The organism is Paenibacillus suaedae, from assembly GCF_032337355.1.
GTDB lineage: Bacteria > Bacillota > Bacilli > Paenibacillales > Paenibacillaceae > Paenibacillus_B > Paenibacillus_B suaedae.
Genome location: NZ_JAVYAA010000002.1, coordinates 1,038,090 through 1,153,432, shown reverse-complemented (window position 1 = coordinate 1,153,432; position 115,343 = coordinate 1,038,090). Strand labels below are relative to the sequence as shown.

51 protein-coding genes (2 of these 51 cut by a window edge) are annotated in these 115,343 nt (G+C 49.1%); 44 read left to right on the top strand and 7 right to left on the bottom strand.

Annotated elements, in window-relative coordinates; translation table 11 throughout:
• Both RQP50_RS12780 and RQP50_RS12775 read left to right on the top strand, forming a co-directional pair.
• A protein-coding gene (locus tag RQP50_RS12780; RefSeq protein WP_315745674.1) for a hypothetical protein crosses the window boundary here: on the top strand, positions 1-126 show its end. The gene continues 228 nt to the left of window position 1, outside the view; 126 of the gene's 354 nt are visible here — the last part of the coding sequence; its start codon lies beyond the left edge, outside the window; its stop codon occupies positions 124-126.
• Between the two features lie 320 nt (positions 127-446).
• Complete coding sequence (locus tag RQP50_RS12775) at positions 447-650, top strand: aspartyl-phosphate phosphatase Spo0E family protein (RefSeq protein WP_315745673.1); 204 nt, start codon at positions 447-449, stop codon at positions 648-650.
• 86 nt (positions 651-736) lie between these two features.
• Here RQP50_RS12775 and RQP50_RS12770 read toward each other — a convergent pair whose 3' ends face one another.
• Positions 737-1,564 carry a hypothetical protein gene (locus RQP50_RS12770; protein WP_315745672.1) on the bottom strand — a complete coding sequence of 276 codons (828 nt, stop codon included), beginning with the start codon at positions 1,562-1,564 and terminating at the stop codon, positions 737-739.
• A gap of 187 nt (positions 1,565-1,751) precedes the next feature.
• Entirely contained in the window at positions 1,752-3,005 is a 1,254-nt protein-coding gene (locus RQP50_RS12765; RefSeq protein WP_315745671.1) for a M48 family metallopeptidase, read from the bottom strand.
• Between the two features lie 361 nt (positions 3,006-3,366).
• On the opposite strand from RQP50_RS12765, the gene RQP50_RS12760 reads away from it, so the two are divergent.
• The gene (locus RQP50_RS12760) at positions 3,367-4,422 is read left to right on the top strand and encodes an LLM class flavin-dependent oxidoreductase (protein ID WP_315745670.1); all 1,056 of its coding nucleotides are present in this window, start codon (positions 3,367-3,369) and stop codon (positions 4,420-4,422) included.
• 152 nt (positions 4,423-4,574) lie between these two features.
• Here RQP50_RS12760 and RQP50_RS12755 read toward each other — a convergent pair whose 3' ends face one another.
• The 3 genes from RQP50_RS12755 to RQP50_RS12745 form a co-directional block, all read right to left on the bottom strand.
• A complete protein-coding gene (locus RQP50_RS12755) occupies positions 4,575-6,038 on the bottom strand; it encodes a stalk domain-containing protein (RefSeq protein WP_315745669.1) in 1,464 nt (487 codons plus the stop codon).
• A 230-nt stretch (positions 6,039-6,268) separates the two neighbouring features.
• Complete coding sequence (locus RQP50_RS12750) at positions 6,269-7,771, bottom strand: response regulator (protein ID WP_315745668.1); 1,503 nt, start codon at positions 7,769-7,771, stop codon at positions 6,269-6,271.
• Positions 7,768-9,504: a cache domain-containing sensor histidine kinase gene (locus tag RQP50_RS12745; protein WP_072730455.1), complete on the bottom strand. Its 1,737-nt coding sequence runs from the start codon at positions 9,502-9,504 to the stop codon at positions 7,768-7,770. The genes RQP50_RS12750 and RQP50_RS12745 overlap by 4 nt, the downstream gene beginning before the upstream one ends.
• A 187-nt stretch (positions 9,505-9,691) precedes the next feature.
• Between RQP50_RS12745 and RQP50_RS12740 the strand changes: the two genes are divergently transcribed.
• The 4 genes from RQP50_RS12740 to RQP50_RS12725 all read left to right on the top strand — a co-directional run bounded on the left by RQP50_RS12740 (position 9,692) and on the right by RQP50_RS12725 (position 16,922).
• Positions 9,692-11,011 (top strand): ABC transporter substrate-binding protein, encoded by a 1,320-nt coding sequence (locus RQP50_RS12740; RefSeq protein WP_315745667.1) that lies wholly within the window; start codon positions 9,692-9,694, stop codon positions 11,009-11,011.
• Between the two features lie 141 nt (positions 11,012-11,152).
• Positions 11,153-12,031 carry a carbohydrate ABC transporter permease gene (locus RQP50_RS12735; RefSeq protein ID WP_083545246.1) on the top strand — a complete coding sequence of 293 codons (879 nt, stop codon included), beginning with the start codon at positions 11,153-11,155 and terminating at the stop codon, positions 12,029-12,031.
• On the top strand, positions 12,028-12,834 hold the full coding sequence (locus RQP50_RS12730) for a carbohydrate ABC transporter permease (RefSeq protein ID WP_072730456.1): 807 nt from the start codon (positions 12,028-12,030) through the stop codon (positions 12,832-12,834). Before RQP50_RS12735 ends, RQP50_RS12730 begins: the two co-directional genes overlap by 4 nt.
• A gap of 113 nt (positions 12,835-12,947) precedes the next feature.
• Positions 12,948-16,922 carry an Ig-like domain-containing protein gene (locus RQP50_RS12725; protein WP_315745666.1) on the top strand — a complete coding sequence of 1,325 codons (3,975 nt, stop codon included), beginning with the start codon at positions 12,948-12,950 and terminating at the stop codon, positions 16,920-16,922.
• Between the two features lie 237 nt (positions 16,923-17,159).
• Here RQP50_RS12725 and RQP50_RS12720 read toward each other — a convergent pair whose 3' ends face one another.
• Positions 17,160-18,398, bottom strand: coding sequence for a chitinase (locus tag RQP50_RS12720; RefSeq protein WP_072730458.1), 1,239 nt, complete (start codon positions 18,396-18,398; stop codon positions 17,160-17,162).
• A 245-nt stretch (positions 18,399-18,643) separates the two neighbouring features.
• Between RQP50_RS12720 and RQP50_RS12715 the strand changes: the two genes are divergently transcribed.
• The 29 genes from RQP50_RS12715 to RQP50_RS12575 all read left to right on the top strand — a co-directional run bounded on the left by RQP50_RS12715 (position 18,644) and on the right by RQP50_RS12575 (position 102,567).
• Entirely contained in the window at positions 18,644-19,711 is a 1,068-nt protein-coding gene (locus RQP50_RS12715) for a methionine ABC transporter ATP-binding protein (protein ID WP_315745665.1), read from the top strand.
• Positions 19,708-20,388, top strand: a complete 681-nt coding sequence (locus RQP50_RS12710) for a methionine ABC transporter permease (protein ID WP_021257788.1) — start codon at positions 19,708-19,710, stop codon at positions 20,386-20,388. The genes RQP50_RS12715 and RQP50_RS12710 overlap by 4 nt, the downstream gene beginning before the upstream one ends.
• 93 nt (positions 20,389-20,481) lie before the next feature.
• The gene (locus tag RQP50_RS12705) at positions 20,482-20,943 is read left to right on the top strand and encodes an S-ribosylhomocysteine lyase (RefSeq protein WP_315745664.1); all 462 of its coding nucleotides are present in this window, start codon (positions 20,482-20,484) and stop codon (positions 20,941-20,943) included.
• Positions 20,944-20,948: 5 nt separating this feature from the next.
• Positions 20,949-21,719, top strand: a complete 771-nt coding sequence (locus tag RQP50_RS12700; protein WP_315745663.1) for an SDR family NAD(P)-dependent oxidoreductase — start codon at positions 20,949-20,951, stop codon at positions 21,717-21,719.
• A 47-nt stretch (positions 21,720-21,766) separates the two neighbouring features.
• Positions 21,767-22,615: a MetQ/NlpA family ABC transporter substrate-binding protein gene (locus RQP50_RS12695; RefSeq protein ID WP_315745662.1), complete on the top strand. Its 849-nt coding sequence runs from the start codon at positions 21,767-21,769 to the stop codon at positions 22,613-22,615.
• A 13-nt stretch (positions 22,616-22,628) separates the two neighbouring features.
• On the top strand, positions 22,629-23,354 hold the full coding sequence (mtnN, locus tag RQP50_RS12690; protein WP_072730463.1) for a 5'-methylthioadenosine/S-adenosylhomocysteine nucleosidase: 726 nt from the start codon (positions 22,629-22,631) through the stop codon (positions 23,352-23,354).
• Positions 23,355-24,531: 1,177 nt separating this feature from the next.
• Entirely contained in the window at positions 24,532-25,362 is an 831-nt protein-coding gene (loaP, locus tag RQP50_RS12685; RefSeq protein ID WP_072730464.1) for an antiterminator LoaP, read from the top strand.
• 328 nt (positions 25,363-25,690) lie between these two features.
• Positions 25,691-30,193 (top strand): amino acid adenylation domain-containing protein, encoded by a 4,503-nt coding sequence (locus RQP50_RS12680; protein WP_315745661.1) that lies wholly within the window; start codon positions 25,691-25,693, stop codon positions 30,191-30,193.
• Between the two features lie 15 nt (positions 30,194-30,208).
• Complete coding sequence (locus RQP50_RS12675) at positions 30,209-33,313, top strand: cyclic peptide export ABC transporter (RefSeq protein WP_315745660.1); 3,105 nt, start codon at positions 30,209-30,211, stop codon at positions 33,311-33,313.
• A 19-nt stretch (positions 33,314-33,332) separates the two neighbouring features.
• The gene (locus tag RQP50_RS12670) at positions 33,333-33,578 is read left to right on the top strand and encodes an acyl carrier protein (protein ID WP_072730465.1); all 246 of its coding nucleotides are present in this window, start codon (positions 33,333-33,335) and stop codon (positions 33,576-33,578) included.
• A gap of 46 nt (positions 33,579-33,624) precedes the next feature.
• Positions 33,625-34,692, top strand: coding sequence for an HAD-IIIC family phosphatase (locus RQP50_RS12665; RefSeq protein WP_072730466.1), 1,068 nt, complete (start codon positions 33,625-33,627; stop codon positions 34,690-34,692).
• Between the two features lie 11 nt (positions 34,693-34,703).
• Positions 34,704-35,963, top strand: coding sequence for an ACP S-malonyltransferase (fabD, locus tag RQP50_RS12660; protein WP_072730467.1), 1,260 nt, complete (start codon positions 34,704-34,706; stop codon positions 35,961-35,963).
• Positions 35,964-36,011: 48 nt separating this feature from the next.
• Positions 36,012-41,138 (top strand): SDR family NAD(P)-dependent oxidoreductase, encoded by a 5,127-nt coding sequence (locus tag RQP50_RS12655; RefSeq protein ID WP_315745659.1) that lies wholly within the window; start codon positions 36,012-36,014, stop codon positions 41,136-41,138.
• A gap of 32 nt (positions 41,139-41,170) precedes the next feature.
• Complete coding sequence (locus RQP50_RS12650) at positions 41,171-47,590, top strand: non-ribosomal peptide synthetase (protein ID WP_315745658.1); 6,420 nt, start codon at positions 41,171-41,173, stop codon at positions 47,588-47,590.
• Positions 47,587-48,855 carry an ACP S-malonyltransferase gene (fabD, locus tag RQP50_RS12645; RefSeq protein ID WP_315745657.1) on the top strand — a complete coding sequence of 423 codons (1,269 nt, stop codon included), beginning with the start codon at positions 47,587-47,589 and terminating at the stop codon, positions 48,853-48,855. Before RQP50_RS12650 ends, fabD (RQP50_RS12645) begins: the two co-directional genes overlap by 4 nt.
• Before the next feature lie 15 nt (positions 48,856-48,870).
• On the top strand, positions 48,871-52,764 hold the full coding sequence (locus tag RQP50_RS12640; RefSeq protein ID WP_072732145.1) for a type I polyketide synthase: 3,894 nt from the start codon (positions 48,871-48,873) through the stop codon (positions 52,762-52,764).
• On the top strand, positions 52,752-60,752 hold the full coding sequence (locus RQP50_RS12635) for a non-ribosomal peptide synthetase (RefSeq protein ID WP_315745656.1): 8,001 nt from the start codon (positions 52,752-52,754) through the stop codon (positions 60,750-60,752). The genes RQP50_RS12640 and RQP50_RS12635 overlap by 13 nt, the downstream gene beginning before the upstream one ends.
• Positions 60,753-60,768: 16 nt before the next feature.
• Positions 60,769-66,552: an SDR family oxidoreductase gene (locus RQP50_RS12630; protein WP_315745655.1), complete on the top strand. Its 5,784-nt coding sequence runs from the start codon at positions 60,769-60,771 to the stop codon at positions 66,550-66,552.
• Between the two features lie 95 nt (positions 66,553-66,647).
• Positions 66,648-68,321, top strand: a complete 1,674-nt coding sequence (locus RQP50_RS12625) for a carbamoyltransferase family protein (protein ID WP_072732148.1) — start codon at positions 66,648-66,650, stop codon at positions 68,319-68,321.
• A 41-nt stretch (positions 68,322-68,362) separates the two neighbouring features.
• Positions 68,363-69,313, top strand: coding sequence for a GNAT family N-acetyltransferase (locus RQP50_RS12620; protein ID WP_072732149.1), 951 nt, complete (start codon positions 68,363-68,365; stop codon positions 69,311-69,313).
• Positions 69,310-73,062 carry a non-ribosomal peptide synthetase gene (locus tag RQP50_RS12615; RefSeq protein ID WP_175560832.1) on the top strand — a complete coding sequence of 1,251 codons (3,753 nt, stop codon included), beginning with the start codon at positions 69,310-69,312 and terminating at the stop codon, positions 73,060-73,062. Before RQP50_RS12620 ends, RQP50_RS12615 begins: the two co-directional genes overlap by 4 nt.
• Positions 73,063-73,102: 40 nt before the next feature.
• Positions 73,103-76,879 carry a type I polyketide synthase gene (locus RQP50_RS12610; RefSeq protein ID WP_072732151.1) on the top strand — a complete coding sequence of 1,259 codons (3,777 nt, stop codon included), beginning with the start codon at positions 73,103-73,105 and terminating at the stop codon, positions 76,877-76,879.
• Positions 76,876-88,092 (top strand): non-ribosomal peptide synthetase, encoded by an 11,217-nt coding sequence (locus RQP50_RS12605; RefSeq protein WP_315745654.1) that lies wholly within the window; start codon positions 76,876-76,878, stop codon positions 88,090-88,092. The genes RQP50_RS12610 and RQP50_RS12605 overlap by 4 nt, the downstream gene beginning before the upstream one ends.
• 44 nt (positions 88,093-88,136) lie before the next feature.
• Positions 88,137-93,800, top strand: a complete 5,664-nt coding sequence (locus tag RQP50_RS12600) for a MupA/Atu3671 family FMN-dependent luciferase-like monooxygenase (protein WP_315745653.1) — start codon at positions 88,137-88,139, stop codon at positions 93,798-93,800.
• Positions 93,801-93,802: 2 nt separating this feature from the next.
• The gene (locus tag RQP50_RS12595; protein ID WP_315745652.1) at positions 93,803-97,570 is read left to right on the top strand and encodes a non-ribosomal peptide synthetase; all 3,768 of its coding nucleotides are present in this window, start codon (positions 93,803-93,805) and stop codon (positions 97,568-97,570) included.
• Positions 97,571-97,961: 391 nt separating this feature from the next.
• Positions 97,962-98,810 carry a 3-hydroxyacyl-CoA dehydrogenase family protein gene (locus tag RQP50_RS12590; RefSeq protein WP_227774564.1) on the top strand — a complete coding sequence of 283 codons (849 nt, stop codon included), beginning with the start codon at positions 97,962-97,964 and terminating at the stop codon, positions 98,808-98,810.
• Between the two features lie 43 nt (positions 98,811-98,853).
• On the top strand, positions 98,854-99,981 hold the full coding sequence (locus RQP50_RS12585; RefSeq protein ID WP_072728938.1) for an acyl-CoA dehydrogenase family protein: 1,128 nt from the start codon (positions 98,854-98,856) through the stop codon (positions 99,979-99,981).
• A 347-nt stretch (positions 99,982-100,328) separates the two neighbouring features.
• Complete coding sequence (locus tag RQP50_RS12580; RefSeq protein ID WP_315745651.1) at positions 100,329-101,258, top strand: serine hydrolase domain-containing protein; 930 nt, start codon at positions 100,329-100,331, stop codon at positions 101,256-101,258.
• A 268-nt stretch (positions 101,259-101,526) separates the two neighbouring features.
• Complete coding sequence (locus RQP50_RS12575; protein WP_072728937.1) at positions 101,527-102,567, top strand: hypothetical protein; 1,041 nt, start codon at positions 101,527-101,529, stop codon at positions 102,565-102,567.
• Between the two features lie 500 nt (positions 102,568-103,067).
• On the opposite strand, the gene RQP50_RS12570 is transcribed toward RQP50_RS12575, so the two are convergent.
• Positions 103,068-103,331: a hypothetical protein gene (locus tag RQP50_RS12570; protein ID WP_139295315.1), complete on the bottom strand. Its 264-nt coding sequence runs from the start codon at positions 103,329-103,331 to the stop codon at positions 103,068-103,070.
• A 1,062-nt stretch (positions 103,332-104,393) separates the two neighbouring features.
• Here RQP50_RS12570 and RQP50_RS12565 point away from each other — a divergent pair.
• The 8 genes from RQP50_RS12565 to spoVAD form a co-directional block, all read left to right on the top strand.
• Positions 104,394-107,444: an NPCBM/NEW2 domain-containing protein gene (locus RQP50_RS12565; protein ID WP_315745650.1), complete on the top strand. Its 3,051-nt coding sequence runs from the start codon at positions 104,394-104,396 to the stop codon at positions 107,442-107,444.
• A 513-nt stretch (positions 107,445-107,957) separates the two neighbouring features.
• On the top strand, positions 107,958-110,996 hold the full coding sequence (locus tag RQP50_RS12560; protein WP_315745649.1) for a DUF4855 domain-containing protein: 3,039 nt from the start codon (positions 107,958-107,960) through the stop codon (positions 110,994-110,996).
• A 304-nt stretch (positions 110,997-111,300) separates the two neighbouring features.
• Positions 111,301-112,317 carry a hypothetical protein gene (locus RQP50_RS12555; protein WP_315745648.1) on the top strand — a complete coding sequence of 339 codons (1,017 nt, stop codon included), beginning with the start codon at positions 111,301-111,303 and terminating at the stop codon, positions 112,315-112,317.
• Between the two features lie 289 nt (positions 112,318-112,606).
• Complete coding sequence (sigK, locus tag RQP50_RS12550; RefSeq protein ID WP_072728934.1) at positions 112,607-113,311, top strand: RNA polymerase sporulation sigma factor SigK; 705 nt, start codon at positions 112,607-112,609, stop codon at positions 113,309-113,311.
• 29 nt (positions 113,312-113,340) lie between these two features.
• On the top strand, positions 113,341-113,484 hold the full coding sequence (locus tag RQP50_RS12545; RefSeq protein ID WP_175560682.1) for a hypothetical protein: 144 nt from the start codon (positions 113,341-113,343) through the stop codon (positions 113,482-113,484).
• 78 nt (positions 113,485-113,562) lie between these two features.
• Positions 113,563-114,222, top strand: a complete 660-nt coding sequence (locus RQP50_RS12540; protein WP_315745647.1) for a carbohydrate-binding family 9-like protein — start codon at positions 113,563-113,565, stop codon at positions 114,220-114,222.
• A 447-nt stretch (positions 114,223-114,669) separates the two neighbouring features.
• Complete coding sequence (gene spoVAC / locus RQP50_RS12535; protein ID WP_021256862.1) at positions 114,670-115,167, top strand: stage V sporulation protein AC; 498 nt, start codon at positions 114,670-114,672, stop codon at positions 115,165-115,167.
• Between the two features lie 45 nt (positions 115,168-115,212).
• A protein-coding gene (gene spoVAD / locus RQP50_RS12530) for a stage V sporulation protein AD (RefSeq protein ID WP_021256861.1) crosses the window boundary here: on the top strand, positions 115,213-115,343 show its beginning. The gene runs 892 nt beyond the window's last position; the window shows 131 of its 1,023 coding nt (coding positions 1-131); the start codon lies at positions 115,213-115,215; its stop codon lies beyond the right edge, outside the window.

The window sequence follows — 115,343 nt, the reverse complement described above, 5'->3', positions numbered from 1 at the left end:
TTGCTGTCCAAGCCGGATACTGCGAAGATAAAGAGCTTGATACAACTGGGTGTCATTTCAGATGAGAGCATTTCAGACACGTACAGCGTGCATCCGAAGGTATTGCTTCATGTGGATAAAAAGTAATTGATTTCGGGAAAATCGAAGTAGAGGGCATCGGCAAAGCAAGGATACTGTCGATGTCTTTTTGCTGTATGGAGCAAACGATGCTCATGGAGGGAATGTATCTGAAAATCGAAATTCATTTATTTTTCAGGAAACATTTTACATATATTCAACGTATAAGAAGAAACGAAATATATGAGCGTCATCGATAGAGTAGACAACATGGAGAAGGTTAGTAGGTTGCTAGATTTGCAATCAGCATTCGGGATGTTCTTCATTTACACACCGATTATGCGAGGTGATTCATATTGTGTTATCTTCACTGCCCCCATGATCTTCAAATGCTTGAGAAAATCGAACGACTTAAAAAGCAACTTATTTCGATTGTCAATGAAAAGAACGATTTCAAAGATGATGAGGTTGTGAGGATTAGTCAGGAATTAGATGTGTATTTGCTAGATTATCAAAAAAAACGATTGTTCGCTTCTACTTCTACCTCTACAGTACCTACTCAGAAGCAGAGGAAAGAGTCGATGGCGGAGTAGTACGTACATCCTCAAACTGCTGTCGACTCTTTAGACCCTGTAGACATCAATACAACAACTGGGTATACCACTTGGTAAGGTACAAACTACCCATATAAGTACCATTCGTCAATCCATGGATAATCCCCATAGTGCTCGCGGATAAAACGAATCACGGAGTCAATCATCTCCCATGCTCGCTGATAGCATGGATATTCATTCAGCTCCATATGAGGAGTAATCGCCCCCCCAGTTGGTATCACGCTTAAATAGGATACAATCCGTTCTTCCTGCAAGCTGCCGAAGCGGGTAGTTGATAAAAAAGTAGACAGCCACTTATCATGTGGATAGCTCTTTCCATCCAAAATATAGGACAGCTGACATAGCTCCCTTACAATCTTGGAGCAGTGCAGACTAGTGGAAATCGCATCGCCGCGCTTCAACGGATGCCGCATCCAATCGAGCGTAAACTGCAAGCTGAGGTAAAGAGGCTTGATAACCTTGATCGGATTGGACAAGAAGTGCGCAGATTGCTGCGCAATTGTATGCCTGAATCGAGACTCAGGATCATGAATAGGGATCGCCTGCTGGAATTCCCACACTTGCGGATAGTTATTCTCCTCGAAATATCCTTCCAATACTGAGAACGGCTCAAAGTGATAATGGCCATCCCAATCTCCAATCGGCTGGAATGCGCCATCCTCTGTCGTGCTTAGGCCTGCTTCCCGATATCCGCGGATAATCGCTTGCCGAATATCTTCGTCACAGAAGAATACAAAATCAATATCCGAATACTGATCGCAATTGCCGCGGGATACACTGCCCTTTACAACAAGTGAACATTGATTCCAGTAGTGAGAGAGGACAGGGTGTCTGGATAGCTCATTGGCATGTATATAGGCTTGCTGCAATAGCTCTTTGCTCTTGTCATTCATAGATGGACCTTCTCTCAATCTAGTAGTGTAAAGAGTACGGATGCTCTTTCGATTGTAGTTCGAAGGAGAGATCAGTGCAAGGACGTTGATAACGGGTGGCAGCTGGGAACAGAGCCCTTTGGCTTCCTCATAGAAATCGAAAGGGCTGAGATATCTGTTTACTATTATCTACTCATAGCGAGCTCCATCATAACGCCGCCCGAATATCATTCAGCAAGTAGCGCTGGCTTATTTCCTCCAGGCGTGCGAACTCTTCTTCCAGCTGATTTTTCAGGTTGCTGTCAGGCACATATCGCGGTGTCAGTACTTGATGATGCTGTAGACTCTGTAATCTGTACGGTGTCGGCGGATGAGTGGAATCCAATTGTACAGTGATGGAATCGCGAATCCGTTGGATTCGTTTCTGCTCGCTTGCGGGGACATGCTCCATCTTTTGGCGGAATTCCCCGAACAAATCCGAATTAAAGCGGTAGCGTGCGATTTGTTCAGCCGTCAGCCAGAATACGGGAGCGAAGTGAGATTTGCTTAAGGCCGAGCATGCGGCATCTGTTCCTGCAATCTCGCCCGCGACTCGGTCGGCCAAATACTCGGCGCGCTGGCTCTCATCCCAGACCGTAATACCAAGGCCGTAATACAGGATGAAAATCAGATTGGCCAGCTGCAACTGGGCATATCGCATCGGTGTGGATATAGGCCTGAGCACTTCTCCTTCTTCGCAGTATGGATATACGAACTCGTACCACGAAGCCATAATTCGCCTCGCTGACACGATAAACCAGGAACGGGTCACATCCTTATGCGCATGATGCGCGGTCTCGTGGGCGAGGATTGCGATCTTCTCCGATAGGCTCAATGCCGAAAATAGAGGTACTCCAATCCCGATGATCTTGGTTCGGCGCCGGCCGAACTTGGTAAAGTACGCATTGTATGAATTCGTCATCCGAATCTCGTCGATCGGCGGTGCTTGAACAGCTGCGGCAATGTCATCGGCGAGACGATACAATCCGGGATATTCCTCCCGCCGCAGAGGCTGGCCCGACAGTCTCCACCTGGAGGGCAGCATTAAGTCGGTGAATAGTAGAAACGGGACAATGGCAAGCATAGTAAGCAATAACGAATTGCTATAAAAAAACCAATACACCGCAATAATCGGTAGGCTGAAGGTACCTGCAAGGATACTTCCGGCTAACAAATAAGCGAGCGCTTTACGCCAGGTTAAGGGATACGTAATCCGATCGGTATGCAGATTCTCCTCAAGCAATAGCTGTGATTTTTTGACTCCCATGCGGTAATTGAGCCGTTCCACAAGGCCTAGTGAAGAGATGGGGCGCCAGTCCGGATCGATGTTCCAATTGCATTCCTCGCACCAGGTAACATACCCCGGCACGGATTCCATTTTGTGCCCGCATTCCGGGCAGTATTCCGTCGTTTGATTGGTCATTTTCTCACTCCAACATGATGGATTCATAAAAGCTTCCTTATCATGTATCGGTAAATGACACCAGAACGTGAATCGCATGGGAAATTAGGGAGGGGCAATCTGACGTCTGATCAGCATTATAGTTCTGTCATCATAAAACTTAACGATGCTGCGTTTCTTCATGAATATAGTGCCGCTGCCATTCAGGGTTCCATGTACGATGGAACTTAATTTCTTTTTTATATACAGAGAATAAATGGAAATCCCATTTCCAACCTATGAAATCATGAAAATAAGTGATAAATTAATATACCGTCTACTATGTGCGTAAATATGAACATGAACATCGACACGAACATCAATGGAAAAGAGGAAATGGATAGTGGAACTAGGTATAAGCACGTTTGTTGAGACTACGCCTGATGTGAATACCGGAATCACGATTAGCCACGCAGAACGGCTGCGGCAGGTGGTCGAGGAGATGATCCTCGCAGATCAGGTAGGGCTGGATGTATATGGGATAGGGGAGCATCATCGTCCGGACTTTGCGGCATCCTCTCCTGCGGTTGTATTAGCTGCAGCAGCAACTCAGACGACAAGAATTCGGCTTACAAGCGCAGTGACGATCCTGTCGTCTACCGATCCTGTGCGTGTATTTCAAGACTTTGCAACTGTGGATGGCCTCTCTAATGGTCGTGCAGAAATTATGGTTGGTCGTGGTTCGTTTCTGGAATCATTCCCTTTGTTCGGTTGTGATCTGAACGATTATGAAGAACTGTTCGATGAGAAGCTGGATTTGTTGCTGCAGATTCAGAAGTCGGAGAAGGTAAGCTGGAGCGGGAAGCATCGCCCTGCGATTCATGAACTAGGCATCTATCCGCGTCCTGTGCAGGAGCATTTGCCAGTGTGGATTGGAAGCGCAGGAAGTCCGGAATCCGCGGTCAGAGCAGGGAAAATGGGACTTCCATTCGTTTTGGCGATCATCGGACCAGTGAAGCCGCTTGATTATGCATCTCAGGCTGAACTATACAAGAAAGCTGCTGCGGAAGCAGGTCACGATGTAAACCGTCTGACGATTGCTTCGCATTCTCATGGGTTTATCGCGAAGGAGCAGAAGCAAGCGATCGAGACATTCTTCCCGTCCACATTTGCAAGAACGAATGTGAGAGCGAAGGAAAAAGGAGCGCCTCCGTACACGAGAGCGAATTACGACGCGGCTTGCAGCCCTGAGGGTGCTCTCTATGTTGGCGATCCCGAGACGGTAGCCCAAAAAATTATCGAGCTCCGTAAGCACGTAGGGGTTAAGCGATTTATGCTGCATATGCCGCATGGCACTATGCCTCACGAAGAGGTTATGGAAGCGATACGGCTGTTCGGAACAGAAGTAGCGCCTCGTGTCAGAGAAGAAGTGGCTCGATGGGAACAAAATCAAGGTTGAGCTGGATGCGAGAAGACGCTGCCCGAATGAGGCAGCGTCTTTTTTATCGTTTCTAACCGTAGTTTCCCGTAACCCAGCCAATACATATGTAGGTTTATGGAAATGCATGCTTGCTCACTCGAAACAGCCATTGATGCCATCAGTTTTGGTAATCATTTGTTAGATGATCCTTCGTCGATATGAATTTGCAGCAGTTTGGGATTCCAGGTCACATGAAGACCAAGTCCTTTTTCTAACAACTGATAAGGTATGGAGGTAGTACCAGTTGCACCGACTAAAGGTTTCTCACGATCAATGAACCCACCGTCATAAACAATGCGATCTTGTTCATATCCGAAGGACAATGTTCGGCTCTTGTACGTTATAGAGTAAGGCATTGCAACACCGTATTCCGCGTTGAACTGCAGCTTCGTACCGAGTGCCGCCGCGACTGTCGCTGCGGGGAGAAGCACGGTATTGGTTTGAATGAAAGAAGGATACCTGGAGTTGATGAGCTTGCCATTGACGTAAATGTCTGCCGTACGTTCTACAGGAACAGGGCTATAGACCATATTGTCTTTAAATTTCTTCGTTGTCCCGATCGAAGAAAACATATTTCCACCCCAGCCCCATACGTTCCCATCTTCCGCTATAGCTTGACTGTGGAATGCCCCTGCGGCTATCGCCGTAACTTTAGGCAAACCGTTTACTTTTCCCTGCTTACCAGTCGGTGTTCGTCCTCCATAGCTGTACACTTCACCGGAAGTCGTTAATAATAGTTCGTAATCGTCATAAGTGCGGATGGATTTTATCGTCAGCTGGGGCTGAACGGCGACAGGCTTTCCTTGTTCCTTTACTCTCCAGACCTTTCCCTTCTTGTTCAGAGCAAGCAGGGAATGACCGGAAGAGATCATGCGAATATCAGAAAGTCCTTGGATTTTTGTTGGTTTTGCTGCGTCTGACCAACTCCACACGGTACCATCTTTTTTCACTGCATATATTTTTTCTGCGGAGGCTTCAATTTGAACGATTTCGGATAAGCCTTTCACTTGCACGGGCTTCACAGGAGCTGTCTCTGTTCCTTTTGCACGCGGCCAGTACCACACCGTCCCGTCATCGAGAACTGCTGCACCCCTATTGGATGTTGCGGTTGTGGAAACGGCATGCTTTATTCCTTGAATCTGATGTGGCAGAATGGAATGCTGGCGGCCGTCTTTAGAGTCTCCTGAGGCACCCCATGTCCATACGGTTCCATCGGTTTTCGTGGCCAAGTGATAACCTTCTCCGCTCGTTGAGATATGACGGATGTCTGTCAGCTCAAATAGTCGAATCGGATAGGAGTCGTAAATGGTCACTGTTTCTTGGATGCCCATTTCCCCAGTGAGATTGCGGCCCCAAGCCCACACTGATCCGTCACTGCGCAGCGCGATGGAATAATAATATCCTCCCTCGACTTGTATGAATTTTGGCAGCGATTCTTTTGTGGAATTGGCTGCTGAGGCAGCACTAGCAGTCGATGATAACGATGCAGTGAAGAGGATCATAAATGTGAGAACGACAGACAGCAATCGAAAGGTATGTATGTGTCGTGATGAGGTCGTGTGAGTTAGTGAGTCGCGTGTAATGGATGGTTGCATTCGTTTGCTCCTTTCTAATTAAGAGGGATTGAGTAAAATAGTGGATCGATATATTGACGATCCAATTTCATATAAAGTTGCCAAGTTATTAAGTTATTAAGTTATTAAGTTGTTAACATGAAACTCTTCTATTTTAACTATAGGCTATGTTCCAAAGGTTGGCAGATGATTAAGTTGTTAACATGAACCTCCCCCGGCAGACGTTTTCATCACCTTATATCGCATCTTCTTCATTTTCCCTGTTCTTTAAGCTCTGATGGATAGCACTCATAATAGTCCCGGAACAGCTTTGCAAAATGGCGTGCACTGTAATAACCGACGGCTTCGGCAACCTCCTGCACTTTAAGATGAGGCTCCTTGAGCAGCAGCTCCTTCGCTTTCAACATTCTTGTTTCAGTTACATATTTCAAAAATGGTATGCCATGCTTCTTATGAAATAAGCTGCTTAAATAATTCGGCGTCACATGGAACATATCCGCGATTTGCTTCATTCCAATGTTATGCATATAGTGCTCGTCAACCAAAGCAACGACTTGCTGCACGATATCTTTGTTCATGCTGCCATGACGTGGAGGCTGGATTATCATCTGATCCCCGAGACTTTTCAATTGCCCAAACCAGCATTCTTGATCTTCTATCTTGTCTATCGATATTCCAATCGAATAGGATATGGATTCTTGAATCCGATAAACAAGGGCTTGATTTGCCAAGTGTGTTCCACGCAATCTGCGAAGTTCTTTTTCCATGCACACGATGGCTCTAGAATAACCGTAATAGTCTTGCTGACGGAATAATCGGCATACCCTCTCAACAAGACGACTTATAGAGAGCGATTCATGCTGCTGATCCAATTCGAGTAGGTCGTGAAGTGCCAACGTGTGCTCCATCGGGAACAGCATGCGAAGGGGAGCGATTCGCTGAAGCTCTCCCACCTTCTGCGCTGCTTCTAGAAGATTCGCACACTCTTCGATCTGAATGGTAGTAATGGTAGGAGAGGAAGAAAACTCACCTTTACACATTTGCTGGACAGCATTCTCCATCTCCTTTTGAAGCTCCGCGGCATGTTGCTGGTGTGCAACTGGCCATGACCATACGATTGCAGGATTACCGCTAGTGAGGGGCAATGCGACGGCATGGAGACTGGTGGTAAGAGATTGATTACGGATGAGCAACTGCAATTGCTCATGGAACTGCTGCTGCCGCAAAAGCGTCTCTTGTTCTGAGAGACAGCCGTCGAAATAGAACACGTTGACTTTGTATCGCCGTATCCCAAGCTGACATAGGTTTGCTTGATTGCCGCTGCTGCCATGCATACAAGAAAGAATGGCATGTTCAAGCTGGCGATTGAGATCCAAGATATGTGCATCATGGATTTCCTTCGCACGGATTAGGCTATCCTGAAGCTCATCGAGACTGAATGGCTTCAATAAATAATTGCATGCGCCAAGACGCAGCCCTTCCTTCGCATATTGGAATTCCGAATGGCCGCTTACGATAATCCACTTCGTATGAGGGGAGTTATCCCGACTCTGCGCGATGACCTCCAGACCATTCAACTTCGGCATCCGAATATCGACGAACACAAGGTCTGGCTGCCGCTCTGCCACATATCGTAGGGCTTCTTCTCCGTTACGGGCTTCTCCGATGACGTGGACAGGCATGTTCAATTCAGCCAGCATGCTTCGCAAACTGGCTCTTACCAAGGCCTCGTCGTCTACCACTAAAATCCTCATGATAAGCTGTCCTCCTTCGAAATCTGAATCGTTACGCAAGTGCCGATATGAGGCTCGCTTACAATGCTCAGTTGTGCGTTCGGGTAGACGAGCTTCAATCGCGAATTTACGTTGGCAAGACCAACATGTGCTTGAGATTGCATCGCCTTCGCATCGAATCCAACACCGTCGTCACGCACTTCGATACAGATAAGCGGGTCGTTGTCTTGCTGCTTGATGGAAGCGGACACGTGAATGGTGTGATCTTGATCATCGGGTTCAATGCCATGGATGACGGCGTTCTCCAATAGAGGCTGGATGAGCAGTTTTGGAATCCGGCACTCAGCAGCTTCATCATCATAGTGAATATGAATCGTCAGCCTGTCTTGGAAGCGAAGCTGCTGCAGCAGCGCATATTTGGTTAGAAACTTGAATTCGTGTTCGACCGTTGTCCATTGATTTTCCTCTAGAATGTAGCGCAGCATACCGCTCAGTGAAATAATGGCCGTTTCCAGACTCTTCGTATCGCCGATGCGGTTCAATCCGATGAATCCGGACAGCACGTTGTATAGAAAATGGGGCTGTATTTGCGATTGCAAGGCTCGATTTTCTGCATGCTGCTGTGCCAGAACCGCTTTATATTCGCGATTAATGAGCTCATCGAGCTGGATGACCATTTTATTTAACGAATGCCCAAGGTAAGACAACTCGTCTGATCCTACCCCTTCATAACGCGCCTGCAAATTTCCATTGCGCACTTTCGTCATCACTTCTTTCATCTGCGTGATCGGCTTAACGATCCATTGCGATGAGTAGCGGAATACGAAAAAAGTGACAATGAGGCCGCCAATCGAAATGAGTGCTGCCGTGATGTAAATCCAATGTACCTTTTGCTTAAGCTCGTCATTGGATAAGAATACGGTGATTTCCCAATTTGCTGGCTTGATAGTCTGGGTTACGGTCACGAATCTGGTGTCCTGTACGTCTTCATTCCCTCGGGTCTGAAGTTGTTTGAGCATTTCTTCGGTCAACGGCTTGCCTGAATAGATTACATTTCCCATGTCATCCGTAATTGCGACGACAGAACTAACGTTAAATGGAATGTCCTTCGTGATCTGATCGAGTACATTCGTATCTGCATCGGCAGATATGACCGCGAGCGGCTGGCCGGATTCTGGATTTTTAATTAATCGGGATACGGAGAATACCTGAATGGTGGATGGGTTCGTCAAGTAGGTCTGCGAATGAGAACTGATGAATGCAGCCTTCCCATCTCTTTTCACTGCTTTTTGATACCATAATTCGTACTGGAACGGAAAGTCGGGAACGAGGTCTATGCTGCTGTTCTTGGTTGTGAGGTAGGATTTCCCGTTCATCGTAATGATGAGCGTGCTGAGAATATCTTTGCGGGTATTGATTAAGTAATTTGGCAATGTGCCTGTTAAGGCGCGATCCGTCTGAAGCTTCGTGTATGCGCTTGCATGTTCATATACATTGTCGGCAATAATCTTCAGCGCATGTATGACATTGTCATTCAGATAGGGGGAAGCCGTCAGCCGTTCCAAATCATCCAGATAAGTCTCAATATTACCGGCCATAGCGTGCAGGGTTCCTGCCGTCAGCTTCTCCGTGTCTCTGATGAGCACATGCTGGGCGTAGATGGGAAGTACAAATGCCAATAAGACAAATGGAGTGACAATGGTCAGGCCATATACGAGCGTCAGCTTGGATCGTAGTGACTTGAATGCAGCCATAATCGCCAGCCTCCTTCACTTAAGTTAAAGGATAGGTACTCCTTGCAGGTTCGTCAATACGAAAATCGACAGTGTAGAAATGAGCGGATCAATTGTAGGTTTATAGCATATGAAAGCGCAATCATAAATGGTATCTTCTAAACAGAAAACGGAATCAACGACCATATCGTCGGCAAGGGGGATACAGATGAAACGGAACAATTGGTTCAAGATGCTCACACTGCTTGTTATCGCAGCATGTCTGCTTGCGGCATGCGGAACAGGAAGTACGGGCGGGGATGCAGCTGGAGGAAAGGCATCTAGCAGCGACCCCGGTCAGAGTGCAGGAAGCAAGGGAGGAACCGGGGTCAATCTTACGGTTATGACGAACGTGGTTGGCGAGTCAGCGAAGGTGCTCCAGGAGATCGCCAATCAATTTATGAAAGACAATCCAGACATTAAAGTGGATTTCAGTGCTCCAGGTGCGGAGTATGAGAACATTATGAAAATGAAAATGGCATCCAATGAGCTGCCTGATGTATTTGCGACTCACGGATGGGCCAAGGTTCGTTACGGCGCGTATTTAGCTGACCTGAAGGGCGAAGAGTGGGCAAGCAAGCTTAACGCCTCCATCAAACCTGCTGTAACCGACGATCAGGGGAAAGTGTTCGTGCTCCCTATGGATCAAGATAAAGGCGGGCCTGTGTACAATGCAGCAGTGCTGGAGAAGTATGGCATACAGGTTCCGATGACATGGGATGAATTGATGAAGGCCGCGGAAGAAATCAAGACGAAGAGCAATGGAGAAATCGTGCCGATTCATATCGGAGGCGCGGATTCATGGCCGATCGGACAATTTTTTGATTTCTATGCGACGTCCGTCTTTATAAGCCCTGAGAAGAATGATGCAGCACAACTGCTCGACGGAACCTTCGATTGGAACCGATTCGACGCACTGCCGCAAATGTTCTTATCCTTGCAAGAGAAAGGATATTTGAACAAGGATGTGCTGACTGCGAAATATAGCGATTCCGCTAAAGCCTTCGCAGAAGGAAAAGCTGCATTCGGGATATATGGTCCGTTCCTCATCGAAGAAGCAAAGAAGCTGAATCCTGATCTGAAAGCAGGCTTGATGCCGATTCATTCGGTAGCAGCTGGCGATGCGCCAACGCTTGTAGGTGGAGAGAAGACGACATGGGGCGTGTGGAAGGATTCCCCGAACAGCGAGGCGGCTCGTAAATTCGTGGCCTATTACGCCAAGCCGGAGAATATAGCCTTGGTCGCCGCTGCAAATGTACTCCCTCCTGGACTTGATGGAGTAGCCACCAACGCGGGCAGCTTGACTGCTGACTTTGAGAAGTTCAAAGATTTGCGCGTGTTCCCGTACTTTGACAGAGTGTATTTGCCGAACGGGATGTGGGACGTCATGTGCAAGAACGGCCAGGATCTGCTGGCTGGCGGCATTATACCTCGAGAATTCTCGGAAAATATGAAAAAGGAATATGAAAGATTACGTGCTGCTAAATAACAGATAGGCAATTCATCGACCCGCGGCTGCATCTGTCTTGCTGCGGGTCTATTTTTCACATCTAGGAGGATGCATATGGCTAGAAGTCCGTCGAAGATGGAAGCCACGCATGAAGAACGAGTGCAGCTGCGTTCGGGCTTCATGGTCAGATGGGTTCATTCTGCTGGAATACTCAATCTGATGTACGTCCCGGCGCTAGTGCTGTTTGCCGTGTTCATTTTCTATCCTCTAATCCAGGGAGTTAAAATCTCCTTCACCAATTGGGACGGCTATTCGCAGCAATACGCATGGGTAGGCTTCGACAAATATCGGCTAATGCTGTCGGACAAGAAGATTGTCCAGACGATTCAGAACACGTTTATTTACGGCTTCGGAAGTACGGTATTTCAAAATGTGATGGGTCTTGCTTACGCCTTGTTTTTGGATCAGAAGCTAAGAGGGAAGGGCATCATCCGTATGATCGTATATCTTCCCGTTATTATCAGCCCGTTAATTATGGGCTATATCAGCTATTTCTTCTTTCAGTATGATGGCGGGGCGCTGAATGATGCGATTCGTTTATTTGGCGGAGAGGCCGTGGATTGGCTGTCGAACGGCTCACGTGCAGTATGGATGATTGTCCTAGTTAACACCTATCAGTATATGGGCATTGCGATGATTATTTTTTTGGCAGGCTTACAGTCTGTTTCGAAAGAGTATCACGAAGCGGCCAATATCGATGGCGCTGGCTGGTGGAGCCGATTCATGCGGATTACGCTTCCGCTGCTTATGCCGGCAATTACGATCAATATTGTGCTTAATCTCATTGGGGGCTTGAAGCTGTTTGACGTGATAGTAGCAATGACGAACGGCGGACCGGGCTATGCGACGCAGTCTTTGTCCACGATGATGTACAATCTGTATTTCGCCCGTCAGGATGCGGGATATGCGGCAGCGCTCGGGAATCTGATGTTCATCATCATCGCGGTCATCAGTATTTCATCACTTGTACTGCTTCGTCGGAAGGAAGTGGATGTGTGAAGATTGCCAAATATATAGCGCTAGTACTCATCGTGCTGATTCACAGCATCCCTTTTTACATCTTAGTCAATCTGTCCTTCAAACCAATAGAAGATACGAGCAGCAAATGGATGCCTTCGCAGCAGTTCCAAGTGGATAATTTCATTCATGCATGGCAGGATGCTCAGTTAGGAAGAGCTGTCCTGAATAATGGGATGATCACGGCTACTGCGGTTATTCTCGTCGTGTTCATCGGTGCATGTGCTTCGTATCCGCTGGCTCGCCATCAGACCAAATGGAATCGATTCGTATACACGCTATGCATCTCATGCTTAATTGTCCCCGCATTGACGATTCTCGTACCTTTGTACAAATTCATCGTAGACGTAGGCGGAATCAATACATACTGGGCGATTATTCTGACACAAGTCACTTTTGCGCTGCCGATGACGATATTTTTGTTCACCGGGTTTATTAGTACGGTTCCGCGAGAGATGGACGAGGCGGGGCTGATTGATGGGTGCAGCCGTTACGGTATCTTTATGCGAATTATTTTCCCTTTGCTGAAGCCAATCACGGCTACAGTGGTCATCTTGATCGGTGTGCAGGTGTGGAATGACTATCAATTCTCCGTGTTCTTCTTGCAGAAGAAAGAGATGATGACGATTCCGGTTGCCCTGTCGGGCTTCGTCTCGCAGTTCCACAGCAACATTAGCTGGGTCGCTGCGGGTTGCTTTATTGGGATGCTGCCGCTCACGGTCGTGTATTTGTTTCTGCAAAAATATTTCGTGAAAGGGATGGTAGACGGGGCGATTAAAGGGTAGCAGCAACAGCAAAGAAAGGAGGTATGGTCAAGGTAGGAAACAAGGAAGAGGCTACAAGATCAAGGCAAACAAGGACGACACTATAACAATTAGGAATGCGAAGGGGGTTAATCATGTTCAGGAAGAAATCGGGTGCAAGGATCACTTCATTAGCGCTTGTTCTTGCAATGATGCTCGGCTTGTTCACTTCCGGCGGCGGTATGATTCAAGCCCAAGGGACAGCTGATAATGACAATCCACTTGTATCGGTTAAGCTGTCCGCCGAAGATATGGCAGTGCCTTTGGACGGTGTAACGCAGCTGCAGGTGACGGGGAGGTTGAAGGATGGCAGTGAGATTGACTTGCGGCATGATGCAAAGACCACAATTGCATACAGCGCTCCTATCGACATGTTCACCATTGGGGATGATGGTCTAGCAAGAGCAGGTACGCAGGATGTTGGTGAAGTCCAGATCGGCGTGGAAGTAGTAAGAGACGGTATTCGCTTGACAGATACATTGAAGCTGACGATCAAGCCTGAGCCTGCGCGGCCATTTTTGCGGGATTACACGGGCACTTTAACGATGAAGCTCTATTTGGGAGACAACGGGAAAATAGAATTAACGCTGGATGAAGCGCTGGAAGCGATCAAGAAGATGGATCACATGACGCGCAGCATGCCGAAAATCATCTATTTGGTTGGCTGGCAGCATGATGGCCACGATTCGAAATATCCAGATTGGAATGTCGTCAATCCGAAGCTGAAGCGACCAGGTGATGCTACTGCACTGGACAGCCTGAAATGGTTCATGGATGAGGCGGAGAAGTACAATACGACGATCAGCTTCCACATCAATATGACGGACGCCTATCAAGACAGCCCGCAATGGGAGGAATTCATCAACAAGGATCTCATTCGCAAGGAAGAGAACGGGGAGCTTATTAAGGGAGGCCATTGGGTAAGCGGACAGAGCTACAAAATCAATCTGACACGTGCTTGGGAAGCAGGGGTATTCCAGCGCAATATCGATGACTTGCTTGCCAAGATCCCTCAGCTGCTTCGAGGGAAGACGATTCATATCGATGCATTTGTAACGAGTCCAGTAGAGTGGGCTCCTTCCGTTGGTAATGCAGATCCATATCATAAGACAACGTATCGCCAGGAAAGTGAAACTCAGAAAAAGATCATGCGTTACTGGCGTGATAAAGGAATGGACGTTACGAGCGAGTATTTCCATGGCTACCGCGGTGACCCGTTATTCGGTCTGCAGCCGATGGCATGGTGGGCGGATTGGCGTTCGATCGACAGTCAGATGAAGCTGCCAGCAGCACTTGCGGTCGGTGGAAAAGGCGGAAATGAGCTGTTCGGCACGAGCATGCATGGCGAAGAAATTGTCAAAAAAGACAAGGTGAGGCTGACGGGATTTTTGCAGGAATTCAGTGCAACTACGCTGCTCTGGCAGTATCTCAATCAATTCGAACGTCTCTCTTATAATGAACCAACGAGCACCGTGCAATTTTCAGATGGAGTGACGAGTTCTAAGCAGAGTGGGAAGCGCGTCGTGAAGCACGGCGATGTGACGATTGCAGACGGTACGGATATGTTCGTACCCGCCTTATGGCGCAAGGATAAACCCGAGATTATCGCATTCAGCCAGGATGGCTACAAGGATAGAAGCTGGAAGCTGCCTGCTGGATGGGCGGGCGTGCAGGCGGTTGACGTATTCGAGATTGGAATGGGACTGCCGAGATTGATTGAGCGAGGGCTGCCGACTGCTGGGGACACCGTCACTTTATCGATAGCTCCGGGGTCAGCGGTTTCCATTACGCCAGCGAATCAGGAACCATTGGATCCGATACAGACAATCGCTGCGGGATTGAAATCAGTTCCAGCGCCTGCGAAGAATATGACTCGTTTAACGCTGCCACAGGTACCGGAGGGTTATGAGATTGAGCTGCTTGAATCGAAGCGTCCGGATGTAATTGACCACACCGGCCACATATCGCCAACGAGCCAAGAGGAAGAAGTTCTTCTTATTTTCCAAGTGAAGCGGAAGGCTGACGGTGTAAGTACCCATACGGCTGCAATCCCTGTTATCGTGCCGCCAGGAAGCGTTGTGAATATTAACGACGTGTATGATGCAAAGAATGCCGTATTGACAGGAAATGCGGTACTGCGAAGCAATGGCGCGTTTATGACCGGGAGTGTGGTTGGATTTGTCGGCGGGCCTGTTGGAAACAACAACACCGTTACCTTTCAACAAGTCAACGTGCCTGGGGATGGCCTGTATGAATTGCAGCTAGAGTATGCAACTGCCGTGCCTCGTTCGGTGTTCGTGCGGGCGAATGAGGAACAAGGGATCGAAGTATTGTTGACGGGGACGGATTGGAATAAAGCACAGCTCAAAACCATTCAGGTTGTGCTGAAAAAAGGCATGAACACCATTACCTTATATAATCCGACGGAATATGCTCCTGATATGGGATCGATTATTGTGAAATCCATCACTCCAAATTCGATTGCAGACTGGATTACGTCCATCCAACTACCTGGGAAGAACGACAAGTACGTAACGCTTCCTTCTGTACCGCAGGGCTTCACAGTTTCGATCAAATCGTCGGACAATGAGACGGTTATTAAACCGGATGGTAGGATTGTTCGTCCAGCTGCGGATCAGATCGTTTATCTTATTTTGCAAGTGACTCGAAATTATGATGGCGTAACAGCTGAGACGGCAGCGATCCCAGTCGTTATAGCTGGAGAACCTCAAATAATCAGTGTTGCTACGGTAGTTGTGAATACGGAAGTTGGGAAGGCTCCAGTGCTGCCGACAGTCGTGACAGCGACGTATTCGGATATGACGGTAGAGGAGATTTCCGTCGTGTGGGATGCGATTGAGGCTGAACAGTATGCGAAGGCGGGAACATTTACGGTGACGGGAGCGGTTGCAGGTACGGATCTCCAAGCGATTGCGACGGTTCATGTCAAGGAATCACCTGCACAGACACCATATATTACGAGGATATCACCCGCATTCGTAGAGACAGTAGTCGGAACACCACCAGCGATGCCTACTGTCGTAACGGCTACGTATTCGGACTTATCGATGGCGCAGGTATCCGTGGTGTGGGATCAGATTGATGCTAGTCTTTATAGCAAGACCGGCAGCTTTACTGTGAATGGAACTGTTGAAGGGACACTATTAAAGGCAGAGGCCATGGTTACGGTGAAGGCGGATCAGGGATCTGGAAACGGAACAGACAATGGATCAGGTGGAGGAAGCAGCAGTTCCAGTACATCTACAACAGTCCCGCCGCAAACGAAAGAACCCAAGAAGCCACAGCCTAACAGAGAGCAAGAAGCGCCGAAGCTCATGGAGCTGACGTATGTGCCGACAACCGAACAGATGCAACATCCACACTATTTATCTGTTGTGCGGGTGAATGAGGATGGAAGCACCATGCCGGTTGTATTTAGCGCCTATGACCCTTCAGCGCTCAAAATGAAGTTCCTTGGTTACGTCGATGAGAACTACAAAGTTGTGTACAAAGAAGTAAAGTTCACGGATTTGCAGAAGCATGTTTGGGCGAAAGAGGCTATTGAAGCACTTACCTCACGCGGTGTGCTAGATGGCGTATCGCTCTATCGATTTGTGCCAGAACAAGCGATAACACGCGCTGAGCTCGTCGTCATGCTCGTTCGCATGCTCGGCCTCACTGCGGAAGCGGATTCGAATTTCGCAGACGTCAATCCATCTGCTTCTTACTACTATGACATCGCGATAGCCAAAAAAGCTGGGCTTATTCAGGGAGTTACGGATAAGGAGTTCCAGCCTGAGGCAAAAGTGACGCGGGAGCAGTGGATGACCATCATCGAGCGTGCGCTGCGCCAAATGAAAGTCATTAATGAGTCGGAAAATGAAGATGCATTGAATACATTTACGGATCGTGAGCAAATTGCAGATTATGCACTGCGAAGTGCAGCAGCACTTGTGAAGCTGAAATTGATCGTAGGAGCCAATCAGCAGCTTCTGCCGAAAAAAACAACGAGCCGTGCCGAAGCCGCGCTAGTGCTGTATCGAATCATTCCTTTGGTATTGCAAAAGTAAGCAAAGAAGCTGAACATGACAACAGCCTTCTCCTAGCAATAGGGGAGGCTGTTCATGCTTTACATGGTAGCTGATAGTTTCTGATCTGTATGGTGTTTCTTGGTAACTTAGATGTTGATTAAATGATTGAATTGATTGAATTGATTGGATGTTTGAATGATTATATGCCTGAATGTGAATGCCCCTCAATCTTGTTGTTGGTAAGTTGGTTGGCTATTAGCTTGCTTCCCCGTATGCTCAAAAAGGCTGCATGCCAAGCGTGTTGAGCTTCTCACCAGTAACATCCACACCCATTTTGCTTGTGATGTCCAAGTAGTGGCCGATGCGGCGCTTGATGGCGCCGTTCGATTCATCCAGATTAGCTTCCAGTCCATTGAGTACCATGATGCTAACCCCGAATCCTGCGGGACCTAATCCTTTTTCTTTTTCCTCTCCAGCGGGCTTCCATCTGCCAATCATAACATCATGGGCGGAAGGCTTTGGCGCTTGCGGCGTCATCCAGAATAAGATAGCGGTTGCAAATCCTAGCTTGCCGTCGGCCGCAATCCATTCCGGATTTTGAAGAAGCACATGTTTATCTCCGTATATAATGGCACTCATTAACCCGTAATTGAAATTCCAGCTCAGCATGATCGGGCCCCGTCCGTAATAGCGCTTGCCTGGAACACCCGGATATTCCTTGCTGCTGGCAGGGTCTACGAAGTCCGATTTATTCTGTCCTGTTCTGCCTGCAATGTTCTCATTCCAATAGAGCCCCCAGCGCAGCATGCCTCCCGGAGCGGTGTCCCAACCTCCGCCAGTCTCATGAGACAAATTGGCAAGCAGCGCCGCGAGATCGCGCTTGCGATCCTTCTCCAATCCTTCATTCAAGAAGGCGCCGTAATCGACGATTTGCGTGATGATGCGCTTGGTCTTGTTCTCTGGTGTATTGAAGTCATCGGAGCGTACAATGAGCGTTTCGGTTTTTCCCTTTTTCTCTAAACGATAAATTTCTTGAGCTGAATAATTGCCTTCCCGATACGAAACCTTGTATTTCACATTGGCGACAAGGCTGACGGCATTGATGAGATTTTGATAGGAGTAGTAGTCGGTCTGATTGGGATTATAGTCTTTCTTATCTTTGTTGAAGGCATGCCATTCCTTCGAACCAAGGCGCATCGGAAATAACGCTTCGTATTCCTTCTCGGGGAGTGCGGACCGGACGGCCTCAACCGCCTTGTCTGCGGTATAGTCGGGATCGATTCCATCCCACTGTGATTCAATCTGTTGTCTGGTCAGAATGCGGCTGTCGCCAACGGACAAGCTGCTGTCCTGTAAGTACACAATATCTGCTTTGCCTGAAATGGAAGTAACGTCAGCAGCCGAGGCAGAGGCAGTAGTGAATCCGAGTGAGGTGAGAAGCAGCGTTGAGCTGAGTGTCAGCAGCAGTGTGCACCGAATCCATTTCTTTGAAAGCGGATACGAAACGTTGGACATCAATACATCCCCTTTATTATCGGATAACTGCAAGATTTATTAATACATATTTATATCGCTTAAATTTTAAAATATGACGAGTAAAAGAGACGAAATTGGAAGACTCCAGCATGGAGCGAAAAATACAGTTGAAAGGTATGATTATACTTACATATAGTAATTCCGACTATTCTGGTGTATAATGGCGGAAATAAAATTTTCGGTAATTCGGCAGTACATAGAACGATCAGGAAGGGTTGGACATCATGATCTCATTATCGAATATTAGGGTAACGTTTGACACGGGCTCTCAATCGGTTACTGCTGTACAGGATGTCAGTCTGCAAGTGGATGCAGGCGATGTATACGGTATAGTTGGATACAGCGGAGCGGGGAAGAGTACGTTGGTTCGTGTCATTAACTTGCTGCAGCGGCCTGCATCAGGGAGTGTAGAGGTGAACGGTCAGGACTTGCTGGCTCTGAGCCCCAAGGAACTGCGGGCAGCTAGGAGGAAGATCGGGATGATCTTTCAGCACTTCAACCTGATGAATTCCAGAACGATCTATGACAATGTAGATTATCCCTTAAAGAGCTCCAAGCTTTCGAAGCGTGAACGCTCGCAGAAGGTGAAGGATTTGCTCGAATTAGTAGGCTTGTCAGATAAATTGGACGCATATCCCTCTCAATTGTCAGGGGGACAGAAGCAGAGGGTGGCGATTGCTAGAGCGCTGGCGAATGATCCGGAAATCCTATTATGCGATGAAGCGACGAGTGCCTTAGACCCTAAAACCACACTATCCATATTGGAATTATTAAAGAAATTGAACCAAACCTTAGGGTTAACGATCGTGCTCATTACGCATGAAATGCAAGTGGTCAAAGAAATTTGCAATAAGGTTGCCGTAATGGAAGACGGTCGGATTATTGAGCAGGGAGATATCGTGTCAATTTTTAGCCGTCCGCAAAATGCGTTAACTCGTGATTTTATTAATACAGCTACTCATATTGAACAGACGCTGGAGAAGCTCTCCCAGCATCCGTCATTGGTGCAGCTTAAGAACAACGATATTTTGTGCAAGATATCCTACATTGGCGATAGCACAAGCGAGCCGATTATCTCAGCGCTTACCGCTCGTTATCGGGTAACGACCAACATCTTATATGCGAATGTGGAGATTCTACAGCAGACGCCTATTGGCAATTTGATTGTGGTCATGTCGGGATCAACTAGCGATTTGGAAGCGGCACTCGAATATTTGCAGTCGATTCAAGTTGCGGTCGAAATGATTGATTCTCGTCTTGTGCAGAACGTTAAGGTAGGTGAAACGGTATGAGTGAGTTTTTAATGAATAACTTCCCAAACATTTGGAATTTAAGAGAAGAGATTCTGATCAGCATCTATGAAACGATATACATGGTGGTCGTAACCTCCTTATTCTCGGTACTTTTCGGCCTTTTGCTAGGTGTAACCTTGATTGTAGTTGATAAGGGAGGGATTTTAGAAAACAAGCTCGTTTACAGTGTCTTGGACAAAGTCATTAATCTATTTCGCTCTATTCCGTTCATTATTCTTATCGCGGTTGTCGTTCCGCTTACCCGCCTTATTGCGGGGACATCGATCGGCATGCAAGCAGCAATTGTGCCGTTAGTTATCGGGATCGTTCCTTTTTATGCGAGACAAATTCAAAATGCGCTGGTCGAGGTAGATCCGGGAATTGTGGAAGCCGCTCAGTCCATGGGATCAGGGCCAATTGAGATCGTATTTCGGGTCTATTTGAAGGAAGGTTTAAATGCGATTATCCGTGCTTCTTCCGTGACGGTCATTAACCTGATCGGGCTGACGACGATGGCGGGTGCGATTGGCTCGGGTGGTTTGGGCAGTCTGGCAATTAGCAAGGGGTATAATCGGTTCCAAAATGATATCACCATAGTTGCTACTATTTTGATCTTAATTCTGGTGTTTGTGTGCCAATTCATTGGCGACTATTTTACGAAGAAGACGATGCATTAGCAGCGGATTAGTGAACTTGATTTATGCAGTATGCTCCTTAGGTGCGTACTGGATTAAATAGAATACAAATTACAGACAAAGGACTGAGGAACAATGGCAAAAGTAGAAAGCTTTCAACTGGATCACACAATCGTAAAGGCTCCTTATGTAAGAGCAGCAGGAGTTGAACATGATGAGAAAGGCAGCACCGTGCAAAAATACGATCTGCGCTTTTTGCAGCCAAATAAAGACGCAATTCCAACGGCAGCGCTTCACACGCTTGAGCATCTGCTCGCTACATATATGAGAGACGAGATTAAGGGGATTATCGATATTTCTCCGATGGGATGCAGAACGGGATACTATCTGATCCTATGGAATGAGCATAGTCCGGAAGAGATTGCTTCCGCCTTGGAGAGAACGCTGAAGCGTGTATTGGAGACAACAGAGGTTCCTGCTGTATCCGCACTGGAATGCGGCAACTACAAGGATCATTCTCTCTTCTCCGCGCAAGAGTATGCAAAGATTGTGCTGGAAGCGGGAATTAGCAGAGATCCGTTTGAAAGAATGCTGTAATCGCGATGATTACGCTCAATCTATCGCACCAGACAGCGATTGTCACAGGCGGGAAGTCAGGCATAGGGCAGGGTATCGTGCAAATCTTGCTGCAAAGCGGAGCTACGGTCATCTCTGCTGATCTGGCGTACGAAGATGATTATCGAGAGGCTGACGGTCAGCTCATCGAGACGAAATTGGACTTATCCAAGTCCAAGGATATTGATCGCTGGTCCAGATTGGTTGTAGAGCATGCAGGGGTTCCCGATATCGTCGTGAACTGTGCGGGTACATCCACAATGGATTATGTGATTGACAGCAAGCTGGAGGACTGGGAGAAGGTGTTCTCCATTAATGCTACGGGGCTGTACCTAGTCTCCAAAATATTTGCCAAAGAAATGGTCGATGCCGGGAAGCCGGGCAGAATCATTCAAATTGCTTCCCAAGCAGGAAAGAACGGCTACCGGGCTATGGGTGGGTATTGCGCATCCAAGCATGCTGTTCTTGGCTTGACGAAGGTGATGGCGATCGAGCTGGCGCGGCATAACATTCTCGTGAATGCGGTATGTCCGGGAATTGTGGAGACACCGATGAAGCATCGGGAGCGGATTGAAGGTGGAGTCATCCGCGGTATTAGCGCAGAGGAAATCTATGCGGAGGATTGTTCCCAGGTTCCACTCGGAAGAACCGCTGAAGTTCAGGATGTGGCCAATGTCGTGCTGTTCCTGGCAAGTCCGTTGTCTTCGTATATGACCGGCCAGGCGATTAATGTAACAGGCGGGATGACGATGCATTAAGCAAGAAAGCTCTTATCTTTATTTACATATAGGGGGGAGTAAATCGTATGACTAAAAAGAGAGTATGGGGCGGATTAGCGGTTGGGTTGGCTTTGACACTGGTGCTGGCCGGCTGTGGAGGCAAATCATCAGGCGATGCTGGGAAAATCGTAATCGGTTCTCAGGGATCGGACGCTCAGATTTGGAAGCATATCGCGCAATCTCAGGCGGCGATGGACGCCAAGCTCGATATCGAAGTCAAGGAGATCAATGGCGGCGTAGAGCTGAATAACGCAACCAAAGACGGGGAAGTGGACGTCAACGCATTTCAATCTTGGGCGTACTTGGTCAGCTACAATAAAGACAGTAAAGCTGATCTTGCAGCAGTAGCGACAACCTATCTAGAGCCGATGGGAATCTATTCGCAGAAGATCAAGGATATTAAGGATGTTCCAGACGGCGCTCTTGTTGCTCTGGCGGATAACCCAGCCAACACGGCAAGAGGATTAAGTTTGCTGCAGGCAGCAGGGCTCATCAAGTTGAAAGATGGGTTCGACCTTGGAACAGGTTCAGAAAGTGATGTTGTAGAAAACTCGAAGCATCTGAAATTCAAGCTAATTGACGATACGACAGGCCCGCGGGTCATACAAGATGTGGATTTGGTATTGATCGGGAATACGGTTGCGATGGAAGGCGGATTGAACGTATTGAAGGATTCGTTGTTCCATGAGGAGATCTCTGTGGATACCAAGCATAATATCAACGTGCTCGTGACGACCTCTGATAAGCAGAACGATCCAGGCATTTTGAAATTAGGCGAGCTGTACCACAACGAAGATACGCAAAAATACATTGAGAAAGAGTTCGGAGGCACAAAAGTTCCTGTTGAGAAACCGATCTCCTATCTGAAAGAATAGTGAGGCTGGCTTCATGCGGATTGCGATTATAACAGCGATGGAAGAAGAAATGGCTCCTTTTCGAAGCCAGTCACAAATTACAGCAAGAACACAGGTAGGTAAAGTTATTATCGAAGAAGCGGTGTACCAAGGTCAATCCTTGATTCTAGTGGAGAGCGGGATTGGTAAGGTCAATGCAGCAGTGGCAGCGACGCTTGTAATTGAGCGGTATAAGCCGGATGTCATCATCAATTCCGGATCGTCAGGCGCATTTGGCGCAGGATTGGACGTTGGCGACGTCATCATCGCTACGCAGTTTATTTACGGGGATGTTGATGCTACCTGCTTCGGCTATGAGCCTGGTCAGGTTCCGCAAATGCCGGCCAAGTACGAGACGGATGCGGATTGGCTGAAAGTGGCGCGGCAAACTGCGGCATCAGCAGAGCTTCCATACGCTCTTGATTTTGGATTGGTGTTGACGCTCGATTCGTTCATGAGCGAGGGTGAGCGGGTAGAGGGGATTAGATCCACATTCCCCCTCGTGAAGGTATCCGATATGGAAGTGCTGGCGATTGTACAGTCAGCAGCGCAATACGGAATTCCGGTATTATCCGTCAAGGCTGTATCCGACATTGCCGGACAAGGCGATGTCACGGCGAACAGCTTCGATGATAATCTGGATGTCGCCGCTGATCATGCTGCGCATTTTACGAAGCTGCTGGTGAACAGCTCCAAACGATTTATGTATTGTGATAAGTAAGGAACTAGTAGTGGTATTCTATCTGATTCACCGGAACAAGTGCGAACCTGAAGTGAGCATTGATTTCTGGGAAGGCTCATGATTCCTTGCTAGTACTAATATAATGGAAGAAAAGAAAGATGGCAGATAACCCCTTTTGTTCGAATGGTCGTTTGAAGGGCGCGGAATTATCTAAATAAAGGCAAAATGTATAAGATAATTTGGAATGTGTTGCCGCGCCCGCCACGTTGAACGTGTACTGTTCAACTGGAAGATTTGTGTAACTAAAACAAAAATATCCCCCTGTAGAAGATTGAATTAATCTTTCGTGCTGAAAATCGATTAGAGTTTAGTAAGAGCTTGATCGAAGCCAACTTGACAATGTGTAGCAAAGCGATAGTTATAGCTGTGATACTAAGAATTTCTCAGTATTTTTACGCTCTCCGTCTGAATCTATCTTCGGGATTTTGATATTGACTAATAAAAAAGTAAGATTTATGATATATTGTATTGGTAATATTACCCTGCATAAAAACTTCTCTTTAATGTGTTACGAATTTCATATTGTTACAAGCAATCTCAGTTACTTTACGGGACAACTACCTCAACTATGCCATCATAATATTCTCGTAAACATGTTAAAGTTTTGTATCATCATGTCTTCGCAAAAAAAGAATTCTTCTACTCAAAAACGACGTTTCTAATATTTTCAGTATAGCTCATTTTTTGAAAATATAAGATAAATGCTTTATGATTCCACGCCACTTAGTCATGGATGATAAAAGCGACCATTATTCTATCGTACGGGGATACCGATAACTAAATGTGTCAACAATTTTTATCAGTTATCCTCATCCTGCTAAATATAAGTCTTTTATATAACAGATGGCTTCAGGAGACATGAAGCAACAGCGTATCGTTTTTTTAGTAACTGCTTACATTCCCATAGATAACAAATAAATAATTTAATCGTTGTTTCGGCACGTTAAATGATTTATTTTCCACATAATACTGACAGTAGTGCAGAATCTTATTTGCATGAATGGGCGAAGCTATGCCTTTTTAGGGTTCTCTATTCATTTGTGGCAAATGAATCTAGGGTGATAATTCACCATATCTTTTTAGAAGTGTGCAAGCAAGTATGATCTCATTATCCCGTTGAGGAGTCATTCCCATATTGTAAAGGCGGATACGGAATATGAATTGGTATGTACTCTTTGTGTTTTCTGGGAAAGAGGATTTAGTTAAATGGTTAATCCAAAAGGAATTAGGCATATATGATATTAGATGTTGCGTACCGAAAAGACAGGTTCCTGAAAAGAAAAACGGTTCTTTTTATAGTAGAATAAAACCTATGTTTCCTGGATACGTATTTATTCGAACAAAATTAGATACTAGCCTATATTATAAAATTAAAGCGATGCCTAATGTAGTTCGGTTGTTGAATTATACCAATAAGAAAGATTTGCAGATTTCATCGGATCATGCATACACATTTCAATTCATTCCTAATAGTGAAATGGAACGTGTTTTAAGGATTTTGAATGATAATGAAACGCTAGAATTTACGAAAGTACTCGTAAGAAGAAAAAAAACAATTGTCTTGTCGGGGCCGTTGAAGGGAATGGATAGTAAAATTATTAAAATAGATAAACGCAAGAATCGGGCCAAGCTTGAAATAGACATTCTTGGAGGAACAAAAACGATCGATATTGGAATAGAATTGATAAAACCTTCAATAGTAACGAAAAATAATGAAAGAAAGAACAAAGGTAGAGGAGATCTAATGATGGAAATAAGAGAAAAGATAGAAAAGATGATTAATGAACTTTTGGAGGTGCCGTCTAACAATTACTTGGAAAATAACTTGGTTTCAAATGGAATTAATTCATTAACATTCATACGTCTAGTTGTGAATATCGAAGAAGAGTTTGGAATAGAGTTTCCAGACGAGTATCTTGATCCAGAAAAACTGCGCACGATTGATGAAATTGTAGATTACATACGAGGTTTGCAAAATGTAAAGTAGTATGTTAAAAAAGCGTTTTTTATATAGGGATCATACAAGACGCCTTGTTTAAACGTCAATTATTATACACTCAGACGATGCCAGTAACCCCAGACTATGTCCCATACTAATCTCAAATTTCTTTGAGGAAGATTGTATCGAATTTTGGATGGAGCATGGAAGAATACTGCTTAGAATACCAAATATCAATTCCCATATCTTTTATAATGAACGCAGAATTTATTCCAGTATAAGGGGAGGGCGCTACTGCCGTCCAAGAAAAACTTACACTTTTGAGTGTAAGTTTTTTTATTTGTAAGAGTGGTAAAAGAGAGGGGCGAGAGTAGAATTGGCAAGCGAAAAGAAGATGTTATATCCGTTAACACACCCCCAGAAACGAATATGGTATATCGAAAAAATTTACCCGACACGTCCGATCCATAATATTGGCGGTCTTGTATGGATTAAAGGGAATTGTGATGTTGCGCTGTTGGAGGAAGCTATCCATTTGTTCGTTGAAAGTCATGGAGGTGTGCGTATTCAAATCACAGAACGAGATGGCGACGTTCTTCAGTATTTTGAGGAATATAGAAGACGGCAGTTGCAAATGTTGGACTTTTCTGGATGCGAAGATCCGAAAGTGGCAGTATCGGAGTGGGCGGAAACGGAGTTTGGCAAGCCCTTTGAATTATTGGAGCAGCCCTTGTTCCAGTTTGCGATTTTTAAAGCTAACGAGCAACTTAACGGGTACTTCGTTAAATTCCACCATCTTGTGACCGACGGTTGGAGCATTCAAATCATGACTAAGCAAATTAATCAGTTTTATACGAAACTTCACAAGGGGGAGATTGTCGAGCCAGAAATCGAGAGCGGATATGCGGAATACGTTGTTCAAGAACAAAGCTACTTATCTTCGGCGCGCTTTGAGAAAAATAAACGATATTGGCTGGAAAAGTTTCGGACGATTCCCGAAAGCTTTCTACAGAGAAGCTCGAACGAGCTGAGCGGCAAGCGTAAAACGTTCTGGCTGGATGAATCCCTCTCTTATGCGATCAAGCAGTATATTCAAAAGAACCGCTGCTCGCTGAACACTTTTTTTCTCTCATTGGTGCTGCTCTATCAACATAAGATCACGCAGCAAAGGGATCTTATCATCGGTACCCCGGTCTTGAATCGTTCGGGTGCTAAGGAAAAGCGGATCATGGGCATGTTTACGAGTACGCTTCCATTCCGCACAACCGTAGAGAGCGGGGAACTGGTATCCGGATTTATCGGCCGTGTGAATAAGGAGCTGATGGAGAGCTATTACCATCAGAGGTTTCCCTACAATTTGCTCGTTCAAGAATTAGAATTGCGAAAAAAAGGCTATGATCAACTCTTTCAAATATGCGTCAATTATTACAACACTAAGCTGGTCGGAGAGTGGGAAGGCAGCGAGGTGGAGAATGAAGAGCTTTACTGCGGGCAGCAGCATTATTCTTTGCAGGTCGTGATAAAAGAATGGACTGAAACTGGAAAATTAGAAATAAGGTTCGATTACCAGACGGGCGATTATACGGATGAAGCCGTGGAAAAGCTTTTTATGAGATTGACGGTGCTCGCCAAGCAAGTGGTCAATCCGAAGGAAGAAATCACCATTGGCGAACTGCAATTGATGTCTGTGCAGGAACGTAGCATGCTGGTGCATAAGTGGAATGCGACGGAGGAGTGCTATCCTAAGGATAAACCTGTTCACCAACTGATCGCCGAACAAGCGGTTGAAACGCCCGAGAAGATCGCAGCAGTATGGGAAAACCGATCGTTGACTTACGCGGAGCTGGTCGATTTTGCCGATAGGCTGGCTCACAGGCTGGCCGGTGAAGGAATTGGAAAGGGAAACGTTGTGGCGTTGCTTTTGAATCATTCATTTGAAACGCTGATAGCGATTGTAGCCGTTCTCAAAACGGGTGCTGCATACTTGCCGCTCGATATCGCCTATCCAGGGCAGAGGATTCGTTATCTGTTGGAGGACAGTCAGGCGGACATGCTGTTGTGCAATGTTGATGGGTTGGAAGACTCGGGTTATTCCGGCAAGCAGATGTGGTTGGATATGCGAGTGCTTGAAAGGATGCAGGCGGCGCTAGAACCGTATACTGTCGCGATTTCGCCGAATGACCCTGCATATGTCATTTATACTTCCGGTTCTACTGGCAATCCCAAAGGTGTCGTGATCAAGCATCAGGGGCTTACGAACTATACTTGGTGGGCCCGTAAAACGTACTATTTAGAAGAGGGAGATGTCACGGCTTTATATTCTTCGCTTGCGTTCGACTTGACGATTACATCTATTTTCCCGCCGCTCATCAACGGGAATACCGTTGCGATATATCCCGCAACAGAAGAGGAGTTTATTCTCGAACGCATCATCGGCGATAACATCGCGACGGTTCTTAAATTGACACCGGCTCACTTGGCGCTGATTAAACACCGTGACAACTCCCAGTCTTCGATCCGAATGCTGATTGTAGGCGGAGAGAATTTGAAGTCAGCGGTTGCGGCCGACATCCACCGCAGTTTCGCCGGTCGCGCAACTATAATCAACGAATATGGCCCTACGGAGACCGTTGTCGGCTGTATCATCCATCGTTTCGATCCGGAATCAGATCGCCAAGGGTTCGTCCCGATTGGCCACCCGATTGCTAATACGCAAATCTATTTGTTGAATGAACAACTGCAGCCGGTACCGGAAGAAGTAATCGGCGAGATATATATTGCTGGTGACGGGGTGGCGGCAGGCTACTTGCGGCGTCCAGAGCTGACGGGGAAGCAGTTTGTAGAGAACGTATTTGCAGGCGTGGGTACGATGTATAAAACGGACGATCTGGCGATGCGACGGCCTGATGGCAGCATCGAATATGTAGGCCGAAGCGACTCCCAGATCAAGTTTAACGGATATCGGATCGAACTAGGAGAAGTCGAGAATTATCTAATGAGAATTGAAGGAATTCGTGAAGCTGTTGTAATCGCTCGTACTGATGCAGAAGGAACCACTGCGTTGGCGGCCTACCTTGTGGCGAATAGGAGAGACATGTCTGCTTTTACCGTGAGAAAAACGCTACTGGATTGGGTACCTGCTTATATGGTTCCGCAATATATCGTGTTTTTAGACGTGCTTCCCATGACCCTCAACGGAAAGGTGGATCGCAAAGCGCTTCCTGATCCTGAGGCGGCGTTGCAGCTTACGGATCAATCGGCGCCGAACGAACGCCAGGAAATTTTGCTGAAGGTTATGAGCGCTGTGCTGCAATCCGATCATGTTTCTTTGCAAGATAATTTTTACCGGCTGGGCGGCGATTCTATCAAGGCAATCCAAGTAATGGTGAAGCTGAACGAAGCAGGACTTAGCTTGCAGGTTAAAGACATTTTGTCATTCCCAGTCATCGGTGAACTTTTGACTGTAATCGAGCAGCGCAACAGTTCCAAAGAGATAAGAATAGCTGCCGAAGGCGATGTTCGACCGACCCCTATAACAGAATGGTTCTTTTCACAAGCTCTTGTTAATCCACATCATTATAATCAGTCAGTTTTGCTGTCGGTAAAGCGTAGAGCATCTCCCGAACAAATCAGTCTTGCCTTAAAGGATATTGCTTATCATCACGATTCACTGCGGCTAAAGCTGGACAAATCAACAGGACTACTTCGTTATTTTGGGGAATTTCCTGATTATGAAATCAACTTGGAAGTAGTGACACTTGACGATTTCAGGGAGGACGAGTTAGAAAACGTCATATACAAGCGTTCGCTTGCTTGTAAGCAAAGTATCCATATGAGCGATGGACCGTTGTTCAAAGCTACGTTGTTTCAGAACGGCAGAGGAACGGACTTGCTCTTTTTGACGGCCCACCATTTGATCGTTGACGCAGTTTCTTGGCGCATTCTGCTGGATGACCTGGAACGGATGCTGCAAGCTAGGCTAGCCGACCAGCAGATTCCGCCGCTTGGCTGGACAGATTCCTATCAAGTGTGGGCCGAAGCGGTGGCCGCCTATAGCCACGGTAAGGCCGAAGGCGAATTGTTTTATTGGCAGACTATTATTGAAACGGTTGAACTACCGCTGAAGACTGATTACGAGAGCGGTGTGAGTACGATCGGTGATACTAAAACGCTATATACAGAATTGAGCAGTGAAGATACAGCGAGATTGCTGAAAAATGCGAACCGAGCGTACAATACTCAGCCGCTCGATCTTCTTGTAACTGCATTGGCACTAACCTGCAATGCAATGAACGGGAAACGGCAATTTACGATAGAGATGGAAGCGCACGGCCGCGAACCGATCGTTGACGGTATAGACGTATCACGTACCGTCGGCTGGTTTACTTCGATATATCCGGCACGGTTGGATTTGCCCGATGCAGACATTGGCGAGAAGCTTAAAACTATTAAAGAGCAACTCCACGCTATACCCAATCAGGGAATCGGTTACGGCGCGCTGACACTAGCCCGGAAGCTTCCACCACTTGCGGCGCGAACGATACGCTTCAATTATCTTGGTGAAATCGACAACCAGATGCAGAGTACGATTTTTGAACTAGCTGATTATGTTACCGGCGAAGAGCAGGCTGCCGAAAATACATTTGCCGTGCTGCTGGATCTGGTGCTCTACATTCAGAACAAGCAACTGAAGGTGTCGGTTACATACAGTTCGAAAGATTTTCAGCCGTCAACCGTTGAACACTTCGCTCATTACTATATTGAGCAACTTCAACGGCTTGTCCGTCATTGCAGTGATAAAACGGATATCGATTTTACGCCTTCCGATTTTGAAACGACAAGTCTAAATAAGGATGAACTGGACAGTTTGTTCGCATAAGGAGGGCATTATCTAATGAATATCCAGCAAAAGCTCGTTCTGGGCGTTGCGGCAATGATGATGTTGAGCTGTTTGCTCACGCCCCTTTTTTCTGCGGTCGCCCAGCCGGCGGATCGAAAAGAACAGCTCGATCATTACCTTAATGAAATGCAGGAAAATGCCAAAATCCCCGGCATGGCAGTCGTTGTTGTACAGGGAGAAAAGATTGTATACGAACAATTTTTGGGCTACAGCGATGTAAAGAAAAAGCTACCCGTTACGGCTAACACTGTATTTGAAATGGGATCGAATTCGAAAGCGTTCACAGGCTTAGCCGTTCTTCAATTGGAGAAACAGGGCCTAATCAAGCTGACCGATCCGGTAAGCAACTATTTGCCTTGGTTTTATATGAATGATGACGGAAAGCGAGTTAATATTACCATCGAGCAACTATTGCACCATACATCGGCTATTCCGCCTGATACGATCGGCCATATACCGGCATCGAATGCGGACGACGCGTTGGAGCAAACTGTTCGCATGCTTGTAGGAAAAGAGCTTTGGCATGACAAAAGGCTTCAACCAGGCGAGTATTTCATATACTCAACGATTAATTACGATATTCTCGGTTTGATTATACAGGAAGTAGCAGGTATGCCATTTGAGGATTTCATGCAGGATCGTATTATTCGGCCGCTTGGGCTCGGCAGCACCTTTATGCACTACGGGGATGCGGTACAAAACGGGCTTGCAACAGGGTATAAGCTTGGGTTTCTGCGTCCTCACGCTTATCAAGCCCCGAGATATCGCGGCAATATACCGGCCGGTTACGTGAACTCAACTCCGACAGACATTGCCAAATGGATGTCAATCCAACTAGGAGCTGTCAAAGCACCAGGGATCGACGCTAATCTGATCCAATTATCGCATGAAATCGACAACACCGTATCTCCAAATGTTGACGGATCTTCCTACGCTGCTGGCTGGTCGATCTATCAATCAGGCGGCGGTGAAATAGCGCATGGCGGGAGCAATCCGAACTTCTCATCTTATATTGTAATGCGCAACGATGGCCAACTAGGCGTTGCGGTCATGGCAAATATGAACTCCGACCATACCGAGGTGATTGCCCGTGGCGTCATGTCGATTATGCACGGGCGAACCCCAGTCGCCCCTATGCCAGACACTTTCAGCAAGGTGGACAAGATAGCTTCCGTAGTTTTAGTCGTATTTGGTCTTGTGCTGCTGGCCCTTCTGTTCTTTATTGGACGCTGCATGATGGAAATCGGCAAAGGAAAGCGGCGCTGGACTGGAGTGAGCGGCTGGAAAGCGGCTAGGTTGACCGCTGCATTATTTTTTTTGACATTGTATCTGGTCGGTTTGTATTTATTGCCGAGGATTCTTTTTGATAAGCTACCGTGGAGCGCGCTCATTGTTTGGGCTCCGTACACGCTGGTACCGGCAATCATCGCCGCCGCCGCGTTCGGAGTCATTTATACTTTCTATCATCTCTTGACGCAACTGTTCGCTATAAAGAGGGAAAAACCATACGTATCGCTGCTTATGCTCGGCATGGTCAGCGGATTTGGCAATGCGTTCATTATCTTCGTCGTTAACCAGTCCTTTGGGCGAAACGACAACTTGACGAACGGGCTTCTCTTCTATTTTGCGTTAGGTATCCTAATGTACGTTTACGGTCAGCGATACATCAGCACCAAGCTGGTTATCCTGACGAACAATTTGGTCTATGACAAGCGTACGGAATTGATCGGCAAAATACTGAAGACGCCGTACGAGAAGCTAGAGCGAATGGAAGATGGGCGCTTGCATGCCGTGCTGAACAACGATACGGAAACGGTAAGCCGTTCCATTAACGTGATGGTTGCGGGCACAATCTCCCTAGTAACGCTCATCTGCTGCTTTATCTATCTCGGAATGCTCAGTCTTTACGCTCTATTTCTCTCCATCGGAGTCATAGTTACAATGGCTGGATTGTACTTTTTTTTGGGAAGCAAAGCGGAGAAGCTTTGGGAGGAAACACGCGAAATCCAAACCGTGTTCTTTCGCTTAATCAACGATATGCTAAAAGGCTTTAAGGAGCTTCGGCTCAGCCAGTCCAAAAAAAATGAGTTTGAGGTTCATGTAAAGGAAAGCTCGAATACTTACCGGATAAAAAGGACGGAAGGCGATGTACGGTTCGCAAATGTCAATATAGCAGGAGAGCTGTTATTCACGGTCGTAATTGGAACGGTAGCGTTCCTTTTTCCATTATTTTTCCCGAATTTGCTTACTACGACAGTTCAAATCTACGTATTTGTGTTTCTGTACATGGCAGGCCCCGTTAACGGAATATTGAACGCCTACCCGATGTTTTTACAGGTTCGTATTTCATGGAACCGCATTCAGGAGCTCTCTTCTGAAGTTGCTCTGCTTCAGAGCGAACACAGAGCGGTGAAGGTGCATTTGGCCTCAGATGCAAACGTAGAGCTTGTAGCTAGCGAAATATGCTACGGCTACACAGAAAGCGGGGACGCTCCGTTTACGGCAGGCCCTTTCGATCTTACGTGTCGTTCGGGAACGATTACTTTCATAACGGGGGGGAATGGCAGCGGTAAAACGACGCTGGCCAAGCTGATTACCGGCTTGTACAAGCCGGTCTCCGGCCACATTGCCATCAATGGTGAAGCCTTGGCTCCTGAAGAGCTGGGAAGCTGTTTCTCGGCTATTTTCAGCGATTACTATTTGTTTGAACGGTTGTACGGGATTGATTGTTCGGACAAGGAAGACCAGATTGCTTCTCTGCTTCATCGCCTTCAGCTGGAAGACAAGGTAACGGTGCGGGACGGTTGTTTTTCGACCACTTCGCTGTCAACTGGCCAGAAGAAACGGTTGGCGCTGCTGCTTACTTATTTGGAAGACAAGCCGATTTGCTTGTTTGATGAGTGGGCGGCCGACCAAGATCCGGAGTATCGCCGCCATTTCTATCATGAAATTTTGCCCGAACTAAAGGCTCAGGGAAAATGCATTATCGCTATAACGCATGATGACCGGTACTTCCACGTTGCCGATACGTTGATCAAGCTTGAACGCGGCAAGCAGATGCAGCACAGTGATCATCAAATGATGGTAGAAGTTCCTTAAACAAAGGAGAGAGATTTCAATGGAAGAGCAAAAATCCAAATTAAAGAAATACATTTCGAGGTTTTCCAGAAAGCATGAGCTGCGGGATGACGAGGACATGTTTGAGCTCGGAATCGTCAACTCCTTGTTCGCAATGCAATTGGTAATGTTTGTGGAGAGCGAGCTCGGCGTTACCTTGGAGAATAGCGAGCTCGACATGGCGAATTTTCAAAGTATTAATGCCATTATGCGTTTGATCGAATCGAAAATGCCCTTAGCGGAATAATTTAATTTTTTTCTTAGCTTGAAAATCGTAAGGAGGATTCATTCAGATGGAAGCTGTGGCAGCAAAACAAAACGCACAACGGGGGAATCGGAAAATTAAATGTTTGGTGTGGGATTTGGACAATACCCTTTGGGAAGGCGTGCTTCTCGAGGATTCCAATGTCAGACTGAAGGATCGGGCTGCGGAGGTCATCAAGGAGTTGGATCGGAGAGGCATCCTTCAGTCGGTCGCCAGCAAAAATGATTATGCGGCGGCCATTGGAAAGCTGAAGGAACTCGGGCTAAGCGAATATTTTCTTTTTCCACAAATCAATTGGAATTCAAAATCCTCTTCGATCAGCGTCATACAGGAATCGCTGAACATAGGTTTCGACACGTTCGCTTTTATCGACGATCAACCATTTGAACGCGAAGAGGTCGCTTTCACATATTCTGACGTTCTTTGTCTCGATGCCAATCAATTGGATACGCTGCTGGAATTGCCGGAGCTGATGCCGGATTTTGTGACGGAGGAATCCCAGAACCGACGGCTGATGTATATGAGTGACTACAAGAGAAATACGGCCGAAAAGGAGTTCGAAGGTCCCCAAGAAGAGTTTCTCGCGACTCTAGGCATGGTCATGAGAATCTCCCCAGCCCGCAGCGAGGATTTGCAGCGGGCGGAGGAATTGACGCTTCGTACCAATCAGTTAAACACGACCGGCTATACTTACTCGTTCAACGAGTTGGAAGCCCTGTCCCGATCCAATCGCCACAAGCTGTTAGTTGCAAGCCTTGAAGATATTTACGGCACTTACGGTACGATCGGCCTCTCCTTGGTTGAGCTTGATGAAGAAGTCTGGAGACTTAAGCTGCTGCTGATGTCTTGCCGCGTTATGTCGCGTGGCGTCGGTTCGATCATGCTGCAGCATCTTTTACAATCGGCCAAGCAAGCGGGAGCCCGTTTTCAGGCTGAGTTTATCTCCAATGACAGAAACAGGATGATGTATATTACGTTCAAATTTGCCGGATTCCAGGAAGTTGCCTCTTTTGGCGACGGCGGTGTGATTTTGGAAAACAATTTTTCACAGCTCGGTAAGTTTCCTGATTACGTAACCGTGCAAGTGGTGGAATAGGGAGTGATCTTGTGGAGAAAATCGCGTTTATTTTCCCAGGCCAAGGCTCGCAATATATCGGAATGGGAAGGGAGTTGTATCGTGAATCCCAAGCAGCGAAGATGACATTCGCCGAAGCCAATGAAGCGTTAGGATACGATCTTCAAAAAATTTGCTTTGAAGGAAGCCTGCGGGAGCTGAATCGGCCGGAAAACATGCTCCCCGCAATATTGACCGTAAGCGTCGCCGCGTTCCGCGTTTATATGCAGGAAATAGGACAACAGCCTGCTTATTTGGCCGGGCATAGCCTTGGCGAATATTCGGCCCTGACCTGCAGCGGGGCCATTGCATTTGGGGATGCCGTAAAACTGGTGCATAAGCGCAGTCTGTTGGCCGCGCAGGTAAAGAACGGCATGATGTCTGTCATCAATGGCGTAAAGCTGGAGGATGTACAGACTGCCTGTCGGCGACAGGCCGCTTCCGAGGAAGCACTTGCGCTGGCCTGCATAAACGGTTCGAATCAGTTCGTTATCTCCGGGCACGAAAAGGCGGTCGCTCGCGCGGAAGACGAATTGGCTGTTCTGAACGGACAAATTACGCCCATCCTGATGACGCCGCCATTTCATAGTCCGCTTATGGCGGATGTGGCGCCTCAACTGAAAGAGGAGTTAGCCAATCAAACATTCGGTAATTTTCGCATTCCGGTAGTCGCTAACGTAACCGCACTCCCTTATGAGGTACCGCAGCATATCGTAGATCATTTGACACTTCAATTGACGGAGCCTGTGCGATGGTCAGAAACGCTTGCATTTATGAAAGCACAAGGCGTCAGGTTAGTGATCGAGATGGGGCCGAAAGCAGTGCTGTCGGATCTAATCGATTCGGGTATGGGGATTACCACGATGTCCTTTGGACAGAAGGAAGATCGCTTAGTAATCAAGGAACGTTTGCAGATGGTTCGCAACCCGCATACGCCGACAATCGTCACCCGCAGCTTGGCTGTTGCGGTAGCGACCCGCAATCGAAATTTCGACAATGAACAGTACCGTCTCGGTGTCGAATTTCCTTACGAACAAATCGAACGGCTGCAAGCCGATTTGGAGAAGAATGGTATGGAGCCGACTGAAGATCAGATGAGGCAGACGTTGACCTGGTTGAGCGAGATCTTGCGTACGAAAGGTGTGCCGGAAGAAGAGCAGATGCGGCGATTCCGTCAAATATTGGCGGATACCGGAACAGAAGAACGGCTAGCAGACTTCCCTTTCTGCCGTGATGCGTCTGTAATCATTTGACCCGAAATTAATGACTTTACGATAACTAATAGCCTGTGGAGGGGACCTATGCTGAATGTTCAAGGTCTTACCCTTCGAGATGCCAAGAACGATGAGGCGGTCGAGGAAGTAGCCCAGATTTCATCCCGGGATATTGCAGTGATTGGCATTGCACTTGATTTCCCGCAAGCACGAACAGTTGAAGAGTTCTGGGAGAATGTCCGGGAAGGGAAGGACTGCATTAGCGGCATTTCGAAACATAGACGCCGCGATATGGATCGTTACCTCTCGTTCCAAGGGTTGGATCTCGAAGATGATTTGTATTCGCAAATTGGATTTCTTGATGAAATCGATAAGTTTGACCATCGCTTTTTCAATCTTTCGCCTCTAGAGGCCGGCCTGATGGATCCGGGCCAGCGCCTGTTTCTGCAATGCGCATGGCAAGCGCTAGAGGACGCCGGGTATGCGGGCGATAAGATAAAAGGCCGAGCAGTCGGCGTATACGTAGGACAGAATGTAAATCTTGTCGAGAATTACTATCAATATATTCGCGATGTGGAGCCGGAGTCGATGAACGCCGCATTGCCGGGCAATTTGGCCGCGATGGTAGCGAGCCGGATTTCTTATTTTCTGGATTTTTCGGGACCGAGCATGGTGGTGAACACGGCATGTTCTTCTTCTCTGGTCGCCGTTCATCTCGCTTCGCAGGCGCTTCGTACAGGAGACTGCGAGATCGCGCTTGTCGGTGGAGTCAGCCTCAATCTCCTCCCGCTGAATTCCGAGCCCAAATTCGGGAAATCATCCACTGGCAGAGCTTACACCTTCGACGACAGGGCCGATGGGACGAGCGACGGAGAAGGGGTTGCGGCGGTACTGCTTAAACCGCTTAAACAAGCTGTTGACGACCGAGATCATATTTACGCCGTTATAAAGGGCAGCGCGGTCAACCAGGATGGCAGCACGAACGGCATCACGGCGCCGAGCACCAGCGCGCAGGCTAGCGTCATCGAACGGGCTTGGAAGGCGTCCGGTATAAATCCAGAGACGATCGGTTATATCGAAGCGCACGGCACGGCAACAGAGCTCGGGGATCCGATAGAAATCGATGGTGTAACCCAGGCGTTCCGCCGTTTTACGGATAGAAAGCAATTTTGCGGTATCGGATCGTTGAAGCCGAATATCGGGCATCTGGATGCGGCAGCCGGCATTGCGGGCTTGATTAAGGCGGCGCTCGCACTCCACCACAAAGAGCTTCCGCCGTCGATTCATTTTCTTCGCCCTAACCGAAACATACGGTTTCAGCATTCTCCGGTGTATTTGCAAGATTCACTGGAGACATGGGAAACCGTGCATGGATCGCGTCGATGTGGTGTCAGCTCTTTCGGGCTAAGCGGTACGAACGCTCACGTCGTTCTAGAGGAAGCGCCCCGCGTCAAAGGGACGGCTGCAACGGTTAGTCCGCGTATTTTTACAGTCTCGGCGAAAAGTATAACCGCAATGGAATCGTTGCTCGTCCAATACCAAAGATTGCTTGTGGGAGCAGACGAGAAGGATTTCGCCGCTATTTGCTATACAGCAAGTACGGGTCGAGGTCATTTTCGTCATCGTGTGGCGGTCGTTGCCGTCGATGCGGCGGAACTGCTTGCGAAGCTAAATGTTCTGACGGAGTACGGGCTGGATACGGAAACCGAGGGTGTATTTTACTATGAGCATGCCTTGGTTCCCGCCAGTAAAACGCCGCGTGAGAAAGGGGATCTGACCGAAGCGGAGGCCGCAGCTTACAGCGAGCAAGCACGGAAGTTAGTGAGCCTTGTAACGGCGGAAGCCCCAACAAGATCCATAATGGAGCAGATCGGCCGTCTTTATGTCCAAGGAGCCAGTGTGGAATGGGAATGTTTGTATGAACCTGCGGCTAGGCGCCGGGTTTTGTTGCCCCTCTACCCGTTCGATCGCATCCGATGCTGGCTGGAGCTCCCTGAACTCGTAGGCGCCGACGGGTTATTTTTTGGGGCGCAATGGGAGGAACAACCGATCGAACGGTGCGAGCCCGTCTATTGGAAGGGCCGGGTGCTCCTTTTGAAAGGGAAGGACAGTCTGTCGGACAAATGGGCGGTTAGCCTGCGCGAGGCAGGTGCTTCCCTCATCACGGTTGAGCTTGGCGAGGAATACCGGCAATATGATCCGGCGTCTTTTGTAGTGTCATCCAAGGAAGAGGATTATCTCCGGCTGATGCAAGCTCTCCAGCGAGAGCGGATTACGCATGTACTTCACTTCTTTTCCTTTGACCAAAGCGAAGGGATCTCGTCTTTGCATAGGAAATTAGACCGAAGCGGAAACAGTCTTTTTTGCCTTCTTAAAGCTATCAATCAAACGCATGCCGGAGATGCCATAGAATTTGTTCTGGCCGCTCCTACCGGTCATGCGATAACAAAACGGGAAGAAAAGCTGAATTCGGCGTACACGACCATGTTCGGACTGGGCAAGTCGGTGGCAGCCGAACACCCTCATTGGAGTTGCCGCTGCCTGGATGCGGACGAATCGTTGACGGGCGAGCAGTTGGTGGCCGAATTGAGTGATGCAAACCCGCCTTATATCGTGGCCTATCGCGAGGGACGTCGGTATTTGCACCATCTGGCGGCTATACCCGAAGAAGCGATGAAAACAGCGGAGGTGCCGATCCGTTCGGAAGGCGTTTACGTAATAGCAGGCGGTGCTGGGGGGATGGGTCTGGAAATTGCCAAATGGCTGGCCTCCAAGAAGCAGGTGACGCTGGCCTTGGTTAACCGAACTCCGATGCCGTTACGAAGCGAGTGGGAGCATCTGCTGAAGCGGGGATACCCCAAGAAGGAGCGTCGAAAAATCGAGGCTATACGGGAACTCGAAGCATCGGGAGCGAAGGTCTTGCTCTGTGAGGCCAATGTCGCGGATGAACAGGCTGTACGGCAGTTGCTTGCCGGTCTACGCGAGCGTTTCGGAGGAATCAACGGGATTGTACATTGTGCAGGCGTACCGGGCAGCGGAATGATTTGGTCGAAAACGAAGGCTGAATTCGACCGGGTTCTAAGTGCGAAATTGTATGGTACCCGGAATTTAGACGAAGCGACGAAGAGTGACCGGCTTGATTTTTTTGTGATGTTCTCGGCGATTACGGCGTTGACGGGCGGCTTCGGTCAGGGCGACTATACCGCCGCCAATGTATATTTAGACGCTTTTGCCGCCGAGCGGGCCAAGCGAGGCGGCAGAACGCTGGCAATCAACTGGTCGGTTTGGAAAGAAACCGGCATGGGAGTTGATTTCGGCATAGCAGACCAGGAGCATATTTTTCAGGCGCTTCGGACGGAACAGGCTATCGAGGCATTCGAGAAAGCACTCGGAAGTTCATTGACGCAGGTTGCGATCGGTCGGATTAACCGCAAGGAGTTTGTTAAAGTTCGTCCGCTGCTGAGCCAGCCTCGATTCCCGATCCGCCTGCACGCCGATTTGATGGAAGATCTCGACAGAATGGTGGAGAAAAACGGCCGCAAGCAGCCGGCATTCCGATCCGCCATCGTGCAATCGGCAGAGCTCACTGGCAGACCCGATGGCGATTACAGCGATATGGAACGGACACTTGGCCGGATTTGGCTGCAAACGATGGGCGTAAAGCAGATGGATATTTATGACACGTTCTATGAGCTTGGCGGTGATTCGATATTTGCAACTAAAATAGTGAATCACATTCGCGAAGAGCTAGGTGTCCAGCTTAGTATCGTCGAGTTTTTGCAAAACTTGACGATTGCGGGGCTGAGCGCTTACCTGACGCAGAAACAGCGGGAAGGCGGAAATTCAGCAATAAGCAGCCATTCCATCCCGCCAGCGCAGCCGGCTTCCAGCTACCCTGTCACCTCCGCACAGCGACGTTTGTATTTCCTGCATGAATTGCATCCTGAGCAGCAGGCCTACAACGTCACAATGGTGCTTCGTATCGAAGGAAGCTTGGAGCGGGAACGTTTCGAACGAGCGTTCCAGACGATTGTCGACAGGCATGAGATGTTGCGCACCTATTTTGAGCTTGAGAATGGGGAGCCCGTACAAAAAATAGCTGCTCAAATTGCCTCGCCGATCCGCTATATGGAGGCGGATGAATATCAGGTGACGGAGATCGTTCATAACAGCATCCGGCCATTTAAATTAAACAAATCTCCGCTTCTACGAATTTTGCTGATATCTCTGTCTCAATCAAGCTATGTGTTGGTCGTGGATTTGCATCATATTATTGCAGACGGGTTTTCGGTAGGTATTTTGGCGGAGGAATTTATGACCCTGTACGGCGGACAACAGTTACCCGCTCTGCCAGTGCAGTTCAAGGATTATTCGGTTTGGCATAATAAATGGATGAACAGCCAGGAGATGGAGTCTCACGAGGCGTTCTGGCTGTCGCAGTTCGCCGATAAAGTACAGGATCTCGGCATGGTAACTGATTACCCGCGTCCGGTGCTGCAAAGCTTCGCGGGCGACAAGCGCATCTTTACGGCAGATTGCGTAACGCTGGAGCAGTTGCAGCGGCTCGCCGCGGGATTAGAGACAACCATGTTCATGCTGCTCTTGGCCGCTTACAACGTATTGCTTGCAAAGGTCGCTAATCAGGACGACATTGTCGTGGGGTCGCCGATCGCGGGAAGGACGATCCTCGAAGTGGAGCCGTTGATCGGGATGTTTGCCAATACCGTCGTTTTTCGGAATCGGCCGAAGGACGGGCTGACGTTCGCTGAATTCCTCGCTCAAGTCAAGGAGAATGCCTTGGCGGCATATGCGCATCAGGAATATCCGTTCGAACGCCTGATCGGTCGCTTGGGACTCGGCAGCCAGTTGAACCGCAACCCTTTGTTCGATGTCATGTTCGTTATGCATAACGAGTATAAGACCGTGTTGGACGATAATCCTCTTCGCATCTCTTCCTTTCCGATCCCTCATCGTATCGCGAAGGTGGATTTGACGTTGGAGGCGACTATAGATAAGGACGAATTGGCGTTGGTTTTTGAATATTGTACGGATTTATTCCGGTCTGAAACCGTCGAGCATTGGGGGGCGGGGTTGCTCCACATATTGCAGGAGGTCGTGAATAACCCGGACGTGCCAATCCGTGACATCGTATGGCCGGCCCGAGTGCCTGTCTTGAAAAATGTGCTTCCAGCAGAAATTGATTTTAAATTTTGATTTTCAAACGGCTCGATGGGATGGGGGATTACATGAGCGACAAGCTTTCAAACAACGTCCTTGCGGCGAGCGGAAAGGCCGGCAATGAGAAGGCCTATTGGCAGGAGAAGCTGGAAGGAGAACCGGTCATGAGCGCATTTCCTTCTGAACGCCGTGCATCTGGCGTGGGGGGAACAACGGTCTTCATGTCCTTTTCTTTAAGTTCCGATATTTCAGACCGGCTGACGTACATGAGCAAAGGTTCCGACTATGCCCTGTTCATGATTTTCGCCGCAGGCGTTCATATACTTCTGTCAAAATATACAAACAGCCCGGATGTAGTTACGGGAATGCCTGTATTTCAACAGGAGGACGAGGAGAGCAGAGCGGGGAACAAGTTGCTCATCCTTCGTACGTCGTTGCAAAATTGCCGCAACTTCAAGGATGCGCTGATGGCAACCAAGCAGTCGATAACCGAAGCGAACGATCATCAGAATTATCCGCTCCATCACATGATGAAGCATGGGAACTTGCTTCCGGAACATGATGGGGAACCGCTGATTCGAACTTTGGTGGGGTTCGATCGCATTCAAGATCTGGGGCAGGCGCAAGACGGTACAGCGGAGGTAGCGGTCCTACTCATATCGCTTGACGGGAGTCTTCGGGTTGACTTCAGCTTCGATAAGAGCCGGTTCGAACTGGAAAGTGTTCGGCGTTGGGCTGTGCATCTGGAACGCCTGCTGGAAACGGCATTGTTCCGGCCGGAAGAGCCACTCTCCGAAATTGAGATGCTGGAGAGACATGAGTTCGAAACGTTGGCGTATGGTTTCAACCGGACGAAGGCGGAGTATGACCAGCATACGACGCTGCACCGGCTGTTCGAGGAGCAGGCGGCACGCACGCCGGAGCGGACGGCGGCCGTGTTCGGCGCGGACGGCATGGAGCGGCTGACCTACCGCGAGCTTAACGAGCGGGCGAATCAGCTCGCCCGGACGCTGCGGGACAAAGGCGTGAAGCCGGGACGGTTGGTCGGCGTTCTGCTGGAGCGCTCGCCGGAGATGATGGTCGGCATTCTGGCCATCCTGAAGGCGGGCGGCGCCTACGTTCCGATCGATCCCGCATATCCCGAGGAACGGATCGCTTATTTGCTCCGAGACAGCGGTGCGGAGCTGCTGCTCACTTGCAAGCGGGAACTGCCGTCGGGGCAATTCTCGGGCGAGCAGCTTGACTTGGCGGACGAGACGCTGTACTCGGGGGATGGTGAGGATCTATCCGCCACGTCGGGGCCGCATGATCTGTCTTATGTGATCTATACCTCCGGTTCCACCGGCGAGCCCAAGGGCGTGATGATCGAGCATCATTCGGTAATCAACCGCTTGCAGTGGATGCAGAGGCGCTTCCCGCTGGCGGAGGATGACGTCATCATGCAAAAAACGCCGTTCAGCTTCGACGTGTCGGTCTGGGAGTTGTTTTGGTGGGGCATGCAGGGAGCGTCGGCGGTGTTCCCGGAGCCGGGTGCGGAGAAAAATCCAGAGTCGATTGCGCGATGCGTGGAGAGGCACCGGGTAACGGTGATGCACTTCGTGCCTTCGATGCTGCAGCTGTTTCTGGAGCATGTCGAGGAAGCCGGGGATACGGGGCGGCTGCGCACGCTGCGCCGGGTGTTCGCGAGCGGGGAGGCGCTGCAGGCTAAGCAGGCGAGCCGATTCGGCCGTTTGCTGAAGGATGCGTGGGGGACGGAACTAGTCAATCTGTACGGACCGACGGAGGCGACGGTGGACGTGTCGTACCATAACTGCTCATGCGTGGAGGAGTCGGCGCGTATTCCAATTGGCCAACCGATCGACAACATCTCGATATACGTGCTGGACGGCCACCGGCGGTTGCAGCCGGTCGGGGTGCCGGGCGAGCTGTACATCGCCGGAGTCGGCCTGGCGCGCGGGTATTGGAACCGTCCGGAACTGACGGCGGAGAGGTTCGTGGATAACCCGTTTGCGCCAGGAGAGAGGATGTACCGGACGGGCGATCTGGCAAGGTGGCTGCCGAACGGGGAAGTAGAGTATTTGGGCCGGATCGACCACCAGGTGAAGATCCGAGGATATCGGATCGAGCCGGGAGAGATCGAGACACAGCTGCTGCGGCACGAACGGATCAGGGAAGCGGCGGTTACGGTAAGGCCCGGTGAGGCAGGGCTGAAGGATCTGTGCGCATATTATGTGGCCGACGGCGACCTGGAAGCCGGTGAAGTAAGAACGTATTTGGCGGAGCGGCTGCCCTCCTACATGGTGCCGGCATACTTGGTGGCACTGGAAGCAATGCCGTTGACGCCGAATGGGAAGCTGAACCGCAAGGCGCTCCCGGCGCCGGAGGAGAATGTAGAGCGCGAGGCGTATGTCGCTCCGCGAAATGAGCTCGAGCGGCAGTTGGCAGCCGTCTGGCAGGAGGTGCTCGGACTCGAACGAATCGGCATCGACGAGCGCTATCAGGACATCGGTGGTGATTCGATCAAATCGATTCGCATCCTCTCCACGATCAGAAAGATTTGTCAGACAAACCTGCAACTGTTGGAGTTTTATCAGCACTCTACAATTAGGGAATTAGCCGGTTTCCTGGATCGTCGGAAGTACGAGCAGGAGAACGGTAGGATTGTGGCTGCGAAAGTAAAGCTGGAGAACTGGCAGCTGGGACTGCTGTCGTCGGCCGCCGGCACTTCCTTGCATAACGAGGAAATTGAAGATTTCTTTCCGCTCAGCGATATCCAGCAAGGCATGATCTACCATTCCGTCAGCCAACCGCACGATCAGCTGTATCATGAGCAGTTCGTGTATGAATTTCAAGATACGGCTTTCTCGGAACGGATATTCGAACAAGCGATGGAGCACATGATTCGCAAGCATGCCATTTTGCGAACGACGTTCAATCTGAACGATTTCCCGGCGCCGGTGCAGCTGGTGCACCGTTCGGTTCCTATGAACCTGGAAGTGATCGCGCTCGATCATCTTACGAGGGAAGAGCAAACGGCTTACTTGAAAGCGTTCTTGGAGCAAGACCGACAGAAGCCCTTTTTCCGGGGGACACAATCTTCAAATCCGATGTGGCGGCTGCGAATATTCCGGCTGGACGAGCGCAACTTCTGCTTAGCGTGGCTTTACCATCATGCGATCATGGACGGGTGGAGCAATGCTTCGTTCATTACCGAACTGACACGGGTGTACTTCGGATTAAAGCGGGGCATCACGGCGTTAGAGCCGCTTCGTCATAGTTATAAAGATCTGTTGATCGAACAATGGAGCATCCAGGATGATCCCGGAGTGAATGCATATTGGCAGGAGGAGCTGAAGGATTACCGCCGATTCGAGCCGATGTTCGCCCCGGAGGAGAACCAGCCGGAGCCTTTTATCCGTAAGGAGTTTGTTTTGGATGGCGAGTTGGAGAAATCGTTGCTTGTGCATTCAGCGAAGTTGAACCGGGTGTCCGTAAAAACCATGCTCTTTACTGCCTATGTGTGCATGATGAACACATACGATGCTGAGAACGATTTTGTCGTCGGGCTCGTCGAGAACAATCGTCCGCTTGTGGAGGACGGAGAGAAGATTCTGGGCTGCTTTCTGAACTCCATTCCCGTGCGTATTCGGATGAACGAATTGATCAATTGGCGGGATCTGCTCCTTGCAATGGATAAGAAGCTGGCGAAGGTGCAGCAGTTCGGACGGCTTTCACTGGCCCGTATTCAGCAGGCCGTCGGCGAGAGTGCCGTCTATGGAAACAAGTTGTTCGATAATATTTTTAACTATGTGGATTTGCACGTTTATGAAGGCGTTTCTCGGGAACAGCGCAGCCATCGGTCGCTGGGCGATATCGGCAACTACGAGCGGACGAATGCGCTATTCCAATTTGATTGCTTTATGGAAGATGAACGTCTGCATATCGTGGTCGCTCATGTGACGGGTGTATATCCGAAAGCGGATGTGGCGCGCATGATTTCGATCTACGAACGGATTTTGAAGCAAATGCTCCACCGGCCGGAAGCGATAGTCAGCAAGACGTCGCTCCTTGACCCCGAACAGCTTCGCCTATTACAGGAGAGAGCAAAGGAAGGGGCGTTGCTCCTGCCGGAGGAGAAAACGATTGGTGGGCTGGTTGAAGAGCAAGCGAAGCGGACACCGCAGCGAACGGCGCTTATCGGTCGCTCGGGAAGGCTAACCTATGCCGAACTTAACCGGCGGGCCGATCGGCTTGCCAGACAGCTTGCCGATCGAGGCGTCAGGGCAGGACATATTGTCGGTCTGATGGCCGAGCGTTCGCCCGGAATGATCGTCGGGCTGTTGGCGATCTTGAAGGCTGGGGCCGCATACTTGCCGATTGATCCGGATTATCCGGATGAACGAATCCTGCATATGTTGGCTGACAGCGGAACGTCCTTGCTGCTGACGCAAAAGCAGTATAGCGGGCGAACGACGTTTAGTGGCGAAATGATCAATCTGGCCGATGAGGAGCTTTACCGAGAAAAGGCTGAAGGCGACAGTGCGCGGCCTCCTGTTCGAATGGACGATCTTGCTTATTGCATTTACACGTCCGGTTCTACAGGACTTCCGAAGGGAGTACTGATTGAACACCGCGCGGTAGTTAATTTACTGGCAGGCATCACGGAACTAATCGATTTTCAGGCGGACAAGACCATTTTGTCTGTTACGACCATATCATTTGATATTTTTGTATTGGAGACGCTGGTGCCGCTGATGAAGGGCATGTGCGTAGTGCTGGCGGACGCGGAGGAGCAGCTGGATCCGGCTGCTCTCGGACGATTGATGCTTCATCACGGTGTACACATGCTGCAAACTACGCCTTCGCGATTGCGCCTGCTTCTGGACGACGATACAGCTGTCGAAGGATTGGCGAAGCTGACGGATGTCATGATAGGCGGAGAGGCGTTCGGCATGGATCTGGTTCAAAAGCTTCGCGAGTGCTCGCATACTCGAATTTACAACATGTACGGGCCGACGGAAACAACCGTATGGTCAATGGTGGCTGATCTTACGGAAACTAAGGATGTAACACTCGGGCAGCCAATCGCCAATACGGAAATCTTACTTCTGGATCAAAACGACCAGCTACAGCCTTTCGGAACGGCGGGCGAACTGTGTATAGCCGGAACGGGGTTGGCGCGTGGCTATCACAACCGTACGGATTTAACGCAGGCCAAGTTTGTCACTCACCCGCTTGACCCGGGACAGAGGATTTACAAGACGGGCGATCTTGCACGGTGGCAAGCGGATGGGCGGATGACGTATATCGGACGCCGGGATCACCAAGTGAAGATACGGGGATATCGGGTGGAGATCTCCGAAATTGAGCAGGCTTTGGCAGGCTATCACGGCATCGCAACCCCGCTGGTTGCGGCCCGCGAGCGGGACGACGGAGAAGTTTATCTCGTCGGTTACTATTTGGCGGACAACGAATTGCCGATCGCGTCTTTACGCGAGCATTTGGCCGATCGGCTGCCCCCTTATATGATTCCGGGTGCATTCGTGCGTTTGGAACGCTATCCGCTGCTGCCTAACGGCAAGATCAACCATGCGGCGTTACCGGAACCGACCTTAACCAGAAAGGCCTTGGTTGCGGAATTCCGAAAAGCGTCCAATGATACGGAACAGCGGCTGGCGGATTTGTGGCAGGAGATCGTTGGGCTGGAGACAATCGGCATGGATGACAACTTTTTTGAAGTCGGAGGTAGCTCCATCTCGCTAGTGCAATTTCACTCAAAGCTTGAAAAGATTTACCCGAATCGAATTGGCGTTACAGAACTGTTCTCTTATCCAACGCTCGGCAAGCTTGCTGCCAGAGTAGAGCGAACCGCTCAAAAGAGGCAGATTGCAGTCGATACGCTGAAGCTGCCGGGCAGCTTCCTGAATCGGAGTGGCGGGGAGAACGGGGATTCGCTGCGGTTTCATCTGAGCTCGCTATATCAGCTTCACGGATTGGCTCGGCAGTATGGCGTAGAGCCGGATGATATATTGCTGACGGCGGGTCTTTACTTGTTTTCAGAGATTACGGAACTATCGGCGATCACTGTACAAGCGATGGCGCGTAAAGAGAACGAGTTAATTCCCCTCACGTTGGACATGCGGGAGATCAGCGACTTTCCGCAACTTTTTCAAAGAGTTAATCGGATGCGGACTGAGGCAGCAGACGCCTACGGTTTGGAGGACATCCGTCCTCTTGCTATAAGGGGAGCGGTTGGCGAGATCGCTCCTTTGTTTTATAAACACGAACTGGATACGTCTCGTGAGCGCTTGAGCGATTTGTTCGGCTTTACACTTGGATATTCAGTCGAAGCGGACAAGATCGTGTTCACATGTGATTATGACAGCGGCGCAATTCGTCAAAAGTCAATGGAAGAATGGGCTGCCGGCTATGCGAGACTGCTCCGTGTTCTTACGGATCAATTTTTGAAGGAGGCTACGCAACAATGAGAAGAACAGCGCTAGTGTTCCCGGGACAAGGCTCGCAGTACACAGGAATGGGAAAGGAATTGTACGAGCAGTATCCGATTGCCAAAAAAACGTTTGAAGAGGCTGACCAAGCCCTTGGCTTCGATTTGACCTCACTGTGCTTCGAAGGTCCGGCAGATCAGTTGCAGCAGACGGAGTATACCCAGCCGGCGATTCTGACTTACAGCGTTGCGGCATACCGGGTTTTCATGCAGGAAGAAGGTATCCGGCCGCATTTTATGGCGGGCCATAGTCTTGGCGAGATTACCGCGCTGACCTGTTCGGGGGCGATTCCGTTCGCCGATGCCGTACGGATTGTGAACAAGCGCGGACGGTTCATGCAGGAATCAGCCGCGATCGGCACAGGGGCGATGTCCGCCATTTCCAGAGTGAGCGCTATCGAGGTCGAACGGATCTGCCGAGAAGTGAGCACCGAGGAAGAGCTGGTTGCAGTTTCCAACTACAACTCGCCCACCCAGACGGTGATCTCGGGTCATGTCGGGGCAGTCGAAGCTGCGGAACGCAAATTGGCGGGAATTGGTGCCGACTTCATACGATTGAAGGTAAGCGCGCCGTTCCATTGTCCACTTATGAAGCCGGCGGCTTTCCAACTTGAACAGGAATTATTGAAAATAGATTATGCCGAACCCCGGATTCCGATTATCGCCAACTACAATGCTGTGCCGTATGCTGGTGCGAACCGGATCGTTCAAGCTCTGACAATTCAGATGACCGAACCGATTCAATGGGATGCCACCATGCAATTTTTGAAGAACCAAAGCGTCAATGTCGTTGTGGAGTTGGGACCGGGTACGGTACTTCGCAATTTGATGAAAAAGAGTTCCGGAGACATCTACAGTTATTCGTATGACAAAGAGGAGGATCGTTCGGGTCTGAGGAAACTGATGTTCTCCGAAGAGCTGGAATATCCTTGCTTCGTCTCCCGCTGCTTGGCCATTGCGGTTTGTACCCGCAACCGTAATTGGAATCAGGAGGAATACCAGACAGGGGTCATTGAGCCTTATCGCCGCATTCAAACGATGCTGGCCGAAGTTGAACAGAACGGTCATAAGCCGACGCTGGAACTAAAACAGGCGGCACTCAGTATGCTTCAATCGGTGTTTACAACTAAACAGACTCCAATGGAAGAACAGCAGGAGCGGTTCGCGCAGCTTTTCGAAGAAACAAATACTCGCGACTTGTTTCCCGATGCACCAGCGAATCCACTGACGTCCTTTGTAATTTAGACAGGAGGGTGAGCAGTGGGGAATTTATTAGGTTTTTCGATCATGCAAAAGAGCACGGATGAGCCTGAAATGCAGATGGAGAGCTTGTCTAAGAAAAGCATTGCGGTCATCGGAATGGCTATCCGGTTTCCTCAGGCGGACAACCCGCAGACATTTTGGCGCAATCTCGCGAACGGATCGGACGCGATCCGCGACTTTCCGCTTTCCAGAAGGAAGGATACCGATCCGTATTTGCAAGGGAAGGGACTACTGCATCAAGACTTTTCGTATGTCAAAGGGGCTTTTCTGGAAGAAGTCGACCGCTTCGATTACCGCTTCTTCGGACTTTCCCACAGGGAAGCATCTTTGATGGATCCCAGCCAGCGATTGTTTTTGGAGACAGCCTGGCAAGCGATTGAGGATTCGGGGTATGGCGGCAATTGCCTCATCGGTACGAACACGGGAGTTTATCTCGGGTTCAGCAACGACTTTGACACCGAAACAACGTACAAACGCTACATTGCCGACTTGGAGCCGGAATCAATGCCGCTTGCCGTAACCGGTAACATCAAGGCTATTATCGCCAGTCGTCTTTCTTATCTACTTGATTTGCGCGGTCCAAGCATGCTCGTGGATACGACCTGTTCATCCTCGCTCGTTGCCATCCACACGGCTTGTCAAGCGATTCGCAACGGGGAATGCGATATGGCGCTGGCCGGAGGAATCGAACTGCATCTGTTGCCGCTCAAGGTTATGGACCGGGAGAAAATGGGTATCGAATCGTCAGACTATAAAACCAAATCGTTTGACGACAGCTCCGACGGCGCCGGCAATGGCGAGGGCGTGGCGGTTATCGTGCTGAAGCCGCTTGACCGCGCGGTTCGAGACCGTGACCCGATATATGCAGTAATTAAAGGAAGCGCGGTGAATCAGGATGGCAGCTCGATAGGGTTGACCGCGCCGAATGCCGCCGCTCAGGAGCAGGTGATTTTGCGTGCTTGGAAAGAAGCGGGCATAGACCCGGCTCAACTTTCGTATGTGGAAGCGCACGGCTCGGGCACGCCGTTAGGCGATCCTATTGAGGTGGCCGGATTGACGAACGCCTTTGCGCACTTTACCGATAGAAAGCAGTTTTGCGGTGTCGGTTCGGTCAAAACGAACCTGGGTCACCTCGGAAACAGCGCGGGTATCGCTGGCTTCGTCAAATCGGTGCTTGCCTTGCAGCATAAGAAACTGCCGGCATCTCTGCATTTTCAAAGGCCGAACCGCAAAATCAATTTCAAAGGCTCGCCGCTTTATGTCGTGGACGAACTGACGGATTGGCCGGCGCAAGACGATTCGCCCCGGCGCTCCGGGATCAACTCGTTCGGGCTTAGCGGTACTAACTGTCACATAGTATTGGAGGAAGCGCCGCTTGCAAGAAGCACTTCCGGGCGCTCTATTGCAAGTGGAGGCGTGTTGCCGCTTTCGGCCAAAAGCAGCTGGTCGCTCCAGCGTCTGGTCGAGAGCTATGACGAGCTTTTGTCGGAACCGAGGGAAATCGATCCGGCGGATCTTTGCTATACCGCCGCAATCGGACGCGGTCATTACTCCCATCGTTTAGCTATCCTGTTTGACGGACTTGCTGATTTGAAAAAAACCGTCCGCAGGCTTGCAGAGCAAGGAGTAGAAGCGGCGGAACCCCCGCATGCCGTTTACGGTGTACAAAAGAGCACGACAGGTGGTTCGCATATAAACAAAGAATCGCTTGCCGAAGAGGAAGGGAAGCAGATTAGCCGCAAGGCGGACGCTCTGCTCACAGAGCCTGGCAAGTTTGATTTGTCTGAGCTGGCAGGGCTGTATGTAGCGGGGGCGAATGTCCGGTGGCAACGCCTATATCCGCAAGGAAATCGTGTTCGGATACCGGTCTATCCTTTCGAGCCCATACGTTGCTGGCTGGATGTCCCGGCCTATCATGATTCCTATTATCATGCCATTGAATGGAAGCGTTTTAATGACAAGCAAGTTGATGAAACCGTGGCAAACGGAGCCGGCACCGTCCTGCTGCTAAAAGACAAGCACGGCCGCGCGGATCGTTTGCGTGAGATGCTTGAGCGCAGTGGAACGCATGTGATTGAAGCGGCTATCGGAACCGAGTATAAAAGGCTCAGCGAGACCTCATATGTCTTGGGCCATAATCAAGCGAGCTATGACCGGCTGCTCGGAGAACTCTCGCAAGTTACGGTCACGCAGGTCGTCCATTTGGTGGCTTTGAGCGGCGGACAAGTTCTGGAAACGGTCGACGAACTGGAAGAGGCTCAACGGCGAGGCGTCAACAGCCTGTTTTATTTAACAAAGGCGATTTTGCACAATAAATGGAAGCATCGCATTCATTTGCTGCTTCTCGGGCAAAACGTCCATGAGGTGACGAGGAACGAGGCGGTCTTGTATCCCGAGGCAGCCGCGTTAATGGGTCTGGGCAAAGTCGTGTCCCATGAGTACCCGCACATCGTATGCCGCTGCCTGGACATCGACGGAGATACAAGCGACGAGCAAATTGTCGCCACATTCGGAAGAGACCAGCTTCCGTACACGCTTGCTAGCAGGGGGGGCCAGTTGTATGCCGAAACGCTGAAACCGTTCGATCCGCAGGCGTCTGGACAGCAACAGATCGTGCTCAAGAGCGGCGGTGTGTATTTGATTACGGGAGGATCGGGCGGGATGGCGCTCGAAATTGCCAAGTACTTGTCTGCGCAAGGTAATTTGAATATGGCTTTTCTCAGCCGTACCCCGTTCCCGAACCGTCATTCATGGAAAAGGCTGCTGGCGGAGGGCACGACGAGAAAAATGCGCGAAAGCATTCTTTGCCTGCAAGAGATCGAAGAGAATGGCGCCAATGTTCGATTCTATGCCGTAGATGTTGCGAACGAGAGCAAAATGGCCGGTGTTATAGCCGATTTGAAAAAGGAGTTCGGACGAATTAATGGGATCGTGCATTGCGCGGGAGTGGCCGGCAACGGCTTCCTGGTGCGTAAGGAAGAGGCGGTGTTCGAAGAAGTATTGGCGCCGAAAATTCGGGGAACGTGGGTGCTTGACCGGCTCACGAAGGACGATCCGCCGGATTTTTTCGTGCTCTTCTCATCGATTTCCACCTTAATATCCGCCGTCGGGCAAGGGGACTACACGGCGGCCAACGCCTATCTCGATGCATTTTCCCGCGCACGGACCAAACAAGGGCGGCGAACGTTAAGCTTGAATTGGGCGATGTGGAAAGAAACCGGTATGGCGCTCGATTACAACGTCCGCAACGATTCCTGTTTTCGAGAGCTTCATACGAAAGAAGCGCTGCTGGCATTCGACGGCATTTTTCACACGGAAGCTTCCAATGTGATTATCGGAGAACTCAAGCATGAGGAAGTGCAGGAACTGCTGACCGGAGATACGTTCGGCTATCTCTCGCCGGAGCTTAGGGATCGTATCGTCAAACGTGCGCCGGCAAACACGGGTATTCCGGCAACCGGAGAACGTCCGGTTCGTCCGGTTCAAGCGAACACGATAACCAACGTTACGCTGAAAGGCAAGGAAGAAGGAAGCTTCAGCGATATAGAGCAGAAACTGGCCTCCATATGGTCGAAACTGATGGGCATGGATTCGATCAGCATTCACGATAATTTCTATGACATAGGAGGCAACTCGATTTTGGCGACGCATCTGCTGCGTGAGCTGGATGAGGCGTTTCCGAATCATTTCGATATTACAGACATTTTCTCCTATCCTACCATTTCTTTGATGGTCGAATATTTAGATAGCCGGCTGAATGTCGCGAGCGACACGGAGCCACCAAACTCGTCCTTGGATGAGCTGTTGGATCAGTTGTCAGAGGGGAAACTTTCGATTGAAGAGGTGAATGAACTTATGAAATCGGTAGGTGAAGACCAATGGAAAACGTAAGAAACTATATTTTTAAGCAAGTTGCCGCAAACAAACTGCCGAAGGAGGAAGCCAAGGCCCTCCTCAAAGAGCTCTATCAATCGAATGCGGACGAATCGAAGAAGTCCAGCGGGGACATTGCCATCGTCGGGATGGCCTGCAAATTACCTGGCGCAGAAAGCTTGGAAGCTTATTGGAGCAATTTGGTGTCGGGCGTACGTACGATGGGAGATTTCCCGTTCAATCGCCGCCGCGACACCGATCAGTTCGTCAGCAGTGGCATCGAGTATCGCAAAGGCGGTTATCTCGATCAGGTGGATCGGTTCGACGCGCCGTTCTTTCGTATTTCGCGCCGGGAAGCAGAGGCGATGGATCCGATGCAGCGGCTGTTTTTAGAGACAGCTTGGGAAGCTATGGAGGATTCGGGCATTGGCAGTGAAAAACTGAGCAACACAAGAACCGCTGTATATGTTGGCCAGGAGACCAATTATAACAACGAGTACAGGAAGCTGCTCGCCGAAGAGGACGAGCTGTCAATGACTGGATCCCATACTGGAATCATCGCCAGCCGCATCCAGTACTTGCTCAATTTGCGGGGGCCGAGCCTTGTCGTGGACACGGCTTGCTCATCCTCGCTCGTGGCGCTGCATCTTGCTTGCCACGGCTTACGGAATAACGAATTCGACTATGCGCTTGTCGGCGGCATTTCCGCATTCTTTTTCCCGGCGGGCCAAAGTCTCGTCATGGAATCGGGCACTGCTGAAATTCGCGCTTTCGACAAAGGCGCGAACGGAACGTGCTGGTCGGAAGGTTTCGGCGTTGTCATGCTCAAGCCGCTAGACCGTGCACTGCATGACCATGACTACATCCATGCGGTTATAAAAGGGAGTGCCATGAACAATGACGGAACATCGAACGGCATTACGGCTCCCAATGCGGATTCGCAGGCCGAAGTTCTAACGGCGGCGTGGGATGCGGCAGGCATTCCGCCGGAGTCCATTTCCTACATTGAGACGCACGGAACGGGAACGCCAATCGGTGATCCGATCGAGATCAAAGGGCTGACAAAAGCGTTCCAACGGTATACGAACAAACGCCAATTTTGCGGCATTGGATCTGTTAAGACCAATATCGGACATGCGGTCGCCACATCCGGAATCGCGTCGCTGATGAAGGTCGTGATGGCGATGCAGCACAAGAAGCTACCTCAGACGCTCGCTTTTCAGGCGCCTAACCCTTATATCAATTTTGCCGATTCGCCAGTGTACGTCAATGACTGCTTGCGGGACTGGGACGAAGGTTCCGGGCCAAGACGATCCGGTGTATCGGCGTTTGGATTCAGCGGAACCAACGTGCATGTCGTGCTCGAGGAAGCTCCTGCCCGGCCTGCGCGCATCCAGTCAGGAAGCGGCCCGGAATTGTTCACCGTCTCGGCTCGTACGGAAACGGCGCTGAGGAGTCTGCTGAGAAGCTATTCCGATTATTTACGGGATCATCCGGACGTTTCGCTGACCGATCTTTGTTATACGGTGAATACTGGCCGCAGGCACTACGCAATCCGATTGGTTTTTCGAGCCCATACGGCTCAAGAGCTTCTGCACATGTTACAGCAAGCGTTGATCGGTAATCTGGAGGATATACCGGGGAGAATCCCTAACAGCCACTTCGGCATGTACAAGCTGATTTTCCACAAGCAGGAGAAAAAAAACGGCGAGCTGACGGAGCATGATGTTCTTCGGCTAAGTAATGACATAAACGAAAGATTGGCCGGAATGCTGATTTCCGGCTTATCGGACAACTCGGCGGAGGAGATTGGCCGTGCGTACGTCTCAGGCGCCGACGTCAATTGGAGCTCCGTTTATAAACAGACGGAATGCCGGTCACTTCGCGTGCCGACCTACCCGTTCGACAGACTTCGGTATTGGGCAAGCGGAGAGCATCTCTTGCAGCAGAAGGATGCATGGGGACAACTCGTGAACGCGCCGCTGCTCGATCGCTGCATATCGTTAACAACAAGCGAGGGTGTTTATGAGACGGATTTCGACGTCGAAAAACATTGGGTGCTGAGCGAGCATATTATCAGCGGTCATGCTGTACTGCCTGGAACAGCATACGTGGAGATGGCCTTGGAGGCAGGAGAGCATTATTTGGGCCTGCCACCAGGGGGTATCGAAGAAATTCAATTCCTGTCCCCTTTTGTCGTGGAAAATTCGGAAATCAAGAAGCTGCGCATTGCTATACGCGAGGAGGAGCAGCGCTTGTATTTCACAATTAGCGGCCCTCAAGGAGAGCAAAGAGAGGAAGACTGGATCGTACACGCCGTCGGGGAATTGATGCGTGCCGACACGGCACAACCAGCATCTTACGACCTTGCTGAGATCGCCGTCCGCTGCCCGCAAGCGGCATTGACTGAGGCTCCGGATTCTGTTCCGTCCTCCAGCGAGCGATCCATCGTATTTGGGCCTCGCTTTCGGAATATCGTCGGTTTGCAGGCTGGGGAACAAGAGGCGCTTGTGGAATTGGAGCTGCCGGCGGAATTCGCTTCGGAGGCAGGCGTATACCGGCTTCATCCGGCGCTGCTGGACAAAGCGACCGGCGCGGTTTCCGATCTGCTGGCGGGAGAGGGCGATTTGCTTCTAGCTTTCGCTTATAGCCAGCTTCGTATTATGGAGAGCTTTCCGGAGAAGGTGTTCTCGTATGTGAAAAGATTGGATACTTCTTCTCGGGAGATCCTCACTTATCAAGTAACGATCATGGATAAGCAGGGGAAAGTTTTGGCGGAAATCGACAAATTCACCGTGAAGAAACTTCGTGGAAGTTCGCAAAAATTATTAAATCAAGACGAAAAAGTTCCGTTCTTCTACGAAACCGGCTGGCGAGAAATCGCAGAGCTGAAGCCAGGCTCGTCGGGCAGACCGGAAATCATATGCGTATTGAAAAACCAGTTCGTACCGGCGGACGATTTTGTCGCCAAGCTGCGGAACGGGGGTCATTCGGTTCTTCAAGTGGATGTTGGGGACGCGTATGGCCGATTTGACGATTGGCACTATGTCGTCAGCGGATCGGAGGAAGATTATATTCGGCTGCTGGCGGATATCCGGAGCGTGCCTTTTACGAAATGGATTCATTTGTCCGCGTGGTGTCAATCGCAGGCTTCGAATTACGACGAGCTGAAAAGTCGCGGGCGGAGCGGAGTATACGATCTGTTTCGTGTGATACGCGCGCTGGCCAAGAGCAAAAGGCCGGAGAAAACCGAAATCGTACTCGTTGCGGACAACGCTCGGGAAGTTACGTCGCGGGAAACGACGATAAAGCCGGTTAACGCCGCCCTGTTTGGGCTGGGCAAAGTCGTCGAGTCCGAATATCCGGATTTGAGCTGCCGCTGCATCGATCTGGACGAAACAGCCGGTGCTGAAGAACTTTGGCGGGAATTGCAAACAGAAGGTGCCCCTTACGCAGTAGCCTACCGGGAAGGAAAACGTTATGCAGAGGAAATAAGACCTCTCTCATGGGAAACGGAGCAGCAGCAAGAGGTCGAACTGCGAGAGGACGGGGTGTATGTTCTGTCGGGCGGCACGGGCGGCATCGGGTTGGAGATTGCGCGGTGGCTCTCCGCCAGCCAAAAAATTAAGCTGGTGCTTTTGCATCGCTCATCGTTCCCTGAGCGTTCCCGGTGGGATGCCTTGCTGGCAGATGACGCCGATGCCAAACTGTCGGGCAAACTGCGCTTACTTCAAACGGTTGAAGCAAGCGGCTCACAGGTGCTGCTCGTCCAGGCCGACGTGACGCAGCGACAATCGCTGCAGACCGCACTTGAGGAGATCCGCCGACTGCATGGCCCCGTCCGGGGGGTCATCCACAGTGCAGGCGTTGCGGGGGACGGGTTCCTGATCCGCAAGGAGGAAGAAACCTTCCACAGCGTTTTGGCTCCCAAAATCGAAGGTGCCTGGTTGCTTGATGAGCTAACCCGGGAGGACAAGCCCGATTTCTTTTTAATGTTCTCTTCCGTGACTTCGATTCTGGCCGGACCTGGACAAGGCGATTATACGGCAGCCAATGCTTTCCTTGATTCGTTCGCCGCTTATCGTATGAAACAGGGGAGCAGGACGCTGACGATTAACTGGCCTTCCTGGAAAGAGACCGGAATGGCTTACGATTATGGCGTCAACCATGACGGAATCTTTAGGGCGTTGTCCACTTCCGATGCGCTATCGGGATTAGGCGCGGCGCTGCAATGCCCGACAAGTAGGGTGATCATCGGCGAACTGAATTACGATCTGATTCAGGATGCCGATCAGGCCCCATTGCTATTGTCCGAAGAGATTGTCATGGAACTCAAGCGGCGGGCACTGAGAACAAAGCGAAAGCCGACAGTCGAAAATAACGCCAACACCTTCGTATCGGTCTTACTTGAAGGACGGTCATCAGGTATTTATTCTGAGCAAGAGCAGCAGTTGGCTGCGATTTGGGGAGAAGTGCTCGGAGTTCAACAAATCAGTATCCAGGATAGTTTCTACGATCTTGGCGGCGATTCGTTGCTGGCAATCAAGATTTCCAATCTTATTGAGAAACGAATGGGGCAAAAAGTCGATATCAGCGATCTCTTCGAATATTTGACGATTTTCGAATTGGCCCGGGTATTGGGAGGCGAAATACCGGAAGTAGCCGGCACAGATTCAGCGGACAGAAAAGATCCGAAACCGAAGCAGCCGGGAGAGGAGCGGATGTACAGTCTCTCCAACGCACAAAAACGAATCTGGTTCCTACATAAGCTGAATCCGGAACTGCACGCGTATCATTTGCCGCTCACGTTCGAAACGGATTCGGCACCGGATCGGCATGCCTTTGAAGCGGCTCTGCGGCTAATGACAGAAAGGCACGGCTCGCTACGTACCGTTATCCGTGAAGAAGGCGGTGAGCCCAAGCAGGTTGTTCTTCCTTACGTGGATGTCCAAGTGGTGTGGCAGAGTCCGCTGCCCGATACGGATAGCCGAGAGTCATATGGAGACCTGGTTCGGGAAGAGCTTGAACGTCCCTTCGATTTCGGAGAACGATTGTGGCGAGTCAAGGTGTTTCAAAGAAACGACGGACGCTGCCTAATCAGCCTAACCGTTCATCATATGATTTCCGACGGATGGAGCATGATGATCTTCAAAAACGAGCTTCTACAGGCGTATGCCTCGTTGTTGGCTGGTGAAGATCCTGGATTTCCGCCGCTTCAGGCGGAATACGGAGATTGGCTGGAGCAAATGGAAGTGCGGGATCGAAGCGAGAATTTCCTCCAGATGGAACGCTACTGGCTGAAAGAACTCAGCAAGCCTCTTCCCGTGCTTCAGCTTCCAGTCGATTACCCGAGGCCGACCATGCAGACTTACAACGGTAGTTATCTCATCTTTGAGATCGATGAGAAGCGAACCGCACGGATCAAGGAGCTCGCGAAACGGCACAAGGCTACTTTGCACATGGTTCTGTTGTCGAGTTATTTCTTGTTCCTGAATAAGCTGACGCAGCAGGAAGAGCTTGTCGTCGGTTACCCGATTGCAGGACGCGAGTCGGAGGAATGGGAACCGGTGTTGGGATTGTTCATGAACCTTGTCTGCATGCGCCTCTCGCTGTCGGAGAAGCGGACGTTCGAAGAGTTTGTTGCCGATGTTAGGCAAAAAAGTTTGCAGGTTTATAAGAACGGCAGCTATCCTTTCGATCTGCTCGTATCGAAGCTGAACCCGGAACGGGATATGAGCCGCAGTCCGGTATTCCAGACGTTGTTCCAGTTCTATGAGAATTACCAGCAGAATGAGCACCACAGCTTATATGAGCTGTGCTTCTTGTGTAAGGAGATCGGTGACAAAATCGAGGTGAGGCTTGAATACAATACTGACTTGTTCGGTAGCGCGACCGTTGAGCGCTTCTCTCGGCAATTCCTGAACATGCTTGATCAGATCATAGCAGACGAGAAGCGACCGATCGCAGATTTCAGCCTGCATAGCGAGCAGGAGGCGGCTGCGCTTCTTGCAGAGTACTCCAACGAGCAACCTGAATTATTGCCGGATAAAACCATTACCGAATGGTTCGAGCAGACAGCAGCCCGCTGGCCGGAAGCTCTAGCGGTCACTTGCGGAAAGGAAAGCATCACTTACCGTGAGCTTGAACACCGGTCGAATCAAATTGCGAATTTGCTTTCCGGCATCGGCGTAAAGGCGAATGACCCTGTCGGACTGATGGTAGGCCGTGGCCTGTCCTTAATCGTGGGCATGCTCGGCATTCTGAAAGCCGGTGGAGCTTATGTGCCGCTCGATCCAGACTATCCAGCCGAACGAATCAGTTACATGCTTACTCACAGCGAGGCACGGGTGCTGCTAACTGAAGCCACTTATATGGAGGGTGTCGCAGCTATTGTGAAGCCGGATGGCGTGTTATCGGTTGTCGTCGATCTGACCGGGCGTGAAAACCGTCATCTGGCGGGTATCGCGCACACCTTTCATTTGGACGACATCGAGCGTCAACCGTGCCAACCGCTACCCGCGCAATCTGGGCTTGACGATCTGATGTATTTGATCTACACATCCGGTTCAACAGGACAACCGAAAGGGGTCGCCGTTTCACATGCCAACACCGCCAATTTTCTAAAGTGGAGCATTGCAGACGGAGAAATTGGATCGGCTGACCGAATGGCGCTGTTTACGTCGGTCAGCTTCGATATATCCGTATTTGAAATTTTCGGCGCGCTTTTGAGCGGAGCTGGACTGTATATATCAACACGGGAGCAGTTGCAGGATCCCGCGGCCATGCTCGCTTTCCTGAATGAGCATGGAATTACTGTGTGGCATTCCGTTCCGACGCTAATGCGTCAGCTCCTGATTCATCTTCGCCATGTGCCGGATCAGGTGATTCAGCCGGCTGCTACCGTTATCCGTAGGATCATGATCGGCGGAGAAGCGTGGAATGCCGAAATTGCCAGAGAAATTCGAAGCGTCTTCCCTCATGCGGAACTGCTGAATATGTACGGACCGACGGAAGCGACAATCTGGGTGTCCAGTAGCCGCGTCGGGGACGATTCGCAGGAATGGGGCAATTTGGCGATCGGCCGGCCGATAGTCAATAACAAGCTACTTATCCTTGACGCCAAGGGCAGGATCTGTCCGGTAGGCGTTCCGGGAGAGATCGCGATAGGCGGCGTCAACGTCACCCGTGGCTATTACAAGGACCCGGAAAGAACGGAAAAAGCCTTTGTCCGTTTTGAGCCGACGGGGGAAAGGATTTATATGACCGGCGATTACGGGATGTATTTGCCGAGCGGCGAAGTTCGTTTCCTCGGACGAGAAGACGGTATGGTCAAGGTGCACGGCTACCGTATCGAAACCGGCGAAATCGAGAGCGTGCTGCTCCGCAAGCTGGAAATTGCCGAAGCCGCCGTCATCGCGCATCCAGAGCTCGGGACGCATAAGCTGGTTTGCTATTACACATCCCGATTCGAGATACTGCCCGGAGATCTGCGCAACCAACTGAGGGAATACTTACCATATTATATGATGCCTGCCCATTTTGTATTGCTGGACGAGCTCCCAAAAACGTCGAATGGAAAAATCGACCGTAAGCTTTTATCAAAGTTGCCATTGCAGGAGTCGACGGGGGGATTGGGCAGTTACGTAGAACCCGTTACGGAAGTCGAACGGAAAATTGAGGAAATCTGGTGCGAATTGCTGGGAATCGGACAGGCCGGCATGCATGATAACTTCTTTGAAATCGGGGGCAACTCATTCCTTGTCAGCCAGATGCATTATCAGATTGAAAGGCTGTATCCGGGGCGCATTAGCGTGGTAGATATTTTTTCCTACCCGACAATATACACGCAGGCTGGTTTGATTAGCGGGACAGCGGCTTCGGACGAGGAGCCCGGCCGAATGTCAGACACGAGCGAGGCGGAACTGGAAAAGGAGCTATACGACATGTTCGAGGAGATCGCTTCCGGGAATGTTTCGGTAGAGGAAGCAGTGAAAAAGTTGATCTGATGAGGAGGGAGGCCAAGTGAGCGGCGTATATCAATATGTCATTGAAAAAACAGCTTCGGGAAGCATAGACAAGGCGATCGGTGTCGAGATTTTGAAGCATTTGAAGCGGGAGGATAAGGGAAGGTCTCGCCAAGATATCGCCATCATCGGAATGGCGGTCGAAATGCCGAATGCAGAGGATTTGAGCCAGTTCTGGAGTAATCTTCGGAACGGAATCGATTGCGTAGCTCCTTTCCCCGATTCGCGAAAGGCCGATCTCCATGAGATTAGGCAAGCAGGGCAGCTTGGGGATGACCCCAAGTATGCAGAAGGCGCGTATTTGCGGGATGTTGCCCATTTTGACCCCGCATATTTCAAGATCTCGCCTATGGAAGCCAAACTGATGGATCCGCAGCAGCGTCTATTCCTTCAGAATGCATGGAAAGCGATGGCAGACGCAGGATATGGCGGGAACCGGCTGTCAAAATCACGTACTGGGGTTTACGTCGGATTGTCCGGAGATTTCAACGATTCGTATCAAGAGCTGATCGCGGCGATCAATCCCGATCAACTGCCGCTCTCTGTTACGGGCAACATCGCTTCCATTATCGCCAGCCGTATTTCTTACTGCCTTAATTTGAGAGGTCCGGCGATGCTCGTGGATACGGCGTGTTCCTCCAGTTTGGTGGCCGTTCATCTGGCTGCGCTCGGTCTTCGTAATGGGGACTGCGAGGTGGCGATTGCGGGGGGAGTAAAGGTCAACTTGCTCCCGCTCAAGGAAAGGATGCATCCGCTCGGCATCGCCTCTTCGACGGGAAGAACCCGAACATTCGATGACGGCTCGGACGGGACAGGATTCGGAGAAGGCGTAGCAGCGATCGTGTTGAAACCTCTTGAACAGGCTTGTAAAGACGGCGACCGGATTTACGCCGTCATCAAGGGCAGCGCCGTAAATCAGGACGGCAGTTCGAGCGGAATAAGCGCACCGAACGCTCTGGCTCAGGAAGATGTGCTTATTCGTGCTTGGGAGGATGCGGGCATCGAGCCGGAAACCATTAGTTATATGGAGGCGCACGGCACGGGGACAAAGCTTGGCGATCCGATTGAAATCGACGGAATCGCCAAGGCCTTCGCTCATTTTACAACTCAAAAGCAATTTTGCGCCGTCGGTTCGGTGAAGTCGAATATCGGCCATCTCGATCATTTGGCGGGCTTGGCCGGATTGGTGAAATCTGTCCTGGCCTTGCAGCATGGCGAAATACCGCCCTCGCTGCATTTTCAACGTCCCAACGGGAACATTCCCTTCGAGAGTTCGCCCGTATTTGTGAACGACAAGCTGATCCCCTGGATTGCGGAGGATACGCCTCGCAGATGCGGCGTCAGTTCGTTCGGACTAAGCGGCACCAACTGTCATATGGTACTGGAGGAGGCGCCTTCCTTCAAGGAGGAAGCGGATGCAGCAAATACGGGGCGTCCCCGTGTGTTGATGCTTTCCGCCAATACGAAGGAAGCCTTGCGGGAATTGGTGCAAAGCTACCGGTTTCATTTGGAGAGAAAGGCTTGCTGGAATCTTGACGATTTGTGCTATACGGCAAATACAGGCAGAGGACAGTACAGCCACCGACTCGCGCTGCTATTTACGGACGAAGTCGAATTGAAAGCCAAAATCTCGCGCTTGGCTCGATCGGAAGAGTGGAGCATCCTCGAAGAAGAGAATGTTTATTACGGGGAAAACAGAATCGTTTCCTCGCAAAAAACAAACAGACAGGCCGGGGAATTAACGGAAGAGAGCAAACGCCGACTTACCGCGCAAGCCCGCTCGCTGCTAGTGGCCGGCGGCCAGCTTGCGGAATTGGCCCGACTGTATGTCGGCGGGGCGGATGTAGAGTGGACGACACTTTATAGGGATCGAAAGTACAGTAAAACGGAATTGCCGCCCGACCCGTTTACGCAAAAGCGCTTTTGGGTTGAAGCGGCCGCAAACAAGCAGCGGATCGAGCCGACCATTCACGGGAATGCGCAACCACTTACTTCGCTTATCGACCGACAGTTGGCCGATACGATGAGCCTTCGGATATACGCCAGCGAATTCCGGTTTGAAGAGAGATGGGTGCTGTCGGAGCACAGGATTGGCGACAACGGCATTGTGCCGGGAACAACGTATCTCGATATGATTCGTCAACTATCCTTGTTGCATTATCCGGGCAAGGAGAGCCACCTTGAGCAAGTAACGTTCCTTTCGCCGCTTTACGTTTCCGAGGGAGAAGCGCGGCAGATGCACTTGTTTCTTGAGGAGGAAGGGGAAGACCGCCTTCGCTTCACCGTCATTAGCCGGGACGAGGACGAGCATGTTTGGGTAAAGCATTGCGAAGGTAGGCTGCTTCCGGCCGTTCCACGAAACGACCGTTCATTTTCACATCAGGAAGTGCTCGATCGGTTCGCGGAATGCGAACCGATCGAGGTTCAGGAACAGTATCAAGGAGAAATCCAATTCGGCCCAAGATGGCATAACGTCAAGCAGATCCGGGTTGACCGGATGGGGGTGCTTGCTCGTATTGCGCTTCCGGACGCATTCGCCTCTGACGGCCGCGAGCATCAATTGCATCCGGCGTTAATGGACAATGCGATGAACATCGCGATTTCACATATTGGAGAAGGTTTTTATCTCCCGTGGATGTACAAGAAGCTTCGGGTATACGAAAGGATGCCGAAGCAATTTTTCAGCCTGATCTCGCTTAAACAGGAAATTCGGCAGGATGCGGAGACCGCAGTCTTTGACGTCACCCTTTTCGATGAGGAAGGCCGTGTAATTGCCGAGGCGGAAGATTATGTGATCAAAAGAGTGAACAAGCAAGGCGTGGTTTACCAGGGATTGAAGCCTGCGGATTCTTTTCGGATGACGTGGGTGCCCGAACCTGCTGCGCCTGTGGAACCGGCGGTGAAGCCACACGGATCGGTGCTTCTTCTCAGCAATGACAGACAGACCGCTGCATCGTTCTCGGAACGTTTTGCCCAGGCGGGCTGCAACGTGATCGAGATCGAACTTGGTGGCCAATTCCGCAAAGTCGGGCCTGATCGTTTCACCGTATCCGCCGACGTCCATGATTTCACTCTTGTATTGCAGGCTACGGACACGGAACAAATCGGGCAAATCGTCTATCTCATGCAGGAGCCGCCGAAAGGCGATGAAGATTACGAGAGGTTCGATGATCTGCGGAAGAAGAGTGTTGAGGGTCTGTTCTCGCTCATCCAATCTCTTCTGCACAATAAAGTTTCGCAGCCACTGGATTTCATGCTGATGGCTCCGAACGCACAGAGCATCTCGGGGGAAGAAAGCGGGCTACAGCCAATGTTCTCCGCGCTGTTTGGCCTTGGAAAAGTCATTCGCGAGGAGTATCCGACCCTACGTGTTCGCTGTATTGATTATGACGAGATGACTCCGTTCGATACGCTATGGAAGGAAATCGCGGCTCAGCCGTCCGTATATTGTATCGGCTATCGTCAAGGTGTCCGCTACTTGCCTCAACTGGTGCCGCTTGAACAGGATCAAACGATCGAACGTCCGCTTGAACTGAAAACCGATGGTGTTTACCTTCTTACGGGCGGATTAGGAGGGGTGGGGCTGGAACTCGGCAAACATTTTGCCGCTTCGCTTCCGGGCATCAATCTGGCGTTCCTGAATCGTACGCCTCTGCCTCCGCGGGAACAATGGGCGAACCTGACTGATGATTCCGGGAACGGTCGGACGGAGCGGGCTATTCAAGCATTGTTGGAGATGGAGCGGCGCGGGGCGACCGTATGGAGCTATTCGGCAGACGTCTCGAATCCGGATGATCTTGAACGCGTGCTTCGTGAGTTGCGGGCGGAGCACGGCAGGATCAATGGGATCGTGCATGCGGCCGGCGTAGCGGGTAAAGGTTATCTGTTCAGTAAAGACCCGAAGGACTTTCGAACCGTATTGGCGCCGAAGGTTGGCGGCACCTGGCTGCTCGATAAGCTGACCGAAGAAGACAATCCGGATTTCTTCGTTCTGTTCTCCTCTGTTGCCTCCCTTATGGGAGGCATCGGACAGGGCGATTACGCGGCTGCAAACGCTTATCTGGACGCATTTGCGGCGGATCGGAGCAGGCGCGGTAAACGCACGCTAGCGATCAATTGGCCTGCCTGGAAAGAGACGGGGATGGCGGTTGATCACGGCGTTCAAGATAATGGCGTCCTACAAGCGATACGCACCTCATCCGCTTTGCAGGCTTTGGATCATTTCCTGATGCAAGAGCATGTGCAGGTGATTGTCGGAAAATTGAACGATAGCGCGGCCTCCGTGCTGTCCAATTCCTTTTTGTTCGGCCTTGCGCCTGAGCTGGAGCGGAAGATTGCCAGAATGAACGCTGCCCGGGAGCGTCGCATGCAGAAGGATGAGCCAGTGGTTTTTGCCGAAGTGGAGTTGCAAGGCAAAACTGCATACAGCGAGACGGAAATCAAGCTGGCCCAAATATGGGCGGGCGTCATGGAGCTGGAGCAGATCAATGTCTATGACAGCTTTTACAGTCTGGGCGGCGACTCCATCATCGCGGTTCGGATCGTGAGCAACATGGCCGATCATCTTGATGTGGAAATTGGAGTCAATGAGCTGCTGGATCACGCCACGATCGAGGCATTGGCGAGCCATTTGGATAACCTGGCAGGTCGTAATCCGGAAATTAGGCATGCCTCCTCTGAACAGATTTTGACCAAGTCGGGCGGCACGGGGCAGGTTTTAGAAGATCATGGGACAACTGCGGACGCTGTTGCGGAATTGCCGGATAAAGCAATCATTAGCCTGTCGTCCTTTGAACGGGTTCAAGAGCTGTCTTGGCGGCAGTTGAATTGCTATGATAGAGGTTTTGCCATCCAATTCGGCGATGAGAACGCCTATTGGATTTCTTATTTTAAGCTGTTTCTAGGCCTAAAGCGGGGATATGATCTTTCCGCACAAGGCTATCCGTACGCGCTTTCGGATCAGGAAGAAATTTTCGGTTATGCGACTGATCACCAAATTCTGGGGAAGTTCGGTTTCGCCATCCGGCAATTGCAGGTCGAAGATGCTTCCCAATTACATGAAACGATTTGCCGCCTTGTGGAGCAGAAAAAGCCTGTAATGGTTGCATTTGACGAGTTTTATACTTTCTATACCCCCTTCTACTTGAAGGAGCATACGGATCACTTGACCGTCATTCACGGGTATGACCGAAGAAACAAAACCTATTCCATTGTGAATCACAATCATTTGCAGATCCAGGCAAGGCATGAAGTATCTTACGGGCATTTTACGACACCGTTCGCCTTGCTAGAGGAAATATACGGCGATCTTCCTGCGCAATCGAGAACTGTGATTACGCTGGAGCGCATACCTGAAGCGGTAGTAAATGTGAATGCTCTAAGGAAAGAGTTGCTTCACCTGCTGCGTCAGCTAATGGAGGACGATCAAGCTGGAAGTGATATCGAATTGATTGCGAATTGGGAATCGCACAGTGAGGAGAGCTTGAAGCAGAAGATGAGAGAGCTGTATATCATGCTCGGAGGAAAAGAACTGTTCGTCGATGCGCTAGTGCGGGATTTCATAGAAGAGCCTCAGAAGACTGCCGTCAGAGAAGCGGCTGATGTCATAGTCAACAGATCCTCCCAGTTGGTAACCAAATTCATCACCGGGATTTTCCGAAAACGCGGTGTCACTTCCGAAGAGCTTGAGCTTGAGCGTACGCATATCCGACAGAAAACGCGCGAGTTCCTTGATCTGGCTGTGAAGGCTCTGGAGAGAATCCCGGATCGGCAGGAGTCGTAAGCCTGCCGTAGCGACCGAAAGATTCCATTCAGGATTCGAGGACTGAGCTGCCCAAGATTGCCGTTGAGGCATAAAAAAAGGTTTGGAGGACGCATATGTATATATTGGGAATTACCGGTCCGTTGGGACACGATGCGGCGGCATGCCTCATGAAGGAGGGCCGCATTGTCGTCATGGTCGAAGAAGAACGTTTGTCGCGCATACCTCACTCGCCTGGTGGACAAATGCCTTATTTGGCAATCGAGCATTGTTTGAATCAGGAGGGCATTACGTTGGATCATGTGGACTATATCGCGCTTAGCTGGGATAAGTCGTTGATTCCTGAGACGAAGATTCCGCTGCCCGATGTTTTTGACGATGTCGAGAGTCTATTTCCGAAGAGCAAGTTTCCCCACAATAAATTGCCTAAGGTGGAGGTCGTAGATCATCATTTAGCGCATGCGGCCAGCGCCTATTATTTTTCGCCTTTTGGCGAGGCAGGCGTCCTTGTGGCCGATGGCGCCGGCGAAGATTGCAGCACGACTCTCTATCACGGAATAGACGGGCGCTTGAAGAAGCTGGATTCGATCCATCACAACGAATCGCTGGGCGAGTTCTACGCGACGGTGACGGAATACGTTGGATTCGACTGGAACGATCCGGGCAAAACAATGGGTCTGGCTTCCTTCGGTGAGGCGATCTACGATTTTCCACGTATCGCAACCGATCCTGTGAAGGGTTATTCCATGAAAATCGACCACTCCCTTCATATGACGAAAGTGGAGAACGTATGGAAACGCGAAATGTTTCGTCTCGGCGTCATACCGAATAAAGGGGTTAGGCGCTACAATCCGATTACATATCGGATTTCAGAACATTTGGAATTCGATTCCACTCATCGGAACCTTGCAGCCTCTGCACAACGCAAGCTCGAGGAGTGTTATCTGAGCCTCGCAAGAGCGCTCGTGGACCGGACCGGTTCCCGCAATCTTTGCCTTGCCGGGGGAGTGGCGCTGAACTGCGTAGCCAACGGCAAGTTGAGGCGTTCCGGCTTGGTCGATGATTTGTTCATACAGCCTGCCGCGAACGATGCGGGTGCGGCAATTGGAGCGGCGGCGGAGATTGCGGCGCGTCTTGGCTTCACGATTGAGAAGCTCTCGGGCAATTATTCCGGACCGTCATTCACGAACGATCAGATCCGGGCGACATTGAACCACTTGGGACTAAAATATCGGACTGCCGACGATGCGGCCGAACTGGCAAGCGATCTTCTGGCCGAGGGTCGCACGGTTGGGTGGTTTCAAGGCCGTTCCGAATACGGACCGCGTGCGCTGGGCAACCGAAGCATGCTGGCCAACCCTTCGGTTCCAGACATTCAAAATCATATGAATCGTAATGTGAAATTTCGTGAAGGGTTTCGGCCTTTTGGTCCTTCCGTACTGGAAGAAGAGGCCGCAGACTTTTTTGAGCTAATGAGTCCTTCCCCATATATGCTGCAATCCGTTTATGTAAAGCCGGACAAACGGAGCCAAATCGGAGGGGTTGTACATGTCGACGGGTCTTCCCGCCCGCAGACGGTCACGAAGGAAACCAATGCTCGTTACCATCAACTAATTACCCGCTTCCGGGCGAAAACCGGTATTCCGATGGTGCTGAACACCTCGTTCAACTTGAGAGGCGAACCGATGGTAAACTCGCCTTATGATGCGATTCGCACCTATATGTCCGGGGCCTTAGACGCACTGATAATGGAAGATATTTTACTGGTCAAAGATGGTATTAACCAGTAAGTGGAATACGAGATGAGATGATCATTAGGGAGGCTAATGCATTGAGCAAGATTACCGTTTCGAGCTACGATCCTTTGTTTTTAAATGAAATGGCATCAATTGAGAGGGAGACAAAAGAGCGTTATCCAGATTTCCCGAGCTGGGCTACGTGGATGTATGAACACAACCCGGAGCTAAAAAAAGATAACATTTTTATAGCCTTCGAATCGGACAAGTTGGCAGGCTACGGGCACATTATCCCGCGCCCAGCATATGAGAACGACCCGTCTCAAGTTCCACATACCATTTATTTGGACTTTAATGTGTCGGTTGATGCTAAACAGCCTGCAAGCGTACGCGATGCACTCTTTGCAGCTCTATGTAATCGAACCGCTGAACTGCTTAAAGGATACCCCGATCGCAAGACGGAACTATGCGTTCAGCACTATTCTGCATTGGAAGAAATGATCGAGGACATTAGCGCAAGAGGGTTCCAGCGCGTGGAAAGTTATTTTCTCATGGAACGGGATTTGCGGTTGCCGATTCCGGATGCCCCATTGCTCAACGGGCTTGTTTTGCGCGAATGGAAAATGGAAACGGCCGAAGAGAAGAAAAAGTTTCTGGAACTCAACAAATTAGCGTTCCCTGACGAATCGCCAACGCTTGAGAAGCTTGAAGGAATCATGGCGATTCCAGGCTGGACAACTTATGCTATTTTTACAGAGGTAAATGAAGTGGCCGGACTGATAATGTTTCGTTCAGACAGCCCGACTCATGGGTATATAGACGATGTTTTCGTACTGCCGGAATGGAGAAGACAGGGATTGGCCGATGCACTGGTTGCGGTTGGTCTTCATCATCTAAAAGAAGGAGGGTTTTCGGGTGTATACCTGAATGTGGCTCGCTCAAGTTCTAGCGCATGCAACTTGTACAGCAAAGCCGGTTTTCGTGCCATAAAAGAACAGCAGGAATTGCGGTTAGAGTGGAGAGGGGAGAAAAGGAGCGATTCATGATGAGCACAAATCATCCTATCGACAAAGCAAACGTAGAAGATATTTTGGCTTTAAGCCCTCAGCAGCAAGGGATACTCTTTCATTATTTGAGAGATCCGAAGGCTTATTTTGAGCAACTTTCATTCCGATTGTCCGGATTCGGTCAAGTGGAGATCGTGAAAAGAGCTTGGCAGAATGTAATGGAAGCCAATCAGATGCTGCGTACCTGTTTTCGGTGGGAGAAGATGGAATCTCCGGTGCAGATCATACTTAAAAAGTACATTATCCCTTTTGCTGAATACGACCTCACGAAGGAGTCTGCTCATCGTCAAAGTGTGTTAATTGAAGAGATCAAGGCTGAAGATAGGAAGCGGGGCATCGATATTCGAGGCTCCGCTTTTCGATTGACGGTATGCAAGCTCTCCGATACCGAACAGGAAATGATCATAAGCTATCACCACATTTTGTTTGATGGCTGGAGTACCAGCATATTGCTGAAGGAGTTTTTTCAAGCCTACCGGGAACTGTTGGTACATGGCGAAACGCAAATACCGGTCAAGTCCTCTTATAAAAGCTATATCCTCTGGCATAAAAATCAGGAGATATCGCACCAGAAGACGTTTTGGAAAAAATATCTGGAGGGATTTGACAACAAAACGCCATTGCCGGCCGTTCGCAAGCATATTCAGGGATTGAATGCGAGCCTGAAGGAAAATCATGTTTTCATTCGCAAGCTTACGTCTGACCAACAAGAGCAACTACATAAGTTTGCGATTGAAAATGAAGTCACGCTAGCAGCTTTAATATACACGGCATGGGGTTTAGTTTTGCAGCGCTACAACAATACCGATGATGTGTTATTCGGATCTACAGTTGCCGGGCGTAAGGCGAATGTAGCGGGAATCGACAAAATGGTTGGTTTATTTACCAACACCTTGCCGCTGCGGGTTCGGACGGAAGCAAACGATTCGGTAAGCCAACTGGTAAAGCGCGTAAACCAATTTCTTGTGGAGCGCGAGGAGTTTGAATCGACACCGCTTAGCGTCGTCAACGCTCTTCATGAAATCGGGAAACATGAACAATTGTTCGATTCTATCGTAGTTATCGAAAATTATCCGGTCGATCAGATGCTCTCTCGCCATGAGTCGGGTTTAAAACTTGAACTATCCTCTATCAACAAGAGTATTAATTATCCTTTGGCTTTAGGAGTATATCCATTTGATGGGATGGAAATGGAAATAAACTACGACAATGAATTGTTTGATAGAAATTCGATCGAGCTTTTTGCGTCCCATTTTATCCAAATATTAACGAATATCGCTGCTAACGGAGATACCAACGTTGCCCATTTAGAAATGTTATCGAAAGAAGAACGCCAAAAAATTCTCGTGGAATGGAATTCAACCGAGACGTCGTTTTCCAAAGCGTCTTCCGTCTCCGAGCTGTTTGAACAGCAAGTTGCTAAATCTCCCGATCACGTTGCCGTAGTTTTGAATGAACAAAGCTATACTTTTCAACAATTAAACGACATAGCGAACCGGTTGGCACGCACGCTGAGGTCGAACGGCTTGAAGACCAATCAAGTGATAGCTTTGCTACTTGATAAAAGTTTGGAAATGATTGTTGCAATTGTTGCCGTCTTAAAAGCTGGCGGCGCTTATCTTCCTATCGATCCGAATACTCCTGCGGAGCGCGTTCGGTTTATGCTGGAAGACAGCGATGCGACAATGGTCCTTATGAAAAGCCAATGGAAAGATAAGCTTGATTTTACCGGACTCGTGCTTGATATGGAAGATCCGGCGGTATATGCAAATGATTCAAGCGGTCTTCCGACAATAGCAAGTCCCAATGATTTGGCTGTCATTTATTACACTTCCGGTTCCACCGGCAATCCCAAAGGCGTCATGATCGAACACCATGGGATTGCGAATGTTCAATCGTACTTTCAGAATGATTTGAAAATAAACGAGCACGATCGCATCGCTCAATTCGCTAGCTTCGCTTTTAGTGCTACGATCTGGGAAGTTTTTATGGGTTTGCTTACAGGGGCTACACTTTATCTATTAACTCCTGAACTGATAGCTGACAAAAATAAATTCACCAGCTACTTTCGGGATAACGAGATTACGACAGTTACAATGGCTCCAACTTATCTTAGCGAACTTGACCCGGCCAACTTTCCCTTGCTGAAACGGTTAATAACAGCCGGCTCGGAAATAACGCATGAATTGGTTGAAGTCTGGGGAGTGGATCGAACATACATCAATGCGTATGGTACGACGGAGGTGACTAATGCAGCGCTAACCTGGATGCATGAACAAAACATGAAGATCCCTGACCCTGTCCTGATTGGCCGGGCTTTCCAAAACAAATACGCCTACATTTTGGATCGAAATCTCGAGCTTATGCCAGTTGGAGTCGTAGGAGAATTGTGTATTTCAGGTACAGGAATTGCAAGAGGATATATAAATCAGCCGCAACTGAGTGCCGAAAAGTTCGTTCCCGATCCCTTTAGGCCTGGAGAAAAAATGTTTCGAACCGGCGATCTCGCACTCTATATGCCTGATGGCAATGTGCAGTTAATGGGCCGAGCGGATCGGCAAGTAAATATCCGAGGATTTCGGATCGAGTTAGGAGAGGTAGAAGCAATTCTGCGCAAGCATCCTGCAGTTCGTGAGGCTGTAGTCGTCGCACGAGAAGACCACCTCTGTGCGTATCTGGTTTATGAAACGAATGCTGATTCGGGTCATGAAAAGTTTTCGTCGGAATGGAAGTTATTTTGCTCGGGCTATTTGCCTTCGTATATGATACCGTCGCATTTTGTTCCCATCGACACATTGCCGCTGAATTCAAGCCGCAAAGTGGACATTAAACAATTGCCGGATCCGATCGAGTATGTACAGGAACATCGACGGGTTGAGCTGCCAAATAATGAAATTCAAGTGCAGGTGGCAGCAATTTGGCGCGAGGTGCTTAGTTTAGACGTTATTGGAATTTACGACAATTTCTTTGATCTTGGCGGCAACTCTATTTTACTGATGCGTCTTCATTCGAAATTGGATAAAAAATTTCCCGGAGACATCGAAATTACGGATCTTTTTACCCATACGAACGTGTTTGATCTGGCTGAGTTCATAGCCCGAAAGCGGAAAGAGACAGAGACTGAGCCAAGAAAATTGCAAGAGCTTCGTTTCCCAGGCGAAACGCTGACAGATATGGGCATACAAACAAGCGGTTATGAATGGGTGCTAGATCGAACATTGTATGATTCTTTACAAGAGATAGCCTTAAGGGAAAATACGAAGGTTGACGTCATTCTTGTCTCTATGCTGATGCATCAGTTGTCGGAAATGACGAATGAAACGAGCGTTACGCTGGAAACAATGATTCGATCTTTCAATACAAGCGTACAGGTCGATATTCACCTGGAGTATATAGAAGATTTTAGCTCCCTGTTCCGCGAAGTTGACCGCAAAGCGGGAGACGTTGCGGCAGGATACCCGCTGGATGAGCTTGATCGTTGTATCAAGACATTGGACGGCAAAGGAATCTTATTATTCCTATACAGGAAGGATCGCTTAACCGTTCCGACCAATCTGTTTCATGTATTTGATCTTCTGTTGGGGTTCTCCGAGGAGAATGAAGAGGTCGTTTTCACGATCGAATACAAAAAGAACAAGTTAAGGGACGAGAAGGTTGAAGAGCTCATTCAACAGTACGCAACCAATCTCCACCTTCTTGTGAATCAGTTATCTGCTCAGGCAAGGTAATGTTTCTGTTCCATTCACCTCTAGAAAGGAGCAATGATCTGTGTTAAAAAAACGGTTGCAACTTGGCAGCGCAAATTTGGATCCGACAGTGGCTGCAACGCAGTCGATAAGAAAAATCAATCAACGAGACATTGCAATAATCGGCATTGCTCTCCAATTCCCGTCAGCCAATGGAACAGAACAGTTTTGGGGAAATCTGAGCAACGGTTTGGACTGCATGAAAAAACTTCCGCAAGCTAGGTTAGCGGACATACAACGTTATTTTTCATTCAAAGGTTTGCCGATTGACGAAGTTGATCTATTGAAGGGAGAAGCGGGATTTCTAGAAGAGTTGGACAAATTCGACTATGGCTTCTTTCGATTGTCCCCGAAAGAGGCCCAGTTTATGGATCCAAATCAACGCTTATTTTTGCAAACTGCCTGGTCAGCGATTGAAGATGCCGGATATGGAGGAGACCGATTGAAAGGGTCGCGAACCGGCGTATTTGTAGGTTTTAGTTCGGAAGCGGAGTACAAACGGATGGTCGCCGAAGTGGATGCCTCCGATTTGACTGCCGCGATGACGGGGAATCTTAATTCGATGCTGCCGAGCCGTATTTCTTACTTATTGAACTTGCATGGGCCGAGCATGTTAATCGACACCAGTTGTTCTTCCTCTTTGGTGTCCGTTCACCTCGCCTGTCAATCGATCAGGAACAATGAGTGCGATATGGCATTGGCAGGCGGGGTTCAAACCCATATTATTCCCATTCGTCAAACGAAAGTCGGCATCGAGTCTTCGAACAATCGAACGCGTACGTTTGACGAAAGTTCAGATGGAACCGGCACGGGGGAAGGGGTAGCGGCCATTCTGCTAAAACCGTTGTATAAAGCAATGAATGACCGTGATGTGATTTATGCGGTTATTAAAGGGAGCGCGATTAATCAAGACGGCAACTCCATCAGCCTGACTGCGCCGAATACGGCAGCTCAGGAAGATGTGATCGTTCGTGCTTGGCGCGACGCAGATGTTGATCCAGCCACGATTTCGTATATTGAGACGCACGGCACGGGTACGAAATTGGGTGATCCCATCGAAATTGAAGGTATCCGACGAGCTTTTTCCCGGTACACTGACCGCAAGCAATTTTGCGCTGTGAGCGCGGTCAAGTCCAATATAGGTCATCTGGATAATTCGGCGGGAATTGCCGGCCTAATCAAAGCTGTTTTAGCGCTGCAACACAAAAAATTGCCTCCGACACTGCATGTCCGAAGAACGAATCGTAACATTGCTTTTGAGGACTCTCCCGTTTATGTCAATGATCGTTTAACGGAATGGGAGTCGGAAGGTGTGCGTAGATGCGGGGTCAGCTCTTTCGCAATTAGCGGGACGAACTGTCACATCGTCTTGGAGGAAGCACCGCCCAGCAAGCCAAACGCAACGGAACATGGCAAGCAGATTTTTACGCTGTCTGCCCGTAGTCTGACATCCTTGCGGAGAGGGATCCTAAACTATCAGACTTTATTGACACAGCGTCCGGACATTTCGCTTGCGGATCTCTGTTTTACGGTCAATACAGGCCGGAGCCACTGGGAATACAGATTGGCGCTAGTTGCTGAAAACATAGAAGAGTTAAGGAGCAAATTGCAACTAACGAGCACACAGGACAGCCTGAAAACAATGGGAGGGGAAAGCATTTTTTACGGGGAGTGCAGGTTGAGCTCTCAAGCGGAAAAACAAATGGTTAAAGCGGATCTGGGAAATGCCTGCAGAAATTACGTAGAAGGAGCAGATATTGATTGGGGATTTTTGTATGAAGGAAAATCAAACAAGCGTATCCCGTTACCGACATACCCATTTGAACGAAACCGCTGTTGGCTGGAAATTCCAGAAACGCAAGAGCCCTTCTATTTTGAAACCCGTTGGCAAAAGAGCGCTGCTACCTATCGAAAAAAAGACATTCCGTTTGGCATAACCCTTATTTTGCATGACAACTCTTTGAAGGCAACGGAATTGATCGATTTTTTACGTTCAAAGAACGAACGCATCATTGAGGTTCGGGTAGGGGATCAATTTTGCCAAATTGATGCCGATCAGTTTGTAATCGGACATGACGAAAAGGATTACAGCAAATTAATGGAAAGCATGCTGCTGTCGAAACTTGGACGCGTCATACATGCCATGACCCTGAATCCCGAACATGAAATAGAAAGTCTGGAAGATTTGCAACAAGCACAGGAATTGGGATTTTATAGTCTGCTTCATCTCTCCAAGGCATTATCTTTGTCTGCTTTGGGACATCAGGTGGAGCTGGTAATATTGTCTTCCTATGCGCAGCACGTACACGAAAAGCAGCAGTATTTGCATCCGCATCACACAGCACTGTTTGGACTGGGGAAGGTCATTCGATGGGAAGAACCGATGTTACAGTGTCGTTGTATCGACATCGATATGGCGACTTCCATCTCTCAATTGGCAAACGAAATGGAATCTGATGAATCAGAGTTCCAAGTTGCCTATCGTTCCGGCGAACGATTCGTGGAGCGATTGGCGGCACTTGCAGACAACCAACAGGCGATTGAGGAAATAGAAATCCGAGAAAACGGCGTATATGTCATAACCGGGGGGCTTGGAAATTTAGGCTTGAAAATGGCCCGGCACTTGGCTTCCAAAAATAACGTGCATTTGGTTTTGATCAATCGTTTCCCTATCCCGCTTCGTTCGGAGTGGGAGAAGCTCCTTTCGAAAGGTAACGATGTAAAACGATGCAAACAAATTAGTGCGATTCAGGCTATTGAAGCTCTGGGCTCGCACGTACATGCATTCGCAGCGGATATTACCGATTATGAGCAACTAGAAAAAGTGCTTGCTGACGTAAGGGCACAATACGGCAACATTACCGGATTGATTCACTGTGCGGGCATTGGCGTCGGTATGTCCGGCATGCCGATCCGTGAAGATAGTCGCATTAGTTATGAAGCTGTAATGGCGCCCAAAGTGCAAGGCACTTGGAATCTGGCGCGTGCGACAGAGCAAGATGAACTGGATTTCTCGCTGTTTTTCTCTTCCGTCATTACCTTAATCGGTTCTGTCGGCAGTGGTAGCTACACAGCGGCCAACGCTTATTTGGATTCGTTCTCCGCTTTTGCCCGTCGTCGCGGAAGGAAAGCGATTACTGTTAATTGGCCGTATTGGATAGATCAGGAAAGGCAGGGAGAGGGCTTCCATGAAGAGAAGGAGCTGTTCCGTTTCCTGAAGCCGGACGAGGCGTTGATGGCATTGGACAGGATTCTCTCCAGTCGCATCGATCGCGTAATTGTTGGCAGACTCAACGATCAGAGCAGCTTATTCCGACTAGGAGATTACCTTCCGCTAAAGTTATCGGAGGACTTGTGCGCTTCTTTGCCGAAGGCCGGGTTGCAGCCGGGCGCACGTCCGTCCGCCAATAGAAACAGCGTCAGGCTAAAAGGCACGACAAATCCGGAAACAGTCGAGATCGAAAAGAAGGTCGCATCGGTCTGGCAGGAGGTGCTGGGATTTGACGAGCTAAACGTAGTCGACAACTTTTTTGAAATCGGAGGCGATTCGATTCTGATAACAAAGGTTCATGCCTTGTTGGAGGAAGAGTATGCCGGTGGCATCCGGATATCCGATTTGTTTGCTTACCCAACGATTGCCAAGCTTGCTGCATTTTTGGCTTCGCAGCAATCGATAGGGGAGGACAAACCGGAGGAAATGCGAGAAAGCATCCTTCGTTTGGTGGAACAAATGGAGCAGGGGAAAATGAGCTTGGAGCAGGTCGTGAAAGAATATCACTTACTCGAGGTACAAACATGATGGACACATCAGCATTTATTTTCGAGCAGATTGCATCTGGAAAATTTGAGCGGAACGCCGGCGTTGAGCTGTTGACGCGTCTAAAGCAAGCCAAGTCGACAGATGTGAACGAAATTGCAGTGATTGGTATGGCAGTCAAACTGCCGATGGCGCCCACTTTGGAGCAGCTTTGGCACAATCTTAAATATGGGATCGACAGCATTGGCCGATTTCCAGCATACCGACGTGCCGATACCGACCGTTATTTGGCATACATGAACCAATTGAGGCCGGATACGGACTATTCCCTTGGAGCATACCTTGAGGAAATCGACAAATTTGATTACAAATTTTTTCGACTGACTCCAAAGGAAGCTAGCCTCATGAGTCCAGCCCAACGGCTGTTTTTAGAAGCCGCGTGGGAGACGATCGAAGAAGCAGGTTACGGGGGAAACAAATTGTCGGGAAGTCGAACCGGCGTATATATCGGCTACAGCTCCGATACGCTTTTTGAATACGTTCGATTTATCCAAGATGTCGAACCTTCCTCTCTCTCGATGTCTGTGTCCGGCAACTTGAGTCCAATCGTGGCGAGCCGCATCTCGCATATGCTTGACTTGCGCGGTCCGTCTCTCGCTATCGATACGACTTGTTCCTCTTCCTTGGTCGCCTTGCATACCGCTTGTCAGTCCATACGAAACGGAGAATGCGAGCAAGCGCTAGTAGGCGGCATTCGGATTAACTATATGAGACTGTTGAATCAATTCGACATCGGTATTCAATCCTCGGATGGAAAAACGAAGTCGTTTGACGATTTCTCCGATGGAACCGGCAGCGGTGAAGGGATAATCGCCGTTTTGCTGAAACCGCTCCATAAGGCGGTACGTGATGGCGACCAAATTCATGCGGTCATTAAAGGCAGCGCCATTAATCAGGATGGCAATTCGATCGGATTAACAGCTCCGAATGGACTTGCTCAAGAAGAAGTGATTGTTCGGGCTTGGAAAGCGGCTGGTGTGGAACCAGAAACCATCTCCTACATTGAAGCGCATGGAACGGGTACGAAATTGGGCGATCCAATTGAGATCGAAGCGATACAAAATGCGTTTCGGCGCTATACACCTAACCGGCAGTTTTGCGGGGTCGGCTCGATCAAAACCAATTTCGGACATTTGGACAATGCGTCGGGGTTGCTCGGACTAGTGAAAACGATCCTGGCACTTAAACACCGCGAAATTCCGGCATCTCTTCATTTTCAAAAATCGAATAGGGAAATACGTTTCGAGGATTCACCGGTCTACTTTATCGACCGCTTGACTCCATGGAGGACTAACGGCCAACCACGACGGGCAGGCGTCAGCTCGTTCGGTCTTAGCGGGACCAATTGTCATGTCGTATTGGAAGAAGCGCAAACACCCGAACCTACCGGGACGGACAAACCAGGAGGATATCTGTTGCCGCTGTCGGCCAAATCCGAGGAGGCGCTTCGAAACACGGTTGAGCGCTATTTGGCGTGCTTACAAAACAATCCGTGTCTAAATCTAGCAGATGTTTGTTATACAGCTGGCACTGGCCGAGGCCATTACGCCTTTCGATTGGCCATTCACGCACATGACGTTTCGGAGTTGCAGACCAAGCTTGGCAAGCTGCTGAAGGAATGGCCTTCCGTCGATTACCCGTCGGAAGGTATTTTTTGTGGCGCGAATGAGATGGGGCGGCAGCCGGAGGAAGGATGGCCCGTTACTGCCGCTGTTGAAAAGCTGTACAGCCTGTCCGAGCAGGATGGGAATTCGCGTGCTCAGCTTTTGGCGGAGCTAGGCTACTGGTATGTAAGGTCAGCGGATATTCCGTGGGAAGCGCTTTACTCGGGAGAACGGCGGCGGAAAGTATCCCTGCCTTCCTATCCGTTCGCGCGATCCCGCTGCTGGATTTCGATAACGCCCCAACAAAATCCGATAAAGGAGCAAACGACTGTCATGAACGTTGCGATTGGTGGCGGAGCCTCTTTGCATCAACGAAAATTTTTGAATTTTCTGAAGCAGGCGCTGCAAGAAATTTCGGGCATCCCGGAAGAAGAAATCCGGGACGAAGATAACTTTTTTGAACTTGGACTTGATTCTATTCTTCTTTTTCAAATAAGCGAAAAATTGAAAGATCACTATGGAATAGAAATATCTTTGAGTCGGTTTTACGATGAGCTGTCTACACCCGGGGCGCTGGCCGAATATTTGGCAGCACTTGTGCCGGAAGAATCTTCCCTACCGACTGCTGCATTGCCGGCGACTCAGGAAACCCCGGTTCAGACTGCAGCTTCTGCTTTCAATCACGAAAACTTGCCGATGCACGAGCATGCGACCGTAACGCGGCCGGGATCCAGATCAGAGATGGAAAGGCTGGTCGCACGGCAGTTGGACATTATGAGCAAACAGTTAGAGCTACTGCGCGAGGATCGAAATGCAGTTCTGGGTATGCCAGTGTCGTCCAGTGTGCCCAGCAATCAGCCGGAAGCAGACTCGGCCAAGCGAGCAGAAGCGATGGCGCGAACGTCGTCGGTTTCGGAGGCACGGTTGTCCTCTGATGACGGTTCTCTTGCCTCTCGGACGCAGGAACCAGAAGTGTTCATCCCGTATCAAAAATTAAATTTGCTCGCAAACACGAATTTATCAAATAAGCAAACGCTCCATATTGAAGAGCTAATCTGTCGTCTCGACGAGCGGTTCAAGTTGACCAAGAAACTGACGCAGAAATATCGCAATGTGCTGGCCAATAATCGAAATGTAGCCGGCTTCCGGCCGGCATGGAAAGAAATGATCTTCCCGGTCATCGCTAAGCGGGCACAAGGTGCGCGGATATGGGACATGGACGAACATGAATATTTGGATATTTCTATGGGTTTCGGCGCATATTTGCTCGGTCATGCTCCGGCCTTTATTACCGATGCCGTCCGTGTAGAGCTGGACAACGGCATGCCGATTGGGCCGATGAACCCGCTCGCCGGAGAAGTGGCCGATCAGATCGCGCAGTTCACCGGCTGCGAACGCGTCGCATTCTTTAATTCCGGCTCGGAAGCGGTCATGGTTGCGCTCCGGTTAGCGAGGGCCGTCACGGGCAAGTCCAAAATTGCGCTGTTCGAAGGAGCCTTTCACGGAACGTTCGACGGGGTTTTGGCAAGGCGGCATATGGCTGGACGGGACGGCAACTCCGTACCTATGGCTCCCGGAATCACCGATAATCTTGTTGGCGATGTGCTCGTTCTTAAATACGGCGATCCGGAGGCGCTGGACGTGATCAGTCGCCATGCAAACGAACTTGCCGCCGTTCTGGTAGAACCCGTCCAGAGCCGTCGTCCCGACTTGCAGCCGAGACGATTTCTTCAGGAGCTGCGTGCGATCACGGAGAAGCACGGTACGGCGCTGATCTTTGATGAGGTCATCACGGGCTTCCGGATAGGACCGGGAGGCGCACAGGAATGGTTCGACGTGCAGGCGGATATTGCCACTTACGGCAAAGTCATTGGAGCGGGCCTGCCAGTTGGCATTGTCGCGGGGAAGTCCAGGTTCTTAAATGCGATTGACGGCGGATGGTGGCAGTATGGCGATGCTTCTTATCCAACAAGCAGCAGCAACCGCACGTTAGTCGGTGGAACCTTCTGTCATCATCCTTTGACGATGTCGTCGATTCTAGCTATGCTCAAGCATTTACGGGCGGAAGGGCCGCGGTTACAAGAGCGGTTGAACGAACGGACGAGACGGCTGACGGACACGCTTAATCAGTATTTCTTAGAGCGGCGGATACCGATTTCTATGGTTCATTTTGGCTCTCTCTTCCGATTTGTCCTGAACGGAGATCTGGAACTGTTGTTCTACCATTTGCTCGATAAGGGCATCTACGTATGGGAAGGGAGAAATTGTTTTCTTTCGACTGCGCATACGGACGAGGATGTCGACCTGATTATCCGCGCGGTCATCGAAAGCGTGGAGGATATGCAAGCCGGCGGTTTTTTTCCGGAGATGCCCGCGACGCCAGCGGAGGTTAAATCGAAGCGCGACCCAAAGGTGGATCTTCATCGGGAAGCGATTGTTCCGATGACGGAAAGCCAACAAAATCTCTGGCTTCTGACCCGGGATAGCGAAGAGCAATCGATCGCTCATTGCGATTACCTCATGCTTGAGCTGCATGGAACGCTAAATCTTGGCGCGATGCAAGTGTCCATGCAACGGATTGTGGAACGGCATGAAATATTGCGCACGATCCAAGTGGACGAGCGTGGCATGCTTCCCGAATCGACGCTGCCGATGGAAATCCCGCTGATCGATTTTACCAACGATGAGGAAGAGGAACAGAATAGACGGATTGAAGAGTGGCTACGTATTGAAGCGGAAAGGCCGTTTGCAATCGGTCTTGAGCCGCTGTTCCGTATGTACATGCTCAAAGTTTCGGATGTACGGCACCGATTTGTGATCGTGCTTCACCATTTGATTGCTGACGGCTGGTCGACAGGTGTGATGCTAAATGAGCTGGAAACGTTCTACACGGCGGAGTGCCGCGGCGAAATTGGTGAGCTTCCCCCTGCTGTTCCTTTCCGTAATTATGTGGAATGGCTGTCAAACAAGATGGAGGAGGGCGACGAGGCTATTCGTTACTGGTCAGAGAAGTTCGCCCGTTCGATTCCTTCGCTTGCGTTGCCAAACGACTATCCGCCGCCTCCAGGCAAGTCGTATGCCGGGGCTCGGGAGCATTTAAGGGTGGACGAGGTATTCACGAAACGGTTGAAGAGCCTCAGCCGCAAGCAAGGCTGTTCGCTTTTTGTAACCTTGCTAGGGGCCTACCAACTTTTTCTGCACCGCTTGACGGGACAAAACGAATTTTCCGTCGGCATTCCTACAGCGGGCCAATCGGACATGGGCGTCAGCCATCTGGTAGGACAGTGCGCCAGCATGCTGACCCTTGAAGTCCGTATTTCCCCGGAGGGAACGTTTGCAGAGCATTTGAAGGAAGTGAAGCAGAATTTCTCGGATGGAATGAAGCACCGGCATTATATGATGGTGGATTTAGTGAAGGAGATGAGCAAGCGCCAGCAGCAGCCGGCATCGGAAATACAGGCGACCTTTAATCTCGACAGAAGCGTGAACCTGCCCCGATTCGCGGATTTGGAAACGGCCTTCACCGTCTATCCGATCCGATATGTGAAACATGACTTGAGCCTTAACGCGGTTGAAACGGGCGGCGAGCTTCAATTCGATTTCGATTACAATGCCGACCTTTTCAGCCGTGACACGGTGAGACGCTGGATGAGGCAATTCCGCTCGCTGCTCGAAACCGTTGTAGAGGAGCCGGATGTTGTCCACATGCTGGTAACCTTGGCCGCTCCTGATGAAGGAACAATTTTCCCGACGGCATTGGGCGGGTATCCGGAAGCGGCAGAGGCTTCTGATTCTGACTTGGCAGAACAATATGCTCATGCGCTTGCCCAAGCATTCGAGCTAACGAGCGGACAGGAGGTAATCATCGACAGTCAGCTGCCGAATGTCGATCGATACGCGTTGAGCTTGGCGGGCAAGTTGTCGGGAGCGCAAGTACGGATTACGGAAAACGTCCTGCTTGAATTGGACAGCAAAGCGGCATTGCTGTTTCTGTCTGCGGCAGCCTGGCGGGAAATCATTCGGGAAACGCACGAACGGGATTCCGAGGCAGGCGCGACCATCCGGGTCAGCTGCGCCGTTATCGGCGATCAGCCCATTCTCGCCGAACAGGTGCGCCGTTATTGCCGCAAGAGCGGGGGGCTAATGCCTCTGCGGTTCGGATTTCGCCCTGCAGGACTGCCGGCCGTGCTGACGGTGTTTGATGCGAACGAACAGGAGGAGCGCAGGCCGCTGAGCGCGTTGCCGATCGGTCTCCCCTTGGCTAATACGGTCATGTTGCCTCTGGAGGCTTCCGGCAGACCGGCTCCTGTCGGCGTTTACGCCGAGCTTTACGCCGCTGCGCCGTGGTTGAACGGCGAGGGGGGAGCCGGGGCGGCGGGAGGTAGACCCGACGGTCTGATTGCGACCGGCAGAATCGGACGATATTTATCGACGGGTATGCTGGAGCAAATCGGTACGCTTAAGGAGCAGTTGACTGTCCGTGGCCATCGTGTTGATCCGGCTTATGTTAAAACAGTATTTTCCCTGTTGCCGCAGGTGGAGGAAGTGGTAATCGCAAAGGCTGACTCCAAAGGCAGGGATCCCGTGATGGCCGCCTATCTGACGCTTGGAGCAGGAGTGAAGGAATCTGTCGATGGCTTGCGGCGTTCTTTGAAGGAACTGCTGCCGGATTTTATGATCCCGGCACGTATTCGGGTGACGGAGCGCCTTCCGTTGACACCGGCAGGGACGATGAACCTTCAGGCATTGGCAGAGTTGGAGCGAACGGTATCGCAACAGGAATCGACTGCCGGAAGTTTGCAAGACGATATGGAACGGAAACTGAAAACAATTTGGGGGGATCTGCTTGGGATCGAAGAGGTTGATCCCGGTGACAACTTTTTTGAATTGGGGGGTCAATCCTTCCATGCGATGCTTCTGATGTTCAAAATTCAGGAAGAATGGGGCGTTGAGCTTCCCTTGACAGACATTTTCGAAGCCCATTCTCTTTACGAATTATCGCAGCGTATCGGCGAGGCTAAAAGAGGGGACAAGCCGTCCATTCCAAAGGCGGAACGGAAAGCATATTACCCCGTATCATCGGCCCAGAAACGGCAATATGTTTTGCAGCAAACCGACCCTTCAAGCACGGCATACCATTTGAACAGTTCTTTTTTGCTGGAAGGACGGATTGATCGCGAAGCGCTGGAAGAAGCATTCCAAAAGCTGATTCACCGCCATGAAGCGCTCCGAACCTCTTTTGCCTTGGTGGAGGGCGAGGTCGTTCAGATCGTACATGAAAACGTCGATTTACCCTTGCTGGCGGACGATTCGACCATTCTCGCCGACCGATTCGTTCAACCGTTCGACCTCAGCCATGCTCCTTTGTTGCGAGTGCGATTGCGGAAGGAATCCGAAGAGAAGCACTTGATTGAGCTTGAAATGCACCACATTGTTTCGGACGGGATTTCGATGAATGTTCTGTTCCGCGATGTGGCGGCATTTTACCAAGGGCAGGGAAATGCTCTTCCTACTCTTGAATATCAATACAAAGATTATTCCGAATGGCAGCTTAAGCAGCTGGACAGCGAGCAAATGCGAAGACATGAGCTTTACTGGATTGAGCAGTTCGCCGAGGAACCGCCCAAGCTGCAGTTGCCGACCGATTATGCTCGTTCGTCTGTCAAAAGTTTCGAAGGCGGCAGTCTCTTCTTCTCATTCGATGAGAACTTGCTGCACGATTTGAATCTGTTGGCCCGGAGATCGGGCGTCACGTTATATATGGTTCTCTTGGCCGTCTATCAACTTCTTCTGAGCAAATATTCAGGCCAGCAAGATATCGTCGTAGGCTCACCGACAGCCGGTCGTCCCGGTCTTGAGACGGAAAATGTCATCGGCATGTTCGTCAATACGCTGGCATTGCGAGCTCGGCCGACATCGGATCTAACGTTTCTGGAATTTTTGAGACAGGTCAAAGCATCCACGTTAGCCGCTTTGGAGCATCAGGCATACCCGCTCGACCGGTTGATCGATAAGCTGGCGCTGGAACGAGATACGAGCCGAAATCCTTTGTTTGACGTTTTGTTCGTGTTCGACAACAACATGAATGAATCCCTCATTGCTGCAAAAATTGACGGCATTCGACTCGTACCGCTTCGCCGGGAATCGCAGACCGCGCAATTTGATCTTGCTCTTCACGCGGTGGAAGAAGGCCGGACGCTACGGTTTACATTGGAGTATGCCGGTAAACTGTTCGCGAAGGAGACGGCTGAGAGATTGACTCGGCATTTTGAACAGCTTGTCAAACAAGCTGTGCTTCATCCGGGGTTAAAACTGGGCGAGTTCGAGATGACTACGGTAGAGGAAAGAGAGCAAATCGAAGCCACCTTCAACCGGACGGAAGCGGAGTACGATCGTAATCTGACACTGCACCGGCTGTTCGAGGAGCAGGCGGTGCGCACGCCGGAGCGGATGGCGGCCGTGTTCGGCCCGGACGGCATGGAGCGGCTGACCTACCGCGAGCTTAACAAGCGGGCGAATCAGCTCGCCCGGACGCTGCGGGACAAAGGCGTGAAGCCGGGCCGGTTGGTCGGCGTTCTGCTGGAGCGCTCGCCGGAGATGATGGTCGGCATTCTGGCCATCCTGAAAGCGGGCGGCGCCTACGTTCCGATCGATCCCGCATATCCCGAGGAACGGATCGCTTATTTGCTCCGAGACAGCGGTGCGGAGCTGCTGCTCACTTGCAAGCGGGAACTGCCGCCGGGGCAATTCTCGGGCGAGCAGCTTGACTTGGCGGACGAGACGCTGTACTCGGGGGATGGTGAGGATCTATCCGCCACGTCGGGGCCGCATGATCTGTCTTATGTGATCTATACCTCCGGTTCCACCGGCGAGCCCAAGGGCGTGATGATCGAGCATCATTCGGTAATCAACCGCTTGCAGTGGATGCAGAGGCGCTTCCCGCTGGCGGAGGATGACGTCATCATGCAAAAAACGCCGTTCAGCTTCGACGTGTCGGTCTGGGAGTTGTTCTGGTGGGGCATGCAGGGAGCGTCGGCGGTGTTCCCGGAGCCGGGTGCGGAGAAAAATCCAGAGTCGATTGCGCGATGCGTGGAGAGGCACCGGGTAACGGTGATGCACTTCGTGCCTTCGATGCTGCAGCTGTTTCTGGAGCATGTCGAGGAAGCCGGGGATACGGGGCGGCTGCGCACGCTGCGCCGGGTGTTCGCGAGCGGGGAGGCGCTGCAGGCTAAGCAGGCGAGCCGATTCGGCCGTTTGCTGAAGGATGCGTGGGGGACGGAACTAGTCAATCTGTACGGACCGACGGAGGCGACGGTGGACGTGTCGTACCATAACTGCTCATGCGTGGAGGAGTCGGCGCGTATTCCAATTGGCCAACCGATCGACAACATCTCGCTATACGTGCTGGACGGCCACCGGCGGTTGCAGCCGGTCGGGGTGTCGGGCGAGCTGTACATCGCCGGAGTCGGCCTGGCGCGCGGGTATTGGAACCGTCCGGAACTGACGGCGGAGAGGTTCGTGGATAACCCGTTTGCGCCAGGAGAGAGGATGTACCGGACGGGCGATCTGGCAAGGTGGCTGCCGAACGGGGAAGTAGAGTATTTGGGCCGGATCGACCACCAGGTGAAGATCCGAGGATATCGGATCGAGCCGGGAGAGATCGAGACACAGCTGCTGCGGCACGAACGGATCAGGGAAGCGGCGGTTACGGTAAGGCCCGGTGAGGCAGGGCTGAAGGATCTGTGCGCATATTATGTGGCCGACGGCGACCTGGAAGCCGGTGAAGTAAGAGCGTATTTGGCGGAGCGGCTGCCCTCCTACATGGTGCCGGCATACTTGGTGGCACTGGAAGCAATGCCGTTGACGCCGAATGGGAAGCTGAACCGCAAGGCGCTCCCGGCGCCGGAGGAGAATGTAGAGCGCGAGGCGTATGTCGCTCCGCGCAATGAGCTTGAGCGGCAGTTGGCAGCCGTCTGGCAGGAGGTGCTAGGATTTGAACGCATTGGTATCGACGATCACTTCTTCCACATGGGAGGCGACTCAATTAAGGCCATACAAGCAAGTGCCCAGTTGATGACGATCGGGCTTGCCATGCAGGTTAAAGACCTGTTTGAAAAGCCAACGATCCGGTTCTTATCCCCGCTGATCGGACAACATACCCGCGCTGTCGATCAAGGGCCTGTCGAAGGAGCGGCGGTTTTGGCTCCGATTCAACATTGGTTTTTCGACCGGCATGCGACGGATATCCATCATTTCAACCAATCGCTCTTGATGCAGGCCGCTAGCGAGCTGAATCCTGAGTGGGTTAGAGAAGCCGCCGCCAAGCTGGTCGAGCACCACGACGCTTTGCGTATGACATTCGCCCAGAAGGAAGGCGAATGGATTCCGTTCAATCGCGGGCTTTCCGGAGAGCGGAGTTTCGAATTTCGCATTCACGATTTCCGTGACGTTCCGCAAGAAGAACTCGCGGCCCGGATGGACGAAGAGGCCGACAGGTACCAGTCGTCGATGGAACTGAGCGAGGGCCCTTTGTGCAAGGTCGTGTTGTTCCAAACGGCTCGCAAAGATTATCTGCTATTTGTCATCCATCACCTGGTGGTGGACGGCTATTCTTGGCGCATTTTGATGGAGGACTTCCAAACCGGATATATGCAATTATCCCGGAACGAGACGATTCGTTTGCCGGAAAAGACCGACTCATACGTGCTTTGGGCGGAACGGATCCGGGCGTATGCGAACATGCCAGACAGGATGCGCAAAAGCTCGGAATATTGGAGAGGATTCACGCAGAGCCCTGTCGTGCCGCTGCCTGTCGACCGTCCATTAACCGGGCGGCGCGGACATCATATGCAAGCTGTGACGCTAACCTTTCAGGCTGATGTGACGGAGTTGCTACTTACAGCGGCGAATAGGGCTTATCATACGGACACTAACGACTTGCTGCTGGCTGCGCTCGGCCTGGCGGTCAATGAATGGACAGGAGAAGACCATGTATGGATTCAGCTCGAAGGCCACGGTCGCGAGGAGTTGTTCCAGGAAGTGAATATAAATCGAACGGTTGGATGGTTTACTTCGATGTATCCGGTGTTGCTGCCTGCGCAGAGTCATTCGGACGAACTGTCCGGCTTGATTAAAGCGGTGAAAGAGTGTCTACGTGGCATTCCGGATAAAGGAATCGGATACGGCATGCTGCGTTACCTTACCTTAGATGATTTGCCAGAAATCGAGCCGGAAATCTGCTTCAATTATTTGGGTCAATTCGACCAAAGGCAATCATCGGACTTGCTAACCGTGTCCGATCTTCCATCCGGCCATACGGTCAGTCCGAACGTTGAATGTCCATTTACAATCGATATTAACGGAATCGTCAAAGACGGAGAACTTGTCCTGACTTTCCGTTACGACCGCGAAGAGTATGACGAATCTACCATTCAGCGATTCGTAAGTGCTTACGAGCAGCACCTCGGCCGTCTTGTCTCCCATTGTGTCGATAAGCGTGATTCGGATTTTACACCGAGCGACTTCAGCGCAACAGGACTGGATATGGACGATTTGGCAGATGTGTTCCAGGCATTGGAGAACAAATTTTAACGGTTGTGCGTACGCGACAACAATTGAAGGTGGGATGGCTCTGAATGAATATGAAGAAGGAAAACATCAAGGACATGTACCGTCTATCTCCGATGCAGGAAGGAATTATGTTTCACTCCTTCCTGGATCCGGAGACAACCGCCTATTTTCAGCAATTCGAATTCAAGATCGAGGGGACGTTAGACATCGATCTGTTCCGAAGAAGCTTCGATCTATTGGTTGAACGGCACGATATACTGCGTACAACATTCGTCTACGAAAAAGTGAAGCGTCCGCTGCAGATCGTCTTTAAAAGCTGGCCAAAAGAATTGCAGTTTTTTGATCTCAGCGGCATGCCGGAAACTCAAAAAGCGGCTAAAGCGGAACAACTGAAAAAAGAAGATTTGGAAAGGCGTTTTGATCTGTCTAAAGATCATCTGATTCGAATTGCGGTTGTGCAAACAGATCACGAGCGGTATACGATCAGGATTTCCTACCATCACATTTTGATGGATGGATGGTGCATCGGGATTATATCGCAAGAGCTTTTTTCCGCCTACGAGGCTTTGAAAAACGGACAGGCCGTCAATCTTGGCGAATCCTATCCCTTTAGTAAGTACGTGAGTTGGCTTGATCGGCAGGATATGATGGAAGCGTCAGCGTTCTGGCAGGAATACCTCAAGGGCTACGACCAGACCGCAATCGTCCCGCAGCAGCATCAGCCGCAGCAAGGACGCTATGTGCTGAAAGAGCACCGATTATCGCTTGGAACAACCCAAACGGAGCAATTGAACACCATGGCCCGAAAATACGGCATTACGCTTAACGTGCTGATGCAGACGGTCTGGGGAGTCCTGCTTCAGAAATACAACCAAACGGACGATGTTGTGTTTGGCGCAGTTGTTTCTGGGCGGCCGGCCGACCTTCCGGGCATTGAGCAGACAGTCGGCTTGTTCATTAATACGGTTCCTGTGCGCATTCGCTGCGACGAAACTGTATCCTTCGAGGAACTGCTATTTCTTGTTCACCGGTCATCCGTTGCAATGAAAAAGCACGAACATTTTCCTTTGCACGAAGCGCAGCAGTTAAGCGAATTAAAGCAGCAGCTAATCCAGCATATTCTGCTCTTTCAAAATTATCCCGTACATGAAATCGCCGAATCCGCAAACGCCGACCTTGGCTTTCGAGTACGCGACGCGAGTATGTATGAGCAGACCAACTACGATTTCGAGCTTATCGTCGAGCCGGGTGCCGCAATTGGCATCGTTTTTCGATATAACGCGGCCGTATACGAGGAAATGTTTATTGAAGGCGTTGCAGGGCATCTCGTCCAAGTTATCGGTACCGTGCTGGAGTCACCGGACTGTAGGGTAAGGGATTTGCAACTGCTTTCTTCGCAGGAAAAGCGCCGGATTATTGTTGATTTCAATAGTACGGAACTGCCGATCGGGGAGGCTCGGTTGATTCACCTGGCTTTTGAAGAGCATGCCGCCAAGACGCCCAACAGCATCGCTGTGGAGGGACGGGAGAGCTTGACTTTCGGGGAACTGAACCGCAAAGCCAACCAACTGGCCCAGCGACTGCGACTAGAAGGCGTCAAGCCCGGCAAGCTTGTCGGATTGCTGGCGAACCCGGCGGAAGAGCTCGTGATTGGGATGCTTGCCATCCTGAAAGCGGGCGGCGCATACTTGCCGATCGACCCTCAATTTCCGCCGGATCGCATCGCATACATGTTGGAGGATAGCGGGACACAGTTGCTGTTGACCCAAATCGGACTCGCGTCATATATCCCCGGCGATGCAACGGTGATCGAAATCGACCGGGAAGAGCTTTATCGCGGGGAAGGGGACAATTTGCCGCCTCTTCAGTCGGAAGGCGATCTCGCGTATGTCATCTATACTTCGGGATCTACCGGACAACCGAAGGGAGTGATGGTGTCGCACCGCAATGTCATTCATTTTTTTGCAGGAATGGATCAGCGCGTCAAACCTGCGGATGACGATGTCATGCTTGCCGTAACGACAATCTCCTTCGACATATCCGTTCTGGAATTGCTATGGACCCTTACGCGCGGAATTTCGATTGTACTGCATGGGAAGAAAGGGCGAGAGTTTGATTACTTTGACCGTTATTTGGATGAATACCGGGACACAAGTATGGATTTCAGCCTCTTTTTCTTTTCCAGTTACGATAACAAGCATAAAGAAAATAAATATCAGTTACTGCTGGATATGGTAAAGTATGCGGATCAGAACGGATTCAGCGCCGTATGGACACCGGAGCGACATTTTCACAGTTTCGGCGGCCTGTACCCGAATCCATCGGTAACGTCGGCGGCATTGGCGATGGTAACCGAGCGGTTGCAATTGCGCTCGGGAAGTGTCGTTGCACCTTTGCATAACACCCTTCGGATCGCGGAGGAATGGGCAGTCGTGGACAATCTCTCTGGCGGCCGCGCTGGCGTTTCGTTTACGGCTGGCTGGCACCAGGACGACTTTGCGTTGAATCCTGAGAATTATGAGCAACGGCACGAAGTCATGTTTCAACAGATTGAGGAAGTAAGACGGCTGTGGCGCGGGGAGAGCGTGCCTGTGTCGAATGGGCTGGGCAGTGAAATCGAGGTCCGAGTTTATCCGGAGCCAGTTCAACCCGAGATTCCGATTTGGATCACAACATCGGGTAGCCGCGATACGATAATCGGCGCCGGCCAGATCGGTGCTCATTTACTGACTCATCTGCTTGGCCAGGATGTGGATAGCCTGGCCGAGAACATCGCTCTATACCGGAAAACATTAACGGAAAACGGTTTTTCTGCCGATCACGGCAAAGTTGTTCTGATGCTGCACACCTTCATTGGCGAAGATCTAGAAGCCGTGAAGCAAACTGTCAAGGAGCCGTTCTGCGATTATTTGCGTTCCAGCCTGAGTCTGATTCGCAATCTGGCGGATGCTCTCAACATGAACATGGCGGAGCTTCAGACGGAAGAAGCCATGCAAACGCTGTTGGATTACGGCTTTGACCGCTATTGGCAGACTGCTGCGTTGCTCGGCACCTTGGAAAGTTGCAAGGAGATGGTGGGGCGATTGTCACGCGTGGGAGTAGATGAAATTGCCTGCCTAATCGATTTCGGTGTCGGGCACAATCTAGTTATGGAAGGTTTGGAAAAGCTTTCCTTGCTTCGTCAATCATTTGAGAAGCCATCCGGTGTGCCGGAGAAAACAGGCAACCGACACGTGACTATGCTACAGTGTACGCCTTCCCGTCTCCGTTCCTTAATCAAGGATCCGCAGTCGCAAGAGTTTCTCCGCTCGCTCCGCACGATTATGGTCGGTGGCGAACCGTTCCCTATGGATCTTGCCGAGAAGCTTGGAAGGTTGACGACCGCCCGCATTCTTAATATGTACGGCCCTACCGAAACGACAGTCTGGTCTGCGACGTACGAGATACCTCCACAGCCCACGCGCATGTGCGTTGGAACGCCGATTGCCAATACACAGATCTACTTGTTGGATCCGCACGGGAATCCCGTTCCGGTCGGAGTTGCCGGTGAATTGTACATTGGTGGCGAAGGGGTGACGCAAGGATATCTAAACCGGCCCGAATTGACCGCCGAACGCTTCCTGCCGAACTCGTTCACCGGCACAGGCCGAATGTACCGAACGGGGGATATAGGCCGTTACTTGCCTGACGGCAACATTGAAATATTCGGTCGGCGCGACGACCAGTTGAAGGTGCGCGGCTACCGCATGGAAGCGGGCGAAATCGAAGCCGTTCTGCTTCGTCACGACAGCATCCGGGAAGCTGCCGTTATGGTGCAGGAGGAGGAGTCCGGCGAGAAGACCCTTGTCGCGTATGTCACATGGAAGTACGCCGGGAACGAAGCAGATCTAAGAGCGTTTGCGAGCAGTTTTCTGCCTTATTATATGCTGCCTGCTCAATATATCGGCCTGGAGAGCATGCCGCTTACGCCTAATGGAAAGGCGGACCGCAAAGCGCTTCGACGCCTTGAGCACGTCGCTGGCCAATCCGACAGGTTCTTGGAGCCGACGAGTGAGATCGAAATCGTCATGGCCCGGATATGGCGCCAAGTTTTGGGTTTGGAGAACATCGGCATACACGACAACTTTTTCAAGCTCGGAGGCGATTCGATCAGCGCGTTGCAAATCTCCTCTCAATTGCACAAATACGATTACAGGATGGATATGAAGCATCTATTCCAACATCCGACAATCGCAGAATTAAGCAAGCTAGTGCACACCTCGAACGGCAAGAGGGATCATAGCCAACCGGTGGAAGGGCTTGTTCCGCTCACGCCGATTCAGCATTGGTTCCTGGAACAAAATCTGATGGATGCGCATCATTACAACCATGCCGTTGTTCTCCGCGCTGTGAACTGCTTTGATCCGTCAGCCGTGCAGTGTGTGTTGGAAAAGATTGTGTTCCATCACGATGCTCTGCGCATCGTTTTCCGGCAAGAGAGCGGTGACGGTTCGGTCAAGGCGATTAACCGTCCTACTAGCGCAGGGCTGATCGAGCTTCGTGTGACGGATCTGCGCGGGGAAGATCGATTCGTGGAAAAGGCGGAAGCGGAGTTTGCGGGGCTGCAATCGACGCTGAATCTGACGGAAGGGCCTCTGTTCCTGGCAGCATTGGTTCACACGGACGACGGAGACCACCTGATGCTCGTGATTCACCATTTGCTGGTCGACGGCGTATCCTGGCGGGTACTGATCGAAGATTTTACCGAAGGGTATCGGCAGATATTGCGCGGGGAGGACATTCGTTTTCCGAACAAAACGGATTCGTTTCAAACCTATGCGTTGCGCCTTGCGGAGTTTGCGAAAAGCGAAGCGTTGATGGCGGAGAAAAATTACTGGAAACAGTTGGGGGACTTTTTGTTCCAGCCGCTTCCGCGGAAAAACGCGCTCACGAAGCGGTCTGCGATGAACACGAGCCGTGTGGCTCATCTTACACTTTCGCAGCAGGAGACGCAGCAATTATTACAAGAGATTCATCACGCCTACAATACGGAAATCAATGATATTCTGCTTGCGGCGTTGGGGTACGCGGTGAAGGAATGGACCGGCTCCCCGCATTTGCTGTTCGATCTGGAAGGACACGGGCGCGAACCTTTCGTGGACGACCTTGACGTGACGCGGACGGTAGGCTGGTTCACCTCCGTGTTTCCTGTGGCGCTTGATATGTCGAAATCCGAAAACTTATCCGACCAAATTAAGCGCGTGAAGGAGAACTTGCGGCGTATTCCCGGCAAAGGTCTCGGCTATGGCGTACTGAAGTATTTGACCCCTGCCGAGAAGAAGTGCGAAATTTCCTTCGACGTGCAGCCTGAAATCATGTTCAACTATCTCGGGCAATTCGACCAAAGCGTGCCAGAGGATTTGTTCGAGCTATCTTCATTGTCGGCCGGGCCGATGCTCTCACCAGCCTCGGAACGCAGGTACGCCCTCCTAATTAACGGCATCGTGCGGCAAAAAACGTTCACGCTCTCGTTCGACTACAGCAGCGAACAATTCGAACAATCCGATATAGACAGACTGGTGGAATCGTATCATCGCCATCTGCTGCGGATTATGAATCACTGCCTAGGAAGAGAACAGACGGAACTCACGCCAAACGACCTGCAGTATAAAGGTCTAACGATTGAAGAGTTGGACGAGCTTAGCGAAGAAATCGCGGCGTCCATCACCGAAATAGGAGATAAAGATTAATCATGTCAAAAAAAATGGAAATCCAAAATATTTATTCGCTTAGCTCTATGCAGGAAGGCATGCTTTTCCGTTCGCTTGTCAATCCGGAAATTGGCGAATATGTGTTGCAGTCGGAGTTCGACATACGAGGATCGATAGACATCGAAACGTTTAACAACAGTTTTCAGATTCTGGTGAACCGCCACGACATTTTGCGAAGCATTTTTAACTACAAGAAAGCGAGCCGACCGCTGCAAATTGTTTTAAAAGAAAGGGCAGTATCCGTCCATTCGGAAGACTTTCGTCATCTGGAGTATCCGGACAAGCTTGAGCGGCTGGCCGCGTTCAAAGGCACGGATCTGGCGCGTGGCTTCGATTTGACCAAGGATGTGTTGATCCGTAGTGCGATCCTTCGTATGGACACTGACTACTGCAAGCTGCTGTTAACCTACCATCATATTTTGATGGACGGTTGGTGTCTCGGCATCTTGTTTAACGAGTTGACGCAAATTTACCGCAGCTTGAAAAACGATAAGGAGCTTCAGCTCCCGCATGCATATCCTTACGGAACGTTCATCAACTGGATCGAACAGCAGGACAAGGAAGCGGCGGAGCGATATTGGGAGCGGTTGCTTGCTGGCTATGAGCATCCAGCCCTGCTTCCTCAAGCGGAGACACAGCGGGATACAGGCCGATACGACTTTCAGAAATATGCGTTCGAATTCGATACCTACACGACGCGGGAGCTGACGCTGTTTGCACAAAGCTCGCAAGTGACGCTATACGTCGTCATGCAAACGCTTTGGGGCGCGCTGCTTCAAAAATACAATAATACAACGGATGTCGTATTCGGAGCTGTCGTATCGGGACGTCCGGCGGATTTGGCGGGTGTTGACCGAATGGTGGGACTGTTTATCAATACAGTTCCGGTACGTATCCGCCAGGAGGACGGTGAAACATTCTCCGGACTGGTCAGAAAGGTGCAGATGCAAACGACCGAGGGAAACCCGTACGAGTATTTCCCGTTGCACAACGTGCAAGCGAAGACTGCACTCAAGGGAAATTTGTTTCAGCATATCATCGCCTTTGAGAATTATCCGATGCACCGTGAACTGCGCGGCGCCGACTCCACAAACGACGATTTGGGATTTACCGTGGACGACTTCACGATTCGCGAACAGACCAACTACGACTTGAACGTCATTTTTGTTCCTGGCGAGCGAATGAAGGTGACGATGACCTACAATGCGGAGATATATTCGGCTATCGGAGTGCAAACAATTGAGGCGCACTTACGCCAGCTCGTTCGAGAGGTTCTGCACAATCCAGCGTGCGGGTTGTTCGATTTGGAAATCGTTACCGCACAGGAGCACAGCATTCAGCTCTCATTCAACAATCGTGCGTCTTATCCCGAACGGGCAACCTTATCTGAATTGTTCGAACGGCAGGCACAAACAACGCCTGACAAAGTTGCCGTTGTCTGCGGGGAGCAGAGCTTGACCTACCGCGATCTCAACATCCGAGCGAACCAGCTTGCATATGTGCTCCGTAGCAAGGGTGCAGGGCCGGACAAACTTGTGGCGCTGCTGTTAGAGCGCTCAGCTGAGATGATCGTGGCTATCCTCGCAACATTGAAAGCAGGAAGCGCTTATGTGCCGATTGATCCGGGCTACCCGGAAAAACGCATACGCTACATGCTGCAAGATAGCGAGGCGTGCTTGCTGCTGCTCGAATCGCAAAACAGGCAGATAGTAACGGATTTCGGAGGATCTGTTGTCGAAATCGATAATTCGGAAATCGCTCATGCACCGGGTTTCGATTTGCCGTCGGTGGCAGAAGCCCACCATCTTGCCTATATTATTTACACCTCCGGCACGACCGGCATACCCAAAGGGGTGATGATTGAACATCGCAACGTCGTTCGATTGTTTTTCCACGAAGGCTGTTTGTTTGATTTTGGATCGGACGATGTGTGGACGATGGGCCACTCCTACTGTTTCGACTTTTCGGTATGGGAGATGTACGGAGCACTTCTGTACGGCGGTAAGCTCGTCATCGTGCCGGAGCAAACTGTTCGCGATCCGCAGCAGTACTTGAAATTGCTGCAAACGGAGCAGGTGACGATCCTGAACCAAACTCCTACGATGTTCTATCACCTTATACAAGCAGAGGAAAAACTGCCGCAGTTCGATCTTCGCCTTAGAATGGTCATTTTCGGCGGCGAAGCGCTTGCACCTTACCAGTTAAAGAACTGGAAGGCAAGACATCCGCAAGTCCGGCTGATAAATATGTACGGCATTACGGAAACGACGGTACACGTAACCTTTAACGAGCTAACGGAAGCTGATATTGATCGCAATCTCAGCAATATTGGGCGTCCGATTCCTACACTCGCACTCTATATTCTGGATCGGAATTTGAACCTGCTGCCACAAGGCGTTGTTGGTGAAATGTATGTAGGGGGGGAAGGCGTTGGACGTGGTTATCTAAATCGGCCTGAATTGACGGCTGAACGATTTCTCCCGAATCCTTATGTCCCCGGCGATGTTCTTTACAGGACGGGGGATATGGGCAGGTGGAGGCACAATTGGGAATTAGAGTACTTGGGACGTGCGGATCATCAGGTGAAAATTCGTGGTTATCGGATTGAGCTTGACGAAATTGAGTTATGTCTGCTAAAGCATAACTCGATTCAAGGGGTTGTCGTGCTGCCGAAAGAGGGAGCAGGAGAAACAGCCGTTCTTTGTGCATACATCAAGGCAAATCGGCCTCTTCAATTGGAGGAAGTTAGGATCTATATGGAGGACAAGCTGCCATCCTATATGATACCTTCATTGTTCTTTCAAGTCGATCACATCCCGTTAACGACGAACGGAAAAATCGATCGTCAAGTGTTATTGGCAGAAAAAAATGCGCTTGGTACCTCTAAGGAGGAATCTATTGAACCAACGGATGAATTGGAACAGGAATTGTTTGCGATTTGGAAACAAGTATTGGGCGCTGACCATTTTGGCATACACGATCATTTCTTCGATGTCGGAGGAAATTCCATTTTATTGATTCAGGTTCACAATCGGCTCGACAATCGTTACCCAGGGAAAATAACGATTGCCGATTTATTTGCTTATTCCACCATCTCCAAGCTGAAGGAACAAATCAGTCGGCTAAATCACTCGGAGCTGTCGTCGGTAAACATTGAAGGACTGGTGCTGCCTTCCGAATATTATGCCGGAGATCCTTCGCTAGAAGAGGGGACCCAATATCGTTACACTCTCTCAAGCGATTTACATAATCGATTAGCGAGGATTTCCCGACAGGAGCAGATTTCGGTTTCGGATCTAATGCAGGGGTTGTTCGCGTACGTACTTTCCGAAATATTGCAAACAGACCGCATGCCGTTGCAACTCATTGAGTCAAGCGGCATCTTACAGGTTGTAATCGCGTTCAACTCGATTGCAGAGTTTTCGGATCTTTTCCATAGGGTGGCCGATGGAAAGGGGAAGCGGGACGAACTTTACAGCTTCTCACATATGAGCAAAGCGAGACAGCAAGCAAGCTCGGAAACGGTTTATCCTGTGTTCGTAGAAGCATCCGAAGAGGACGGAACGTTGAATTTGACGGACTTTTTTGATTTTGGATTGGAATGGAGAGCACAACAAGGGGGAGGAGAACTCTTCTTTCACTTTGATCATCGTCGATTGGAGAAGGAAAAAATGCGATCCATTTTTTCACAATACATCGGTTTCCTTAAGCTCTTTGCAGAAAATCACAATGGTGCGATCCGCAAATAACAAGGTCGTTTTAAGAAGGGCGGGTCAACCGCACGGAAGAACGCTTAGATGGTCTTGCTAGGGATAAGACCGTATTTGTCGCTCCCCTGCGGAAGCGGCAGCAGACGCTGACATCATCCTGGCCTGTGTGACAGATGACCAGGCGAGCGAACAAATATGGTCTGGATCGTACGGAGCGTTTCCAATGCAAAGCAAGGCATTGCTGCCATTGAAAGCTCCTCTTTGTCCGTATCTTACATTGATAAGTGGTAATCGGCTATATGGATTGCTCGTCTGTTAGCGAATTATATTTTGAACGCAACAATAGGCCCCATCGGCAATCGTGTGAGAATATAATCCAATGCTTGCCGAGTTGTTAGGACAATTAAATGATGAATAATGGCGGTGTTCAGTGATGCAAAAAATCGGAGTCGTCGGTGCAGGGACGATGGGGATCGGTCTTTCTCAGTCTTTGGCCCAAGCAGGTTTGGAAGTCGTTCTTGTCGATATTTCGGATGACATTCTCGCCCGTGCAAAAGAAGAAATTCGCAAAAGTATACGATTTTCCGCATTCTTTAATAAGGGTCATTCGTTGGAAAGCGTGGACGCTGTACTTACCAGAATCACCTTGACCACGGATCACCACTTGTTATATGACGTAGATTTCCTTGTGGAGAACGTGACCGAAAAATATGAAGTGAAGCAGGCGGTATATGAGATTATCGATCGGATTTGCCCTGAGCACTGTGTTTTTGCCGTTAACACTTCCTGTATTTCGATAACCAAATTGGCGGCTGGGACGAAACGTCCAGATCGGGTGATTGGCATGCATTTCATGAATCCGGTCATGATGAAGCCGACAGTCGAAGCGATTCGAGGTTTTCATACCTCCGACAAGACTATTGAAACCGCTAAAGATTTCCTTGCCCGCTTCGGCAAGGACATGATTCTCGTAAACGATCTTCCGGGGTTCGTTTCCAACCGTATTTCACACCTGCTCATGAATGAAGCGGCATTTGTCGTACAGGATCAGGTGGCTCAACCAAAGGATGTCGACGACATTTTTAAGAAGTGTTTTAACCATGCGATGGGACCGTTAGAAACGGCTGATCTTATCGGACTCGATACGGTCGTCCATTCTCTCGATGTGCTCTATGAAAGCTATCAGGATTCGAAGTACCGCGTCTGCCCGCTGCTACGCAAAATGGTCGACGCCGGCCTTCACGGTCGAAAAAGCGGACGCGGCTTCTACGACTACTGATTTTCCAGTTTGGTCAATTCTATCTTTGAAAGGTGAAACTAATATGAGGCTTAGGTTAAGTGCAGAGCAGGAGCAGTTTCAGGAAGATTGCAGAGCGTTCGTCGACCGTGAGGTATTGCCGTTGGCGAACCGGATGGACAGGGAGGAGCACACGCAAGCAGATTTGATCCGGAAAGTAGCAGAGCAGGGTTACCTCGGGGCAGTTATTCCGAGATCCTATGGAGGGTGTCAACTTGATTACATAAGCCTCGGCCTTATGCACGAGCAAACCGGGCGCGCCTGCTCCTCCATACGCAGCCTGTTGACGGTCCACGGTATGGTAACATTGGCGATTCGTAAGTGGGGCAATGAACTTCAGAAGCAGCAATGGCTGCCTGAACTGGCCTCAGGAACCCGGATTGGCGCATTCGGGCTCAGCGAACCAAACATTGGTACTGATGCAAAAAGCATCGAGACTACTGCTGAGTTGGTGAACGGGCGATATGTACTAAACGGTAGAAAAAAGTGGATCACCTATGGTCAAATCGCCAATCTCTTTTTAATCTTTGCACGCTGTGAGGGACAGCCAACCGCTTTCCTGGTAGAACGTGACAGCAAGGGATTTACGGCCAATGCGATTGACGGCATTTTGGGAACAAAGGCTTCCATGCTTGCAGAACTTCACCTTGACAATTGCGAGGTACCAGCGGAGAACTTGCTAGGGAGAATCGGTATGGGACTATCCTTCGTCGGAACTCACTGCCTGGATTACGGCCGATTCTCAATCGCATTCGGTGCGGTTGGAATTGGACAGGGCTGTTTAGAAGATAGTCTCGAATATACGTCAAATCGTAAACAGTTCGGCGTCGTTCTCCGTGAACATCAATTGATTCAAAAAATGATAACCGAGATGATCGTCAATGTCGAGGCGGCACGACTGCTTTGTCATCAAGCTGCATATTTGGCCGATCTCGCCGATCCCGACTTTATGATGGCAAGCTGGAAGGCAAAGTATTTTGCCACGTCGATTCTTAGAAAGATCACAAGCGATGCGGTTCAGATACAAGGCGCATTCGGCTGCAGCACAGATAGCAATGCGCAACGCTATTTCCGCGATGCGAAGATTATGGAAATTATCGAGGGCACGACGCAGATGCACGAAATGATTATTGCGAGACATGCTTATATATAATACAGCACTGGGCGGAATTCCTCCAGAATCCTGAATCATCTCAATTTATTCAATTACTACGAACCTATATTCGTTCGTATTTTAGGAATTTTGAGACGTTTAATCCCCGTCCCGCATACGAGCATCTTGATACCGAATTCATGCTGTTCATGGTGATAAAGAAAAGATTCCGTTACAAGCTATCGAAGCCTGGCGTCATTACACTTCACGTTCTAGCCAAATTGAAGTATTTTCTGGTGGGCATTTCTTCATCAATGACTACGCCGAACAGCTAACAGAATTGATGAAGTGTATATTGTCCAAGCACAGGGAATAATGCAACTCGATAAGACAAAGAGGTGGGCTGAGTGGGACTTTCATCGAACAATCAAACGAAAATGGAAACCAATCATTTGTCTGAAATACTAAAGAAAGAGAAAATTCACAGCTGCTTGATCAGCGTAGGTAGCGAGCCCATATATCAATTTTTTAAGAACAAAAAATCGGTTAACAAACTTCATAAAGTCAATTCATGTACAAAAAGCGTGACCTCATGCCTGATCGGGATTGCACATGAAAAAGGCTTCATTCCCGACTTGACTGCTCCGATTGCAACCTATTTTCCATCGCTGCTGAAAGATCAAGATCCGAGAAAGCAGTTTATCACGATCGACCACTTGTTGACTATGACTGCCGGATTCGATTGGCCCGAGATGGAGGATTGGGGAGGCTGGCCTCAAATGATCCATAGCTCGAACTGGGTGAAGTATGTGCTGGAGAGGCCCTTACTCACCGAACCCGGTCTAGTGATGAACTATAACTCGGGTTGCAGCCAGCTACTTTTGGCCATTTTGCAAAAAGCGACGAATCAAAAAGCACGTGAATTTGCTGTCCGCCATTTATTTTCTAATCTGGGCTTTGAAGATTTCATTTGGCATGAGGATCCGCAGGGCGTGAATATCGGCGGCTTCGGACTTTATCTTACCGTTCAGGACATGCATAAATTTGGGAGCTTATATTTGAACATGGGAAGATGGGGAAAAAAGCAATTGATAAGCGAAAAATGGATTGCACAAACGACGCAGCCAGAAAATCTGTCCTACCCCGATTTGGGTCATTACGGGAGGCATTGGTGGGTTTCTCAAACCTCTGGTGCCGGAGGGTTTTATTTTGCAATGGGCATGGGAGGGCAGTATATTTGTGTCGTTCCGTCCCGAAAAATAGTCATTAGCATGACAAGTGATACTTACGGGGATACGCTGAGGCCATTGCAAATCATAAAAAGTTCCATTTTGTAGTTTCGCTGAGACAAGTGCTGTAAGCATTGGATTAAGTTATTATATGGTACAACTTGCTTTCATGAAAATTTGGAAAGTCTGCTTGGAGTTCAGTTAAAGTGCTAATACAGTATCAGATTTAAAACTGTGTGTAGGAAAAGGAAACTTATGCATTCCGGAATCACATTGTTATCTGAAACACTGTATTAGCTCTGATGCTGTACTGTTTTTTTACAAAATTGATTATTCGAAAGGCATGTATTGATACAAATTATCTAGGAGATGTATTATGGGTACAAAACGACTTCGTATTGCGATTCCACCAGTTCTCGGCTATTTAGGTCAAGCTTATCCACTCTCCATCATGGCACAGTCTAATCATTATTTACCTTGGTTTTATACTAACTTTATTCATCTATATTATGAAAGTAATTTACTCGATGCTAAGATCCAACAATCCACATTAAATTTCTACAACTATGCATATAAAGGGTATGATGGCCCAATAAACAGTCCATGGATTAATGCTGCTGGAATAGATGGGAAAATTGTTGAAGGGTATAAAGGTGGGCCAATAAAGTTTATTACTGATTGTATTGATAATCGACAATATGTTGAGTTAAATGTGGATGAGTTTTATATCCCTAATACTTATGCACATGGTGAATATGAATTCAAACATCAATTCATGGTATATGGATATAGTATGCGTAAGCAAACAATTTACGGTCTTGGATTTGATAAAGAAGGTAAATTCACCGAATTGCCTGTTACATTCAACGATTTTGAAAAATCTCTGATGAGTTACAAAGATATTGAAGGTAAGCTAGGCCTATACAATTTGTGGACATATAATGATAATGCGAATTTTCGTTTTGAAGTTCGTTTTGTAAGAGAATCATTGAGAGAGTATTTGGAATCAAAAAATCTTGATGAAAGGATAAGTATGTTTATAAATCCAAGAAAAAGGGTTTATGGAATGGCTATTTATGAGCAACTTTTGATATTTTTGGAAGGGTGGATGACGGGGAGAACATCCTATGATATTAGGCCAATTCATATTATGTTGGAACATAAAAAATGTATGTCTTCAAGAGTAAAATATATGATTAAACACAAATATCTCTCCGATGAATTTGATTATATCAAAAATTTCGTATCAATAGAAAAAATGGCCCGAACAGGAAAAAGTATGGTTATAAAGTATAAACTGACTAACGATAATGATATAATAAAAAGACTAATTGAGCTTTATCGTCAGATGCAACTGGAAGAATATAATGCAATTCAAGTTGTTGTTGACTCTTTAACTGAAAGAACTCTGCCTTAATATTTTGGTTGGCGTATCTTATTCAGTAAAGTCTATTAAAGAGTTCTGTAGATAAGATTGCTAAAAAGCTGAACTTATAACAATGAGACCACCCCCCTCCCTGTTTGTGAGAAAGGGATCAAAATATCTACAAGTTTAAGCAGCCAGTCGTCGGAAATTAACTGCCGACTGGTTATTTAGTTTCGTTTGAATGCGAATGAGTTATAGTAAGTAATGTAATCTCGAACGGTCTGCTCTACAATTGCCGTCAGGTTTGAAGCAGTGACGTGATCTTTCGGTACCCATAACGGAATTTATGTTCCGTACAGAGCTCTCGAATTTTCTCAACGACATAATTTACACGCTTAGCTCTGCAAGACGATTTCCAACGGTAATAATTAGCTCGAGGAATTCCTAACCATGTACAGGCCTGTGTAATACAATACTATTTATTTCTCCTCGAATGGACTCTACCCAAGCAATGACTAACTAACTTCAGCTGACATCTCCTTTCCAACTCCTTATACTTTTTTTAGAACATCTAGTTGCTGCTTAAGGAAACGATTCCCTGCTTTCACTTTTTCAAGTTCTGATGTGTATTCCGGCTCTTTACCGTAGCTATAGTGCTTACCTACTGGCTGTTCCAGACGATGGAGTTCATCTTCCCGATACCACTTTATCCTGACTTTTAATTGAGTCACATTTTTAATATTTAGCTCGTTCATGACTTCTTTCACAGGAATACCAGCTGATCTCATTTCAATTGCTTTCAATTTCACTTCCACAGGTAGCTCATTCTAGTTACCAACGCAAAAACACCTCCAAGATTGTCTCCCTTATCTTACGGTATGCTCATGTCTGCTCATATGTTGTTATCACTGACTGCGGAATGACTAAGTAGAATTTGGGTATTTCATTACACAACATCCATCTTAACTTAATTCTCTTCAAAATAATGACGCATATTGGGTTCTATAATAACGGAAAATAAGCTGAAAAACACGAACGATATTACCAGATTATTATTTATACAATCGTTAGGATATACAGTAGTTACAGCATTACATAATTATAAAATGTGCGTATCTCATGTAGATATGGATTGAGAGCTATATTCATGTCAGCTCAACTGTAGAATATATTCAGAACTTCAAGACTTTAATGAGTATCGAAAATGATATTCGCACAGAATCGAGTCTTAATATAGCAATATTAAGCTCAAAATCGCTTCCTCGCCACTTAACTGAAATGTTGTCGATACTGCTCATAAAACAATTATTTTTGGGATTGGAAAACCGACATGCCTGCTAGAATACCACGAGTGAAATGCCAATCATGTACCAAATTCACTCAACTTCCAGTGAAATGGGTTCGATCGCTCTCACATTTCACTCTGCTATTTGAAGCGTGGGCGATGCGATGATGGCTGAAATTCTCTTGACGGCGCAAGGGTTATGAAACTAGCAACTATGCTTTTACCCGTCTGTACAGCGAAGAGCCCTACTTCCGATGATCGATATTTTGTATCATCGTTTCTTTCCTCCCCGTGTAGTTTCTGAATACTCCTACCATGCTTCTTCTTTCTTGTATTTCATTTACATATGAACCCACTGGTCTGCAGCACCGACTTGTCTCACTTGAGCTCTAGATATCGACTTTATGAAAATATTGAAATCGCTTCCAAGTTGGATTATATCGGATTTCGCAAAGGGGGGATCAAAATCGAGCATTCACCTGGGACAGGGGGAATCGTTGTTAAGAAGAAAGGAGGCTAGGTCTGTACTTATACTGACTGTTGCATTTGACAATCCGTACGAGAAAAAATAAAAGAAAGGATGATAGTTATAATGAACAACTCCCGGTTTCAAAAGTCGTTGGCAAAGCTCTTGTTATTGTTTGTGCTGTGCATTGGTTTGTTTGGGTTCAATTATTCGCAGGCCTTTGCGCTTGACAATGGGCTTGCGGAAACACCTCCGATGGGCTGGAACGGTTGGAACGCCTTTCATTGTGACGTGAATGCCGTTCTCGTGAAGGAAACGGCTAAAAAGATGGTAGAATCCGGGATGAAAGAAGCGGGCTATCAATACGTTAACCTCGATGATTGTTGGATGCTTAGTCAGCGCGATGAAAACGGCAATTTGGTTCCCGATCCGGCAAAGTTTCCAGACGGGATTAAGGAAGTCGCCGATTATGTTCACTCTCTCGGTCTGAAAATTGGTATCTACGCAAGCGCAGGTACCACGACTTGTGCGTGGTATCCGGGGAGTCTCAATTATGAAGAGAAAGATGCCCAAAGTTTTGCCGAGTGGGGAATCGACTATTTAAAGTATGATAATTGTGGCGATCCTCAGGGTCGACCGATACAGGAACGCTATGAGAAGATGCGTGATGCGCTTGCGGCTACAGGACGGGACATTGTTTTCAGTATGAGCGTTGGAGGAGGCGATGATCCGTGGTTATGGGGCAAGCAGGTGGGCAATCTGTGGCGGACAATCGGTGATATTAGTGATTCGTATCTAAGGATGTTAGTCGTTTTCCTTAAGAATGTTGAACTGTATCCGTACGCCGGTCCGGGCTATTGGAATGATGCTGATATGTTGGAAATCGGTAACGGGGGCATGAGTCTAGAAGAATATCGTACCGAATTTAGTCTTTGGTCCATAATGGCTTCGCCATTGCTCGTGGGTACCGATTTACTGAATGCCTCCAAAGAAATTATGGATATTTACACCAATCGTGAAGTGATTGCGGTGAATCAGGATCCAATCGGGCTACAGGGACGTCCCATCAAGCAGCAAAACGACGGTAGTATGGTATTGTTGAAACCGATGGCCAATGGGGACAAAGCCGTGGTGTTCTTCAACTCAAGCAATGCTGCGTTAAATGTGGAGATAAGTCTTAGTCAATTGGGCATACCATTCTCTGTCGACAAGAAAACTTATACGGTTCGGAATCTCTGGGCACATGAAACGGTATCGACCACAGACAAAATCAGTGCTTCTGTTCCGGCTCACGGAATTATGATGTATCGCATCAGTCCGGGAACGAAAAATGAGGTTTCAACTGACGGATTTAAGCGTGTTATCAATAATGACGGCAAAGAAATTTGGGTGAAATCGTTATCTGACGGAAGCAAAATGATTACATTGGTCAACCGGACTACTGCCGCGACAAAAATTAGTGCTGAGCCGGAAAAATTAGGTTTCAAACATGCCTCGGTTTATTTGGCTGAAGACTATTGGACTGGCCAAAAATTGAGTTATGCCAGCAAAATCTTCTCCGATGTTGAACCATTTTCAGCGGTCACCTACCGTGTTACACCGGGGACACCAAACGAGGTGCCTGCCGCTGTTGGTATATCGTTTGACGGTCCTTCTTTAATAGCCCCAGGTGAAACCAAAACGATCATAACAACGATGACCAATTATGGTAGAAACGCTGTTCATAACCTGGATCTCAAACTAAATGTACCGGAAGGATGGAAAGTTATCCCCGGTTCGGACACCACATTTAAAACCATGCCACCGGAAGGCAAAAACAATTCCGTTAAGGTGAGTTGGAAGGTGACGGCGCCTCAAGACGCTGAGGCTGGCTGGAGTCATCTTACAGCGGATGTCATGTTCGATTCTGGTGGGGGAAATCAGGGGCATGTACGCTCAGGATTATCCGTACAAATCCCGTCCGCCCCTCCGACAGAAAATGCATTTCTAAGCGACATGCAATTTTTTGGCAACGTTTCGAACGGCTGGGGTCCGATTGAAAGGGATACAAGTGTCGGTGGGAACTATCAAGGAGATGGCAAAATGATCACTCTGAACGGTAAAGGGTATGAAAAAGGATTGGGTGTCCATGCATACTCTAAAGCTTCATTTTATATTGGTAAAAACTTTTCAAGGTTTATTTCTGATATTGGACTAGACGGTGAAACTCATGGGGGCTCTGTCATCTTTCAAGTGTGGGGAGACGGGGAAAAGCTCTATGATAGCGGTGTAATGAAAGATAACGCGGATGTCCAGCATGTCAATGTTGATGTTTCCAATGTCGATGTTCTTATGTTGGAAGTAATGGACGGTGGCGTTGGCAATGGTGCGGATCATGCTGATTGGGCTGGAGCGAAGCTGTTGAAAGAGGTGTTAGTAGATGACATCAAGATCAACGGGGAATCCTTATCAGGTTTTGATCAAGTAACTACAGATTATTACATGACATATTTGGAAGGTACGATATCGGATGTACCTACGGTGGAAGTCATTCCGGCCAATAATGATGTTAAGGTAGATATTTCACCGGCTGAACAACTTCCGGGTACTACCGTGATTACCGCCACCTCGGCAGATGGATCAGTGACGAAAACGTATAAGATTCATTTTAACGTCACTCCACAATTGTATGTAAGCGACCTTCCGTGGATTTATGCGACGACTGGCTGGGGAACGATTCATCGAGATGCTAGTGTCGGAGAGAACCCGATTAAATTGTTAACTGATTCGGGCATTGTTACCTATGATAAAGGAATTGGAACGCATGCTATTTCAGAAATCATTTACGACATTGCCGGGAGAGGGTATGGTCGCTTTCAAAGCTACGTAGGCCTAGATCACGAATCACACAATAACGATAGCGGATCCATAGTTTTTCAAGTATGGGCCGATGGTGAATTATTATTTGACAGCGGGACGATGAAAAGAGACACTCTGGCCAAGTTTGTTGATGTTGATGTTAGTGGCAGAAAACAATTAAAGTTAATCGTTACCGATGCCGGCGATGGAAATGGCAACGATCACGCCGATTGGGCGGACGCCCAATTTATTGCTGGCAACACGGCTTCCGAAATCCATACAAAGATGAACGATGAGGATCTTCCAACTGAAGTGACTATACCTGATTCAAATCAATGATTTCACGTGGAATGATATAGGTTCTTATAGGCCGTGTCCAGTTCGGACTTGGCCTTTTTTTAAATGTCAGTTTACGTATTTTCACAGACAGTAGTTCTCGTATGGCGTATGAAAAAAATTGCGTAGTGTATCAAATTATGTTGCTTGTTCTCCTGCAAGTCCCCCTCTATCATGAACCCATGCGGAAGAAATTACAGTCATATTTCAATGTATAGGGTCGTGATCGCGTTCAAAATGATCTACAGGCGAAATATTTTTTTCTGTTTTGAAAGCGCTAACTAAATTGGTCTTGAAGCTATTGTTTGAAGGCTGGTACGCAGTACGTTTTTACTCAGCTTCTACTCATTCGTTTTCGGGTTTTGGGTGCCTGTTTCTGCAAGTGCTCCCTAAATGGTTTATGCCGGATGCTGCGAAAGGGGGGATCAAAAATCGAGAGTTCGTCTAGAACAAAGGAAGTGGTGAAAGGTTTCTGGAATTTCAGTACTTAATAATATAAGAAAAGGAGCTGAATTAATGAAATCGAATAAAAAATGGGGATCGGTTCTGATTGCAGCTTTATTGCTGATTACCTCAGTTTCTGTGGTGCAGGCGAAGTCAACTATTCCGACAGTGACCATCACAGAGACGGGAGATGCGATCCAGACAGAAGGGAATGACGCGGGAAATCCACAAACCTTACCGGAACAACCAACGGATGACGGAGGGACAGCTATGGATCAGGCTAATCAAACACAGGACGTATATCAAAAAGCAGCATCATCAGAGGATCAGATGAAATTCCGCAATCTTGCGTTAGGTCTTCCCTATGAATGGTCTGAACAGCCGGACGCATCGCATCCGGACGACGGCTATAAGCTTACAGATGGGAAATATGGAAAGTTGGATAGGAATGACCCGGCGTGGGTAGGACATGTGCGCGGAAAAGCACGTGAAGTCGTGTTCGATTTGGGCGAGGCAAAGTCGATCGGCAAGATATCAGCCCGCTTTTTTCAGGATTTCCCCACAAACTCTATCCTCGTGCCGTTAGAGGTATCGATGTATGTTTCCGACGATAAGGAGAATTGGGGATTGCTCTCTCATAACGCCACTCAGCTGCTCTGGGGATCAGGGCCTCCTAGACAGGAGACGTTTACATGGGACGGAAGCCGAGACGGAATCAATGGCGGGAAAACAGATGGCAAGCTGGCTTATGCCCGTTACGTGAAAATCATCTTTACGATGCATCCTTCACAATGGGAATACATTGACGAAATTGAAATAACGGGTACGGACGGCAAGGTAGACGGGGCAGTAACCGTTCCTACTGAGCAGCCTCATTTTTTAGAGCCGAGTGAAGCGACAGCTGGTATCCGAAACCTGAATTTACTGTATAACGGACAGTATGCAAATGGTTTGGGTGATTGGAGCAAGGAGCGGTTTATTCCTAACATCAGTTATGTGAATAAGGATGGCGAGCCTACCGATTGGCTTTTTGATGGCGTTTTATATCTCGGGCTTGCTTCACCTGCTGGCCGTGATTACGGTCTAGGGCAAACGAACTTAGAAGACTGGAAATGGTATTTGGATAAAACATTTGCGTCCACGGGGGATATGCAGAACTTGAATGAGGCTACCAAGGAAGTCGGAGCCAAGCTGAACCAGCCTGATTATAAAGAGAAGGTTGTGTTAATGATTCCGGATCCAGGAGGATCTTTAACCGATTTTGGTGACGTTGACGGTACTGGTTCCTTGAATTTTAACGAATCCGTTGTCGGCAGAGATAAAGCGCTTGAAAACAGGGGGAAAGCGATACAGTGGTGGCTCGATCAGGTTCAGCAAAGATGGGATGCTGCGAACTATTCAAATCTTGAGCTTGTTGGTATGTACTGGCTGCCAGAACAAATCGATATAGGTGAAACGGGACCAGACGTGGCTCGAATGATGAGTGAAAAAGTGCATGCCATGAATTTGAAGGTGTTCTGGATTCCTCACTCTTTGGCATACAAAATGTATATGTGGAAAGACGTTGGAATAGATGCTGCTGCTTATCAGCCGAATTACTTCTTCGGTGGAATGGATGTTGACCGTCTGGAGGATGCTGCGAATAATGCAAAGCGGTACAGGATGGGGAATGAAGTCGAGTTTGATGACGGGATGCTGACGGACGCCGTACTCCGCGAGCGTTTTATCGAATACTTGAACAGCGGTGTTGAAACGGGATTGATGCAAAATGGCTTTAGAGCTTATTACCAAGGAAATAATGCCGTTTACAACTTAGGAGTAAGCAAGGATCCAAGTTTGCGTTTAATGTATGACTGGCTGTATCAATATTTAAACGGAACATACGTCGTCCACAATAGCCCGGCGCCGGAGGCGGACATATTCATCAACGGACAAAAGTTAAATGGCGATATGGCCATACCGGATACGGAGACCCTTCAGATTACGTGGAAAATCAAAGATGACGATGGAAGCGGATTGGCGAAGGTAACGGTCTTGATGGATGGTAAACCTTACATCCCGGGAACACCATTTGATCTGGCGGGAAAACCGGATAAACATCAACTGGTCGTCACTGTAGCCGCTGCGAAATCCAAGACGACTACTTACATCATCAGAGCGGTGTCGACGGCCGATACGATGAAAGCACATGTGGATCGATTCGCAGAACAGAATCAGTTTACGACGGCCGAAGCCCCTCGTTCGCTGAACAATTATTTGGAACTGATGAAACGCTTTGAAGGAACAGAAGCGGGCCAGGTTGACAAGTACCTAAAAGGCTTCAATGTGAAACTAGATCAATTATGGGCAGACCATATCATTTCGGATACGGCTTACGCCGCGTTGAAAGAAGAGGTTTATAGCCTCGTTGGTAATCTGGCCGAAAATAAACCAGCGACTGCATCTTCCGTAGAAGGCTCCCTTGCGAGATTGGCGCCGGAAAATGCTGTAGACGGATTCTCTTCGACAAGATGGTCGAGCGCCTATGTGGATGACACTTGGTTCCAAGTCGATCTTGGCGAATCCAAAGAATTCGATACGGTTAGTATCGACTGGGAGAATGCCCGAGCTAAAACCTACAAACTCCTTGTCTCCGATGATAATCAGAATTGGATCAGTGTAATTAAGGACAATAACGGAATCATTACTGCGCATGCTGGAAAAGAAACCGTTCATTTTGATCCAGCCACAGCTAGATACGTCAAATTCCAAGGCGTTCAAAAAAATACGGAATACGGCTATTCCTTCTATGAATTTGGAGTTTATAATCTTTCTGGAGGCGGTACGGTCACACCGATTGAGGGCGCAAGAGCTGTGATAGATGTCGATGCAGGGAAATTAACGATCGATGGTCTGGTGATGAATGGAAGCCAGTCCAAAGTGAATTTGAAAGTGCTCGATTCGAAAGGGAAAGTCCGGTACGAAGGCCATACAACAAGCTCGGAAACGGGGAAATTCCAATTTTCGATTAAGCTTGTCGGGAATCTAAAGGGAACGAACGACGCCTATCTCTGGATAGAGGGAATGTCCACACCCGTGAAGTTTACATTCGACTATAGCAAAAAGAACTGATATTTCGAAAACAAAGCCATGGACGCAGTGTTATTTCCACGCTGTGATCCGTGGCTTTTTCTTTTGAATCAGTCTTGATGGTCGTAAGGGAATGATGTGTCCGAGATGAATGAGCAAGCCAAGGGAGATGAGCATCTGTATGATGATCGGAAAAACATATTGAAAGTGAATTAGATTCTAGTTCATAATAAAATTAAGGAGGAATCTGAACTTAAATCGAAACCTGTGCTTTTAACCATCCAATATATCACAAACATGGAATCAATACAATTAAATGTTATCACAATTGAAGGGGAGAAATAATATGACAAGTAGCACGTCAAATATTTCAAATGAAAAGATATTACCTATGTCACCTCCAATTCTCTCCTCATATCCCGTATACTCAAACCTATTATCTGTAATATCAAATGTCCCCGAAGCATCTCCTTGGATATTAAGTAATTATATACAATTAGTTAATAACCCACAGAAACCAACTATTTATTTTCCCACTGGTTATGCTCATGAATGTCCTTTTATATCAGAACAAATTATTAATAAAACCTTCATTAGGAATAAATGGAACAACGATATAGTTGGATTTATTATAGATTGTATTAATTTAGGATACTATATTTATCTAATTGTAGATGAGTACTATATATCAGCATCATGGGCATACAAAAAGCAATCTTTTACACACGATTTATTTGTTTTCGGATACAATAAATCGTTAAAGAAATTTAATATTGCTGACAATTTCAAACACGGAATTTATGCATATAATACATGTTCCTTTTACGAATTACAGAAAGCGTATTCATCTTTAAAAAATGCTGACGAGGATTATTTAGGTTTTAATGGATGTGTAAGATTATATAACATAAATCCCAAAGTAATTTATGAATTCAACATTGATTTGGTTATTGATTCAATCAATGATTATCTTGTTGGTAAATCTACACCACGTGAGCCTGAACATTACCGTAAAAATTATGTTTTTGGAATAAATGTATATAATTATATGAGAGATTACCTAAAAGCAGTGCATAAAGAATGTGATCTAAGAGCATTTCATACTCTTTTTGAACATAAAAAGTTAATGTTGCAACGTATTCAATTCATGGAGAAGTTAGGATTCCTTGAAAATTCTGGTTTGATTTATGACGATTACTCTGCAGTTAAAAATAAATGTGAAACTAATCTTTTCAGGTTAATAAAATTTAACATGACTCAAAATAGTTCCCTTTTAGATAAAGTAGTATCGAGTATGGATGAAATTGTTAGTAGGGAGAAATACGCTTTGGAAAATCTCTTAAATAACATTGTTTTAAAATAAGCTATGCTCCATGTACTTCGAGCTGGAATCCCTCCTGATCCTGAATGATCGCATATCTGATGTCAGAGGATGCAAAACCTCAGATTTTACAACCTATGGACATTTACTTTTTGGAGCTCATATCCAACCTTGAACAACGAGGGAAAATACAGCTTTCCTCGTACATGCACGTATAGGCCACCGCCTACATACAATGTATCACTGCGCCACAACTGTGAAAGAGAATCGAGAATGAACAGGCGCAAGATGCAGAACACAATGTCGTCAGACTTCTGGAGGTGGCTATTACATGACGGGATTATTCACGGCGATCGCACTCTTCATTAAGCAAATATCGCTGCTCGTCTCATACGTGAAGAACAATGCGTTTCCGCAGCCGTTGGCAGAGGAAGAGGAGACAAAGCACCTGCTTCTTATGGCAGAAGGGAATGCACATTCGAGAAATATGTTAGTTGAACATAACTTAAGGCTTGTTGCCCACATTGTGAAGAAGTTTGATAATACCGGCGAGGATCTTGAGGATCTGATCTCGATAGGTACGATCGGATTGATTAAGGCGATCGAGAGCTTTCAGCCGAACAAGGGAACGAAGTTGGCTACTTTCGCAGCTCGCTGTATAGAAAATGAAATTTTGATGCACTTGAGATCCTTGAAGAAGACACGTAAGGATGTATCGCTGCACGATCCGATCGGGACTGACAAGGAAGGTAATGAAATTACATTAATTGACATACTTGGCACGGAAAGTGATGAGGTTGTCGAGAAGGTGCAGCTTAAGATCGAGAAAAGCAAAATATATCGCAATCTGGATATATTGGATGAACGGGAGCAGGAGGTTATCCGGGGGCGGTTCGGATTAGATGGAGGCGGCGATGAGCGAACACAGCGGGAGATTGCGAAGGAATTAGGCATCTCGCGTTCGTATGTGTCACGGATAGAGAAGCGGGCGCTTATGAAGCTGTATCATGAGTTTTATAAAGTGAAGCGAGATTGATCTATTACGAATAAGAGCTGAGCCTGGTCATGAAGAAATCGAGAAACCGTACAGAGCTGCGAGGATTGCCTTGCGGCTCTTTTTGGTGTGAGCGGATGGAGCACGATGTCGCAATCTCTTATTATTCACAACCTATTCTATATGTGCGACATTTTCTATTGCTTGTTGGCTAACACGTGATACCTATTTAACTCGAAATCGATTACACTTGTGCTAGGACAACAATGATAGAGCATAAGGAGAGAGAGCGAATGACATCGGCTAAGCATCAAGGAATGCAACATACAGAGAATGATTTGCATAGACCGCTGGACTATCCATGTACCTATATGCCAAGCGGTACGCCAGATTGGAGCTTAACGGATTCGGTAGAGCTAGTAGATGTAGTAACGGGGGCAGCTCCACGCCAACAGACGAAGGTGAGGGCTTGCTGGACAGATACGACGTTCCATATGCAATTTGAATGCGAGGATGATTACATCGTCAGCCCATATACTGACCGGGATGATCCTTTGTACGAGGCGGATGTAGTAGAGTGCTTCATTGATCCTGACGGGGATGGCCGAGCTTATTATGAATTTAATGTAAGTCCGCATAATGTGATATTCGATGCTTACATTACGAACAATCCTGGCGAACCGAAGGGCTTCCATCCGGAATGGAATGCTGAGCATCTGCTATCCTCTGTGTCGTATGTCAATGTTCCAGTACGCAGAGTGATATATGAATTGGCGATTCGCTTTGAGGATTTGGAATGTACTACACCAGAAGTGGGCTCTCATTTCCGTCTGAACTGGTTCCGAATTGATCAAGATAAGCTTGGTGCTCGCACTTATGATGCTTGGGCTCCGACAGGTGCAGTTAATTTCCACATGCCAGAATGCTTCGGAACGATTCGATTTACGAAATAGAATAGTGGTTGATACGAGTAAGCGCCTTTCAGGCCCGTACTCAGCTTCTGTGCTGAGTGGGGACTGGGGGCGCTTATTTGTATAGCGAATAAACGAATCCTCCGAATATGGACATCCTGAAGGCTATTCTTCCTTAGCTTGTAGCGGATTATCAGGAACTGCATACACTAATGTATCGCATAGGGCCGTATCCAGTAATGCAGAGAGGAAGAGTGAATTTGGATAACAGGGTCATGGTACCGTTGTTCAGCTGTATTGTGCTTGTTCTGTTCGTCCTGCTCGCTATTTGCTTGCTTCTGCTGCACCTGCAGCGACTGTTGTAGGCTGTGCATGAAGGCAGTATGAGATACATGACATATTCCATCTCCGAAAGACAAATACTGTGTAGGAATGATGATGCATGTGAAATGATGAATGCTACACAAGTATGTTGCAGGAGGTGGAGATATGGCGTCATCAACGAAATCCGGAACACCGAAATGGAAATCAGGAAATTGGACGCTTTCTGAGCAAGAGTACAAGCAAATCGCCAGTCGACGGGAGCCCGCACGGACGGTAGGCAAAAATTGCATTCGTGCGTTCCTCGTTGGCGGAACGATTTGTTTGATTGGACAAGTTATCCAGCAGCTATATATGACGTATTTAGGAATGAGCGAGAAGGAGGCAGGCAACCCGACAGTCGTCACCTTAATTTTATTGTCCGTCATTCTTACATGCTTCGGCGTATACGACAAAATCGCACAGTGGGCAGGCGCGGGTACGGCCGTCCCGGTTACTGGCTTTGCCAATTCCATGTGTTCGGCGGCATTGGAGCATCGCAGTGAGGGCTTAGTACTGGGGGTAGGAGCGAACATATTCAAATTGGCAGGGTCGGTCGTCGTGTTCGGAACCGTAGCGGCGTTCTTCGTTGCGTTGATTTATTTGATCTTTGGACTCCAGCATTGACCTGCTGCCGCATTATGAACGCATGCATGAGGAAGGGGGATTTGGATGCAAATCGGACGTCATACATGGCGATTCCAGAGTGAGCCAGCGATCATTGGTACGGCAACAGTTGTGGGTCCTGATGAAGGAGAAGGGCCGCTGGCTGCTGACTTTGATTATATACATGATACGCTTGA

Excerpts from the sequence above, each read along its gene's own strand:
- RQP50_RS12655 (WP_315745659.1), top strand. The coding sequence starts at position 36,012 with ATGCTGAATGTTCAAGGTCTTACCCTTCGAGATGCCAAGAACGATGAG.
- RQP50_RS12705 (WP_315745664.1), top strand. The coding sequence starts at position 20,482 with ATGGCAAAAGTAGAAAGCTTTCAACTGGATCACACAATCGTAAAGGCT.
- RQP50_RS12775 (WP_315745673.1), top strand. The coding sequence starts at position 447 with ATGCTTGAGAAAATCGAACGACTTAAAAAGCAACTTATTTCGATTGTC.
- RQP50_RS12765 (WP_315745671.1), bottom strand. The coding sequence starts at position 3,005 with ATGACCAATCAAACGACGGAATACTGCCCGGAATGCGGGCACAAAATG.
- RQP50_RS12625 (WP_072732148.1), top strand. The coding sequence starts at position 66,648 with ATGTATATATTGGGAATTACCGGTCCGTTGGGACACGATGCGGCGGCA.
- fabD (WP_315745657.1), top strand. The coding sequence starts at position 47,587 with ATGAGAAGAACAGCGCTAGTGTTCCCGGGACAAGGCTCGCAGTACACA.
- RQP50_RS12720 (WP_072730458.1), bottom strand. The coding sequence starts at position 18,398 with ATGTCCAACGTTTCGTATCCGCTTTCAAAGAAATGGATTCGGTGCACA.
- RQP50_RS12615 (WP_175560832.1), top strand. The coding sequence starts at position 69,310 with ATGATGAGCACAAATCATCCTATCGACAAAGCAAACGTAGAAGATATT.
- RQP50_RS12710 (WP_021257788.1), top strand. The coding sequence starts at position 19,708 with ATGAGTGAGTTTTTAATGAATAACTTCCCAAACATTTGGAATTTAAGA.
- RQP50_RS12700 (WP_315745663.1), top strand. The coding sequence starts at position 20,949 with ATGATTACGCTCAATCTATCGCACCAGACAGCGATTGTCACAGGCGGG.
- RQP50_RS12565 (WP_315745650.1), top strand. The coding sequence starts at position 104,394 with ATGAACAACTCCCGGTTTCAAAAGTCGTTGGCAAAGCTCTTGTTATTG.
- RQP50_RS12740 (WP_315745667.1), top strand. The coding sequence starts at position 9,692 with ATGAAACGGAACAATTGGTTCAAGATGCTCACACTGCTTGTTATCGCA.
- RQP50_RS12695 (WP_315745662.1), top strand. The coding sequence starts at position 21,767 with ATGACTAAAAAGAGAGTATGGGGCGGATTAGCGGTTGGGTTGGCTTTG.
- RQP50_RS12665 (WP_072730466.1), top strand. The coding sequence starts at position 33,625 with ATGGAAGCTGTGGCAGCAAAACAAAACGCACAACGGGGGAATCGGAAA.
- RQP50_RS12675 (WP_315745660.1), top strand. The coding sequence starts at position 30,209 with ATGAATATCCAGCAAAAGCTCGTTCTGGGCGTTGCGGCAATGATGATG.
- RQP50_RS12725 (WP_315745666.1), top strand. The coding sequence starts at position 12,948 with ATGTTCAGGAAGAAATCGGGTGCAAGGATCACTTCATTAGCGCTTGTT.
- RQP50_RS12560 (WP_315745649.1), top strand. The coding sequence starts at position 107,958 with ATGAAATCGAATAAAAAATGGGGATCGGTTCTGATTGCAGCTTTATTG.
- RQP50_RS12605 (WP_315745654.1), top strand. The coding sequence starts at position 76,876 with ATGATGGACACATCAGCATTTATTTTCGAGCAGATTGCATCTGGAAAA.
- loaP (WP_072730464.1), top strand. The coding sequence starts at position 24,532 with ATGAATTGGTATGTACTCTTTGTGTTTTCTGGGAAAGAGGATTTAGTT.
- RQP50_RS12545 (WP_175560682.1), top strand. The coding sequence starts at position 113,341 with ATGAAGAAATCGAGAAACCGTACAGAGCTGCGAGGATTGCCTTGCGGC.
- RQP50_RS12540 (WP_315745647.1), top strand. The coding sequence starts at position 113,563 with ATGACATCGGCTAAGCATCAAGGAATGCAACATACAGAGAATGATTTG.
- RQP50_RS12600 (WP_315745653.1), top strand. The coding sequence starts at position 88,137 with ATGAATATGAAGAAGGAAAACATCAAGGACATGTACCGTCTATCTCCG.
- sigK (WP_072728934.1), top strand. The coding sequence starts at position 112,607 with ATGACGGGATTATTCACGGCGATCGCACTCTTCATTAAGCAAATATCG.
- RQP50_RS12755 (WP_315745669.1), bottom strand. The coding sequence starts at position 6,038 with ATGCAACCATCCATTACACGCGACTCACTAACTCACACGACCTCATCA.
- RQP50_RS12745 (WP_072730455.1), bottom strand. The coding sequence starts at position 9,504 with ATGGCTGCATTCAAGTCACTACGATCCAAGCTGACGCTCGTATATGGC.
- RQP50_RS12585 (WP_072728938.1), top strand. The coding sequence starts at position 98,854 with ATGAGGCTTAGGTTAAGTGCAGAGCAGGAGCAGTTTCAGGAAGATTGC.
- spoVAC (WP_021256862.1), top strand. The coding sequence starts at position 114,670 with ATGGCGTCATCAACGAAATCCGGAACACCGAAATGGAAATCAGGAAAT.
- RQP50_RS12770 (WP_315745672.1), bottom strand. The coding sequence starts at position 1,564 with ATGAATGACAAGAGCAAAGAGCTATTGCAGCAAGCCTATATACATGCC.
- mtnN (WP_072730463.1), top strand. The coding sequence starts at position 22,629 with ATGCGGATTGCGATTATAACAGCGATGGAAGAAGAAATGGCTCCTTTT.
- RQP50_RS12735 (WP_083545246.1), top strand. The coding sequence starts at position 11,153 with ATGGTCAGATGGGTTCATTCTGCTGGAATACTCAATCTGATGTACGTC.
- RQP50_RS12650 (WP_315745658.1), top strand. The coding sequence starts at position 41,171 with ATGAGCGACAAGCTTTCAAACAACGTCCTTGCGGCGAGCGGAAAGGCC.
- RQP50_RS12715 (WP_315745665.1), top strand. The coding sequence starts at position 18,644 with ATGATCTCATTATCGAATATTAGGGTAACGTTTGACACGGGCTCTCAA.
- RQP50_RS12750 (WP_315745668.1), bottom strand. The coding sequence starts at position 7,771 with ATGAGGATTTTAGTGGTAGACGACGAGGCCTTGGTAAGAGCCAGTTTG.
- RQP50_RS12555 (WP_315745648.1), top strand. The coding sequence starts at position 111,301 with ATGACAAGTAGCACGTCAAATATTTCAAATGAAAAGATATTACCTATG.
- RQP50_RS12595 (WP_315745652.1), top strand. The coding sequence starts at position 93,803 with ATGTCAAAAAAAATGGAAATCCAAAATATTTATTCGCTTAGCTCTATG.
- RQP50_RS12670 (WP_072730465.1), top strand. The coding sequence starts at position 33,333 with ATGGAAGAGCAAAAATCCAAATTAAAGAAATACATTTCGAGGTTTTCC.
- RQP50_RS12635 (WP_315745656.1), top strand. The coding sequence starts at position 52,752 with ATGGAAAACGTAAGAAACTATATTTTTAAGCAAGTTGCCGCAAACAAA.
- RQP50_RS12575 (WP_072728937.1), top strand. The coding sequence starts at position 101,527 with ATGGGTACAAAACGACTTCGTATTGCGATTCCACCAGTTCTCGGCTAT.